The sequence below is a fragment of the Krasilnikovia sp. MM14-A1259 genome (assembly GCF_047159535.1).
Taxonomy (GTDB): domain Bacteria; phylum Actinomycetota; class Actinomycetes; order Mycobacteriales; family Micromonosporaceae; genus Actinoplanes.
In genome coordinates this window covers 1,089,775-1,205,117 of the sequence record NZ_BAAGAJ010000002.1, presented here as the reverse complement: position 1 = coordinate 1,205,117, position 115,343 = coordinate 1,089,775, and the positions used below count along the sequence as shown (strand labels likewise).

At 73.2% G+C, this 115,343-nt stretch carries 92 protein-coding genes and 1 tRNA gene (2 of these 93 only partly in view); 41 read left to right on the top strand and 52 right to left on the bottom strand.

The features are described from left to right. Positions 1–232, top strand: the end of a protein-coding gene (locus ACMCNK_RS05105) for a cache domain-containing protein (protein ID WP_412735233.1). It extends 1,376 nt beyond the left edge of the window; 232 of the gene's 1,608 nt are visible here — the last part of the coding sequence; the start codon falls outside the window, past its left edge; its stop codon occupies positions 230–232. Between the two features lie 9 nt (positions 233–241). Here ACMCNK_RS05105 and ACMCNK_RS05100 read toward each other — a convergent pair whose 3' ends face one another. Continuing rightward, the gene (locus ACMCNK_RS05100) at positions 242–2,422 is read right to left on the bottom strand and encodes an acyltransferase family protein (RefSeq protein ID WP_412735232.1); all 2,181 of its coding nucleotides are present in this window, start codon (positions 2,420–2,422) and stop codon (positions 242–244) included. A 152-nt stretch (positions 2,423–2,574) separates the two neighbouring features. Next, entirely contained in the window at positions 2,575–4,653 is a 2,079-nt protein-coding gene (locus tag ACMCNK_RS05095) for a phosphocholine-specific phospholipase C (protein WP_412735231.1), read from the bottom strand. Positions 4,654–4,844: 191 nt separating this feature from the next. On the opposite strand from ACMCNK_RS05095, the gene ACMCNK_RS05090 reads away from it, so the two are divergent. From ACMCNK_RS05090 to ACMCNK_RS05080, 3 genes are all read left to right on the top strand, one after another. Beyond that, entirely contained in the window at positions 4,845–6,863 is a 2,019-nt protein-coding gene (locus ACMCNK_RS05090; protein WP_412735230.1) for a SpoIIE family protein phosphatase, read from the top strand. Between the two features lie 729 nt (positions 6,864–7,592). Further along, positions 7,593–8,960 carry a helix-turn-helix domain-containing protein gene (locus ACMCNK_RS05085; RefSeq protein ID WP_412735229.1) on the top strand — a complete coding sequence of 456 codons (1,368 nt, stop codon included), beginning with the start codon at positions 7,593–7,595 and terminating at the stop codon, positions 8,958–8,960. Further along, a complete protein-coding gene (locus ACMCNK_RS05080) occupies positions 8,957–9,883 on the top strand; it encodes a phosphotransferase enzyme family protein (protein ID WP_412735228.1) in 927 nt (308 codons plus the stop codon). The genes ACMCNK_RS05085 and ACMCNK_RS05080 overlap by 4 nt, the downstream gene beginning before the upstream one ends. Positions 9,884–9,962: 79 nt before the next feature. On the opposite strand, the gene ACMCNK_RS05075 is transcribed toward ACMCNK_RS05080, so the two are convergent. Then, complete coding sequence (locus ACMCNK_RS05075) at positions 9,963–11,234, bottom strand: alkaline phosphatase (RefSeq protein ID WP_412735227.1); 1,272 nt, start codon at positions 11,232–11,234, stop codon at positions 9,963–9,965. 162 nt (positions 11,235–11,396) lie between these two features. Between ACMCNK_RS05075 and ACMCNK_RS05070 the strand changes: the two genes are divergently transcribed. Beyond that, on the top strand, positions 11,397–11,876 hold the full coding sequence (locus ACMCNK_RS05070; RefSeq protein ID WP_412735226.1) for a hypothetical protein: 480 nt from the start codon (positions 11,397–11,399) through the stop codon (positions 11,874–11,876). Between the two features lie 83 nt (positions 11,877–11,959). After that, positions 11,960–13,537, top strand: a complete 1,578-nt coding sequence (locus ACMCNK_RS05065) for a methyl-accepting chemotaxis protein (protein ID WP_412735225.1) — start codon at positions 11,960–11,962, stop codon at positions 13,535–13,537. A gap of 63 nt (positions 13,538–13,600) precedes the next feature. Here ACMCNK_RS05065 and ACMCNK_RS05060 read toward each other — a convergent pair whose 3' ends face one another. Beyond that, positions 13,601–15,835, bottom strand: a complete 2,235-nt coding sequence (locus ACMCNK_RS05060) for a molybdopterin oxidoreductase family protein (protein ID WP_412735224.1) — start codon at positions 15,833–15,835, stop codon at positions 13,601–13,603. Between the two features lie 111 nt (positions 15,836–15,946). Continuing rightward, positions 15,947–16,741, bottom strand: a complete 795-nt coding sequence (locus ACMCNK_RS05055) for a helix-turn-helix domain-containing protein (RefSeq protein WP_412735223.1) — start codon at positions 16,739–16,741, stop codon at positions 15,947–15,949. Positions 16,742–16,919: 178 nt separating this feature from the next. Between ACMCNK_RS05055 and ACMCNK_RS05050 the strand changes: the two genes are divergently transcribed. Next, positions 16,920–17,528 (top strand): SAM-dependent methyltransferase, encoded by a 609-nt coding sequence (locus ACMCNK_RS05050; RefSeq protein ID WP_412735222.1) that lies wholly within the window; start codon positions 16,920–16,922, stop codon positions 17,526–17,528. A gap of 16 nt (positions 17,529–17,544) precedes the next feature. Here ACMCNK_RS05050 and thpR read toward each other — a convergent pair whose 3' ends face one another. After that, positions 17,545–18,126, bottom strand: coding sequence for an RNA 2',3'-cyclic phosphodiesterase (gene thpR / locus ACMCNK_RS05045; protein WP_412735221.1), 582 nt, complete (start codon positions 18,124–18,126; stop codon positions 17,545–17,547). Positions 18,127–18,142: 16 nt separating this feature from the next. Further along, positions 18,143–18,709 (bottom strand): AAA family ATPase, encoded by a 567-nt coding sequence (locus tag ACMCNK_RS05040; RefSeq protein ID WP_412735220.1) that lies wholly within the window; start codon positions 18,707–18,709, stop codon positions 18,143–18,145. Positions 18,710–18,811: 102 nt separating this feature from the next. Here ACMCNK_RS05040 and ACMCNK_RS05035 point away from each other — a divergent pair, with 102 nt between their 5' ends. Further along, positions 18,812–19,636, top strand: a complete 825-nt coding sequence (locus ACMCNK_RS05035; RefSeq protein ID WP_412735219.1) for a M15 family metallopeptidase — start codon at positions 18,812–18,814, stop codon at positions 19,634–19,636. Between the two features lie 3 nt (positions 19,637–19,639). On the opposite strand, the gene ACMCNK_RS05030 is transcribed toward ACMCNK_RS05035, so the two are convergent. After that, positions 19,640–20,305, bottom strand: a complete 666-nt coding sequence (locus ACMCNK_RS05030; protein WP_412735218.1) for a YbhB/YbcL family Raf kinase inhibitor-like protein — start codon at positions 20,303–20,305, stop codon at positions 19,640–19,642. A 52-nt stretch (positions 20,306–20,357) separates the two neighbouring features. Here ACMCNK_RS05030 and ACMCNK_RS05025 point away from each other — a divergent pair, with 52 nt between their 5' ends. Together ACMCNK_RS05025 and ACMCNK_RS05020 are read left to right on the top strand one after the other, a co-directional pair. Beyond that, complete coding sequence (locus ACMCNK_RS05025; protein ID WP_412735217.1) at positions 20,358–21,062, top strand: maleylpyruvate isomerase N-terminal domain-containing protein; 705 nt, start codon at positions 20,358–20,360, stop codon at positions 21,060–21,062. Further along, positions 21,059–21,196, top strand: coding sequence for a hypothetical protein (locus tag ACMCNK_RS05020; protein ID WP_412735216.1), 138 nt, complete (start codon positions 21,059–21,061; stop codon positions 21,194–21,196). The genes ACMCNK_RS05025 and ACMCNK_RS05020 overlap by 4 nt, the downstream gene beginning before the upstream one ends. Before the next feature lie 10 nt (positions 21,197–21,206). On the opposite strand, the gene ACMCNK_RS05015 is transcribed toward ACMCNK_RS05020, so the two are convergent. From ACMCNK_RS05015 to ACMCNK_RS05005, 3 genes are all read right to left on the bottom strand, one after another. Beyond that, positions 21,207–22,589, bottom strand: coding sequence for an NADP-dependent succinic semialdehyde dehydrogenase (locus ACMCNK_RS05015; protein ID WP_412735215.1), 1,383 nt, complete (start codon positions 22,587–22,589; stop codon positions 21,207–21,209). 96 nt (positions 22,590–22,685) lie between these two features. Continuing rightward, entirely contained in the window at positions 22,686–24,041 is a 1,356-nt protein-coding gene (locus tag ACMCNK_RS05010; RefSeq protein ID WP_412735214.1) for a serine/threonine-protein kinase, read from the bottom strand. Beyond that, positions 24,038–24,775, bottom strand: a complete 738-nt coding sequence (locus ACMCNK_RS05005; protein WP_412735213.1) for a hypothetical protein — start codon at positions 24,773–24,775, stop codon at positions 24,038–24,040. Before ACMCNK_RS05005 ends, ACMCNK_RS05010 begins: the two co-directional genes overlap by 4 nt. Positions 24,776–24,960: 185 nt before the next feature. On the opposite strand from ACMCNK_RS05005, the gene ACMCNK_RS05000 reads away from it, so the two are divergent. From ACMCNK_RS05000 to ACMCNK_RS04965, 8 genes are all read left to right on the top strand, one after another. Next, positions 24,961–26,169 (top strand): C40 family peptidase, encoded by a 1,209-nt coding sequence (locus ACMCNK_RS05000; protein ID WP_412735212.1) that lies wholly within the window; start codon positions 24,961–24,963, stop codon positions 26,167–26,169. A gap of 30 nt (positions 26,170–26,199) precedes the next feature. After that, a complete protein-coding gene (locus ACMCNK_RS04995; RefSeq protein ID WP_412735211.1) occupies positions 26,200–26,655 on the top strand; it encodes a hypothetical protein in 456 nt (151 codons plus the stop codon). Positions 26,656–26,681: 26 nt separating this feature from the next. Then, a complete protein-coding gene (locus ACMCNK_RS04990) occupies positions 26,682–27,095 on the top strand; it encodes a hypothetical protein (protein WP_412735210.1) in 414 nt (137 codons plus the stop codon). Positions 27,096–27,279: 184 nt separating this feature from the next. Next, positions 27,280–28,410, top strand: a complete 1,131-nt coding sequence (locus tag ACMCNK_RS04985) for an amidohydrolase family protein (protein WP_412735209.1) — start codon at positions 27,280–27,282, stop codon at positions 28,408–28,410. A 2-nt stretch (positions 28,411–28,412) separates the two neighbouring features. Continuing rightward, the gene (locus ACMCNK_RS04980; RefSeq protein WP_412735208.1) at positions 28,413–29,777 is read left to right on the top strand and encodes a glutamine synthetase; all 1,365 of its coding nucleotides are present in this window, start codon (positions 28,413–28,415) and stop codon (positions 29,775–29,777) included. A 59-nt stretch (positions 29,778–29,836) separates the two neighbouring features. After that, the gene (locus ACMCNK_RS04975) at positions 29,837–30,169 is read left to right on the top strand and encodes a PadR family transcriptional regulator (protein WP_412740752.1); all 333 of its coding nucleotides are present in this window, start codon (positions 29,837–29,839) and stop codon (positions 30,167–30,169) included. Continuing rightward, on the top strand, positions 30,166–31,209 hold the full coding sequence (locus ACMCNK_RS04970) for a hypothetical protein (protein ID WP_412735207.1): 1,044 nt from the start codon (positions 30,166–30,168) through the stop codon (positions 31,207–31,209). The genes ACMCNK_RS04975 and ACMCNK_RS04970 overlap by 4 nt, the downstream gene beginning before the upstream one ends. A 99-nt stretch (positions 31,210–31,308) precedes the next feature. Then, positions 31,309–32,064, top strand: a complete 756-nt coding sequence (locus ACMCNK_RS04965) for a hypothetical protein (RefSeq protein WP_412735206.1) — start codon at positions 31,309–31,311, stop codon at positions 32,062–32,064. On the opposite strand, the gene selB is transcribed toward ACMCNK_RS04965, so the two are convergent. The 10 genes from selB to ACMCNK_RS04915 form a co-directional block, all read right to left on the bottom strand. Next, positions 32,048–34,000: a selenocysteine-specific translation elongation factor gene (gene selB / locus ACMCNK_RS04960; RefSeq protein WP_412735205.1), complete on the bottom strand. Its 1,953-nt coding sequence runs from the start codon at positions 33,998–34,000 to the stop codon at positions 32,048–32,050. The two genes, ACMCNK_RS04965 and selB, sit on opposite strands and share 17 nt — an antisense overlap. Before the next feature lies 1 nt (position 34,001). Beyond that, entirely contained in the window at positions 34,002–35,303 is a 1,302-nt protein-coding gene (gene selA, locus ACMCNK_RS04955; protein ID WP_412735204.1) for an L-seryl-tRNA(Sec) selenium transferase, read from the bottom strand. 30 nt (positions 35,304–35,333) lie between these two features. Further along, positions 35,334–37,142: an alpha/beta hydrolase gene (locus ACMCNK_RS04950; RefSeq protein WP_412735203.1), complete on the bottom strand. Its 1,809-nt coding sequence runs from the start codon at positions 37,140–37,142 to the stop codon at positions 35,334–35,336. Beyond that, positions 37,139–37,855, bottom strand: a complete 717-nt coding sequence (locus ACMCNK_RS04945; RefSeq protein ID WP_412735202.1) for a CPBP family intramembrane glutamic endopeptidase — start codon at positions 37,853–37,855, stop codon at positions 37,139–37,141. The genes ACMCNK_RS04950 and ACMCNK_RS04945 overlap by 4 nt, the downstream gene beginning before the upstream one ends. Positions 37,856–37,923: 68 nt before the next feature. After that, positions 37,924–38,388 carry a hypothetical protein gene (locus ACMCNK_RS04940; RefSeq protein ID WP_412735201.1) on the bottom strand — a complete coding sequence of 155 codons (465 nt, stop codon included), beginning with the start codon at positions 38,386–38,388 and terminating at the stop codon, positions 37,924–37,926. 154 nt (positions 38,389–38,542) lie between these two features. Beyond that, positions 38,543–39,334, bottom strand: a complete 792-nt coding sequence (gene bglS, locus ACMCNK_RS04935) for a beta-glucanase (RefSeq protein WP_412735200.1) — start codon at positions 39,332–39,334, stop codon at positions 38,543–38,545. Positions 39,335–39,679: 345 nt separating this feature from the next. After that, entirely contained in the window at positions 39,680–40,099 is a 420-nt protein-coding gene (locus ACMCNK_RS04930; protein ID WP_412735199.1) for a hypothetical protein, read from the bottom strand. A 565-nt stretch (positions 40,100–40,664) separates the two neighbouring features. Continuing rightward, positions 40,665–41,084: an arsenate reductase ArsC gene (locus ACMCNK_RS04925; protein WP_412735198.1), complete on the bottom strand. Its 420-nt coding sequence runs from the start codon at positions 41,082–41,084 to the stop codon at positions 40,665–40,667. Positions 41,085–41,183: 99 nt separating this feature from the next. After that, positions 41,184–41,912: an aquaporin gene (locus ACMCNK_RS04920; RefSeq protein ID WP_412735197.1), complete on the bottom strand. Its 729-nt coding sequence runs from the start codon at positions 41,910–41,912 to the stop codon at positions 41,184–41,186. Continuing rightward, a complete protein-coding gene (locus ACMCNK_RS04915) occupies positions 41,909–42,286 on the bottom strand; it encodes an ArsR/SmtB family transcription factor (RefSeq protein ID WP_412735196.1) in 378 nt (125 codons plus the stop codon). Before ACMCNK_RS04915 ends, ACMCNK_RS04920 begins: the two co-directional genes overlap by 4 nt. 82 nt (positions 42,287–42,368) lie before the next feature. Between ACMCNK_RS04915 and ACMCNK_RS04910 the strand changes: the two genes are divergently transcribed. Continuing rightward, entirely contained in the window at positions 42,369–42,827 is a 459-nt protein-coding gene (locus tag ACMCNK_RS04910) for an ArsI/CadI family heavy metal resistance metalloenzyme (RefSeq protein WP_412735195.1), read from the top strand. A 103-nt stretch (positions 42,828–42,930) separates the two neighbouring features. On the opposite strand, the gene ACMCNK_RS04905 is transcribed toward ACMCNK_RS04910, so the two are convergent. Beyond that, positions 42,931–43,024 (bottom strand) — tRNA-Sec (locus ACMCNK_RS04905). Between the two features lie 54 nt (positions 43,025–43,078). On the opposite strand from ACMCNK_RS04905, the gene selD reads away from it, so the two are divergent. Next, entirely contained in the window at positions 43,079–44,107 is a 1,029-nt protein-coding gene (gene selD / locus ACMCNK_RS04900) for a selenide, water dikinase SelD (RefSeq protein ID WP_412735194.1), read from the top strand. A 78-nt stretch (positions 44,108–44,185) separates the two neighbouring features. On the opposite strand, the gene ACMCNK_RS04895 is transcribed toward selD, so the two are convergent. From ACMCNK_RS04895 to ACMCNK_RS04875, 5 genes are all read right to left on the bottom strand, one after another. Continuing rightward, a complete protein-coding gene (locus tag ACMCNK_RS04895) occupies positions 44,186–45,340 on the bottom strand; it encodes a PQQ-binding-like beta-propeller repeat protein (protein ID WP_412735193.1) in 1,155 nt (384 codons plus the stop codon). A 111-nt stretch (positions 45,341–45,451) separates the two neighbouring features. Beyond that, positions 45,452–46,408: an NrfD/PsrC family molybdoenzyme membrane anchor subunit gene (nrfD, locus tag ACMCNK_RS04890; protein ID WP_412735192.1), complete on the bottom strand. Its 957-nt coding sequence runs from the start codon at positions 46,406–46,408 to the stop codon at positions 45,452–45,454. Positions 46,409–46,560: 152 nt separating this feature from the next. Then, the gene (locus tag ACMCNK_RS04885) at positions 46,561–47,469 is read right to left on the bottom strand and encodes a 4Fe-4S dicluster domain-containing protein (protein WP_412735191.1); all 909 of its coding nucleotides are present in this window, start codon (positions 47,467–47,469) and stop codon (positions 46,561–46,563) included. Continuing rightward, a complete protein-coding gene (fdh, locus tag ACMCNK_RS04880; RefSeq protein ID WP_412735190.1) occupies positions 47,459–50,725 on the bottom strand; it encodes a formate dehydrogenase in 3,267 nt (1,088 codons plus the stop codon). Before fdh ends, ACMCNK_RS04885 begins: the two co-directional genes overlap by 11 nt. Before the next feature lie 44 nt (positions 50,726–50,769). Beyond that, positions 50,770–51,420, bottom strand: coding sequence for an adenylate kinase (locus ACMCNK_RS04875; protein WP_412735189.1), 651 nt, complete (start codon positions 51,418–51,420; stop codon positions 50,770–50,772). A gap of 205 nt (positions 51,421–51,625) precedes the next feature. On the opposite strand from ACMCNK_RS04875, the gene pepN reads away from it, so the two are divergent. From pepN to ACMCNK_RS04860, 3 genes are all read left to right on the top strand, one after another. Then, positions 51,626–54,058, top strand: a complete 2,433-nt coding sequence (pepN, locus tag ACMCNK_RS04870; RefSeq protein ID WP_412735188.1) for an aminopeptidase N — start codon at positions 51,626–51,628, stop codon at positions 54,056–54,058. A 75-nt stretch (positions 54,059–54,133) separates the two neighbouring features. After that, on the top strand, positions 54,134–55,018 hold the full coding sequence (locus tag ACMCNK_RS04865) for an LLM class F420-dependent oxidoreductase (protein ID WP_412735187.1): 885 nt from the start codon (positions 54,134–54,136) through the stop codon (positions 55,016–55,018). A 29-nt stretch (positions 55,019–55,047) separates the two neighbouring features. Continuing rightward, positions 55,048–55,977, top strand: coding sequence for a cation diffusion facilitator family transporter (locus tag ACMCNK_RS04860; protein ID WP_412735186.1), 930 nt, complete (start codon positions 55,048–55,050; stop codon positions 55,975–55,977). Here ACMCNK_RS04860 and ACMCNK_RS04855 read toward each other — a convergent pair. The 6 genes from ACMCNK_RS04855 to ACMCNK_RS04830 all read right to left on the bottom strand — a co-directional run bounded on the left by ACMCNK_RS04855 (position 55,958) and on the right by ACMCNK_RS04830 (position 66,654). Then, the gene (locus ACMCNK_RS04855; protein WP_412735185.1) at positions 55,958–58,015 is read right to left on the bottom strand and encodes a diguanylate cyclase domain-containing protein; all 2,058 of its coding nucleotides are present in this window, start codon (positions 58,013–58,015) and stop codon (positions 55,958–55,960) included. The genes ACMCNK_RS04860 and ACMCNK_RS04855 overlap by 20 nt on opposite strands. A gap of 130 nt (positions 58,016–58,145) precedes the next feature. Beyond that, complete coding sequence (locus ACMCNK_RS04850) at positions 58,146–58,886, bottom strand: EAL domain-containing protein (RefSeq protein WP_412735184.1); 741 nt, start codon at positions 58,884–58,886, stop codon at positions 58,146–58,148. Positions 58,887–59,092: 206 nt separating this feature from the next. After that, positions 59,093–62,632, bottom strand: coding sequence for a Neogenin (locus tag ACMCNK_RS04845; RefSeq protein ID WP_412735183.1), 3,540 nt, complete (start codon positions 62,630–62,632; stop codon positions 59,093–59,095). A gap of 104 nt (positions 62,633–62,736) precedes the next feature. Beyond that, a complete protein-coding gene (locus ACMCNK_RS04840; protein ID WP_412735182.1) occupies positions 62,737–63,663 on the bottom strand; it encodes a sensor histidine kinase in 927 nt (308 codons plus the stop codon). Between the two features lie 59 nt (positions 63,664–63,722). Next, positions 63,723–65,969, bottom strand: coding sequence for an ATP-binding protein (locus tag ACMCNK_RS04835; protein ID WP_412735181.1), 2,247 nt, complete (start codon positions 65,967–65,969; stop codon positions 63,723–63,725). A gap of 172 nt (positions 65,970–66,141) precedes the next feature. Next, positions 66,142–66,654, bottom strand: coding sequence for a hypothetical protein (locus ACMCNK_RS04830; RefSeq protein ID WP_412735180.1), 513 nt, complete (start codon positions 66,652–66,654; stop codon positions 66,142–66,144). Positions 66,655–66,855: 201 nt separating this feature from the next. On the opposite strand from ACMCNK_RS04830, the gene ACMCNK_RS04825 reads away from it, so the two are divergent. The 5 genes from ACMCNK_RS04825 (at position 66,856) to ACMCNK_RS04805 (ending at position 76,208) form a co-directional block, all read left to right on the top strand. After that, the gene (locus ACMCNK_RS04825; protein WP_412735179.1) at positions 66,856–69,255 is read left to right on the top strand and encodes a hypothetical protein; all 2,400 of its coding nucleotides are present in this window, start codon (positions 66,856–66,858) and stop codon (positions 69,253–69,255) included. A gap of 215 nt (positions 69,256–69,470) precedes the next feature. Beyond that, entirely contained in the window at positions 69,471–70,040 is a 570-nt protein-coding gene (locus ACMCNK_RS04820; RefSeq protein WP_412735178.1) for a hypothetical protein, read from the top strand. After that, the gene (locus ACMCNK_RS04815) at positions 70,037–71,239 is read left to right on the top strand and encodes an acyltransferase family protein (protein ID WP_412735177.1); all 1,203 of its coding nucleotides are present in this window, start codon (positions 70,037–70,039) and stop codon (positions 71,237–71,239) included. Before ACMCNK_RS04820 ends, ACMCNK_RS04815 begins: the two co-directional genes overlap by 4 nt. Positions 71,240–71,352: 113 nt before the next feature. Next, complete coding sequence (locus ACMCNK_RS04810) at positions 71,353–75,135, top strand: hypothetical protein (protein WP_412735176.1); 3,783 nt, start codon at positions 71,353–71,355, stop codon at positions 75,133–75,135. After that, positions 75,132–76,208 carry a metallophosphoesterase gene (locus ACMCNK_RS04805; protein ID WP_412735175.1) on the top strand — a complete coding sequence of 359 codons (1,077 nt, stop codon included), beginning with the start codon at positions 75,132–75,134 and terminating at the stop codon, positions 76,206–76,208. The genes ACMCNK_RS04810 and ACMCNK_RS04805 overlap by 4 nt, the downstream gene beginning before the upstream one ends. 28 nt (positions 76,209–76,236) lie before the next feature. On the opposite strand, the gene ACMCNK_RS04800 is transcribed toward ACMCNK_RS04805, so the two are convergent. Continuing rightward, a complete protein-coding gene (locus ACMCNK_RS04800) occupies positions 76,237–76,935 on the bottom strand; it encodes a 2'-5' RNA ligase family protein (protein ID WP_412735174.1) in 699 nt (232 codons plus the stop codon). 222 nt (positions 76,936–77,157) lie between these two features. Between ACMCNK_RS04800 and rph the strand changes: the two genes are divergently transcribed. After that, positions 77,158–79,758, top strand: coding sequence for a rifamycin-inactivating phosphotransferase (gene rph / locus ACMCNK_RS04795; protein ID WP_412735173.1), 2,601 nt, complete (start codon positions 77,158–77,160; stop codon positions 79,756–79,758). On the opposite strand, the gene ACMCNK_RS04790 is transcribed toward rph, so the two are convergent. Then, positions 79,755–80,405, bottom strand: coding sequence for a class I SAM-dependent methyltransferase (locus tag ACMCNK_RS04790; RefSeq protein WP_412735172.1), 651 nt, complete (start codon positions 80,403–80,405; stop codon positions 79,755–79,757). The two genes, rph and ACMCNK_RS04790, sit on opposite strands and share 4 nt — an antisense overlap. A 169-nt stretch (positions 80,406–80,574) precedes the next feature. Here ACMCNK_RS04790 and ACMCNK_RS04785 point away from each other — a divergent pair, with 169 nt between their 5' ends. Then, positions 80,575–81,213, top strand: coding sequence for a DUF2461 domain-containing protein (locus ACMCNK_RS04785; protein WP_412735171.1), 639 nt, complete (start codon positions 80,575–80,577; stop codon positions 81,211–81,213). Between the two features lie 9 nt (positions 81,214–81,222). On the opposite strand, the gene ACMCNK_RS04780 is transcribed toward ACMCNK_RS04785, so the two are convergent. From ACMCNK_RS04780 to ACMCNK_RS04770, 3 genes are read right to left on the bottom strand one after another with little or no spacing between them, the layout of a single operon-like run. Next, a complete protein-coding gene (locus tag ACMCNK_RS04780; RefSeq protein WP_412735170.1) occupies positions 81,223–82,023 on the bottom strand; it encodes a glycosyltransferase family 2 protein in 801 nt (266 codons plus the stop codon). 29 nt (positions 82,024–82,052) lie between these two features. Then, complete coding sequence (locus ACMCNK_RS04775) at positions 82,053–83,198, bottom strand: glycosyltransferase family 4 protein (protein WP_412735169.1); 1,146 nt, start codon at positions 83,196–83,198, stop codon at positions 82,053–82,055. Between the two features lie 27 nt (positions 83,199–83,225). Then, positions 83,226–84,509, bottom strand: a complete 1,284-nt coding sequence (locus ACMCNK_RS04770) for a lipopolysaccharide biosynthesis protein (protein ID WP_412735168.1) — start codon at positions 84,507–84,509, stop codon at positions 83,226–83,228. Between the two features lie 108 nt (positions 84,510–84,617). On the opposite strand from ACMCNK_RS04770, the gene ACMCNK_RS04765 reads away from it, so the two are divergent. The 3 genes from ACMCNK_RS04765 to ACMCNK_RS04755 are packed head-to-tail and all read left to right on the top strand — an operon-like array spanning position 84,618 to position 88,760. Next, entirely contained in the window at positions 84,618–85,220 is a 603-nt protein-coding gene (locus ACMCNK_RS04765) for a hypothetical protein (protein ID WP_412735167.1), read from the top strand. A 10-nt stretch (positions 85,221–85,230) separates the two neighbouring features. Then, positions 85,231–86,652: a thymidylate kinase gene (locus ACMCNK_RS04760; RefSeq protein ID WP_412735166.1), complete on the top strand. Its 1,422-nt coding sequence runs from the start codon at positions 85,231–85,233 to the stop codon at positions 86,650–86,652. Further along, positions 86,649–88,760: a hypothetical protein gene (locus ACMCNK_RS04755; RefSeq protein WP_412735165.1), complete on the top strand. Its 2,112-nt coding sequence runs from the start codon at positions 86,649–86,651 to the stop codon at positions 88,758–88,760. The genes ACMCNK_RS04760 and ACMCNK_RS04755 overlap by 4 nt, the downstream gene beginning before the upstream one ends. A gap of 115 nt (positions 88,761–88,875) precedes the next feature. Here ACMCNK_RS04755 and ACMCNK_RS04750 read toward each other — a convergent pair whose 3' ends face one another. Next, entirely contained in the window at positions 88,876–89,802 is a 927-nt protein-coding gene (locus tag ACMCNK_RS04750; RefSeq protein WP_412735164.1) for a glycosyltransferase family 2 protein, read from the bottom strand. Between the two features lie 130 nt (positions 89,803–89,932). Between ACMCNK_RS04750 and ACMCNK_RS04745 the strand changes: the two genes are divergently transcribed. Continuing rightward, complete coding sequence (locus tag ACMCNK_RS04745; RefSeq protein WP_412735163.1) at positions 89,933–90,532, top strand: hypothetical protein; 600 nt, start codon at positions 89,933–89,935, stop codon at positions 90,530–90,532. Positions 90,533–90,644: 112 nt separating this feature from the next. Here the strand turns inward: ACMCNK_RS04745 and ACMCNK_RS04740 are convergent, their stop codons facing one another. The 3 genes from ACMCNK_RS04740 to ACMCNK_RS04730 form a co-directional block, all read right to left on the bottom strand. Next, positions 90,645–91,337, bottom strand: a complete 693-nt coding sequence (locus tag ACMCNK_RS04740) for a response regulator transcription factor (RefSeq protein ID WP_412735162.1) — start codon at positions 91,335–91,337, stop codon at positions 90,645–90,647. Between the two features lie 121 nt (positions 91,338–91,458). Beyond that, complete coding sequence (locus ACMCNK_RS04735; protein ID WP_412735161.1) at positions 91,459–92,673, bottom strand: NAD(P)/FAD-dependent oxidoreductase; 1,215 nt, start codon at positions 92,671–92,673, stop codon at positions 91,459–91,461. Between the two features lie 135 nt (positions 92,674–92,808). Beyond that, entirely contained in the window at positions 92,809–94,002 is a 1,194-nt protein-coding gene (locus ACMCNK_RS04730; protein WP_412735160.1) for a glycosyltransferase, read from the bottom strand. A 171-nt stretch (positions 94,003–94,173) separates the two neighbouring features. Between ACMCNK_RS04730 and ACMCNK_RS04725 the strand changes: the two genes are divergently transcribed. Further along, a complete protein-coding gene (locus ACMCNK_RS04725) occupies positions 94,174–95,871 on the top strand; it encodes a VWA domain-containing protein (RefSeq protein WP_412735159.1) in 1,698 nt (565 codons plus the stop codon). A 63-nt stretch (positions 95,872–95,934) separates the two neighbouring features. Here the strand turns inward: ACMCNK_RS04725 and ACMCNK_RS04720 are convergent, their stop codons facing one another. Beyond that, positions 95,935–97,185, bottom strand: coding sequence for an aminotransferase class V-fold PLP-dependent enzyme (locus ACMCNK_RS04720; protein WP_412735158.1), 1,251 nt, complete (start codon positions 97,183–97,185; stop codon positions 95,935–95,937). Positions 97,186–97,229: 44 nt separating this feature from the next. Continuing rightward, positions 97,230–98,480, bottom strand: a complete 1,251-nt coding sequence (locus ACMCNK_RS04715) for a glutamate-cysteine ligase family protein (RefSeq protein WP_412735157.1) — start codon at positions 98,478–98,480, stop codon at positions 97,230–97,232. A gap of 137 nt (positions 98,481–98,617) precedes the next feature. On the opposite strand from ACMCNK_RS04715, the gene ACMCNK_RS04710 reads away from it, so the two are divergent. Then, positions 98,618–99,997, top strand: a complete 1,380-nt coding sequence (locus ACMCNK_RS04710; protein WP_412735156.1) for an MBL fold metallo-hydrolase — start codon at positions 98,618–98,620, stop codon at positions 99,995–99,997. Positions 99,998–99,999: 2 nt separating this feature from the next. Here the strand turns inward: ACMCNK_RS04710 and ACMCNK_RS04705 are convergent, their stop codons facing one another. The 5 genes from ACMCNK_RS04705 to ACMCNK_RS04685 form a co-directional block, all read right to left on the bottom strand. Beyond that, on the bottom strand, positions 100,000–100,746 hold the full coding sequence (locus tag ACMCNK_RS04705; RefSeq protein WP_412735155.1) for an alpha/beta fold hydrolase: 747 nt from the start codon (positions 100,744–100,746) through the stop codon (positions 100,000–100,002). Positions 100,747–100,809: 63 nt separating this feature from the next. After that, entirely contained in the window at positions 100,810–101,259 is a 450-nt protein-coding gene (locus ACMCNK_RS04700) for an SRPBCC family protein (RefSeq protein ID WP_412735154.1), read from the bottom strand. Between the two features lie 33 nt (positions 101,260–101,292). Beyond that, entirely contained in the window at positions 101,293–102,231 is a 939-nt protein-coding gene (locus tag ACMCNK_RS04695; protein ID WP_412735153.1) for a neprosin family prolyl endopeptidase, read from the bottom strand. Positions 102,232–102,356: 125 nt separating this feature from the next. After that, the gene (locus tag ACMCNK_RS04690; RefSeq protein WP_412735152.1) at positions 102,357–103,265 is read right to left on the bottom strand and encodes an ABC transporter substrate-binding protein; all 909 of its coding nucleotides are present in this window, start codon (positions 103,263–103,265) and stop codon (positions 102,357–102,359) included. After that, positions 103,262–105,265: a putative bifunctional diguanylate cyclase/phosphodiesterase gene (locus ACMCNK_RS04685; RefSeq protein WP_412735151.1), complete on the bottom strand. Its 2,004-nt coding sequence runs from the start codon at positions 105,263–105,265 to the stop codon at positions 103,262–103,264. The genes ACMCNK_RS04690 and ACMCNK_RS04685 overlap by 4 nt, the downstream gene beginning before the upstream one ends. An 89-nt stretch (positions 105,266–105,354) precedes the next feature. Between ACMCNK_RS04685 and ACMCNK_RS04680 the strand changes: the two genes are divergently transcribed. Then, complete coding sequence (locus ACMCNK_RS04680) at positions 105,355–108,762, top strand: AfsR/SARP family transcriptional regulator (protein WP_412735150.1); 3,408 nt, start codon at positions 105,355–105,357, stop codon at positions 108,760–108,762. Here the strand turns inward: ACMCNK_RS04680 and ACMCNK_RS04675 are convergent. Together ACMCNK_RS04675 and ACMCNK_RS04670 are read right to left on the bottom strand one after the other, a co-directional pair. Continuing rightward, on the bottom strand, positions 108,744–109,613 hold the full coding sequence (locus ACMCNK_RS04675) for an ABC transporter permease (protein WP_412735149.1): 870 nt from the start codon (positions 109,611–109,613) through the stop codon (positions 108,744–108,746). The two genes, ACMCNK_RS04680 and ACMCNK_RS04675, sit on opposite strands and share 19 nt — an antisense overlap. After that, positions 109,610–110,590 (bottom strand): ATP-binding cassette domain-containing protein, encoded by a 981-nt coding sequence (locus ACMCNK_RS04670; RefSeq protein ID WP_412735148.1) that lies wholly within the window; start codon positions 110,588–110,590, stop codon positions 109,610–109,612. The genes ACMCNK_RS04675 and ACMCNK_RS04670 overlap by 4 nt, the downstream gene beginning before the upstream one ends. A 237-nt stretch (positions 110,591–110,827) precedes the next feature. Between ACMCNK_RS04670 and ACMCNK_RS04665 the strand changes: the two genes are divergently transcribed. Then, positions 110,828–111,649 carry a MerR family transcriptional regulator gene (locus ACMCNK_RS04665; protein ID WP_412735147.1) on the top strand — a complete coding sequence of 274 codons (822 nt, stop codon included), beginning with the start codon at positions 110,828–110,830 and terminating at the stop codon, positions 111,647–111,649. A 211-nt stretch (positions 111,650–111,860) separates the two neighbouring features. Further along, a complete protein-coding gene (locus ACMCNK_RS04660) occupies positions 111,861–112,685 on the top strand; it encodes a polysaccharide deacetylase family protein (RefSeq protein WP_412735146.1) in 825 nt (274 codons plus the stop codon). Between the two features lie 41 nt (positions 112,686–112,726). On the opposite strand, the gene ACMCNK_RS04655 is transcribed toward ACMCNK_RS04660, so the two are convergent. Beyond that, positions 112,727–113,842 (bottom strand): CaiB/BaiF CoA transferase family protein, encoded by a 1,116-nt coding sequence (locus tag ACMCNK_RS04655; RefSeq protein ID WP_412740751.1) that lies wholly within the window; start codon positions 113,840–113,842, stop codon positions 112,727–112,729. 198 nt (positions 113,843–114,040) lie between these two features. Here ACMCNK_RS04655 and egtA point away from each other — a divergent pair, with 198 nt between their 5' ends. After that, positions 114,041–115,201, top strand: coding sequence for an ergothioneine biosynthesis glutamate--cysteine ligase EgtA (gene egtA / locus ACMCNK_RS04650; protein WP_412740750.1), 1,161 nt, complete (start codon positions 114,041–114,043; stop codon positions 115,199–115,201). Between the two features lie 53 nt (positions 115,202–115,254). Beyond that, positions 115,255–115,343 carry the beginning of an ergothioneine biosynthesis protein EgtB gene (egtB, locus tag ACMCNK_RS04645; RefSeq protein ID WP_412735145.1) on the top strand. 1,228 nt of this gene lie beyond the right edge of the window, so the window shows 89 of its 1,317 coding nt (coding positions 1–89); its start codon is at positions 115,255–115,257; its stop codon lies off the right edge, out of view.

Below are 115,343 nucleotides of genomic sequence, written 5' to 3'. Positions count from 1 at the left end.
CCAGATCACCATCGCTGCCGCGGTCGAGCAGCAGGAGACCACCACGAACCTGCTGTCCAGCGGCACCGCCACCACCAGCACCCAGGTCCTGGACATGAATGCGGTGATCGGCGGCGTGGCCGGGGCCGCGGGCACCGCGGCCGCGCACGCCCAGCAGGTCAGCGTCGCGGCGGCGGAACTCGCCGACCTCGCCGGTTCGATCCGTACGCTGACCACCCGGTTCACGGTCTGACGGCGGGCATCATCCGGCGCGGTAGGTGCCCGCGGCGATGGCGGCCAGCCTCGGCAGCAGCCACGGCGCGATGATGTTCTGCACCGCGTACGGCGTGTAGTGCAGGCCGTCGCTGCGCACTCGGGCTCCGTCGATGTCCCAGGCGAACCTGCCGCCCGGGCAGACCAGTGGCCTGACGTCCAGCACGGTCACCGTGCCGGGACGCCGGGCCGCCTCCGCATGGACCAGCCGGTTCCACGCATCGACGCGGTCCGGCTGGTCCTCCGGGTACAGGCCGCCGTCCGGACGCTCGGCGCGGTGGGTGTACGCGGCGGTGAGCAGCACGACGGCCGCGCCGCGCGAGGCCGCGATGTGGACGGCGGCGTCGAGTTGCGCGGTGAGGTACGCGTCGTACGCGGGTTCGCCGACGTGCTGGTAGCTGCCCTGGTAGCGACGGTCCATGAGTTCCCAGCGATTGAGCTCGACGACCGCCACGTCGGGGTTGTCGCGGTCCACTCCCCGCTGCCAGCGCTGCTGCCAGGACGTGCAGCCGGGGTAGTTGGTGTGCGGTGTGCCGAGCATGAGGATGTCGGGCAGCGTCGCGATACCGCAGCCCTGGATCGCCCGAACGCTGGTCCACATGCCAGGGTGACGCGGCAGGTAGGTGCCGATCACCCAGGACACCGAGTCGCCGAAGAACGTGACCCGCGGCTCGCGGCCCGCCCGCCTGGGCCGCCCCGGCCGGTTGATCGGCGCCCGCGGCCGGGCTTTGCCGGTGGTGACGGCGACCACCGGTGCGGCGGCCACCGCGCGGTGCGCCGGCGGTGCGGTGGCGAAGCCGATCGCGAGGATCACCACGCCGAGGGTGGCGGTCGCCGTGGCGGCAGGGATGCCGCGCGGCAGCAGGCGGGCCAGCGCCCCGTGCCGGATCGGCTGTTCGATGAGGTGGTAGCTGAGGACGGCGACGGCGAGGGTGCCTCCGAGCCGGACGACCAGCAGCGGCCAGCGCGACAGCCCCGTGGCGTCCGCGGTGACATAGGTGAACAGCGGCCAGTGCCAGAGGTAGACGCCGTACGAGATCCGGCCGAGCCAGACCAGCGGCGCCAGGCTGAGGAAGCGGGCCAGGACCGAGCGCGGGCTGGTCACGGCGTGGGCGATGATGATCGCCGTGGCCAGCGCGGCGGCGCTCAGGCCGCCCCGGTACATCCAGCCCGCCTGGTCGTCGGCGCCGTGCCAGAGCCAGAGCGTCGCCGCGGCGGCGACCGCGGCCGACCCGCCCAGCACCGCACGGCGGCCCCGTGCCGTGTGCCAGCGCCATGCGGTGTGCCAGGCCAGCGCCGCGCGCCGGCCCTGTGCCGCCCGCCAGCCCGGGAGCTCGTGCGCACCCGGACGCCTTTGCACGCCCGCGGGCCCGCGGGCGTCCGTGCGCCCGGGTGCACTCGCTGGCCCGGGCCAGCCCCGGAACCGGTGCCAGCCTTGTGCCGCGCGCCGGGCCGGCGCGAGCAGGGTGGCCAGCGCGGCGCCGATGAGCAGGGCCTGGGCGCGGGTGTCGGTGCCGTAGTACGCCCGGCTCATGGCGTCGGGCTGGAACAGGGCGCGGCATGCGAGCTCGGAGGCGACCGCGCCCAGCAGGCAGCAGGCGAGCAGCACCGCGCGGGCGCGGCGGGCCGGCAGCCAGGTGAGGAGCCCGGCGACAAGTAGCGGCCACAGCAGGTAGAACTGCTCCTCGATGCCGAGCGACCACGTGTGCTGCAGCGGCGACGGGGCGGCGGTCACGGCGGCGTACCCGGTGCCCCGGAAGATCATCCGCCAGTTCGCCACGTACCCGAGGGCGGCGTACGAATCGCCGCGCAGCAGGTGCAGCGCGTCGTCGTCGAGCCGGAGGTGCCCGACGGCGACCGTGGCGACCAGCATGGTGAGCAGGGCGGGCAGCAGCCGCCGGGCCCGGTGCACCCAGAACCGGCCGAGCGCGATGCGCCCGGTACGCGCCCGCTCGGCCAGCAGCAGCGAGGTGATGAGGAATCCGGAGAGGACGAAGAACGTGTCCACCCCGAGGAATCCGCCGCCGAGCCCGGTGACCCCGGCGTGGAACAGTACGACCGCGGCCACTGCGCACGCGCGGATCCCATCGAGTGCGCGGCTGTAGCCGAACGACGGTGCGCCGGCCGGCAACTCTGCGGTCTGATCGGGATCGGTGTCCCTGATGGCCATCCGGGACTCCTGATTGGTGACTGGACGTCCGCTTCCGGCAACCGACGGTAACCGATCGGCGGGCATGAGCGGACACCGGCCCGGCGCACCCGTACGCCGGCCGCTCGGTTCGCGGCCTGACGCAGGGATCACCCGGCGGCGGCAGCCAGCCTCTACAGCAGACCGCCCATCGCCGGGTCGGTGATGCTGTCCCGGCCGTTCTCCAGGTGACCGGCGTAGCGCTGGGCGAGCGCGGCATCGCCCGGGGCGCAGACCTCCAGGTCGTACCAGCCGCGGGTACGGGAGACCGTCCACTGCCGGGTCGTCGACTCGCCGCCGCCCACGGTGACCGTGGTGCGGCGTGCCCGGTACGCGTCGCGCACGCTGAGCCGGACCGGGCCGGGCCCGGGGTTGTGGAACTGCAGCGCCACCCGGTCGGCCTGCGCGTCGTACGCCGTGGTGATCGCCACCGGGGCGCCGTGCGGTCCGCCGCGGAACTCGCGGAAGAAGCCGTTCGGCCCGTGCACGGACATGTCGTACCCGGAACCCGCCGCCCAGGTGTCGTCCACCTGCATGCCGGGCCCGACCGTGTACGTGCGCGGCGCCTCGCCCCGGTCGGCGCAGCGGACGTGGAACACCGCGGCCGCGGCACCGGCGTTGCGCAGCGTCAGGGTCAGCGTGTGGCCGTCGGCCTCGGCGTCGGCGTGCAGCGCGTACGGCAGGGCCCGCGCCGGGCGCACCCCGTGCTCCTGGCCGGGGACCTGCTGGGTGTCCGGGGGCACCGGCACCTGGTCGGGGTGGCGCACCAGGTCGCTCGGCTTGAAGTCGTCGGTGTCCGGCAGCCGGTACGGGCGGGCCCGGTTCGGCGTACGGAAGTCGAAAGCGCTCGTGAGGTTGCCGGTCACGGCCCGGCGCCACGCGGTGATGTTCGATTCGATCAGGTCGGGGCGGCCGCCCGCGAACCGTGCCTCCAGGAACCGGATCAGCGAGGTGTGGTCGAACAGCTGGGAGTTGACCCAGCCGCCGCGGGTCCACGGCGACACCACGATCATCGGCACCCGCATCCCCAATCCGTACGGCCCGGCCGGGAGGCCGACGCTGCCGGGGTAGATCTCGTTCGTGACGTCGACCGTCGAGCGGCCTTCGGCGGCCGAGCGCGGCGGCGTCGGCGGCACCAGATGGTCGAAGAACCCGCCCTCCTCGTCGTACGTGATGAACAGCGCCATCCGGCTCCACACCTCGGGCTGCCCGGCGAGGATGTCGACGACCTGGGAGACGTACCAGGATCCGAAGTCGGGTTCCCAGTTCGGGTGCTCCGAGTACGCCTCCGGCGCGACGATCCACGACACTGCGGGCAGCCTGCCCTGCTGCACGTCGTCGCGGAAGTCGCGGAGCAGCGCGAGCGGGTCCCGCCCAGCCGCCTTGATGTTCGTGCCCGTCCGGGCGCGCTGCGCCAGCGGGCTGTCCGCCGCGGCGCGCTGGTACTGGTGGAAGTAGAGCAGCGAGTTGTCGCCGTAGTTGCCGATGTACGGGTCCTGCGTCCAGCCCCACGAGCCGTCGGCGGTCAGACCGTCCCCGACGTCCTGGTACACCTTCCACGAGATGCCGGCCCGCTCCAGCCGCTCCGGGTAGGTCGACCAGTCGTAGCCGGCCTCCGCATTGGTGATGACCGGGCCGCCGCCGGTGCCGTCGTTGCCCACCCAGCCGGTCCACATGTGATAGCGGTTCGGGTCGGTCGGGCCCAGCAGCGAGCAGTGATAGTTGTCGCAGACCGTGAACGCGTCCGCCAGGGCGTACTGGTAGGGCAGGTCCGCGCGGGTGTGGTAGGTCATCGTGGTGACGCCCTTGCTGGGCACCCACCGGTCGTGGCGCCCGTCGTTCCACGCAGCGTGCCCGTCGATCCAGCCGTGCGGCGGGTCGGGCAGGAAGGTCTGCCCCAGGTCGGGCACGTCCGGCCGGAACGGCAGCAGCTCCCCGCCGTCGAGGGTCGGCTGATGCCAGACGCTCTTGCCGGACGGCAACCGCACCGGGTGCGGGTCCGCGAACCCGCGGACCCCCCGCAGCGTGCCGAAGTAGTGGTCGAACGACCGGTTCTCCTGCATCAGGATGATCACGTGCTCGACGTCGGCGATCGATCCGGTGCGCTGGTGCGCCGGGATGGCCAGGGCTTTGCCGAGATCCACCGGCAGCGCGGCGGCCAGCGCCGGGGCGCCGGCCAGCTTGAGGAACGTACGGCGGTCGACGGCGCCCATCGGTGATCCTCCTGTTTCGCGTCGGAGCAGCGAGCGATCGAAAGTTATCGACGCCATCTGTCCGGGAGGTGGCCGGACGGCGATGCGCATGCGACGGCCGGGCGACCACGGCCGCCCATGCCCCGACCGGGGTGCGGCCCGGCGGCAGCAGGGGCGTCTACCCTGAGGGCCATGGGCCACAGGGATCGCTGGTGAACACCGCCCGCCCGCGGGCGGACGTGCTCGCCCTGCTGGAGGCCGACCCGCACGGCTGCGCCCTGGCGACCGCGGTGCGCGCCGCCGACGGCAGCATCGTGGACTTCACCCTCACGTACCTCAACGAGGCCGGTCGCCGGTTCCTGGACCGGCCGCGCGACGAGCTCGTCGGCCACCGGTACCGGGAGTTGTGGCCGGAGACGGTCACCGACGGCACGCTGCCGCTGTATCGGCGCGTGGTGGAGCAGCGGGAGCAGGTCGTCCGCACGGTGTATTACGACCGGACGAACGTGACGGGCCACTTCGAGGTCCGCATCGTGCCGTTCGGGGACGGGTTCGTGGCCCGGTTCGTCGACCTGAGCAAGCTGACCATGGGGTCGCAGACCGAGGGCGGCGCCCGGCTCTACGACGCGCTCGACGCGGCGTTCGACGGGTTCACGTTGCTGTGCGCGGTCCGCGACCAGGCCGGAACGATCATCGACTTCACCCGCGACTACACCAACCAGGTCGGGGCCAAGCTCGCCGGGCACACCGTCGAGGAGCTCATCGGGCGCCGCATCGTCGAGCAGCCGTCGGGCGCGCGGGACGTGCACCTGTTTCCGCACCTGCGCGCGGTCGCCGAGACCGGCGACACGTGGCACGAGCAGGTGACCTCGCCGAGCACGGCACAGGTGTGGGAGCTCAAGGCCGTCCGGGTCGGCCACGGGACCGTCGCCGTCTCGTACCGTGAGGTCACCGAGCAGGTCGATCAGCAACGGCAGCTTGAACTCACCGTGGCCCAGGCCCGCACGGCCGCCGACCGGATCAGCGCGCTGCAGGCCGTGACCGCCGCGCTGGTCTCCGCGAGCACCGCGGAGGAGGTGTACCTCGCGATGGGGACCGTGGTCCGCCCGTCCGCGGGGGGCCACGGGCTGGCGGTCCTGCTGATCGAGCACGGCCGGCTGGTGCTGGGCTACCACGCCGGATACGAGGACCACGTGGTGGAACAGCTCCGCGAGCTGCCCATGACGCACCCGTACCCGGCAGCCGGGGTCGCCGCCACCGGTCAGCCGCGCTATCTGAGCAGCCCGGAGGAGTTCGCGGCGGCCCAGCCCGACCCGGAGCGCGCCGTCTCCGGAGGCGGCCGGGCGGCGTGGGCGTTCCTGCCGCTGACCAGCGCCGGGCTGGTGCTCGGCACGCTGGTGATCGGGTACCGGCAGCCCCGCCTGTTCGACGACGACGAGCGGGCCAACCTGATGGCGTTCAGCCGTCTGGCCGCCCAGGCACTGCAGCGGGCCCTGCTGTACGAGGCGCAGTTGTCGATCGCGGCGGACCTGCAGCAGGCGTTGCTGCCGAACCGGCTCCCGACGCTTTCGGGTGCGCGGTGCGCGGTGCGTTACCTGCCGTGGACGCGCGGCGCCGACGTCGGCGGCGACTGGTACGACGTCATCCACATCGACACCGACCGGGCCGCGGTCGTCATCGGCGACGTCGCCGGGCACAGCTCCCAGGCGGCGGCGACGATGGGGCAGCTGCGCAGCGCGCTGCGGGCGTACGCCGCCGACGGCTACGAGCCGGCCGACGTGATGCGGCGGGCGAACCGCCTCCTGCTGCGTTACGAGCCGCACGCCATGGCGTCGTGCTGCTACCTGGAGGTGCACCTGCGGGACCGCACCGCCACCGTGGTCCTGGCCGGTCACCCGCCGCCCATCTTCTGGGCCGACGGGGATGCCGTCCCGCTGCGGCTGGCACCGAGCCCGCCGCTGGGGATCCGCAACGCCGACTACGCCGAGGTGACCCTGCCGCTGCCGGCCGGGAGCAGCCTGGTGCTCTACACCGACGGGCTGATCGAGGACCGCCGCTACACCGTCGACCGTGGACTGGCAGAGCTGAGCGCGGCGGTCGGATCCGCGCCCACGCACGAGCCGGACGGCCTGCTCGACCACATCGTTCGCGCGAACGTCGGCCCGCACCCCCGCACCGACGACGTCGCCATCCTCGTCCTCACCGTCGACCCGGTGCCGGACAACGACTGATCACGCGGTATCAGCCCTGAGGTGTCAGGCTTTCGTGCTCGGAAGCCACCCAAGAAACTGTTCGTAGAGCACGGCCCAGCCGTGACGGTCCGCGTGGAGCGTCCCGGCAGCCTCGCAGAGGCAGCTCGCAAGGTAAAGGCAGAGGCTGGTCGGATGGTTCGAGAATTCTGAAGTCAGGTGGGCTCTCGCCGCCAGACACGGCCAGGGGCTTCGGCAGGCACGGCAATCCCATGAAGGACGATCGGGTAGATGCACCGCCATTATCGCGGGTCATTCCAGGTTCGGTGCATGCGTGCCAGCGAGAGTATCCCGAGGCGGCGACCGCCACGCGGGAGTGGTGGACGCGTGCTGTCCTGACGGGAGCATCCCAGGCCAGATGCGTCCGGAGACGTCGGTGATGGGACTGAACCGTCAGGAACGGTTACGCCGGGCGGCCAGCCGTATGCGTCGGGACATGGCCACCGAAATCCACAGCAGCACCGCCTTCCCACAAGGGGAAGGAATCGACGCCTACGTTCGTGCTTCACGTGTTGCTCCACGGTCTGGTGGCAAATTCGGACACTGACAAGAATGGCGTTGTGCCCGTCCGGCAGGTAACTGGCCGGCCCGGGCACCAACGCTAGGTGGCGCGCTGCCTAGTCGGGCTGGTTGGGAACGCTGGGCAGCCGTTCCGTCGATCCGGCCCCGGCGATACCGTTACCTGCTACAACCCTGACTTCTGGAGTCCACGTGAATCTGGAGCGTTCAGACGGGTCGCGGCCGACGCCTGCTACGTGGGAACACCCCACCATGCGCAGCGCGCTCAGCATTCGTGATCTTGCAGCGGTCTACCGGCGGCTCGGACAGCAAGGGTTCTCGCAGCGGCGGATCGCGCACCTGACGGGTCAGTCTCCATCGGAGGTTTACGAAATCATCAAAGGCCGCCGGGTCATGGCCTATGACTTGCTGATCCGAATCGCCGATGGGTTGGGTGTGCCACGCGGATACATGGGATTGGCCCACGCAGAGCTGGATTCGGCTTGGGAAGGCGCCCTCGACGGCGCGTCACCGACGAGCGGTGAGGCGGACGAGATACGCCGACTGCTGTCCGAGGCCGCCACCATCACGATGGGTGTGTCGGTCGACGATACGTCACGCTGGCGGCAGCCGTGCGGGCGAGCCATCACCCCGGTACCAGACCGGATCGGTGCGGTGGACGTGACGCAGATGGAGCACATCACCGGCGTCTTGCGCGCACTCGATTATCGGCATGGTGGCGGGGCGTGCCGCGATGCCGTGGTTGCTCAGGCCGAATACGCGCGGTCGCTGCTTACCGCAGATAGCGCGAGCGCAGTGCGGCAACGACTACGCGGCACGCTGGCTGATCTGCATAACCTTGCCGGATGGACATCCTTTGACGTTGGGCTGTTCTCCGCAGCACGACGGCATTTCGCGACGGCGTTAGAACTAGCCAGAGAGTGCGACAACCACTCGCTTGTGGCGAACGTCCTCTATCGGCTCGGGCGCTTGCATCTGCATCAGGAATACACATCGCAGGCACTCAAGTTCTTTCAACTCGGTCAACTCGCCGCTCAGGACGCCGAGGACCCGCTCACCGTTGCCATGCTTCACGCGAACGAGGCGTGGGCATACGCGATCATGGGTGACAGGGGCAAAGCGTTGAATTCCCTTGGGCGCGCTCAGGACGAGTTCACCAGGCCCCAGCCGGATCGCCCACGCGGGTGGGTCGGATTCTTCGGTGAGGCCGACCTTCATGCTCTCATGGGGATCGTTCACGGCCTGCTTCCGGATTCGAGGGGTGACCGCTACGCGGACGAAGCGGTGGCGAATCTGCAGCACAGCATCGGCCTCCGCGCAGACAAGATGGCGCGAAGCCTGACGTTCGAACTCACCGCAGTGGCTACGGTTCACTTCCGTCTCGGTGATGTCGGGCAAGGTCTGCGCTTCGGCAACCGGGCCGTCGATCTGGCCGAGCAGGTCCGCTCCACCCGTACGATCGACCGGCTTGCGCCCCTGCGTGCGGCTGCGCAGCGCCATGGGGGCGACGATGAGGTCGTGGCCTTGTCCCACAGGATTGGTACGCTCCGTGCGGGATGACCACGCACCACGCGACGGGACACGCGGCCGGCCGAATGGCGCCGGGTCGGCTGCATGCCGTTCTTCGCACGCTGCAGTCGGTTGTCGGCGTGGACGCTGCCGGCGCCGAGATGATCAAGTTCACCAACAACGCCGTCTTCCGGCTCCCGGCATGTGGGGTCGTTGCCCGCATCGCCGGCTCGCGCACCATGGCACAACGTGCGGGCAAGGTCGTTCGCGTGGCGCGCTGGCTGGAAAACAATGATGTAGCAGCCGTTCGTCTGCTCCAAGGGGTCAGGCAACCGGTCATCGCTGACGGCCTGACCGTGACGCTATGGCAGGAGGTGATCGCGGACGGACCGGCGCCGACGGGTGCTGACCTGGCGAGAATCCTCTCAAGGATGCATGCGCTCTCGCCGCCAGACGGGAGTCTTCCCGATTGGGATCCGATTACGGAGATCCGGCAGCGCCTCGAAGAACCAGAAGGTGTGCCGCAGACCGACATCACCTTTCTGCGTGACCAATGCGACCGGATCGAGGTCGAACTCGCCAACCTATCGTTTGATCTGCCGCGCGGGCCGATACACGGCGATGCCTTCATGGGCAACCTGATCGCCGGCCGCGCCGGGCCGGTCATCTGTGACTTCGACTCGACATGCATCGGGCCGCGCGAATGGGATCTGGCACCCCTGGCCGTCGGAAAACTTCGCTTCGACTACCCCGACGACGCCTACGGAGAACTGGCCCACCATTACGGCTTCGATGTCCTCGGCTGTCGTGGGTTCCCCACCCTTCGTCGAATCCGCGAGCTCAAGCTGGTAACCAGTGTCATCCCGGTTCTGGGCAGTAGTCCGGCGATTCGGCCGCAGTGGGAGTACCGGCTCAGGACCTATCGGGCCGGGGACCAGGGCGCACGCTGGAGTACGTATCGTGCGGCCATGTAGCGGCGAACTCGCCCGGCGGACGTGAAACGGTCGACGGGGCCGTCCGGGCGGTGCCGGCCCGGACGGCCCCGGACCCGCCTCAGCGGGTCAGAATGGTGCTCAGGACGTCGTGCACGTACGTGTTCGGGTGCTTGCCGGAGAACCGGTCGGCCAGCGGCCCGTACGCGGTGACCGGCACGTCCACACCGGTGTGGCCGCTGGTCGTCCAGTCCATGGTGAAGCTCAACGGGCTGCCCTTGATCGGGAACGGCCCGTCCTCGCGGGAGATGCCGTCGCCCGACTCGTCGCTGGTGCCGTTGTCCTCGACGGTCAGGCCGCCGCAGTCGTGGTCGCCGGTCACCACGACCAGGGTGTCCGGGTGGGTGGCGGCGTAGTTGCGGGCGACCGCGACCGCCTTCTCCAGCTCGCCCATGGCCTGCAGCACGCGGGTGCCGTTGTTCTCGTGGGCGAACTCGTCGATGCCCTCTTCCTCGACGAACAGGAAGAAGCCCTGGCGGTGGCCGGCGAGCGTGCCCAGTGCCTTGCTGGTCATCGTGGCGAGGCTGACGGGCGGGCTGTAGACGTCGCCCTTGCCCTCTTCGCGCTGCTGGAACAGCTCCTCGTTGGCGAACAGCCCGAGCAGCTTGCCCTTCTTGGCGGCGGCGAGCTGCCCGGCCGTGGAGACGTACTGGTATCCGGCGTGCTGGGCCTTGGCGATGAGGTCGCCCTTGGTGCCCTTGCTGGCCTCGGTCGGGTCCTCGGCCGGGTGGTCCGCGTACGCGCCCGGCTTGTCCGCCGGAAGCCACCAGTCCTCGCCGCCGCCGAGGATGACGTCGGGCTTGCTGACCTCGATGTACTGCCGGGCGATCTCGTCCTGCGCGGAGCGGTTGGCGGTGTTGGAGAAGAACGCGGCCGGGCTGGCGTCGGTCACCTGGGCGGTGGTGACCAGGCCGGTGGCCTTGCCGTGGGCCTTGGCCTGCGCCCCGAGCGTCGGCAGCGGGTTGCCGTCCACGTCGACGCTGATCGCGCCGTTGTAGGTCTTCTCGCCGGTGGCCCACGCGGTGGCCGCGGCGGCGGAGTCGGTGATCGGCGTCTTCGGGTCGTGCGGGCTCGTGCTGAGCTGCCCGGAGAACGGCAGTTTGTCCATGGTGAGCTGGCCGTCGAGGCCGGCGTAGTACAGGCGGGCGGCTTCGCGGTGCGCCGCGGACATGCCGTCGCCGTTGATGAAGATGACGTTGCGGGCCTTGACCGGCCGCTTCGCGGCGGGGCCGGCGTCGGCGGCGGTCAGCGGGTTGACGAGCGTCATGCCGGCAGCGGCGACGGCTCCGGCGAGTACGGGGCCGGCGAGCCACCGGGCGGGGCGGGCAAACACGTACGTTCCTCCAGGTTGGTGGGTGTCTCGCGGCACACCCAACAGCAGGTCGGCGCCCGGCAGGTTGATCTTTGATGAACACCGTCCGACGGCAGCAAGATCTTCGGCCGCACCCGCCTGCCATCCATCGACGGTTGTCGGTACGATGACTCGTCCGCGTTCATGATCGCCGGCGTAACCAGATGGTTGCACAACGGTTGCGCGCGGCTGTCGACCCGGGATTGCCGGCGCCGTATCGTGAATTCCAGTGCTGACTGCGCGGTGACGAAGGGCGATCCGATGCATGTCCCCGAGCTCGACGTCGAGACGGGTCCCGACGGCAGCCTGATCGTCCGGCCCCACGGCCTGCTGGGACCGGACCGTGCCGTCGAGCTGCGTCAGCTCCTGGTCCACTCCGTCCGCAAGGTCCGCCCGCTGCGTCTGGTGCTCGACCTTGCCGACGTGTCCGGCCTCGACCCGATCAACGTGGGCACCCTGTCCGCGGTCTGCGGCCTCGGCGACGACCATCAGGTGATCGTCTTCCTTGATCGCGCCTCACCCGGCATGGCCGACGCGCTCACCGCCGCCGGAGTTCCCCGGCAGCGGCTGCGTGCGGTGCGCTCAAACCCCTTGATCACCGGAGAAAACTTCCCCGAATTGTGAATAGTCAGTCAGGCGCCCCGCCCCGCTGCCGATCGCTGAGTTATGGCCGGGCTGTCCGGTCGACGGTCACGGGGGAGCACGGCATGGCAGGTCTGACTGGGTGGATCGGCAACCGCAGGGTGTCGACGAAGATTCTCACGGTCACCGCGGTCGCGGTCGCGGGCACGGTGATCACCGGGGCGGTCAGCCTCGTCGGGATCAGCGGCCTGCAGAGCACGCGGTCGGAGGAGCTCAGCCGTGCCGTGCCGTACATCAACGACCTGAACAGCGCCGCACTGGCCGCCAAGGCTGCCGCCAACGACGAGCGCGGTTACCTGATCAACGGCGACACGAAGTTCCGCGACGAGTCGCTCGGCCGGCAGAAGACCGTGCAGGCGAGCCTCGCCGCGGCACGCGGCCGCGGCAGTGCGAAGGAAAAGGCCACGATCGACGCGCTCCTGAAGTCGACCAACACGTGGTTCACCGCACTGCAGGGCGAGTTCGCCACGTACGAGAACGATCACGCAGCGGCGCAGACCGCGGCGTTCGGCCCGAACCGCGACCTGCGCAAGGCGTACGAGACGCAGTTCGCGGCCGAGATCAGCCGGGCCAACGACGCGCTGGTCGCGGGCAAGGACTTCGACGCCACCGTACGGGCGACCCGCTGGTCGATCGCGGCCGTGTTCGCGATCGCCGCGGCCCTGGCGGTGTTGCTCGCCCTCTACATCGCCCGGCAGATCGTCGCCCCGCTGGGCCGCGTCTCCCGGGTGCTGGCGGCGGTCGCCGACGGTGACCTGTCCCAGGACCCGGCGGTCGAGCAGAAGGACGAGCTGGGCAAGATGGCGGGGATGCTGCGCCGGGCGATCGGCACCCTGCGCGAGACCGTCACCGAGCTGTCCGAACACTCCACCACGCTCGGCGGGGCCGCCCGGGACCTGTCGGACACCAGCGGGCAGTCCGTCGCGGATGCGCAGGAGGGTGCCCGGCAGTCCGCCGCGGTCGCCGACTCGGCCGCCACCATGTCGACCAACATCCACACCGTCGCGGCGGGCGCCGAGGAGATGGGCGCCTCGATCCGGGAGATCGGTGAGAGCGCCACCCACGCGGCCGGCGTGGCGATGCGGGCGGTCGACGTCACCGCGGACACCTCCACGGTCATGGCCCGGCTGGGGGAGTCCTCCATCGAGATCGGCAACGTGGTCAAGGTGATCACCTCGATCGCGGAGCAGACCAACCTGCTCGCCCTCAACGCCACCATCGAGGCCGCCCGTGCCGGTGACGCGGGCAAGGGCTTCGCGGTGGTGGCCGGGGAGGTCAAGGACCTCGCCCAGGAAACCGCCCGGGCGACCGAGGACATCGGCCGCCGGGTCGCCGCGATCCAGGAGGACACCACCGGCGCGGTGGCCGCGATCTCCGAGATCAGCGAGATCATCGGGCGGATCAGCGAGTTCCAGACGACGATCGCCTCGGCTGTCGAGGAGCAGACCGTCACGACCAGCGAGATGACCCGCAACGTCACCGAGGCCGCGACCGCGGGCGGCGCGGTCGCGCAGACGATCGACGACGTCGCCGGTGCGGTGCAGCGGATCAACGCGCGGGTCGACGGCACCAACCGGGCGGCCGGACAGCTCGCCACCATGTCCGAGGACCTGCGCCGCCTCGTGGACCGCTTCCAGCTCTGAGCGGCAGTACCGGCCCGGAACCACGGTCCCCGACGGGGACCGGAGTTCCGGGCCGTCGCCTGTTCAGGACCGTGCCGCGGGCTTGACCTCCACCGGGATGCCGTTGAGCACGCTGTTGCCGGACAGCGGGTCGATCGCGAACTCGTCGGTCAGCACGTTGCTGTTCACCCCCGGGTGGGCGGCGGCGACCGCCATCCGGGTGCCCGGCAGGTCGTGGCCCCACCCGTGCGGCAGGCTCACCACCCCGGGCATCACCCGGTCGGTGACCTCCACCGGCGCGGACACCACCCCGGCCCGCGACGCGATCCGGGCGTCCTCGCCGTCCGCGAGCGCCAGCCGGGCGGCGTCGACCGGATGCATCTGCAGCGTGCACCGGTCCCGGCCCTTCACCAGGGCGGGCACGTTGTGCATCCAGCTGTTGTTGGAGCGCAGGTGCCGGCGGCCGATGAGGACCAGATCCTCGTGCGGACGGTCGAGGGCGCCGCGCAGCCGCTCGACGTCGGCCGCGAGCGGGGCCGGGCACAGCTCGACCGTGCCGCTCGGGGTCTGCAACACCTCCGGGATGCGCGGGCGCAGCGGGCCCAGGTCGACGCCGTGCGGGTGGGCCAGCAGCCGGGTCAGGGACAGGCCGTCGGGCCGGGCGCCGAACCCGTCACCGTACGCGCCGGTGCGCAGCGCCACGTCGAGCAGGCGCTCCGCGGGATGCTCGCCGTCCACCATGGCCCGCAGCTCCTCCGCCGTACGCCCGGAGTTCGGCGCGGCCGCGGCGACCCGCTGTAGCGTCTGCTGCAGCATCTGCTCGTGCAGCGCCGCCGGGTCCGCGTCCGCGCCGTGGCCGGTGACCAGCAGCGTGAGCCGTGCGAGGATGTCGCACTCGTCCATGCCACCGGCGTCGGCGGGCAGCACCGGCGGGGAGTACGCCGCGAAGTTGCGCACCGCCAGCGCCAGGAACGAGAAGTCGTAGTGGCCCTTGCGGGCGGCGTCGGTCGGCGGCAGCACCACGTCGGCGTGCCGGGTGGTCTCGTTCAGGTACGGGTCGACGCTGACCATGAAGTCCAGCCCGCCCAGTGCCCGGTCCAGCCGCCCGCTGTTCGGCGTGGACAGCACAGGGTTGCCCGCCACGGTGACGAACGCCCGGACCTGCCCGTCGCCCGGCGTCTCGATCTCGTCCGCGAGCGTGGCGACCGGGAACTCGCCCTTGACCTCCGGCAGCCCCCGGACCCGGCTGTGCCAGCGGCCGACCGTGAAGCCCTTGCCGCCGGAACGCGCGTGCGGGCGCAGGTGCGCGGCCAGCGGGAACATCACCCCGCCGGGGGAGTCGAGATTGCCCGTGAGCACGTTCACGACGTCGACGAGCCAGCTGGTCAGCGTGCCGAACTCCACCGTGCACGTGCCGATGCGGCCGTACACCGCGGCGGTGGTTGCGGCGGCCAGATCCCGGGCCAGGCCGCGGATCCGTTCCGCGGGCACCCCGCACGCGGCGGCGGCCCGCTCCGGGGTGAACGCCTGGGCCAGCTCGCCCACCTGGCCGAGGCCGGTCACGTGGCCCGCGAGCGCCCCCAGGTCCACCAGGTGCTCGGCGAACAGCGTGTGCACGATGCCGAACAGCAGGAACGCGTCCGTCCCGGGCCGGATCGCCACGTGGTCGTCGGCGTGCTCGGCGGTCCGGGTGCGGCGCGGGTCGACCACGACGAACCGGCCGCCGCGGGCCTGCAGCGCCTTGAGCCGGCCGGGGAAATCTGCTGCGGTGGCCAGGCTGCCGTTGGATTCCCACGGGTTCGCACCCAGCACGAGCAGCAGATCCGTACGGTCCACGTCGGGCACCGGGATGGCCAGCGGGCTGCCGTACAGGTAGCCGCTCGACACGTGCTTGGGCATCTGGTCGACCGTGCTGGCAGAGAAGATGTTGCGGCTGCCGAGCGCCCGCAGCAGCGGGGAGAGGTAGAGCCCGCCCGCCATCGTGTGCACGTTCGGATTGCCCAGGTACACCGCGACCGACTGCGGACCGTGTTGCCGAAGGATCGGGCCCAGCCCGGCCTCGATCGCCCGGTACGCCTCGTCCCAGGACACCTCCACATGCCGGTCACCGCGGCGCACCAGGGGCCGGCGCAACCGGTCCGGGTCCTGCGACAGCTGCCCGAACGTCGCACCCTTGGGGCAGACGAAACCGCGGCTGAACACGTGGTCGGCGTCGCCCCGGGCCGCGACGATCCGCTCGTCGGCGATCGTGAGCTCCAGGCCGCAGGCCGCCTCGCACAACGGGCAGGTCCGGTACGCCGTACGGGTCTCGCCGGGCATGCTGTCACCAGCCTTCCGGGCCGCCGCGCCGCGGCCCACGCTTTGTTACCCGCGGGTATCGTGCCACGTCGAGCCGGGGGTGTCACCAGGCGGCGGGATTCCTGGCGCCGCTCATACCGTACGGGGATGCCGCAGCGCGCGCCGGCCCCACCGGTCCGCGCAGTAGCCGAGCGCCTCGTCGAGCCCGAGTTCGCGGGTCGAGTTGCCGACCCGCACGTACAAGATGACCGGCTGGCCCTTGCCGGGCCGCAGGAACGTCGGATGGGTCGCGGGCGGGGCGCTGACCAGGCACACGTCGTGCTCGTCGACGACGGTGAACTCCACCTCGATCGCCGCGCACGCGGCGGCACCGATGCAGGCGACGAGCATGTCGCGCAGCCACAGTTCGAAGTAGTCGCGGTTCGGGGCCTTGATCAGGGGATAGTCGTCCTCGATGCCGGTGATCGTGCCGTCGTCGGCGACACCGATCAGCAGGACGCCGCCCTGGGCGTTGAGGAACCCGGCCAGTGATTTGGCGATGACCCGCTCGACGCGTTCGTCGCGCTGCCGGGTGTGCCGGTTGTACCGGGCCGACGACTTGAACTCGACATGGTGTGTCTCGCCGCCGGCGATGAGCTCGGGCACGGAACCGCGGGGCATCCGCCGCCGGGCCTGCCAGCGTTCCATCCCGAGCAGCACGGCCATGGTGGCGGCGAGCGCCACCGCTCCGGCGACCAGCGGCAACTGGGTTCCCGCGCCGCGTCCGGCCCCGGCGACGAGGCTGCCGCAGGCCGTGCCGATGAGCCCGGCGACCACGGCATCGGACCACGACAGGCGGACCCGGTTGCGGAGCACGGCCCGGCCCAGGGCGCCGAGCCCGAGCCCCAGGCCGATCGACACGAGAACCGCCCACGTCCGGTCAACCATGATCACCCAACATCGCGCGAGATCCGGTACGCCGCGGTCGCAGCCGCGGCGGTGATCATCCTGTCACGCAGGGCAGTGCCGGGGCGGCGCATCGCCGGACCGCGTACACCGGCCCGGGCTGGGCAAACGCCGTGACCGCCCGGACGTCGCCGGCGGGCCGTCGGGCACAATCGCGGGCGTGACACGAACGCACGGCGACGCCGAGGCACCGCAGCAGACCGCGTCCATGGACCACTTCACCAACCTGTACCTGGCCAAGGACGACCCGTGGGATGTCGCCATCAAGTGGCACAACCAGCGCAAATACGCGGTCACCATGGCCAGCCTGCCGCGCGAGCGGTACGCCAGCTGCTACGAGCCGGGCTGCTCGATCGGCCTGCTGACCCGGCTGCTCGCGCCGCGCTGCGACGAGATCCTGGCGGTCGACTGCGTCACCGCCGCCGTGACCCAGGCGGCCGCCGCCGTGCAGGAGTTCCCCCACGTACGGGTGGACGAGGCGATGCTGCCCGCCGACCTGCCGGACGGCACGTTCGACCTGATCGTGATCGGCGACCTGCTGTACTACCTGTCCGCCGACGACCTGAGCGCCCTGCTCGACGGCCTGATCGACCGGCTGGAGCCCGGCGGTGACCTGGTCGCGGTGCACTTCCGCGACGATCAGCACGGCGGCAACTATGACGGGTTCAACGTGCACGAGGCGCTGCGCCAACGCCCCGGGCTGCAGCGGCTGGTCCACCACGAGGACGAGTGGTTCCTGCTGGACGTGCTGCGCCGTACCGCCCCCTGACACCGGCGCCGGTCGCTCAGGCGAGCGGCCACGCGGTCAGGTGCTCGTACTCCGGTTGCGGGCCGAGATGGCTGCGGACCAGCACCATCGTCTCGGCCGGCCACAGCGGGCCGCGGTAGCCGGCCAGTGCCTCCCGATCCGCGGCGACGGCCGCGGCGTCCACCCGGTCGCCCGGCCGGGCCACGGTCAGGTGCGGCTTGAGCGGCCGGTCGTCGTACGGCAGCCGGTCCCGCTTGAGTTCCTTGCGCACCTGCCGGGACAGCCCCTGAAGCGCCTCGACGTCGCCGTCCACGCCCACCCACAGCACGGTGAACCGGCCCCGCCCGAACTTTCCGCCACCGGCCAGGCGCAGCCGCGGCGCGCCGGATCCGGTGGCACGCCAGCCGTCCGCCGCGCGCTGCAACGCCTCGGACACCTGCGGCGCGCGCTCGTCGGCCACCTCCCCGAGGAACGCCAGCGTGACGTGCCACGTCTCGCGACGAGCCAGCCGCGTGTTGACCCCCCGCTGCGCCGCCGCCGTGACCTGCAGGCCCTGCAGCCGCTGCGCCAGATCGTCGCAGACGTCCTCCGGCGGGTACGCGGCCAGAAACAATCTCATGACCGCACAGTACGGCTCAGCCGGCGTGCCGCAGCGGCCCGTGCAGCCAGCGCGCCGCCGCCGCCCGGCTGTGCAACCGCACGATGGGCAGGTCCGGCCGCTCCCGGCGCAGCGCGACCACCTTGGCGGCGGACTGGTGATGGGTGCTCCACGCCCACCGGACGATGTGCTCCGGGTTGGTGAAGAACGTCCACAGCGGCGGCTCGATGTTGCCCTGCCACAGTTCCTGGCGCCGCAGCCGCCGTACCAGGGTGCGCCGGACCACCTGACGCATCACCCGCGCCCGCGGAAGGTCGAGCCAGACCAGCAGGTCCGCACGCTCGGCCAGGTGCGCGCGGACGGGGCCGTACTGCCATTCGGTCGCCCAGCGGGGCTGCGCGCTGAACCGGTGCACGTCGGCCTCGAACGTGGGCAGCTCGGTCCAGCCGGGGCCGTGGAACAGCGCGTCGAGCTCGACGTACGGCACCGAAAGCTCCGCGGCGATCCGCCGGGCCAGAGTGCTCTTGCCGGCGCCGGAGGTCCCGGCGACCAGGACCCGCTCGGGGCGGTGGGGCAACGGGTCGGCGGGTCCCAGCAGCGGCACCTGCCTGACGCTACCAACGCCCATCCGGGCAGGTCGCACCATGGGGTGAGTTCGGCCGTTCGGCCACCCGGGGAGCACGGGACGTTCGTAGCGTCGGTAGCCGTGCCGAACCCCCTGCTGACCCTGGCCGTCGTGCTGCTGAGCACGGCCTTTCCCGCAGCCGTCGCCGTACCGCCCGCCGCAGCCGCCCCGGCGGCCGCCGACACGCGCCGGTCGGTGTGGCACGTCGTCGCTCCGGGCGAGACGATGGCCGGTATCGCCGCCGCCAACGGGCTGCGGATCGCCGACGTCGGCCGGTGGAACCAGATCGTCGCGCCGTACCCGGTGCACGTGGACGAGACGCTGCGGCTGACGCCGCCGACCTCGCGCATGCCGAGCTGGCGTACCCGGGTGGAGCCGGTCTCCCCCGAGTCCATCGGCTGGAACCCGCTCGCCGGCTGCCCGGTGGCGCCCGCGGACCTGCGCCGGGTGTGGGTGTCCTACATCGACTTCCGCGGGGAGTACCACGACGGCAGCATCGTCGTGCACTCCAGCGTGGTGGCCCGGACGCAGCAGGCGTTCGCCACGCTGTTCCGGTGGCGCTTCCGGATCATGGTGATGGACCCGCAGTGGCTGAACCTGCCGGGTCTCATCGGCACCGGCACCGCCACCTCCGGGTACGCCTGCCGCCGGGTGGCCGGCAGCCGGACGTGGTCGCAGCACGCGTACGGCCTGGCGATCGACCTGAACCCGCTGCAGAACCCGGAGGTGCGCGGCACCACGATCGACCCGCCCGCCGCCGCGCGGTGGGTGCGGCGCAACCAGTACCTGATCGGCATGGTGCACGCCAAGGGCGCGGTGCGGGCCCTGACCACCAACGGGTTCGCGTGGGGCGGACGGTGGCAGAACCTGAAGGACTACCAGCATTTCAGTACGACCGACCGGTAGGCGTCAGGCGCGGGCGTACCGGCCCGTGAGGGTCCCCTGGGCGAGCACCGCGCCGTCCATGGCCGCGCGCAGATCCGCGGCGGTCGCGCCGGCACGTGCACCGGCGGGGCGGGACAGGGCGTACACCGTGAACACGTACCGGTGGGCGGGGCCATGGGGCGGGCAGGGGCCGCCGTACCCGGTGCGGCCGAAGCCGTTGGTCCCGGAACCGGCCGGGGCCTCGCCCTCAGCGAGCCCGGCCCGGGCCGGGGCGATGCCCCACGCCACCCAGTGCACGAACGTGCCGTGCGGGGCGTCCGGATCCTCCACCAGCAGCGCCAGCTCACGCACCCCGGAGGGCAGGCCTGCGAAGGCCAGCGGAGGTGACACGTCCTGGCCGTCGCAGGTGTGCCGGCGACCGATGTCGCCGCCGTCGGCGAAGGCGCTACTGGTGACGGTGATACTCATCGGGGCTCCCGGTTCGGCCGGCTCGCGGCCCGGCCCCGCGCACCCGGCAAGCATCCCGGCCAGCGCGCATCCGGCGACCATGCGCCCGGCGCGCGTGCCGGCCAGCCTGCGCCCGGCGCTCGTGCCGGCCAGCCTGCGCCCGGCGAGCAAGCCGCCCGGCCGGCGCCCGGCGAGCATGCCGGCCAGCCGGCCCAGGGTGATCGGCCGAGCCCACACCCGCATCCTCGCACCCTACCCGGATGCGCGCGCCGGATCTGTCGTGCACACTCCCAGGGTGATCGTCGAGCCCGACCGGGACGCCGTGCGCGCCGCCCTGGACCGCGAGAGCCGCCGCCTGATCGACCATGTCCGGTCCAGCGCGCACCTCGACACCCCCGCACCGGGGCTGGACTGGACCGCCGGCCAGCTGGTCGCCCACCTGTGTGTGGTCTACCGCGCCTTCGCGCTGGCCGTGCGCGGCGACGACTACGGCGAGGACATCACGGCCCACCTGGGCACCGGGCACACACTGCCCGAGGTGGTGGCGTCGACGAACGCGCGGGCGCTGTCGGTGGTGTCGTTCCCGGGGCCTCGCGAGGCCGCCGACGGGCTGCGCGAGTGCGCCGACGAACTGCTCGCCGCGCTGGACACCGGCCCCGATCTGCGCGCCGCCCGGCCCACGCCGTGGTACGGGACCGGAGTCACCCGTACCGTCGGCACCCTGGCCGCGCTCAGCGTCAGCGAGAGCGTGGTGCACGGCTATGACCTGGCGGGCGCGTTGCGGGCGCGGCCGTGGCTGGACGAGCGGTCCGCCGCCTCGGCCGCCCCGACCGTGATGAGCGAGATGCTGCCGCTGCTCGTGGACCCGGCCAGGGCCCGCGGGTTCACCGGCAGCTTCGAGGTGCGCATCCGGCGGGCACCCCGATTCGTGCTCCAGCTGGACGCCGGGCAGGCCCGGACGGTCCCGGCGGGCGGGCGGCCGACTGCGTCGTGTCCATGACCGGATGTGACGCCCTGCTGGTCGGATTCCGCCGGCGCCCGCTGTGGCGGGCGATCGCCTCCGGTGGCGTGTTCGCCCACGGGCGCCGGCCGTGGCTCAGCATGCGGTTTCCCACGCTGTTCCGGCTTCCGTGAGCTGAGGGACTCAGCCGGGCCGGGCGACCCACACGGTCTTGAGGTTGCAGAACTCCCGGATGCCCGCGGCGGACAGCTCCCGGCCGAACCCGGAGTCCTTGACCCCGCCGAACGGCAGCTCCGGGTACGAGGTGACCATGCCGTTGACGAACACCGCCCCCGCGTCCAGGTCGGTGATCAGCCGCTGCTGCTCGTGCTCGTCGGCGGTCCAGGCGTTGGCGCCCAGCCCGAACGAGGTGGCGTTGGCCAGCGCCACCGCCTCGTCGTACGAGCCCACCCGGTACACCGCCGCGACCGGGCCGAACACCTCCTCGCCGAACATCCGCATCTCCGCGGTCACCCCGGTCAGCACCGTGGGCGGGTAGAACCAGCCCGGCCCGGCCGGGGGCGTGCCGCCGCAACGCAGCGTGGCACCGCGGCCGACCGCGTCGCGGACCAGCGCGTCGACGTCGCGGCGGCCCTGGCTGGTGGCCAGCGGCCCCACGTCCGTGCCCTCGCCCGCCGGGTCACCCACCCTCAGCGCCGACATGGCGGCCACGAACCGGTCCACGAACTCGTCGTACACCTCGGTGTGGACGATGAAGCGTTTGGCCGCGATGCACGACTGGCCGTTGTTCTGGCAGCGGGCGGTCGTGGCGACCCGGGCGGCCCGGTCCACGTCCGCCGACGGCAGTACCACGAACGGGTCGCTGCCACCCAGCTCCAGCACGGACTTCTTCAGCGACCGCCCGGCCGCCGCGGCGACCGCCCGCCCGGCGGCTTCGCTGCCGGTCAGCGTGACCGCACGGACCCGCGGATCGGTGACCACGGCCTCGACCGCCGACGCGCCGATCAGCAGGGTCTGGAACGCGCCCGCCGGGAACCCCGCCCGGGTGAACAGTTCCCCCAGGTACAGCGCGGTCTGCGGGACGTTTGACGCGTGCTTGAGCAGGCCGGTGTTGCCGGCCATCAGGGCCGGCGCGGCGAACCGCATCGCCTGCCACAGCGGGAAGTTCCACGGCATCACGGCCAGCACCGGGCCCAGCGGCTGATACCGGGCGTACGCGCGGGCCGCCCCGACCGCGGCGGCATCGGCCGGCTCGTCGGCGAGGAACCCCTCGGCGTGCTCGGCGAAGAACCGGCACGCCGTGGCGCACTTGAGGATCTCCGCCCGGGCAGCCGGCAGGACCTTGCCCATCTCCAGGGTCACCAGTGCGGCCAGGCCGTCCTGCTCGGCCTCCAGCAGCTCCGCGGCCCGGCGCAGCCACTGCGCCCGCTGCGTGAACGTGGTGTCGCGCAACGCGCGGAACCCGGTCACCGACCGGGCCAGCGCCGCGTCGATCTGCTCCGGCGGCAGCGGGTCGAACGCCTTGACCACCTCGCCCGTCGCCGGGTCCGTCGTCGCGATCGCCATCCGGTGCACCTCCCGATCCGCCCGGAGCACTCCGCCCCGGCGGGCCCTCGTGCTCGTCCGTCGTGTTGCCTACCCCGTCCGGGCGCCGCCAATCCCTCACGCCGGGCAGGACGGCAGGGCCCGCACGTCGTCGCGGGTACGCACGGCCGGCAGCCAGGCATGCCCGGACGCGTCGACGTCGGTGGCCACCCGATACCACGTCGTGGAGCCGACGCCGTACTCGTCGGAGACGCGCTGGCCGTCGTGCAGCACACAGTCGGCGGTCAGCTGGTCACCGTGCCACACCCGCCGCGGGGAGACGTTACCCGCGGCGTACGGCCGGCGCGGGTCCACCGCCAACCCCATGCTGCAGCCGTACGGCCGGTCGGGGCTCTCCCGGCACGACGTCTCCGCGTTGTACACCGTCAGGGTGACTCCCGTGGCGGACCGGGCAGGGGCCGCCGGGGCACCCCGGCCCGACATCGCCCACACCGCGCCCGCGGCGCCGAGCACGGCGAGCGGCACCAACGTGAACGTGAGCAGGCGGGCCCGCCACCCGCCGCGCCGCGTGCCCGCAGCGGTCAGCGCCCGGGCCTCGGCCAGCAGATCCGCGGCGGACGGGCGGCGGGTGTGATCCGGATCCAGGCAGCCGGTGAGGAACCGCCGCCAGCCCTCGTCGAGCTCGCCCGGCAGGCGCAGCGGGGCGCGCCGGGCCGCGTACTCCTGAACGGCGGCGGCCCGCACACCGGGAGTGGCGCCGGGCACCGGGAACGCCCCGCCGGTGAGCAACTGGTGCGCGGTCACCCCCAGGGCCCACACGTCCGCGCTGGGGCGGACCTGCACGCCCCGCTCGCCGAGTCGCTCGTCGGCGCGTTCCGGCGGGGTGTAGTCGGTCGAGCCCAGCGGCAGGCCGTAGCCGTGGGTGCCCTCGACGCGGGTGACCAGGCCGAAGTCGGCCAAGCAGGCCGAGCCGTCCGGGCGCAGCAGGATGTTCGACGGCTTGAGGTCGCCGTGCACCCACCCCGCCTGATGCAGGTACGCCAGCCCGGTGCACACCTCGACGATCAGCCGGTCCGCCTCCGGCACCGGGCCGTCACCGGCGGCCGCGTCGATGCGGTCCTGAAGGCTGCCCGCAGCCCGCTCCATCACCAGCACGATCGCGCCGTCGAACGCCGCGCCCGGGTCGGCGACCACCAGCGAGTCGAGGACGGTGACCACGTGCGCGTGCGCGGCGTGCCGGCTGAACTCCACCTCCCGCTGCGCCAGCTCGTGGAGGTCGCGGAACTGGCGCCGGCCGACCGGCCCGGTGGCCACGAACTTCAGCGCGGACTCGTCGCCGGTCGTTGCGTGGCGGGCCGCGTACACGCTGCCGAAGTTGCCGGCCGCGATCGGTGCGGTGACCTCCCAGTCGCCGAGCCGGTAGCCGGCCGGGACGCGCACCGCCCAGTCGCGGTCGGTCGCCGGATTGCTCACCGCGACCGACCCGGGCCGGCACCGTCGGTGGACGGCGGCAGCAGCGCAAGATGACTCTCCCGGACCAGGCCGAAGCGCAGCGCAACCGACACCAGGGTCTCCCGTTTCCAATCCAGCCGCTGGTGGTGCGGCGGCTTCACCCGCAGTTTGCTGCCGGCGAGGTAGTCGATGTGGAACCCGACCGCGGACGCGGTGATCCCGGCGTGATCGGGGTGGCGGCGCAGCCGCTCGACCACCTGCGGGGTGGTGGGCACGGCCACGGTGGACAGGTCGCGCAGCCGCGGCTCGCACAGCGCCACGAGCACCAGGAAATACAGGGCATCCTCGTTGAGGGAGAACGGGCTGACCGTCGCCGCGCCGGGACGGCCCGCCACGGTCCGCGGGTCCAGATAGGTGTGGTCCGGCGCGTACACCTGAAACGCCAGCGTGTCGGAACGGGTGGCCAGCACCACCCGGCTGAACTCGAACGGCACCGGCGCGGCCAGCCGGCCCGGCGGCACCCGGAAGTACTCACCCGCGCCTTCCGGGTTCTCCACCACCAGGCTCTGCTCACGGCTCAGGTTGCTGAGCTGCCAGTACGCTCCCGTGCTGAGAATCTCCCCCGCGACGCGGGGGACCGCCGGGTCGGCCAGCTCGATGCCCACCGGGCACTGTGGCTCCCCGCGCCCGAACCGCGCGACCTCACCGGCCTGAAGCTCCAGCGAGCACGCGGGACGCCCGCGCAGTGCCGGCACGTGAACGAGGACGCTGCCCAACCTGACTTCGCCTCCCGCCGAGCGACCGGCACCAACATATCGGGCACCGGCAAGCACGAATACCCGGGATGCACATCCTGGAGACTCACAGGTACCGCTGCCACCGAACCCCTTCCGATACTCGGGCGTCCCGCATTCGAAGATCGAGAAGGAGATGAACGGCGATGGGCTGCACGACACGGCGGCGATCCGCCGTCGCCCTGGCACTGCTGGCCCTGCTGGCCACCACGGGGGTGGCCGTCGGTGGCGGCGCCGCGCCGGCCCTGGCCGCCCCGGCGTGCGGCGTCAAGCAGTCCGGCGCGGCCGCCCAGGCCGACACCGCGGTGGCCAAGGCGTGTGGGCTGATAGGTACGCCGTACTCGTGGGCGGGCGGGCACGGCTCGGCCCCCGGCATCACGTACGGGGTGTGTGACCCCTCGAACGGCGCCCCCGACGACTGCCACGTCCGCGGGCTCGACTGTTCCGGCATGGTGCGGTATGCGTACTATCTGGCGGTCGGCGCCGACATCATCAACGGCACCGCCGCCTCGCAGTTCGCGTCGCGCCGCGCGGTCGCCCGGTTCTACCGCTCGTCCGGGCTGGCCCCTCTGCTCCCCGGCGACCTGGTGTTCTACGGCGGGTCGGCGTCCGAGATCCACCACGTGGCCATGTACATCGGCCAGGGCTACATGGTGGAGGCTCCGAACTCGGGTGACGTCGTGAAGGTCAGCGCCGTGATGAGCCACGGCGACTACTACGGTGCGATCCGCCTGTACAACCCGGACGGAAGCACCCCGACGCTGCCGCCGCCCAGCGACCCGGACAAGGCATGGGTGGACACGTCCGCCGATGCGCCGGTGTTCGCGTCGCCGACCAGCACGAGCCGGACCGGCACGCTGAACAAGGGCACCAACTACGTGTACTGCAAGGTGTGGGGCCGCGAGATCCGCGAGGGCAGTGACGTCAACCACTGGTGGCTCAAGACCGACCCGGACACCGGACCGGCCGACCAGTACGTGTCCGCCTACTACCTGAGCCGGTGGGGCAACGACGAGGCCAAGGACAACAACGGCACCGTCATCCGTGACTGCACCTCGAATCCGCCGTCCACGCCCGGAGTGTCGAAGTTCTGGGTCGACACGTTCGCCGACGCCGCGGGCTACGCGTCGGCCACCAGCACCAGCCGGACCGGCACGCTGAACAAGGGCACCAACTACGTGTACTGCAAGGTGCTGGGCCGGGAGATCCGCGACGGCAACCAGTACAACCACTACTGGCTCAAGACCGACCTGGATGTGGGCCCGGCCGACCAGTACGTGTCCGCGTTCTACCTGAGCCGGTGGGGCAACGACGAGGCCAAGGACAACAACGGCACCGTCATCCCGAACTGCTGACCCGTCCCTCCCGAAAGGAAACACGACACCATGCACCGCCTCACCCGTCTCATGCTGAGCGTGCTCGCCACCGCCGCGGTGACCACCGCCGGGGCGCTCGGACCCACCGGCCCGGCCGCCGCGGCCCCGAACGGCTGCTCCGGCTCCGGCGGCTCGCACACCGACTACCTGGGCAACACGTACGGCACCGCGAACTGCCACGTCTATTCCGCCGGTTACGTACGTAACAGCGGGGCCAACTCGGGCTACCTGAACACCGGCACGAGCTGGTTCGTCTGCCAGGAGCAGTGGTCCGGGTACGAGAACCCGCACGTGGGCAGTGCCCGCAACAACTACTGGCTCTACACCCAGGGCGACGTCGGGTACGCGCACAGCGGCTGGGGCTGGTTCCCGGCGACGAAGGTCTCCGGCGGCGGCAACTATGCTCCGGTGCCCGGGCTGCGGTCCTGCGACAGCATCCCGTTCTTCCCGTTCGCCACCCCGTGAACGGTCCGAGAGGAGACAAGCGACTGATGACCACCCCACGGATCGGCCGCCTGCTGGCGGCGGTAGCCCTGGCCGGCGGCGCGGCGGTGGCCGGCACCGCGGCGCCCGCGCAGGCCGCCACGCTCAACTGCGTGGCAGCGGGCGAATGGGGCCCCGGCTGCTGGAGCACCGTCACCGCGATCGACGCGGGTTCGTATCTGGCGGTGCACAACCAGCCCGACTACACCCACGGCGAGCGCAGCGGATCGCGATTCCGCCACCACAACGGGGACTCGCTGTTCCTGCAGTGCTGGACGACCGGCGCCCCGGACGGGGACGGCCACGGCGACCGGTACTGGTTCCTCATCACCCAGGGATCGGTCGGCGGCGGCTACGTCAACGACTGGTACGTCAATACCGGCTCGTACAGCGACTGGTCGCGGCGCCTGCGGCACTGCTGAACCCGACCGGCGCGGCCCCGCGGCATCCGTCGCGGGGCCGCTGGTCGCCACGCGGCCTCGGCGCACGGCCCGGGTCCACACCGTTTTCGGGCGGCGCGTCCGCGCCGCGATCGAGGGCGCGGCGCGCGACAATCGGCCCGCATACGCGGTGAAGCGGCGACCGGGGACGGCGATGCTCGAAGGCGTGCGGCTGGTGGATCACCACTGCCACGGTGTGGTGCGCGGGCCGCTGGACCGCGCGGGTTTCGAGCTTCTGACCACCGAGTCCGACCGGCCCGCCCCACCCGGGTGCACCGCACTCGACTCCCAGCTCGGCTTCGCCATCCGCCGCTGGTGCGCCCCGCTGCTGGGCTTGGCGCCGCACGTCCCCGCGGACGACTACCTGGCACAACGCGCCGGTCTCGGTGCGGACGAGGTCAACCGGCGGCTGCTCGCCGCCGCCGGGGTCGGCACCTTTCTCGTGGACACCGGGTTCCGGGCCGGCGACCTGCTCACGCCGGCCGAGCTGGGCGCGGCCGCCGGGGCGCAGGCGTCCGAGGTGGTCCGGCTGGAATCCGTGGCCGAACGCGTCGCCGCGACCGGGGTCAGCGGCGGGGGCTTCGCCGCGGCGTACGCGGATGCCCTGGCCGCCGCCACGGCGGACGCCGCGGCGGTCAAGTCGGTGCTGGCCTACCGCCACGGCCTGGACATCACCCCCGGCCCGCCGAGCGCGGGGCAGGTGCGGGCGGCCGCCGGGCGCTGGCTGCGCCGATCCGAGGGCGCCGGGGGAGCGGACCGGGCCGGGGCGCGGCTGGACGATCCGGTGCTGCTGCGGCACGTGCTGTGGGCCGGGGTCGAGCGCGGCCTGCCCATGCAGATCCACACCGGATTCGGCGACCCCGATCTCGACCTGGCGCGCGCCGATCCGGTGCTGCTGACCGGATTTCTGCGTGCGGTGCAGGGCACCGGCGTCGCGATCATGCTGTTGCACTGCTATCCGTTCCACCGGCAGGCCGGGTACCTGGCGCAGATCTTCCCGCACGTCCATCTCGACGTGGGGCTCGCGCTCAACCATGTCGGCGCGCGGGCCGCCGCGGTGCTCGCGGAGTCGCTGGAACTGGCCCCGTTCCACAAGGTGCTGTATTCGTCGGACGCGTTTGGCCTGCCGGAGCTGCATCTGCTGGGGGCGGAACTGTTCCGGGAGGCGCTCGGCGAGGTGCTGGGCTCCTGGGTGGCCGCGGGCCGCTGGTCGGCCGCCGATGCGCGCCGGGTGGCGGGAATGGTCGGCGCGGGCAATGCCGCCCGGGTGTACGGGACGGCGCACGGAGAGGAGTGATCATGTTCGGTGACGGTCCGGAGCGTGCGGAGGAACTGGCCGCGCGGCTGCGCCGCGACGGTGTCCACGGGGTCGTGCTGTCGTACGTCGACACCGCCGGTGTGACCCGGATCAAGACGGTGCCGGTCGCCCGTCTGCCCCGGGCCGCGCGGTGGGGCGTCGGGATGTCGCCGGTCTTCGACCTGTTCGGCACGGACGACTCGATCACCGCCACGCAACTGCAGGGCGGCCCCGACGGCGACCTGCGCCTGGTGCCCGATCTGGACCGGCTGACCACGCTGGCCGCCCAGCCCGGCTGGGCGTGGGCGCCGGTGGACCGGTACACCCAGGCCGGCGAGGTGTGGCCCGGCTGCCAGCGCAGCTTCACCCGGGCCATGGCCGGGCGCGCCGCCGCCGCCGGGCTGAGCTTCACCATGGCGATCGAGGTGGAGTGGGCGCTCGGCCGGGCCGGCACGGACGCGTTCGTCCCGGCCTGCACCGGGCCCGCGTACGGTGCGATCCGGCTCGTCGAGCTCAGCGACTACGCCCGCGACCTGCTGGCCGCGCTCGACGCCCAGGGTGTCGAGGTGGACCAACTGCACCCGGAGTACGCCGACGCCCAGTTCGAACTGTCCGTGGCCGCCCGCGATCCGGTGGGTGCGGCCGACGACAGTGCGCTGGTACGCCAGACGATCCGCGCGGTGGCGCACCGGCACGGGCTGCGCCCGTCGTTCGCCCCGGCCGTGCTGGCCGGACGGGTCGGCAACGGCGGCCATGTGCACCTGTCGGCTACGCGCGAGGGCCGCAACGTGTTCACCGGCGGGCCGGGCCCGTTCGGGCTGACCGCGGAGGCGGAGGCGTTGGCGGCGGGAATCCTGGACCTGTTGCCGGCGGTGCTGGCGGTCGGTGCGCCGTCGGTGGCGAGCTATCTGCGGCTGGTGCCGTCGCACTGGGCCGGGGTGTTCGCGTGCTGGGGCCACGAGACCCGCGAGGCCGCGCTGCGGCTGATCACCGGGAACGCGGGCGCCGAGGATGCGGCGGCCAATCTCGAGGTGAAGTGCGTGGATCTGGCGGCCAGCCCGTACCTGTTGCTGGGGGTGCTGATCGCGGCCGCGCTCGACGGGCGGCGGCGGGAGCTGCGGCTGCCGGCGCCGGTGACCGGTGATCCGGTCCGGTTCACCGAACAGGAGCTGGCCGCCGGCGGGATCCGTCGGCTGCCGACGAGCCTGGACGAGGCGACGGATGCCCTGGCGGCTGCGGCGCCGCTGCGGGAGGCGCTGGGTGAGCTGACGACCGATGCGGTGCTGGCGGTGCGCCGCGCCGAGGCGCTACGGCTGCGGGGCGCGTCCGACGAGGAGGTGGCGGCCGCGCTGCGCTGGGTCTATTGAGACCCGGTGATGCACGATATCCTGCGAGGCATTATATTGTGGCCATGGCCGCCAAAGCGATGACCGAACCCGCGTTCTTCATCCTTGCCGCGCTGATCGACGCCCCCCGCCACGGCTACGGCATCGTCGGCGAGGTCACCGACCTGTCCGCCGGCCGGGTCCAGCTCAAGATCGGCACCCTGTACGGGGTGCTCGACCGGCTGGTCGGCGACGGCCTGGTCGAGCTCGACCGGGAGGAGTCGTTCCAGGGCCGGCTGCGCCGCTACTACCGGCTCACCGACCGGGGACTCGACGCGCTCACCGCCGAAACGACCCGGCAGGCCGCCAACGCCGAGGCCGCCACCAGGCGGCTCACGGCCCACCGCCCCGCCACTGCTGGAGGTCTGGGATGAGCAGTCTGCTGGAGGATCGGTACCGCCAGGTGCTGCGGTTGCTGCCCGCGGACTACCGGCAGGCGTGGGAGGAGGACATGGTCGCCTCCTTCCTGGAGGCCGCGCATACCGCCGCCCCCGACGACCCCGAAGGCGTGGAGATCAGCCGGCCCACGCTCGCCGAGACCGCCAGCATCGCGGCCCTGGCGGTGCGGCTGCGCCTGGGCGGCGCCGGCGCAGCCCCACGGCCGTTCGCGTGGGGTGAGGCGGTGCGCCGCTTCGCCCTGGTCGGCCTGCTCGCCCACGCGATCGGCGGCCTGTTCGGCATCGTCCTCGCGTTCTGGACCGTCGAGCAACTGCCGGGCGCGATGCCGCTGACCGACACACAGCCCCTGTTCCCCAGCCGCTGGGTGGCCCTGTGGAGCCTGTCCGGGCTGCTGTGGCTCCCGGCGTACCTGGCGGCGGTGCACGGCCGGCACCGCGCGGCCCGCGTCATCGCGGCGGTCGCGTTCCTGCCCGGCCTGGTCGGCGCGATCGGCCGGATGACCGGCGACACCAGCGGCGTGGACATCCCGCAGCGGGTGTCCTGGCTGGTCTTCGACCTCCTGCCGGTGCTGGCACTGGTCGCGTTCGGCCCCGACTCGCCGCCGATGCGGGCCCGGCCCTGGCACCTCGCGCTGCCGGCCGGCGTCGCGCTGACCGTCGCGGTCCTGCTGGCCGCCGATCCCCGGCTCGGCCAGGACGTGCACCTGCTGCCGCTCGTCGACTGGCCGGGCCTGTGGTGCGCCGGCCTGCTCGGCCTGGCCGTGGCGCACTGGAGCATCGAGCGCACGCGCCGGTCGCCGGTGTGGCCACTGACGCTGGTTCTGCTGGTCGCGCCGGTGCTGGTCCTGCGCCTGGTCACCCTGATCGATTACGTACGTTTCGCCGCGTCCACCGACGACGCCACCGTCCCGGCGAGCATCGGCACGATTCAATGCGTGGTGCTCCTGGCCATCGGCGCGGCAATGGCCGGTGTCGCGGCCCGGCGGCTGCGCGCCGAAACCCTGACCGCGGGCTGACCGCAGTTTGGACATGGCGACGCCCTTCGGCGCGTCGCCCCTGAACCATGGCCGCGAACCCCCTCACGGCCAGCCATTTCAGTGAAGAGGAACCCCCACGTGACACCATCTCGCCGCATCGTGACAGCGCTGCTGGGCACCGTGCTGTCCACCGGCACCCTGCTGGCGCCCACCGCCGCCCCCGCGTACGCCGTCCCGGCGCCCTGCCAGGCCGACTACAACACCTTGCAGGGCCTCAACTCCGACCTGGACAGTCTGCAGGAGGAGCTCAAGACCGCGGCGCCGCCGGCCAAGCCGCACATCGCCGCGCAGATCAAGGCCGTCAAGGCGCAGATCGCCAAGGTGCAGCCCCGCTACGAGCAGTGCATGCGCGACAACGACGCCGCCGCGCCGCCCATCCAGGCCACCTTCACCGGGCGCGTGACCCTGACCACGAACGACAGCCGCATGCCGAAGCCGATCACCCGGGACGTGTCCATCGGCCTGTCCTACTTCGGCCAGAACCGCGAGCTCGTCAACATCCGCGAGTGGCCGACCATCACCAGCGACCCCATCCAGGCCGGGCCGTTCAACCTCCACGTGACCGTGCGCCTGGACCAGAGCTCCGGATCGTTCAACCGGTCCACCGGCCGGATGAGCCTCAACCTGGTGCTGACGTTCGACGAGGACCTCGCCGCCCCCGCCGACTCGGACTCGAACCTGGCGATCACGGTGGGCACCGACCAGCCGGGCGGCGTACCGATGGACGCGGCCGGCAACGTCACGCTCGCCGGCGCCGACAAGTTCTATCACGGACACCTGAACGACAAGCAGGCCACGATCACCGTGACCGGCGCGGTCAGCCCCCGGCCCTGACAGCGGCCGAACCCCGTGGCGGGCCGTCCACCGGCGGCCCGCCCGGGTGCCCGGTGAGGACCCGGCGGTCGTCGGGCAGGCGCCGGGTGACCCCCCGCGCGTCGAGCAGTTGCAGCAGCGGCACCGCCACCCGCCGGGAGGTGTCCCACGCCTGCCGCGCCGCGCTGAGCGTGAACGGCTGGGGAAGCTCCGCCAGCACCCTGCCCGCCCGCTCGGGCGCCCCGGCCCGCAACACCACCTGACCCGCGAGCTGCACCACCAGCCCGGCCCGGACCGCGGCGGCGAGCTGCCGCGCCCCCAGGCCCAGCTCGGTCAGCTTGTGCGCCTCGGGCGCCGCGTACGGCCGCCCGCCGAGATCCGCGAACGCCGACTCGACCAGCGCGACCAGCTCCTGCGGAACCCCGTCCGCGGCGCCGCGGACCCGCCCGCCGCGGATCGTCAGCGGCGGTTGCACGAGGGCGTCCACGAGCGCCCGGTCGGGCAGTCCGAGCCGGTGCCGCAGCGCCTCCGCCGGGACACCCGGCTCCAGCGGGTGCTCGCGGGCGTACCCGTCGACCTCGTCGGCGAGTTGCTGCCGCAGCCGCGCCCAGTGTTCCGGGTCGGCCAGCCACTCACCCGCCGTCACCGGCGTCGCTGCGCCGGCCCGGTCCTCGCCCGACCCTCCGGACTGTCCCGCGTCCGGCCCCCCGGCCTGGCTCGTGTCCGGCCCGGCAGGGGCCCGGCTCGTGTCCAGCCCGGCAGGGGCCTGGCTCGTGTCCGGCCCGGCAGGGGAGAGGGGCACACCCATCGCGGCCAGGTCGGCGCGACGGGCCAGCCGGCGGCGGCGCAGCTCGGCGGCGAGGTCGGGTGCACCGTCCATGCGGGACAGTTGCGTCGCCCGGGCCGCCGCCGCGCCGCGCCGCGACAGCCCCGGCGGCACCACGTCCAGCACGGTGACGCCGCCCGCCACGTACCGGCGGCCGGGGTCGCGCAGCAGCGCCCGGTCACCGATGCGCAGCGGCAGCGCGCTGCCGAGCCGCAGCCGGGCGGTGTCGGCACCGAGGGGGCGGACCCGGACCGGCACGGCAGCCGCCCCGGCGTGCAGCATCAGCGTGGCGGGCAGCCCGGCGACCGGTTCGCCGTGCACCCGTACGTCGATCACGTCCGTACGGTGGAACCGCCCCGGCGTCAGCAGCGCACTGCCCCGCGCGACCGCGGCCCGCTCGACGCCGCGCAGGTTGATCGCGACGCGGGCGACCGCGGCCACCTCGTCCGCGGGTGCGCCGAGCGTGTGCAGCCCGCGCACCCGGACCGGCCGGTGCACCCCGGTGAGCTCCAGCTCGTCGCCCGTACGCAGCCGCCCCGCGCCGAGGGTGCCGGTGACCACGGTCCCGGCGCCCTTGATCGTGAAGGACCGGTCGATCCACAGCCGCACCGCCGCGTCCCGGTCCGGCTCCGGCAGCCGTGCCACCAGCCGGTCCAGCGCGGCCCGCAGATCGTCCAGGCCGGCGCCGGTGACCGCGCTGACCGCCACGGCCTCCACCGCGCCCAGCGACGAGCGGGCGAGCTCGTCGCGTGCCCGGGCGGTCGCCGCGGCCGGGTCGGCGAGGTCGGCGCGGGTCACCACCAGCAGCCCGTGCCGCACACCGAGCGCGTCCAGGGCGGCCAGATGCTCCGCGGACTGCGGCTTCCAGCCCTCGTCCGCCGCGACCACCATCAGCGCGGCGGGCACCGGACCCACCCCGGCCAGCATGTTCGGCACGAACCGCTCGTGGCCCGGCACGTCCACGAACGCGGCCGTGGCCCCCGACGGCAGCGCGGTCCACGCGAAACCCAGGTCGATGGTCATGCCGCGGCGGCGTTCCTCGGCCCACCGGTCCGGTTCCATCCCGGTCAGCGCCCGCACCAGCGTCGACTTCCCGTGGTCGACGTGCCCGGCGGTCGCGAGGACGTGCACGTCAGCGCCCCGCCACCGCGCACACGGCGGCCACCACGGCAGGGTCGGCGCCGTCGGGGACGCAGCGCAGGTCGAGCAGCAGCCGGCCCCGCTCGACACGCCCCATCACGGCTTCCTGGCGCAACGGTGCCGCGTACTCCGACGGCAGCGACAGTGCCCACGACGGCAGCTCCGCCTCCGGCGCACCGCCCCCGCCGACCACGGCGACGGACGCGACCACCGCGACGTCGACGCCCGCCGCGGCCACCGCGGCACGGGCGCGCTCGGTGCGCGTACGCAACGCGTCCGGGTCCGCGCGCAGTGCCCGCCAGGTCGGGGTCTCCGGGCCCGCCACGGTGGCCTGCAGCGCGGCCAGGGTGAGCTTGTCCACCCGCAGGGCCCGCGCCAGCGGGTGCCGGCGCAGCCGTTCGATGAGCGTCCGCTCGCCCAGCAGCAGGCCGGCCTGCGGGCCGCCGAGCAGTTTGTCGCCGCTCGCGATGACCAGGTCGGCGCCCGCGCGCAGGGTGCTCGCGGCGTCTGGTTCCCCGGGCAGCAACGGGTCCGGGGCGAGCAGGCCGGACCCGATGTCGGCGACCACGGGCACACCGAGGCCGCCCAGCTCGGACACCGGCACCGCACCGGTGAAGCCACGCATCACGAAGTTGGCCGGATGCACCTTGAGGACGAAACCGGTGTCCGCGCCGACCGCACGGGCGTAGTCCGCGCGGGTGGTGCGGTTCGTGGTGCCCACCTCCCGCAGCCGCGCGCCGGTGGACACGAGCAGGTCGGGCAGCCGGAACCCGTCGCCGATCTCGACCAGCTCACCGCGGCTGAGCACGATCTCGCGACCCGCGGCCAGCGCGGTCGCGGCGAGCACCAGCGCCGCGGCGCCGTTGTTGACCACGTGCACGTCACCCGCGTCGGGCACCGCCGCGGCGAGCGCGGCCAGCGCGGTGCGACCGCGGCGGGCTCGCCGCCCGGTCCCGAGGTCAAGCTCCACGTCCGTGTGCCCGGCGGCGGCTGCCACGGCCGCACGGGCCGCATCGGACAGTGCCGCCCGGCCGAGATTGGTGTGCAGCACGACTCCGGTCGCGTTGAGCACCGGTCGCAGCCCGCCCGGGGTCGGCGGCAACGACGCCACCGCGGCGTCCGGAACCTGCTCGGGCGCCAGCTCACCCGCGCGGGCCCGCTGCTGGGCGGCGAGCACCGCGGCTTTGACCGGCACCCGGCCGAGCCGTTGCGCCGCAGCGGCCAGGCGCGGGTCCGCCAGCACCACATCCGTACGCGGAACCCGCCGCCGCGGATCCTGCGTGGCCTCGGTCACCGGCACACCGTACCCGGGGTTGCGTGGCTGTCAGTCCTTGACACCGGCCATGATCGTGCTCAGGTCCGCGGTGCGCTGCGCGGTCCACCCCGGCGGCGCGACGATGTCGGCCCAAGCGGTCACCGGCGCGTTGCCGTAGCTGTGCCCGTGCCCGGCCGGAACCCCGGTGGAGAACGCCATGTCCGCGGTGACCTGCCAGAACGTCACGAACGGATACCAGTGCATGCTGGGCGAGACGTCGGCGCCGCGCGGCTCCTCCAGCCAGTCGGGCCGGGTGACCATCAGCTTCGGTGACCACCACACGATCGGGTCCGACGGGTGCTGCAGGTACACCACCCGCGGGTGCTCCCAGGTGGTGGGCGGGCGATCCAGGTCGGCGGCCGGGTCCGCGGCGAACCGGACCTCGGTGCCCTGCTCGTAGACCGGCAGGATCTCGGTGCTGCCGGGGTCGCGGTCGGCGACGTACTCGCGCCACAGCTCGTTGCGGTTGGGCGGGCCGGTCAGCAGCATCCCGTCGACCCGGTTGTGGATGTCGGCGGCCCCGCCGAACGCCGACTCGGCGCCGAACGAGCCCAGGCTCTCACCGAACACCAGCAACTTCGGCCGCCGGTTCGGCGGCAGTTTCGACCACACCCCGTACACCGCGTTGAACAGGTCCTGGCCGGCCTGCCGGGCGCGTTCCTTGTCGACCAGGAACGAGATCCAGCTCGGCAGGTACGAGTACTGCATGCCGACCATCGCGGTGTCCCCGGCGTACATGTACTCCAGCGGGTCGACGCCCTGCGCGTTCACCCAACCCGTCCCGGTCGTGGTGATCACCAGCAGGACCTTGCGGTCGAACCCGCCGGTGCGCTGGAGTTCCTGGACGGCCAGGGTGGCGCGGTCCCGGGACGTGGGTGCCGAGTCCAGTCCGGCGTACACCCGGATCGGCTGGTGCACCCCCACACCGTCGAACGCGCGCAGCTGGTCCTGAGTCGGCCCGCCGGCGACGAAGTTGCGGCCCTGCTTGCCCAGCGACGCCCAGGACACCAGCGAGCCGGGCCCGCCGGAACGCAGCGGGTCGTCCGGGGGCGCCACACCGGGCTCGGTCTCCCCGTTCACGGTCTTGAAGCTGTTGTCCGTGACGGTGAACAGCCCCTGCAGCACCACCCCGTTGAACACCCCGAGCGCCAGCGCGATCACCACCAGGCCCGCGATCACCGCGGCCGTGGACGCCGGGATCCAACGCCCGAACAGCCGCCCGGTGGCCCGCGCCGCATGGCGCAGCATCCGCATCAGCCCGACCAGCCCGGCGCCGGTCAGCGCCGCGATCGGCAGCACCACGAGGAAGCCGGGCCGCGGCGGCGGATCCATGCCCATCAGCTCGTACACGTCGTGCTGCCACCCCGAGCCCAGGAACATCATGACCACCACGGCGAGCGCGGCCACGCCGCCCAGGACCTGCCACGCGAACGGCTCGGCGCGCGGCAGCGGCCGGTTCACCAGCTTGCTCGCCAGCCACACCGCGAGCACGCCCAGCCCGTAGCCGATGGCCGCGGAGATCCCGCTGATGAGGCCCTGCAGCACGAACCCGCGGGGGAGCAGCGACGGCGTCAGCGACAGGCAGAACAGCGTCACCGCCCCGACGACGCCGACGAACCCGTAGTGCCAGCGGTGCAACAGCCGCCACCACCAGCCGTGGCGCGGTGCCGGGGCCTGCTCGTTCGCGGCATCCGTACGGGTTGCCGGGGCCGTCTTCTCGCCCGCCGTCTGCGCCTCGGGCGTTCCGGTGTCCGTCATCGCCACCCCTGCCTTCCCGGCTGCGGCTGCGCCGCCGTCGTCGCCCATACCGGCGCTCATCGCGACACCACGGCCGTGACGAGTACGCCCAGCCCGTTGATCGCCCAGTGCAGCCCGGCCGGGGCCAGCAGGCTGCCGCTTCGCCGCCGCAGCTCACACAGCACCGCACCGGCCGCCGCGGTGAACAGCACCGCCCCGAGGACGGCCAGCACCTGGCCGGTCCGCCCGTCGCCGACCAGGTCGGTGACCGCCGGGTTGACCTTGTTCAGGCGTAGCGAGGGCATCACGTGCCACAGGCCGAACAGCCCGGACGACACCAGCGTCGCCCGGGCGGGCCCGGACTGCACGTTCACCAGCCCCCACAGCACGCCCCGGAACGCGACCTCCTCGAACAGCACCGTGCCGAGCGGGATCACCACGAACGCGGTGACCAGCGCCTGCGCCGGGCCGTTGTCGTACCGCTCGTCGCGGAACGCGTCGCGCGTGGCGGGCAGCAGGGCGGCCACCGCGTACACCGCGGCGACCGCGGCCACACACACCCCCGCGTACGCCGCGCCCCGCCGCCAGGAGCTGCGGCCCAGGCCCACGTCGTCGGCGCTGAGACCGGCCGTACGGGCCAGCAGGAGCAGCAGGACGGCGCCGACCGGCCCCGCGATCAGCATCGAATGTTCCGGCCCGTACCGCCCGACCACTGCGACCGCCACCATCAGCGTGATCGCCAGCGCCACCGCAGGCGCTGTCGCCACCCGGCGGGTCCACGGCTGGGCTGTCATGCACCCAGACTCACCGGGGGCTCCCGCGGCGGGATCACCCCGACAGGATGATTACCCCGCGGCCGACCTCAGCGCGCCGTCGCGCGCCCGGCCCGCCGGGCAAGCTGCCGGATGCGCTGCTCCACGACCTGGTCGACATGCAGGGCGATCCAGGTGCAGACCGCGGCGAGCGGCAGCTCGATCAGCACGGCCGACAGGACCGCCGCCGGGACGTCGACGCGACGCGACGTGGTCATGTCGAACCAGGCGTCCACGACCAGCATGGTCGCGGTCGAGGCGGCGAGCGGCCCGATGATCTGCCGTCCCCGCCACGCCGCGAACGCCGTGCCGAGCAGGACCACGATGAGCATCACATCGAAGCCCACCCACGCGACCCGGTAGTTCTGCGTACGCGCATGGTCCGGCAGCGTGGCAGCCAGATACGCCGTCCACGGGATGGTCGCGGCCCCGAGTACGGCGAAGACGGGCGCCACCCAGCGGGGCGCCGGATGGAGCTGGACGGCCTCGCGTACGGGTTTGTCCGGACCGATCATGCGTCCCAGCATGCCACCCGCCCGGCCGCCCCGGCCCGCGGGCAGTGAAGTGCCGATCCTGTCGAAACCTGTGTCCTGCCATGGATCACCTGCCTGAAACGCATTCCATGGTGGTGCCCGGCAGCGCTCGCTGCCGGGCACCACTGCGCCGCTGTCAGTACTTCGTGTACTTGGCCCAGTCGTATCGGGCGGTCAACGGTGTTCCGGGGTAGGAGAAAGCGCCGAGCCAGCTGTCGACCCCGATGCCGGGCCACATGTTGGCCATGATGCGTTGCGGGTGTGTGGGCAATGGCCCACGCGATCCCGTTTCCTGGTGGACGAGCTTGCCGTCCACGAACCAGTTGATGGTGCCCTGATTCCACCACTCAAATGCGTAGTCGTGGTAGCCGGTCGAGGCGTCGAATCCGAGGTTGATGATCGTTTCGTGTCCGCCGACGCCGTTGGTGAAGTAGTTGGTCTGCATCTGGGTGGTGTTCTTGCCGAGAATCTCGACGTCGATTTCGTCCCAGGGCTGGCCGTCGCTCGGTCCGGTGTAGGTGAAGAATGACGACACGGTGCCGGTGCGTTTGACCGCCATCATCCGCGTCTCGAAGCGGCCGTAGGAGAACAGGTCGTTGGAGCGGTATTCGCCGGAGGCGTACGGCATGCCCGAGCAGCCGCTCGGACAGGTGGCGGTGTCGAGGTTGATGCCCATGACACCGCCGTTGAACCAGACGTGGTCGGCGCGCCAGCCGACGTTGAAGACGCCGCCGTTGGTCCAGCCGTCGGACTTGTACCAGCGGCCCGTGTCGAACGAGTTGAAGTTGTCGACAAAGCTGCCGCCGATGGCGGCGTGAGCGGCCGAGGTCATCGTCATCGTCATCGCGGACACCAATGCGAGAACGAGGAACGGGGACAGGATCCAGCGGCGGAGATTGGCGCGATGACGTGTTTTTGGCGATCGCATGACGGCCTCCTTATGGCGCGATCGCGGCGTGCGAGCACACGGGCCGACAGCTCACCCGCGCACGGAATCGGGTGATGTCCGTGGTCCGAAGCCGTCGCCTTGGGGATGTGACCACTGTGGAGCGATGGGGGATGCAGTGGTGGACTGATGCGCCCGAACGACATTGGCAGGTGGCGCAATCTTTGGGAGCGCTCCCTTGCGAAAAGTTAACATCGCATCAACACCGGCACAAGCGTCTGAGGTTCCGTAACGTAATCGCACCGAAATCTGGGATTCACGCCGGCGGATCACCTGGACTGGCCGGGGCTCGCGCCGACGAGACGGCGTCGGTCGCCCAGCGGCTGACTAGTGGCAGAGCGTGAGCAGCGTGAAAACCGCGCCGCAGGAGGCGGTCAGGGCCACCAAGACGGCGAGGAGCGCCCGGGCGATGATCAAGCCCGCCTTGCGGCCGTTCCAGGTGACCGGGAGCAACTGCTCCATGACGACCGCCAGCAGCCAGACGAGCAGCAGCAGCGGGTAGTACAGATCCCAGATTCCGTCGGGGAAGGCGCTGGCGTTGCCGCTGCCGCCGTAGTTCGGGCAGTCGCGGACGTCGGTGGCCGGATGGAGCGCCACCGTCAGCATCGTGAGCAGGGCGCCGCCCACCAGCAGCGCCCAGAACCCTGCGAGCGGGGATCGGGGCTTCGCGAGCCCGGCACGTTCGCCTGCGAAGAAGAAGATCGTCGTCCCCCTGGGTGCGGTGTCGGGCCGCCGATGAGAGCACACCCGTCCGCATTGATCAAACCAGCGGCGGTCAACACTGCCGCAGGGACATGGTCGCCGATACCGCGTATCAGCTGAGCCCCGGTGCCGCAAGCTCGGTCGATCTTGGTGCGAAGAGAGCCCCCGCCATGCCCGTTGTTGAGCACTGCCGGGCCTGCGCTCACCATCTTGATCAGTACCTAAACCGGAGTTCGGCTTGAGGTCGGGTTGAGTTCCACCGACGATCGTCATTGGTGTCAGCCGCTGCTGATCGCCGCATGATGGATCGTCACGAGCCGCCCCTCTCAACTGCCTCCGGGGTAGCGCCGCTCATTACGGCCATCAATTGGCGCACGAGGGTGGCGGACTGCGCGCCGAACGGGAGCCCGATCGCGGCGCGAAGAAGGCCCCGCCTGTTCGTGGCGGGGCCCTGTTCATACCGGTGGCGCTGCTACCCGCCCGCGGCGGGCCGCCGGGGGCGGCCTCACCGACACGAGCATGACCCTTCAGCCGGGCCCGGACTGGCGCCGCTGAAACTCCTGTGAGTCATCCCTGTGGACGACGGGATCGTGCCGGGGGGAGCTTGGCGTCAGGAGGATGCGGAGGGGCGGGGCGCCAGTTCGGTGATGAGCTTCTCGATCCGGGTGCGGATGTCGTCGCGGACGGCGCGGACGACCTCGATGGGTTGTCCGGCGGGGTCGGTGAGCTGCCAGTCTTCGTAGCGGGTGCCGGGGAAGTAAGGGCAGGCGTCGCCGCACCCCATGGTGACGACCACGTCCGACGCCTCGACCGAGTCGGAATCCAGGAGTTTGGGCTGCTGGTTGGTGATGTCGATGCCGACTTCCCGCATGGCCTGCACAGCGACGGGGTTGATCGTCTCGGCGGGGGCGGAGCCGGCGGAGCGGACCTCGACGGTGTCTCCGGCGAGGTGGCGTAGCCATCCAGCGGCCATCTGGGAGCGGCCGGCGTTGTGGACGCAGACGAACAGCACCCTGGGTTTGTCGGACACGGTCAGGCTCCTGGTTCAGGTGATGGTGGGGGTTGCGGCGTTTGGTTCAGGTGATGGTGGCGTTGCGGCGTTCGAGAGGCCCTGCGGTCGGGTCGGTGCTCATGACAGCTCCTCAGCGGGAAGCCGGGGCACGGTGACCGCGTCGGCGGCGGGTGCGATGTTCGGGTACCACCAGCGGATTCCGGCCACAGCGACCACGGCGCCGACGAGCTGGGCGACGACGAAGCCCGGGACGGATGCGGGGGCGATTCCGGCGAAGGTGTGGGTGAATGCCCGCCCGATCGTGACGGCCGGGTTCGCGAACGAGGTGGAGGCAGTGAACCAGTACGCGGCACCGATGTAGGCGCCGACCGCGGCTGGGGCCGCGCTGGTGCGCCCGGAGCGGGCGAGCGCGAACACGAGCAGGACCAGGCCGCTGGTGGCGACGATCTCGGCCAGCCACAGGTTCCCGCCGGTGCGCGGCGTCTGGGACCAGGCGACTGCCGGTCGGTCGAACATGACGTCCGCGAGGATCGCGCCCGTGATGGCGCCGCTGATCTGGGCGGCGACGTAGGCGGCCAGCTCGCGGAGGGTCAGGCCGGTACGGGTGGGCCGGGCGCACCACCAGTCGACGGCGGAGACGACCGGGTTGAAGTGCGCCCCGGAGACCGGGCCGAAGGTCAGGATCAGCGCGCCCAGCGCGAGGGCGGTCGCGACCGCGTTCTCCAGCAGTTGCAGGCCGACATCGTGGGGGGAGAGCTGGGTGGCGGCGATACCGGAGCCGACCACGGCAGCGGTGAGCAGGGCGGTTCCGGTGAACTCGGCCGATGCGCGGCGGGCCGGGCTCATGCGGACGCCCCGGCAGTGGTGTCGGAGGGGTCGAGGAACTGCGACAGCCCAGCAAGCTTGTCCGGAACGATCCAGTAGTAGACCCAGGTGCCCCGGCGTTCGCAGTCGACCAGTCCGGACTCGCGGAGCTGCCGCAGGTGGTACGAGATCGTGGGGCCGGTGAGGTCGAACGCGTCGGTGATCTCGCACACGCACACGTCGCCGCCCTTGCGCGCGGCGATCAGGGACAGTACGCGGAGCCGGACCGGGTCGCCGAGCACCTTGAACGCCCTGGCCAGCTCGGCGGCCCCGTCGGGGGTGAGGGCTTCAGCGACCATCGGCGTGCAGCAGGCGGCGGTGTCGGTGTCGATGACCGGCAGGTTCTTCCTAGACACCTCTCTAGCTTGACAGTTCTCTAGGCACGATGCAAGCTACCTAGAGAACCATCTAGATAGCCGATCCTTGGGAGGTACGACGATGTCTCGTGTGCAGCTCGCCCTGCGGGTATCCGATCTGGAAGCGTCCGTGGCGTTCTACGAGAAGTTGTTCGGGGTCGGGGCTGCCAAGCGCCGCCCCGGATACGCCAACTTCGCCATCACCGAGCCGCCGCTGAAGCTCGTGCTCATCGAGGGCGAGACGGACCAGCCCACTGTCATGGACCACCTGGGCGTGGAGGTGTTCAGCACCGACGAGGTCACCGCCGCCACCCAGCGGCTCACCGAGTCCGGGCTGGTCACCCTCACCGAGGACAACACCGAGTGCTGCTACGCCCTGCAGGACAAGGTGTGGGTCCGCGGCCCGGGCGACGAGCCGTGGGAGGTGTACGTCGTGAAGGGCGACGCGGGCAAGCTCGACAAGGACGCGGCGAGCGTCTGCTGCAGCGGCACGACCGCCCAGGACGACGAGCAGCAGCCCGCCACGGCCGGCTGCTGCTGAGCGCCGACTCGGGCGCCGACCACGCAGTGGGACCGGGACGCCTCCGCGCGGCCCGCCCCGACCGGCTGCATCTGTGCAGCTCAGCCGAGGCTTGGGTGGGTCAGCGGAGGCGGACGGGAATCGAACCCGCCCGGCCCGGATACCGGGCCGCACCGGTGTTGAAGACCGGGAGGGGCACCAGCCGCCTGAACGCCTCCGGGCACGACCCTACCGCCCCCGCCTACGGCGGTGCGCGCGCGTCCGGCCGCACCATGTGCGACAGTGCGACGGTGACGACGACACCGACGACGCGGCTGACCCAGTACGCGCACGGCGGCGGCTGTGCCTGCAAGATCCCGCCCGGTGAGCTGGAGGCGGTGGTCGCCGGCCTGATCGGCGGGTCCGCCCCGGACGGGCCGGGGGAGTTGCTGGTCGGCCTGGGCGGCGGCGACGACGCCGCGGTCGTGCGCATCGCGGCCGGCGCCGCGGTGGTGGCCACGGCCGACTTCTTCACCCCGGTCGTCGACGACCCGTACGACTGGGGGCGGATCGCGGCTGCCAACGCACTGTCCGATGTGTACGCGATGGGCGGCACTCCGGTCGTGGCGTTGAATCTGCTGGCCTGGCCCCGCGAGGTGCTCCCGATGGAGCTCGCTGCCCAGGTGCTGTCCGGTGGGCTGGCGGTGGCCCGTGAGGCCGGCTGTCACCTGGCGGGCGGGCACAGCGTGGACGACGTCGAGCCGAAGTACGGCATGGCGGTCACCGGCGTGGCCGACCCGCAGCGGTTGCTGCGCAACGACGCCGGTACGGCCGGCACCCCGCTGACCCTGACGAAACCGCTGGGCCTCGGGGTGCTCAACAGCCGGCACAAGGCCACCGGCGAAGTGTTCGAGCACGCGGTCGCCGCGATGACCGAGCTGAACCGGGCGGCGTCGGAGGCCGCCCTCGCCGCCGGGGCGGTGTGCGCCACGGATGTGACCGGGTTCGGTCTGCTCGGCCACCTGCACAAGCTGGCCCGGGCCAGCGGGGTCACCGCCCGACTCGACGCGGCCGCGGTGCCGTACCTGGACGGGGCGCGGGAAGCGCTCGCCGCGGGGTACGTCAGCGGCGGCACCCGGCGCAACCTGGACTGGGTGCGCCCGTTCGCGGACACGGCCGGCGTCGCGGTGGACGAGCTGCTGCTGCTGGCCGACGCGCAGACCTCGGGTGGCCTGCTGGTGGCGGGGGAGTTGCCCGGCCACCCGGTGATCGGCGAGCTCGTCGATGCCCGCGACGACGCCGTCACGCTGATCGTCCGCTGAGGCGGCCCGGGTTGACCCGGCACGCCGGCGGAACCATCCGGCCCGGGCGGCAGGCGACACCGCTGCCGGGCGACACGGTCAGGGTGCGTACGCCGAGAACCGGTGACCGTCGATGAGGTAGAGCTGCCCGCCGGACAGCACCACATGCCCGGAGTCCAGGCTGGGGAACTGCGTGGCCGGCGAGGCCACCGCGCCGGTCGCGGCGTCGAGGATGCCCAGTGGTTCACCGGCGTCCACGGTGGTGTACACCAGACCCCCGGCCACCACCGGCTGGCCGGCGTCGCCTTCGAAGCCGGCCTGCCAGAGCCGGAGGCCGGTACGGACGTCCCACGCGTCGACGCCGTTGCTCAGCGCGTGATAGACGCGTCGACCGTCCACGGCGATGGTGCCTTCGACGCCGGGGGCGCGCCACACCACGGACCCGTTGGCGGCCCGGAGGCTGACCAGATCCGCGCCGTCGGTCACGTAGAAGCGGCCGTTTGCGCCGGCTTTGACCCGCGTACCGATCGGCGCGCTCCACAGCCGCCGGCCGGTGGTGACGGCCACCGCCGTGACGCCGCTGCGGTAGGCGCGGTGCACCAGCAGCCGGCCGTCGGCGGTGGCGCCCAGGGCGTAGCCGTCCAGCGCCCAGCGCCGCTTGCCGTCGCGCACGCGGAACGCCCGGACCTGCGCGGAGAAGTTGTCGGAGCCCCCGTCGGCCACCACGACGCCCCGGTCGACGAGCAGCGACGCGACCGGGCGGCCGTCGTCGAAGCGCCACTTCTCCCGCCCGGTGGCGACGTTGAGCGCGAGGATCCGGCCGCCGGGGTCGGTGACCGAGGCGCAGCCGGTGATGCCGACCAGCAGCAGGTTGCCGGAGACCGCCAGGGCCGGCGTCCGTGCCTCCTGGGGGCTGCTCCACGGGCGATGCCAGATCTGCCGTCCGGTCGTGATCCGGTAGGCGCCGATGCCGGCCTCGTCGGCGACGAAGGCCCGGCCCCCGGACACCAGCGGCGGGGTGGCCTCCGAGCACGAGCCGCCCTGCACCTCGGGCAGCCCCGCCGACCACCTGAGTGCGACGTCCGCGATGGTGCGCGCAGTGATGGCCGACTCGGCGGGGTTGACGAACGTGTTCCCCGGGCCGTAGCCGGGATGCGTCCAGTCGGCGGTGGCGGCCAAGGCGGGCACGGACGTGCCGACCACGAGCAGGGCCAGCGTCAGGGCATGCGTGAGCAGGGCTCGATAGGCGCGCAAAAGGCCCTCCCAGGGCAATACCGGACTTTGCGCCCGTAACCTACTCCGCGGGAGATCCCGGGCAGGCGGATATCACGGAAAGCAGGCCCGTCCGGTGGACCGGGCACGCACTCACGACCCTGCGGCGGGACCGTCCTCGACGGCGCGCCGCGCCAGGCGTTCGCGCTGGGGCACGACGGTGTACTTCGGATCCCGGGCCGACGCGACCCCGCCCTCGAAGATGCCGAACCGGGTCAGCACGGATGCGCCCAGCAGCGACACGCCAGACAGCGCGGACACCACCCGGCTGCGGCGGCCGAGCAGCCCGCCCGCGATCCCCAGCGCGGTCAGCGCGCGGCCCGCACGCAGCAGCCGGCCGGGCCGCCCTTGCACGTACGGTTCGCTGAGGACGCCCTTGGTCGTCTCCACCCGGTGGGCGCCGTACAGTTCCAGCGCCGCGCCGAGCACCGCCAGGCGCCGGGCCGGTCCGGCCTGCGCGCACGGGGCAGCGATGAGGCCCACCGCGGCGCCGCTGGCCAGCGCGCTGCCCGCGAACACGTACGGCAGTTCCGGGTACGCGGCGTGCCAGCTCGGCGTCGCGGTGTCCGCCAACAGCACGGCGGTGTACGTGGCGAGCGCCGGCGCGACCGCGGCGGCGGCGTACCCGCCCGCCGCACCCACCGGCGGCAGCGCCCGGCGGACCAGTCCGAGCATCCCCCGCGCGGGCAGCAGCGGTGCCGCCTCGGCCGCGGCGGCGGCACCCGCGGCCGCCCCGAACGCGGTGAGGATCCACGTGCCCATCGACATCGGCGAGGTGGGCTTCGCGACCCGCAGCATGTGGTGGAACCGCTCCGGGCGGCCCAGGTCGTTGATGAGGAAGTACGTGCTGGCCCCCAGCGCCCCCAGCGCGCTCAGCCGCCCGGCGCGGCGCAGCGCGGGGCGGCCGGTGGCGTGCCCGCCCGCGGCCAGCAGCGCGGACCCTGCGGCGAGCCCGCCGGTGAACAGGTACGCGGCGATGTCGTGCCGCCACACCGGCGGCCGGACGATCGGGCGGCCGTAGTACGACCGGAACTGCGCGGGCGGCACCATCGAACGGTCGCCGCGTCCGCCACCGCCCCGCCCGCCACCGCCGCGCCCGCCATCACCGCGCCCGCCATCACCGCGCCCGCCACCATCGCGCCGCTCGCCGCCGGCACCGCCGGTGCGTCCGTGACCGGGAACCTCGTCGTTTCCGCGCGGATTCACGGGCGCCGCCGGGTGGCGAACGCGACGAGCACGGAAGCGACCATGGCGGCCGCGGCCACACCCGCACGCTTCCACATGGCGGGCAGGTCGCGGGTCGCGACCACCGGGTCCGGCGGCAGGCCGTACACCTCGGGCTCGTCGAGCAGCAGGAAGAACGCGCCGTCGCCGCCGACCCCGTCACCCGGGTCGTGGCCGTACAGGCGGGCCTCGGGGACGCCCCGCTCGTGCAAGGTCGCCACCCGCCGGGCGGCGCGCTCGCGCAAGTCGTCGAGTTCGCCGTACTGAATGGACTCGGTCGGGCAGGCCTTGGCGCACGCCGGGGTGAGCCCGTCGCCGATCCGGTCGTAGCACATCGTGCACTTCCAGGCACGGCCGTCGTCGGCCCGCTGGTCGATGACGCCGTACGGGCAGGCCGGGATGCAGTAGCCGCAGCCGTTGCAGATGTCCTCCTGCACGACCACGGTGCCGAACTCGGTGCGGAACAGCGAACCGGTCGGGCACACGTCCAGGCAGCCCGCGTGGGTGCAGTGCTTGCACACGTTGGACATCATCAGCCAGCGGAAGTCGGTGCGCGGCGTCTCGGCGGTGCGCCCGGGCAGGTCCGTCAGCGGCATGCCGAGGAACTGCGGCCCGGGCGCGGCCTCCTCCGGGCCGTGGCCGGGCTGCTCGACGAAGGCCACGTGCCGCCACGAGTTGGCGCTGAGCCCGCCGGTGTTGTCGTACGACTGGCCGAGCAGGTCGAAACCGTCGTCGGGGACGAGGTTCCACTCCTTGCAGGCCACCTCGCACGCCTTGCAGCCGATGCACACGCTGGTGTCGGTGAAGAACCCCATCCGCGGCCCGGCGTCGACGAACCCGGCGTCGGGGGCCGGGTCCAGCGGCCCGAACAGGCTGTTACTTCCCATCGTCAGCGTCCTTGGTCAGCATCGGGGTGTGGTGGTCCGGCACGAGCCCGGCCCTGCTCCGGTAGTCGCGGACCAGGTCGAGCAGCGCCGGGCCGACCGGGCGGCGGCCGGGCCGGATGTCGCAGGTGCCGACCTTGCTCTCCTGGATCAGCACGTTCGGGTCCAGGGTGATCCCGAACAGATCGTTCGCCGAGTCGCCGGTGACCAGGCCCTCGCCGCCCCAGTGGTACGGCATCCAGATCTGGTGCACGATGCGGCCCTCGATGCGCAGCGGCCGCAGCCGGTCGGTCACCATCACCCGCGCCTCGATCGCGGCCCGCGCGGTCACCACGTGCGCCCAGCCCAGGTGCGCCAGGCCGCGTTCCGCGGCGAGCTGCGGGGACACCTCGACGAACATCTCCGGTTGCAGCTCCGACAGGTACGCCAGCTGCCGGCTCATGCCCCCGGCGGTGTGGTGCTCGGTGAGCCGGCTGGTGCTGAACACGAACGGGTACACATCGGTGTGCTGTTCCGGCGGGCTCGGGTTGAGCGGGTTGTCCGGCCGGTCGTACGTCTTGCGGGTGGGGTTGGCCTGCTGGGTGTAGAGCGGGTTGCGCACCATTGACTCGACCGGCTCGTAATGGGTGGGCAGCGGCCCGTCGATGAGCCCGCTGGGCGCGTACAGCCAGCCTTTGCCGTCGCCCTGCATGATGAACGGGTCGTCGCCCGCGATGGCCTCGACCCCCGACGCGCCGTCCGGCGGCCGGTACGACGGCGGTTTGGTCTTCTCGAAGTCCGGTGTGTCGAACCCGGTCCACGCGGCGGCCTGCGGGTCCCACCACACGTACTTCTTGCGCTCGGACCACGGGTTGCCGTCCGGGTCGGCGGAGGCGCGGTTGTACAGCAGGCGCCGGTCGGCGGGCCACGCCCAGCCCCACTCGCGGGCCACGTAGTCCTGTTCGGTACGGGGCTTGCGGCGGGCCGCCTGGTTGACGCCGTCGGCGTAGACGCCGGAGTAGATCCAGCAGCCGCACGCGGTGGACCCGTCCGCCTTGAGCGCGGTGAAGCCGGGCAGCAGGTCACCGGTCGCCGTCTGGCGGCCGTTGATCTCCTGGAGTACGGCCTCGCCGCTGGGCTCGTCGCCGCGCGCCCCGTGCAGCGGGTAGTCCCAGGTGAGGTTGAGGACGCCCTGGTCGCGAGGGGCGGCCGAGCCGGCCAGCCGCTCCCGGATGATCCGGCCCAGGTGGTAGAAGAACCACAACTCGCTGCGGCAGTCGCCCGGCGGTTCCACGGCCTGCTCGCGCCACTGCAGCATCCGCTGGGTCTGGGTGAACGTGCCGGCCTTCTCCGCGTGCGAGGCGGCGGGCAGGAAGAACACCTCGGTGCGGCACTGCTCCGGGACGATCTCGCCGGTGGCCACCTCGGGCCCGTCCTTCCAGAACGTGGCGCTCTCGATGAGGAACAGGTCGCGCACCACCAGCCAGTCCAGGTTGGCCATGCCGAGGCGCTGGGCCCGGCCGTGCGCCGAGCCGACCGCCGGGTTCTGGCCCAGCAGGAAGTACCCCTGGATCTTCCCGTCGATCATGTCCAGGACCTGCCGGTACGTGCCGTGGTCGCCGGTCAGCTTGGGCAGCCAGCCGAAACCCCAGTCGTTGTCCACGGTGGCCGCGTCGCCGAAGTACGCCTTGAGCAGGCTCACCGCGTACGCGTCGGCACCGGCCCAGAAGCCCTTCTGGCCGGGGTGACGCATCGCATCGACCCACTGCGTGAACGTCTCGTGCCGCTCGTGATGCGGCATCGGCAGATAGCCGGGCAGCAGGTTGAACAGCGTCGGGATGTCCGTGGACCCCTGGATGCTGGCGTGCCCGCGCAGCGCCATCACACCGCCGCCGGGGCGCCCCATGTTGCCCAGCAGCAGCTGGATGATCGCGCCGGTGCGGATGTACTGCACGCCGACCGAATGCTGGGTCCAGCCCACGGAGTAGACCAGCGCGGTGGTGCGGTCGCGGCCCGAGTTGGCCGTCCACGCCTCGCACACCGCGCGGAACTGCTCCTGCGGCACCCCGCAGAGCTGCTCCACCACCTCGGGCGTGTAGCGGGCGTAGTGCCGCTTGAGGATCTGGTACACGCAGCGCGGGTGCTGCAGGCTCGGGTCGCGGGGCGCGTCGGCGGGCACCGGCGGGCCGTGCGACTCGTGGCCCAGCCCGGCCGCGGTCTCCCGGTCCTGCTGCGCCTCCGCCGACGCCTGGCCGTGCTGCTCGTGCCCGGCGTAGTGCCAGCTGCTCTGGTCGTACGTGCCGGTTTCCGGGTCGTATCCGGAGAACAGGCCGTCCAGGTCCTCGGTGTCGCGGAAGTCTTCACTGACGATGGTGGAGGCGTTCGTGTACGCCAGCACGTACTCGCGGAAGTCCTTCTCGTTGCTCAGGATGTAGTTGATCACCCCGCCGAGGAACGCGATGTCCGCGCCCGCGCGTACCGGCACGTACCGGTCCGCGAGCGCGCTGGTCCGGGTGAACCGCGGGTCGATGTGGATCACCGTGGCGCCGCGGTCACGCGCCTCCACCACGTACTGGAAGCCCACCGGGTGGGCCTCCGCCATGTTGGAACCCTGAATGATGATGCAGTCCGCGTTTGCCAGGTCCTGCAAGAACCCGGTGGCCCCGCCACGGCCGAAGCTGGTCCCCAGACCGGGAACGGTGGCGGAGTGTCAAATACGGGCCTGGTTCTCGATCTGGATCGCCCCGAGCGCGGTGAACAACTTCTTGATCAGGTAGTTCTCTTCGTTGTCCAGGGTCGCCCCGCCGAGACTGGAGAAGCCCAGCGTCCGGTGCAGCGCGCGGCCCTGCGCGTCGGTGTCCTCCCAGGTCGCCTCGCGGGTGGCCAGCACCCGGTCGGCGATCATCTGCATCGCGGTGTCGAGCTCCAGCTCCTCCCACTGCGTGCCGTACGGCCGCCGGTACAGCACGGTCTGCCGGCGCCGGGGGCTGGTGACCAGGCTCAGGCTCGCCGAGCCCTTGGGGCACAGCCGGCCGCGGGAGATCGGGCTGTCCGGGTCGCCCTCGATCTGGGTGACCCGGCCGTCCTGGACGAAGATCCGCTGCCCGCAGCCCACCGCGCAGTACGGGCACACCGAGCGGGCCACCGAGTCCGCGGACCCGGTACGCGCGCTCAGCTCACGCGACCGCGGCGACTGCACCGCCGCACCCCGGCCCAGCGGGTCGGGGCCGGTCAGCTGCCGGTACACCGGCCAGTCGCGAATCCACGTACGCAGACCCATGCAGTGACCCTAGATCAGAAGCCGGCGGCCCGCACAGCGGGGCGTCACCGCTCCCCGAACGCCTCGCCCAGCCCGGTCAGGTCGATGGACGTGCGGGCCGACTCCGGCACGAGGCTGATGAGGGGGCGCATCGCCTCCAGCGCGGTGAGGATCTGCCGGGACACGTGGTCCACCGGCTGCATCGCATCCACGGCCACCAGGATGCCGCGCTGGTCGTACCAGGCGACGATCGGATGGGTCACGTCGTGGTAGATCGCCAGCCGGCGGCGCACGACCTCCTCGGTGTCGTCCGAGCGGTGCTCCAGCGCGGCGCGCGCGAGCAGGCGGCGCACCAGCTCGTCGTCGTCGGCCACCAGGTGCAGCACCACGTCCGCGGTCATGTCGAGCGTACGGGCGACCTGGTAGATCGACCGCGCCTGCGGCATGTTGCGCGGCATCCCGTCGAGCACGTACCCGCGGCCCTGGTTCTTGGCCTTCTCCAGTTCGACCCGCACCATGTCCAGGACGATCTCGTCGTGCACCAGCTCGCCCCGGTCGAGGCATTCCTGCACCGCCAGGCCCAGCTCGGTGCGCCGGGCCACGTGGTCGCGCAGCAGGTCCCCGGTCGCGATGTGCGGCACGTGGAAGTGGTTGGCGATCAACGCCCCCTGGGTGCCCTTGCCCGCTCCGGGGGGCGCGACCAGCAAGATCCGCATGATGTCGTCCTTCCCCGGTTCACCCGCCCGGATCATAGCGGTCGCGCGGACCGGTGCCGCGCATTCGCCGCCGTGCCGTCAATTGTCAGACGTGTGGGGCGGTGCGCGGCGCCCCGCGGTGGCACGATCGGCGCAGCAGCGTCCCGCGGATCGACGGGACGGTGCAGCGTCCCGCGGATCGACGGGACCGATCCGAGGAGGACCGATGACCACCCCCAGTCTCACCCAGGCGGAGGCGCAGCGGCGCGCCGAACTGCTGCAGGTGCAGCGCTACGACATCCTGGTCGATCTCACGGACCTGCCCACCGGGACCGAGGTGCGGTGCACGTCGGTCGTGACGTTCGCCTGCGCCGAGCCCGGCGCGCAGACGTTCGTCGACTGCACGGCCGACGTCCTCGAGGCCACTCTCAACGGCGTCGCCCTGCCGCCCGCCGCCGACGGGCGGATCGCGCTGCCCGCGCTGGCCGCGCAGAACACGCTGCGGGTGCGCACCGTGCAGCCCAACACGACCGCCGGGCCGGGGGTGCACAAGGCCGTCGACCCCGCCGACGGGGAGGTGTACGTGTGGACGACGTTCGAGCCCGACGAGGCCCGGCACGTGTGGGCGTGTTTCGACCAGCCCGACCTGAAGGCGCCGCACGCGTTCACCGTGACCGCCCCGGCCGCGTGGACCGTGGTCAGCAACACCGGCGGCCCGCGCGTCGAGGAGCTCGGCGGCTCCCGCCGCTGGACGTTCCCGGCGACCCCGGCGCTGTCGACGTACAACGTGGTCGTCAACGCGGGCCCGCTGCACGAGATCCGCCGCCCGACCGGCGACCACGACCTCGGCGTGTACGCCCGCCGCTCGCTCGCCGCGGTGCTGGAACGCGACGCCGACGAGATCTTCACCGTCACCGCGCAGGGGCTCGCGTTCTTCGCCGACGCGTTCGGCATGGCTTTCCCGCAGCACAAGTACGACCAGGTGTTCATGCCGGACTTCGGCGGAGCCATGGAGAACTACGGCTGCGTCACCTGGTCCGACGCCTGGCTGCGCCGGGTGCCCCCGACCCCGGCCGAGCGGGAGAGCTTGGCGCTGGTGCTGCTGCACGAGATGGCGCACATGTGGTTCGGCAACCTGGTCACGATGCGCTGGTGGGACGACCTGTGGCTGAACGAGGCGTTCGCCGAGTTCGCCTGCTACTGGGCCGCCGCCCGGGCCACCCGGTACACCGACGCGTGGGCGGGGCTGCTGGCGGGGGAGAAGCTGGCGGCGTACCTGGCGGACCAGGGGCCGGTCACCCACCCGATCCGACAGCCGGTGCGGGACGTGGCGGAGGCCGCGTCCATCTTCGACGACATCACCTACCCCAAGGGCGCCGCGGTGCTGCGCCAGCTCATGACGTACGTGGGGGAGAAGCCGTTCACCGCGGGGATGAAGGCGTACTTCGCCCGCCACGCGTGGGGCAACACCACGTTGCAGGACCTGATCGACGCGCTGGCCGAGGCGTCCGGCCGCGACCTGCAGGCGTGGCGGGCCGGATGGCTGGAGACCGCGGGCACCGACCGGCTCACCCTGGAGTCCGGCGGGGACGCCCCGGTGCTCGCGGCGCGGGGGCCGGACGGGCCGCCCCGCCCGCAGGTGCTCGCGGTGGGCGCGTACCGGCGCGACGGCGCAGGCCTGGTGCGTACCGCACTGGCCGAGGTGGAGGTCCGCGGCCCGCGTACTTCGGTGGAGCTGGCGCCGGGCGCGGACCTGTATCTGGTCAACGACGAGGATCTGACGTTCGCCACCACCCGGCCGGACGCCGCGGCCCGCGACGCCTTGCTGCGCGACGCCGCGCACCTGCCCACCCCGGTGTCGCGGGGCATCGCCGTCGCCTCGGTGTGGGACATGCTCACCACGGGCGAGGCGGACGCCGCCGAGGTGGTGCACTGCCTGACCGCGGTGCTGGCCGTGGAGACCTCCGACGCGGTGGTCGAACCGTACCTGCGCCTGGCCGGGGACGCCGCGACGCGGTGGGCGCCGGAGGCCCGGCGGGCCGCCCTGACCGCGGAGGTGGCGGCGCTGTGCACCCGGCTGGCGACCCAGCCGGGCCGGCGTACGGTGGCGTTGCGCGGGCTGGCCCGCACCGCCGCGGACCTGGACGCGGTCGCCGCGCTGCGCGACGAGGCCGGTGACGACGTGGACCTGCAGTGGCGGGCGCTGGTCCGCAAGGCGGAGCTGGGCGGCGACACCGGGCGCGACGTCGAGTTGCTGCTGGCCCGCGACCCCGACCCGGACGCACGGTTCCGGGCGCTGGCGGTGCGCGCCGCGACCCCGGACGCCGCGGAGAAGGCCGCGATGTGGCAGACCGTGGCCGTGGACCGGGCGGTGCCGATCGGCTCGGTCGGCCCGGTCGGGACCGCGTTCTGGCAGCCGGGCCAGGACGACCTGCTGGCACCGTACGGGCGGCGGTACCTCGACCTGCTGCCCGCGCTGGGCCGGGGCGGGATGGTACCGGCGATGGTCTACACCCGGCTGCTGTTCCCGGTGTTCGGCGTCGACGCCGGGTTCCTGCCGGTGGCGCAGGCCGCCGCGGCGGACGCCGTGCCGGTGGTGCGCAAGACGCTGCTGCAGCGCGCCGACGAGGTGCGCCGCATGCTGCGTACGCGCGGCTGAGCCCGGCCCGCACGCGGGGACGCCGTACCCGGCGGCGTCCCCGCGGCGGCGACGATCTCCGGGTAGGTTGCTGGCATGAGTGTGCGCTTCGGGGTCTTCGTGCCGCAGGGATGGAAGATGGACCTGGTCGAGATCGCCGACCCGGTCGAGCAGTACGAGGCGATGACCGCCGTCGCGCGGGCCGCGGACGCCGGGCCGTGGGACTCGGTGTGGGTGTACGACCACTTCCACACGATCCCCACCCCCACGATCACCTCGACGTTCGAGTGCTGGACGGTGACCTCCACGCTCGCCCGCGACACCAGCCGGGTCCACATCGGGCAGATGGTCGGCTGCAACGGGTACCGGCAGCCCTCGCTGTACGCCAAGATCGCTTCCACGGTGGACGTCGCCAGCAGGGGCCGCCTGTACGCCGGGCTGGGCGCCGGATGGTACGAGCACGAGTGGAAGGCGTACGGCTATGAGTGGGTGGACACCCCGCAGCGCATGGGCGCGTTCCGCGAGGCGGTGGAGATCGTGCACCGGATGTGGACCGAGCCGCGGCCCACGTTCTCCGGGAAGTACTACTCGATCGACGCGCCGATCAACGAGCCGAAGGGGGTGCGCAAGCCGCACCCGTCGTTCTGGATCGGCGGTGGCGGTGAGCAGGTCACGCTCAAGCTCGTGGCGCGTTACGCCGACGCCTGCAACGTGGGCGGCGGCGATCCGGAGCTGATCCGGCGCAAGCTCGGTGTGCTGCGCCGGCACTGCGACGACCTGGGCCGCGACTACGACCAGATCATCAAGTCCACCAACCTGGAGCTCGACCTGACCGAGCCGCCGCAGGACACGATCGACCGGATCGAGCGGATGGTGCAGGCGGGCATCGACTACGTCATCGTGTACGTGCCCCGGGTGGCGTACGACCACGAGCCCATGCTGCGCTTCGCGCGCGAGGTCATCCCGCAGTTCGCCGATTAGCGCCGGGCGGGCGGGGTAGAGAAGGCGCGATGGACGAGCACGCCGACGCGAATCCGGACGAAGAGAGCACCCGTACCGTGGTGGTGGCGGTCTTGGTGAACGTCGCCATCGCGGCCGCCAAGTCGATCGCCGCGCTGCTCACCGGCTCGGCCTCGATGGCGGCCGAGGCCGCGCACTCGTTCGCGGACACCGGCAACGAGGTGCTGCTGTTCATCGGGCTGCGCAAGTCCAGGAAGGAACCCGACGCCCGGCACCCTTTCGGGTACGGCCAGGAACGCTACTTCTGGGCGTTCCTCGCCGCGCTGGGCATCTTCCTGATCGGCGGTGCCCTGTCGATCGCCGAGGGGGTGCGCAGCCTGCTCGCCCCCGAGCCGCTGGAGTCGCTGTGGGTCGGCATCGGGGTGCTCGTGGTCGCCGCCTGCCTGGAGGCGTACTCGTGGCGGACGGCCCGCCGCCAGTTGCACGCCGACGCCGCCAAGCGCCAGCGCTCGATCGTCGAGCACCTGCGCCGGGCTTCCGACCCGAGCGCGCCCACGGTGTACCTGGAGGACACCGCCGCACTGATCGGGCTCGCGCTGGCGATGGTGGCGCTGATCCTGCACGCGTGGACCGGGTGGGCGGCCTGGGATGCGGCCGGCAGCATCTGCATCGGGGTGCTGCTGCTGGTGGTGGCGGTGCTGCTGGCCCGCCGCTCCAAGGCACTGCTGCTGGAGGAGTCTGCGCCGCCGGACGTGCTGGACCCGATCCGGGAACTGGTCGGCCGGAGCTGGCCCGGTGACGTGCGCGACCTGCAGGCGGTCTATGTCGGCCCGGCGCAGCTGCTGGTCAACGTGTGGATCGCCCCCGTCTCGGCGGACGGCCCCGCGGACGAGCTGATCCGGGAGGTGGACGCGCTGCGCGCCGCGCTGCTGGCGGTGCCCGCGATCACTCAGGCCACGGTCACGCTGACTGCGCGCTGAGCCGCGGCGCGGCCACCCGGCGGGGCGGGGCGCTGCGGCGGTGGGCCGCCTTCTCCGCGTACATCTCGGCGTCGGCGTGCGCGTACAGCGAGGCGAAGTCCGCGCCGTCGTCGTCGAAGACGGCCGTGCCGATGCTGGCCGCGGTGCGCTGCGCCAGCGCGGTCCGTAGCCGTTCGGCGTGCGCCCGCACGTCCGCGCCGGGGAACAGCACCACGAACTCGTCGCCGCCGAGGCGCCCGGCGACCGCACCGGACGGCGCCTGTTCCCGCAGCGTGGCCGCGACCCAGCGCAGCAGGTCGTCGCCGGCGGAATGCCCGGCGGTGTCGTTGAGCGCCTTGAAGCCGTCCAGGTCGAACAGGACCAGGCCGCTCGCCTGGCCGGGGCGCAGCAGCCGGCTGACGTGGGCCTCGAACCCGCGGCGGTTGAGTACGCCGGTCAGCGCGTCGGTCTGCGACAGGTCGGTGAGCCGGCGCCGCCGGCGTGCGCTGTCGCGGCCCTGGGCGGCGCAGGCGGCCGCGACCGCGATGAAGCCGATCGCGTGCATGACCGGGTACCACACCCCGGTGGAGCCGAGCGCGGCCGCCAGCACGAAGTACCCGGCGGTGTTGAGTGCTATCAGCGGCAGGGCCAGACGCACGTGGGTGCCGAGCGCGATCAACGGCATCGGCGCCAGCATTCCCAGACCGGTCGCGGAGGCGATCCCGCCGGTCGACAGCGGCACGACGAACGTCAGGGCCAGCATGAACACGCCGTTCAGGGTCATCAGCAGCCGGGCCCGCCGGGCACGGCTCAACCGGCCGGCCGCCCGGACGAACCAGACGCCGTACACCATGCCGAGCGTGCACCACACGGCCACGAGCAGCCGGTGTGGCTGATGCTGACCGAACGCGGCCGCGTACACGACGCCGACGGCGCAGTCGCTGACGCACAGCCAGCCCATGTCGGCGATCGAGCGGCGGCGCCGTTCCATGCTGGAGACCCGGGTGAGGCCCGGGGCTGCGCCCTTTTCACCGGCCTGCCGCACGTGGTGTTCGGCGGGAGCGCGGCCGGTGCGGGCGGTCTTGTCCGCGTACGCGCGGGCGTCGGCGAGCCGGCGCAGTTCCTCGACCGTTCCGGCCTCGGCCGGGCAGCTGGCGTAGCCCAGGCTGGCCGGAACGCCGGATTCCAGGGCGCCGCGCATCCGCGCCACGATCGCGGGGGCGTCCTCCGGGCCGGTGCCGGTGAGCAACGCCCCGAACTCGTCGCCGCCCAGCCGGCCCACCTGGTCGGTGTCGCGCAGGGCGCCCTTCATGGTGTGGGCGGTGGCGGCGAGGACGGCGTCGCCGGCCTGATGGCCCCAGGTGTCGTTGATGTGTTTGAAGCGGTCCAGGTCGGTGAGGATCAGCGTGACCGGCTGCCCGGTGCGCCGCGCCTCGGCGACCGCGTGTTCGAGCTCCTGGTCGAAGCCGCGGCGGTTCAGGCTGCCGGTGAGCGGGTCGACCCGGGACACCTCGGACAGGCGGCGGCGCAGCGCGGCGAGGGCGGCGGCGTGCCGCAGGCACAGCGTCGACACCCCGCCCAGGCCCAGCGTGTAGACCGCGGCGTAGCCGGCGGGGGCGGGACCGCCGAGCAGGGCGACTGCCCAGTACTCCAGGGCGGCGGCCGACGCGACGATCACGAACGCCCGCGGCGGCATCATGATCGCGTAGAACATGACGGAGATCGGTACCAGCGCCCCGAGCGGGCTGGCGATGCCGCCGTCCAGCAGGCTCAACGTGGCCGAGCCGGTGAGGCTGACGAGCAGGCCCGCGGCCTGAATCGCGACGCGGGCCGGGGAGCGGGCGATACGCGCTGCCGTGCGCCAGGTGGTGGCCGCCACCGAGATCATCACGGCGACGACGGCGATCATGAGAGGCCGCTGCTGCCCGTACGGCGTGGCCGCCAGGTACACCGTGACGACGGCCGGGCCGAGTATGGCGCGGATGCTGCTGGTGCGCACGATGGCTGCACGCGTCTCCTCGCGGGAGCGCGGCGCCGCGGCGTTTGCGTCAGCGTGCATCCTCGACCATCCAGTCAGCGGGCCGGCGGCACGAAGCGCCGCCATGCTCATCTATCGCCAGCACCTGGTGGTTGTTGAGCGGATCACTATTGAATTGTCAGATTGTTTGGGCGGCCGTGACGGGGAGCCGTCAGGCCGAGGCGGCGAGCTGCGCCAGCGGCAGCGGGCCCGGTGCCGCCATGAAGTAGCCCTGCCCCAGCCGCACGCCCAGCGACCGCAGCTTCTCGTGCTCGGTGATCGTCTCGATCCCCTCGGCGATGAGCATCGCGCCGATGTCGTCGGCGAAGCTGACCAGCGAGCGGGCCAGCGCCGCCCGCACCGGGTCGGTGTCGATGCAGCGGGTCAGCGTGATGTCCAGCTTGATGATGTCCGGGCGCAGCTGCAGGATGTGGCTCAGGCTGGCGAACCCGGCGCCCGCGTCGTCGACCGCGATGAGTACGCCGGCCGCGCGCAGCTCGTTGGTGACCTGCACCAGCGCCTCGTAGTCGTGCACCTGGGTGTGCTCGGTCAGCTCGACCGCGATGCCCCGGTCGGCGTGCGCCAGCAGGGTGTTGATCACCGTCGGGTTCATCAGCGCCTCGACGGACAGGTTGGTGCTCAGCCACGCCCCGGCCGGGATGTGGTCGAGGCTCAGCAGCGCCTGCTCGACCGCGAGCAACTCCAGCTCCACGCCGATGCCCGCCTCGTTGGCGGCCGCGAACGCGTGAGCAGGGTTCGCGAAGTGAGGGTCGAAGCGCGCCAGCGCCTCGTACGCCTTCACCGAGCCGTCGTACAGTTCGACGACGGGCTGGAATGCCATCTCGACAGCCTGGGCGCTGAGCACGTGGCGCGCCGTGCGGTCGGCGGGGAGCGAGGCAAGCGTTACGGTCATGCCGTAACGATCGACCCCACAACTCAACGCAGGCTCTATCGGCTTTCAAGACGCCAACAAGCTTGCGGGAGGTTCCCAATACCGCGGCTGACCAGGGCTTTCGTGGGCTTCCCGGTGGCGCCCGGTGCGCGGGATACGGCCGCACACGACGGAGCCGGGGCCCGTTGCGGGGCCCCGGCTCCGTCGGCCGGACTACGGTCGGCTGATCAGTTCAGCCGGTCCAGGACAGCCGCCCAGTACATCAGCGCGGCCGCGTTGGCCGGCGTGACCGTGGGCTTCTTGCTCAGGGCCTCACCCAGGATCTTCAGCGAGTACAGGGCGAACTGGCCGTGGTCGAGCTTGTTGTCCAGGTCCGTGAGGGTGCCGTGGTTGGCGGTGGCCAGGTACTGGTGGGTCAGCGCCTTGAGCCACTCGACGGACGGCTTGACGGTGTAGCCGACCTTCACCGGGGCCGCGCTGTTACCGGCCTTGTCCGTGGCCCCGGCGCAGGTGACCGTGTAGCCGCCGCGGTCGTCCATGTCGATCGTGGCCGTGGCCTTCGCGTTGACCCCGGAACCGGTGTCCGCCGTGGCGCAGCCGACGGTCGGCATGGCGTCCGGCGCGTACCGGGTGCCGTCGGTGGCGCCGGTGACGCTGACCGTCGGCGCGGTCCGGTCCACGTTGATCTTCGTCTTGGCCGTGGCCACGTTGCGGGCCTTGTCGGTGGCGGTGCCGGTGACGTTCTGGCCCGCGCCCTCCGCGGTGACCTTCTGATCCGTGGGGCACGCGGCCACCCCGGACAGGTTGTCGGTGCAGGAGTAGCGCACGGTCGGGGCGGTGCGGTACCAGCCGTCGGGGCCGGCGTCGCCGACCACGCTGGCGGTGATCGCCGGGGCGGTCAGGTCGACGTTCACCTTCACCGTGGCGGTGGCGGTGTTTCCGGCCTTGTCCGTACCGGTGCCGCTGATCTGCTGGCCCGAACCGTCGGTCGTGACCGTACGGTCGGCCGGGCAGCTCGCCACCCCGGAACCGGCGTCCGCGCAGGTGAAGTGCACGGTCGGGGCGGTGCGGTACCAGCCGTCCGAGTTCAGGTCGCCGACCACCGTGGCGGTGACCGTCGGGGCGGCCTGGTCCACGTTGACCTTCGTGGCCGCGCCGGCCGGGTTACCGGCCTTGTCCGTGCCGGTGCCGGTCACGTTCTGCCCGGCGCCGTCGGAGGTGATCTGCTGGTCCGTGGGGCAGGCCGCCACTCCGGACAGCGCGTCGGTGCAGGTGAAGTGCACGGTCGGGGCGGTGCGGTACCAGCCGTCCGGGCTGGCGTCGCCCACCACACCCGCGGTCACCGCCGGGTTGGTGAGGTCCACGTTGACCAGCACCGCGGCGGTGGCCGGGTTACCGGCCTTGTCCGAGCCGGTGCCGCTGATCCGCTGCGCGGCGCCCTCGGCCGTGACCGGGATGTCCGCGGGGCACGTGGCCACGCCGGAGGTGGCGTCGGTGCAGGTGAAGTGCACGGTCGGGGCGGTGCGGTACCAGCCGTCCCGGCTGGCGTCGCCCACGATCGTGGCGGCGATGCCCGGGGCGGTCCGGTCCACGTTCACCTCGACGGTGGCCGCGGCGGTGTTGCCCGCCTTGTCGTACGCGATACCCAGCACCTGCTGGCTCGCGCCGTCCGTGCCGACCACCTTGTCGTCGGGGCAGCTGGCGATGCCGGAGCCCAGGTCGGTGCAGGTGAAGTGGATCGTGGGGGGCGTGGCGTACCAGCCGGCCGCGTTGGCCTCGCCGACGATGTTCGCCTTGATCTGGGGAACGGCCTGGTCGACGTCGACCGACACCGACGCGGTGGCGGTGTTGCCGGCCTTGTCGGTGGCCGTGCCGGTGATCTGCTGCTTGCCACCGTCGGTGTACACCTGCTGGTCCTCAGGGCAGTTGGCTACGCCGGCACCCGTGTCGGAGCAGGTGAAGTGCACGACCGGGGCGCTGTGGTGCCAGCCGTCGGCGTTGGGCACGCCGAGCACGGTCGCGGCGATCTGCGGGGCGGTCTGGTCGAGGCTGACCATGACCGACGCGGTGCTGGTGTTGCCGGCCTTGTCGGTGGCGGTGCCGCTGACCGTACGGTCGGCGCCGTCTGTGTCGACCTTCTGGTCGGCCGGGCAGTCGGCGATCCCGGAGCTGACGTCCTTGCAGGTGAAGTGGACCGTGGGCGGGGTGTGGTACCAGCCGTCGGCGCTGATGTCGCCGATCACCTTCGCGGTGACCTCCGGCGCCTCCAGGTCGACGTTGAGGGTGATGGCGGCGGTGGCGGTGTTGCCGGCCTTGTCCGTCGCCGTGCCGGTGACCGTACGGCCGATGCCGTCCGTGCTGACCTTCTCGTCGGGCGGGCAGGCCAGCAGCGTGGAGGAGCCCTCGTCGGAGCAGGTGAAGTGGACGGTCACCGGGCGGGTGTACCAGCCGTCGCCGTTGACGTCACCGGACACGCTCGCGGTGATCCGCGGCGCGACCTGGTCGATGTTGACGGTCACCGGGACGGAGGTGCTGTTGCCCGCCTTGTCGATCGCGGTACCGATGATCTTCTGTCCCTCGCCGTTGGTGCGCACCGTGACGTCGTCCGGGCAGGTGGCGATGCCGGACTGCGCGTCCGAACAGGTGTAGTGGATGGTGACCGGGTTGCGGTACCAGAAGTTCACCGGCTGCGACGACACGGTCGCGGTGATGGTCGGCGGCGTCTTGTCGCTGCTCGACGGCGGCGCGGAGGAGGTGGGCTCGCTCGGCGACGGCGCGGGGGCCGCGGAGGTCGGCGCGGTCGTCGGCACCGGGGACGGGCTGGTGCTGGGCACCGCGGCGGCCGTCGTGCCGTCCCAGACCGGGATGGTGCCGAGGAGCTGGTTGCTGCCGCCGTTCTCGTTGTACGAGCGGATCTGCAGGTTCCAGGCCTTGGTGGGGTCGAGCTTCAGCACGGTCGAGGTGGCGGGGGCGTCCACCTTGACGGGCGCCTGCATGTACGTCTGGCCGTACTGGATCGTGTAGTACGTGGGGACGGGCTGGCCGGCGGGCGCCTGCCAGGTGACGGTGGCGTTCTCCGGCGCGTCGGCCTTGCGGGTGACCACCAGGTTCGTCGGGTCGCCGGGACGGTACTTGTCCATCAGCGACTTCGCGGTCAGGCAGCCGCCGAACTCGTTCTCCGCGGTCGTCTCGACGTTGTAGATGCCCGCCGGATCGACCGGCAGGCGGAACGCCGTGTCGGTGATGCGCTTGTCCGCCATCACCTTGTTGTCCGACTGGCGGGTGATGACCACGTGGTAGCCGGTCAGGTCCGTGTAGCCGGCCCACGCCGGGGCACGGAAGGTGACCAGCCCGGTGGAACCGTTGGACTCGTGGTCGGCGACCTGGCCCTGGACGTAGCCGGGAGTCAGCGACTTCAGCGTCCAGTACCCGGTGTACCCGGCGGCACCGCTCGCGTCGGCCGCACCCACCCGGATCTTGTACGACGAGCAGGGGTCCGGGTTGTCCAGCGTGTAGGTGGTCGCCGTCGACGGCATCGTCACCACCGACTGGACGTCCCGGTCGACGATCTCCAGCGTGTAGTGGTCGACGCCGGTGACCGCCTTCCAGGAGATCTGGACCTTGTGCGGGTCGCCGGTCGCGCGGGCCACGGTGAGGGTGCCGGGCGCGGCGGGTGCAGCGTACGCCACCCCGGGCAGCCCCGCGGCAGCCACGGCCGCGCCGAGCAGCGCGGTTCCCATCGTGGCGGTCAGTCGCCTGACGTCCATCTGTGGCCTCGTCTCCATGTGGATCTGGTCGTCACTCAGCTCGATCGGCGCCCGAGCTCAAGGCCGCCTCAAGGGCGGGTCAGCGCCGGCGCAAGAAAGGTCGGTCAGGACACGGCGAGGTGCTCGGTGCCCGGGTCGTACGCCTCCAGGCCGGCGGCCGTGGGCAGGGTGAGCCAGATGCGGGTGCCCTCGCGGAAGCTCGGGTCGGCGCCGATCGCGCCGCCGTGGCGTTCCACGATCCGGCGGCAGATGGTCAGGCCGAGCCCGGTGCCCGGGTAGCCCGCCTGCGCGTGCGCCCGGTTCAGCTCGCCGAAGATCGTCTCGTGCTGGCCGTCCGGGATGCCGATGCCGGAGTCGGTGACCTCGATACGCAGCCAGCCCGCGGCGCCCGGCCGGGCGGAGATGTGCACCCGCGCCGCCTCACCGGGGCGCACGTACTTGACCGCGTTGGACACCAGGTTGTCGAAGACGCGGCGCAGCATGATCTCGTCGCCGTGCACCGAGGGCAGCGGGTCGACCGTGATCCGGGGAACCACCCCGGAGCGGTGCCGCACCTCGCTGGTCTGTGCTGCGGCGACCTCGGCGACCACGGCGGTCAGGTCGACCGGGGTCGCCTGGAGCTGGCCGCCGCGCGCCGTCGCGTACGCGAGCATGTCGTCGATCAGCGAGCGCATCCGTTCCGTGCCGTTGCTGATCTGCGACACGAACTCGTCGAACTCGTCCGGGTGCGGCACACCGAAGTCGACGTGCGCGAGCAGCTGCGCGTACCCGCAGATCCCGGCGAGCGGGCTCTTGAGGTCGTGGCTGATCTCCCGGGAGAACGCCTCCAGCTCCGCGACGGAACGGGTCAGCTCCCGTACGGTCCGTTCGAGGTCGGCGTTGCGCTGCCGGGCGAGTTCCAGTTCAGCCTGCACGGCGTCGTCGGTGGGGGAACCGGGCTGGGCGGCGGGCACCGTGGGTTCACGGTCGGGGTGGACCGTCTGCCGTCCCCGCCGCGCCCACTGCCGCCAGCTACCGAACACAGATCCCATATCGCTACCGTTCCTGCTGATGTGATCCGAAGTGACGTAGATCCTTTGCCGCCCCACGGTCAGCCCGCGCGGCCGGCGTCGGCGAGGTAGCTGTTCATGGCCTGCACCGCGCCGGCGACGGCGCGTTCGACCTCGGCGACCTCGGTGGCCAGCTCCTGCTCACCGGCCTCGGCGATGGCGAGCTGTTCGACCCGGGCGCAGGCCGAGGCCAGCGGATCCGCGCCGAGCAGGGCGCTGGACGACTTGAGGGTGTGCGCGGTGGCCCGCAGCGCGTTGCGGTCCCGGCGGCGCAGTGCCTCGCTGAGCGCTGAGCGCCGTTCGTCGAGCTGGGACAGGAACGTGTTGACCGTGGTCACCACCAGGGACCGGTCGTCGAGTTGCTCCTCCAGGTCGCGCAGCTTGCCCAGGTCGACGCACGGCGCCGGCCCCTCGGCCGCCTCCGGCTCGGCCTCGGCGTCGGCCTCCTCGACGACCGGGGCCTCCCCGGACAGGTACGGCTGCAGCGCCGCCCGCAGTTCCGGCAGGGTGATCGGCTTGCTGAGGTGCCCGGTCATCCCGGCCGCCAGGCAGCGCTCCTTGTCGCCGTGCAGTGCGGTCGCGGTCAGGGCCAGGATCGGGGTGGCGTTGCCCGCCGCCCGGATGATCCGGGTCGCCTCCAGCCCGTCGGTGCCCGGCATCTGCAGATCCATGAGCACCACGTCGTACGGCCGGTCGCCGAGCACGGCCTCGGCGGCGGCGGCGCCGTCGCCGACCGCGTCGCACTCGCCGCCGAGCAGCTCGATCATCCGGCGGAACACGTTGCGGTTGATGTCGTTGTCCTCGGCCAGCAGCACCCGCCCGCCGGCCAGCTTCGGCACGGTGATCGGCGCGCCGCGGACCCCGGTGCGCTCCAGGTTCAGCGCGGCCACGAGACGCCTGAGCACCAGCGGTGCGGTGAGCACGCCGGGCTTGCGCACGATCCCGGTACGCGGGTCCGTCGTGCTGATCATCAGCGCCCGGCCGGTGGGCCCGACCGCTTCGATGATGGTGTCGACGCGCCGGTTCGCCTCGGGGTCGTGGGAGTCGTCGACCCACAGGACGGTGTCCACGTCGTGGCGGCGTACCACCACGTCGGCCAGCACGGTCGGCTTCGCCTCCGCCCCGGCGGTCTCCAGCAGCCAGCACAGCGCCTGCACCGAACGCGGCGACGGGGCGATCACACCGATCCGGCGGCCCGCCAGCGGCCGTTCCCCGTCCGCCTTGCGGACCTTGGCGCCCTCCAGCGGCAGCCGGATCCGGAACTCCGATCCCTTGCCGAGCTCGGAGGTGACGTCGATGTCGCCGTCCATGCGGTGCACCAGGCGGGCGGCCAGGGCCAGACCCAGCCCGGCACCCTCGTGGCGGCGCGCAGCCGACGAGTCGGCCTGCACGAACGGGGCGAACACGCGGGCCCGGTCCTGGTCGTCCATGCCCGGGCCGGTGTCGGAGACCGACAGCACGTACGTGCCGTCGCCCTCGCGGGCCGCGGTGATGACGACCTCGCCGTGCTCGGTGAACTTGACCGCGTTGCCGACGACGCTGGTGAGCACCTGGCGCAGCCGGCCCTCGTCGCCGAGCACGGTGGCCGGCATGTCCGGGGACAGCGCGGCCAGCAGCAGGATCCCCTTGCTGCGGGCCTGCTGCTGCAGCGGCTCAAGGATGCCTTCCAGCAGCGGGCGCAGTGCGACCGGCCGCCGTTCCAGGTTGAGCCGGCCGGTCTCCAGGCGGGCGAGATCGAGCAGGTCGTCGGTCAGGTGCTTGAGCGCGTGGGTCGAGCGGTGCACCCCGTCGACGACCTCGCGGACGTCCTGCTGCAATGGCAGGGCGCGCAGCAGGTCCACCATGCCGACGACCGCGGTCACGGGGGTGCGGATCTCGTGGCCGAGCAGCGCCAGGAACTGGGACTTGGCGCGGGCCGCGGCGTCGTCGGCGTTCGTGTCGACCGGGCCGACGACGCGCTGTTCGGTGGTCACGAGCCGGCGGTGGTCGCCGCAGTCGGTCTCCAGGTGGGAGATCCGTACGGTGTGCTGGCCGGACGCGGCGCAGCGGCAGCGCAGCACCACGGGCGGGGTGCCGGGGGTCAGCGTCCGGACCGCGTTGATCATGCCGGCGTGTGCGGCGCAGCCGGGCACGGAGGCGGTCAGGCCGGAGCCCTCGGGCGCGTGCAGCGGGCCGTCCTGCTCGGACTCCCGCCACCGGTTGTTGGCGACCAGGACCCGCCCGTCCGGATCAACGATTGCCGCGGGACCGAGGACAGCCTCGACCAGCGTGCGCGCCGCAAATCCCATGCGTTGACCTTTCCGGGGAGCGGGACCCAGACGGGTCCGCGCACCATGGTGGGTAAGGCCGGGCGCGACGCGGGGAGCGTTCGGTAGCGAGTCGGGTGCGGCGCGTCGGAGGTTGCGGCGAATCGGGTGGCGCTCGGATCCGGGGCGGCCGGTCATGGCAGGCGGCGCGCGGTCAGGCGAACCGGGCGGCGCGGTGGGCGCCCGCGGTCACCCGGCCGCGGCGGCGCAGCGCGGCGAACCCGACACCGGCCACCGCCAGCGCGGCCAGCGACCACGGGAGCAGGTCGACCGGGCCGCGGACCGCGGCGCGCGGCGGCACGGCGGAGATGAGTACGCGGGAGGCGCCGGAGACGGAGCGGCCGATCACGATGATGCTGGCGCCGGACTGCCCGGCGGCGATCAGGGACTGCGGAACGCTCACCTCGACACGGCCGGTCTCGTCCGCACGGGCCTGCTGGATCGGCTGGTCGCCCAGGCGGATGTCCACCACCGACTTGGCCCGGTACGCGTATCCCTCGACGTGCAGCTCGTCACCGTCGTTGACCCAGCTCAGCACGAGCGAGTTGGGGCCGCTCGGGCTCGCCGCGGCGGCCGGCGCGGTGTGCGCCAGCAGGGCGGCGACCACGCCGAAGGCCACGAGGACGAGGCTGAGGGCGGTGCGGGCGGAGACGGTGACGATTCGCATGCCCCGAGGTTCGGCACGAACCCGGCCGGCGGGACCGTACCGAGCCAAGCTTGCCTGACGGTTGAGCGGACCTTGAGGCGGCGTACCGGGCCTTGAGGAAGCCCGTGCTTGAGGCGTTCCAGAGCCGTGCCTGAGCTCAGCTTGAGGTTCGCGGCCGACGTCACCGGTCGGCATTCCCTTACCGCTTGGAGACCTATCTCTATGGCTTCGCTCCCCGCATCCTCGCCGTCGCGCCGTCCCGGGCGCCGTACGGCCACCCGGATGTTGTTCGCCGCCCTGCTCCCCGTGCTGGCGACGCCCGCCCTGCCCGGCGCGATCGCCGCCGCCGCGGCCGACCCCGGTGACCCCGGCTACTCGCTGACGTCGACGCTGAGCCCGGCCGCCCTGACCGCGGCCGACTGCGCCGCGGACGCGCGCTGTGTCGCCGCGCCCGCCCCGGTCGCCGGCGACAACTACGACGCGCTGAAGACCGCGGTCGCCTCCGCCGCCGCGCTCGCGGTGCCCGCGGTCGTGGACGGCGCGGGCGCCGTGGTCACCCCGGCCCGGCCGGGCACGGTGTTCCTGGCCCCCGGCACGTACGCGATGGGCAGCAGCCTGCGGGTGCCGCCGAACGTCAACCTGCGCGGCAGCGGCATCACCGCCACCACCCTGGCGATGATCACCTCCAAGTGGGCGAACTTCAGCTACGGCTTCCTCGTGCGCTGGGACGACAAGGCCACGGCGTCGCCTGGCAGCACGAACCTGGTCTCCGACCTGACCGTGAACGGCAACTGCCGCGAGGGCGCCGGCGCCCCCGAGCCGGCCGACATGCCGGCCCGCCCGGGCGAGCTGTGCGACTTCCGCGTCGGCACCGCCGCCAGCACGAACGTGGGCGGCGGCGTCAACGCGGGCGACCGCTGGACGGTGCGCCAGATCCGCTTCACCAACCTGGAGTACTTCAAGCTCTGGGTGAACGGCGTCAACGACGTGCACGTCGTCGACAACCGCTTCGACAACTGGGGCGGCGCCGAGTCCGGCGACGAGGACAACATCGGCGGCGGTGGCCGCAACGAGCGCGCGGTCATCGAGTACAACCAGTTCGACAAGACCATCCGCGGCAACAGCATGGACTTCACCAACGCGATCCAGACCACGATCCGCGCCAACACGGTGTACACCGACCCGGCGGTCGCGGCGGCCCGGAACATGAACTACGGCAACCTGTACATGGAGGGCGTGCCGGAGGCGACGATCGTCGACAACGTCATGTACGGCGGCCACATCACGCTGCAGTCGAACAGCAAGTACCTGCACAGCGGCCAGAACAAGGACGTCACCGACCCGCGCGACTCCGTCGTCCGGGGCAACCGTCTGATCAACTCCACCGACGCGGCCGTCATCATCGCCTACGACGACTACGCCGACGCCGACGCCTCGTACGGCACGCTGGGCACGTGGAACACCAGCAGCACGGACCCCAACGACCACATCGTGCGGGCCGGCGGCAACAACGTTGTCGCGGACAACATCATCGTCAACCCGCGTAACACCGGCGTGGTCATCGCCGGTCTGATGGACCGGGTCAAGAACGCCGCCGACACGATCACCGGCAACGAGATCGTCGACGCCGGCTTCGGCAACGCCAACACCGAGATGAACACCGGCGCCGGGACGTTCGAGACCAGCGGCGTCGGCATCTCCATCGGCAACGGCGACAAGATCTACGGCAACAAGATCACCGACGACCAGTCCATCCCGACCACCTGGTTCGGTGTGCACGTGGGCGCCCGCAACGCGGTCAGCACGATCAAGAACACCGTCCTGACCGGCCCGGCCGGCGAGACCAACACGCTCACCGGGGTCATCGGGGCACCTGTGCGCTACGCGGCCTCCGCCGCCATCGCGCCGACCGCCCTGGCCGCCCCCGGCAACGGGGTGGCCTGGACCGACTCGAACCCGACCACCACCGCGCCGGTCGCCGGCTACCGGGTGTACCGCAACAACGCCCTCGTCGCCGACGTGCCCGCGGGCACGGGCGTGGTCCCGGGCAACATGGTCGCCGACGCGGACTCGACCGTGGACGCGGACGCTTCCGGCTGGACCCAGGTCGCCAACACGAGGATCGGCTACTACAACGGTGCCGGTGCGCCCGGCGGCGGCTCCCTCTCGCTGACCGCTCTGGCGGCGGGCCAGGTCAACGCGTCCGGCCGGTTCCTGTCGATCGTGCCCGGCCAGACCTACACCACGACGGCCGCCTACCGGGCGCTGACCGGCACCGGTCAGCGGGGCCGGACCGGCATCGAGTACTACGACGCCAACAAGGTCCGGATCTCCCGGCTCGCCACCTCCAACAACAACTCGGTCGACAACGCGACCGGGTGGATCACGAGCTGGTACACCAGCACCGCCCCGGCCAACGCCGTCTACGCCAAGGCGTTCGTCCTGGTGGACAACACCCAGGCGGGCGACGTGCACCTGATCGACCGGATCGGCCTGGTCTCCGGTACCGCGATCCAGCAGTGGATCGACCCGGCGCCCGCGTCGGGCACCACCTACCGCGTGGCCGCCTACCGGCAGGGCGACGCCCAGCCGGGCTGGCTGGCCGGGGTGACCGCACCCTGACGGCCGTACCGCCCCTTCGTGCCGCGCTGACCTCCTGACGCGTGCACACCCTGCCGCCCCGCCGGGCCCGGAAGACCGGCGGGGCGGCGCCACATCCACCGGCCGATCTTGAGGCCGTGCGCGGGGAAGATCTCATGCCGGCGTCACGGGGACCGATGGAAAGGGGTCGGAGCACGCTCCGGCCCCGTTCCACGCGCCCACCGGGAGGGATCGTCATGTCGCTCGACATCGCCGACGCTCCCGCGCACCTCGATCCGCCGCCCGCGGCTGCCCCCTCCGTGGCTGCCCCGCCCGCGACCACCGACCCGGTCGGTGCGCTGGCCGAGCTGCGCGCGGGCCTCGATCTCGCCGAGTCCGTGGCGGCCCGCGTCGCGGCACGACCGGCGTACGTCGCGGACGACGACCCGCCGTCGCGGCCCCCGGCCCGGCACCGCCGCCGCTGGAGCCTGCGGGACCTGCCCGCGCTCGCGGACCGGCTGTGGCGCCCCCCGCTGGGCCTCGCCGTCGCCCTGTTCGCGTCGTGCGGCCCGGCGCACGCGCTCGGGAACCCCGAATACGTGTACTACGCGGTGCTGGTCGGGCTCGCGTTGAGCGGGCTCGCCGTCCCCCTCGGGCTCGTCGGCCTGCGGCACCGCGCCCTGGGCGAGCAGAGCTACGCCGACCAGGTGGCCGCTCATCCGGTCACGGCCGGACCGGAACCGGGTGATCCGGCGGCCGCCGGCCCGGACGAGGCCACCCCGGACATGACCGGGACCGCACACGTGACGGCAGGAAGCCCCGCATGACAGCCACCCTCCCCGCCCGGGCCGAGGCGCCGACGAGGCCCGGCACCCACCGCGCGCTCAACGCACTGCGCGCCGCCGCGGCCATGCTCGTGGTCGTCTACCACCTGCGTACGCTGCTGTTCGTCGACCCGGCCGAGGCGGGCGACGGCGCCCTCACCACGGTCCTGTACGCGGTGACCGGCCTGGGCCCGGCAGCCGTGCTCGTGTTCTTCGTGCTCAGCGGCTACTGGGTGGGCGGCAGTGTGATCGCCGCGTTCCGGCGGGGCCGGTTCCGGTGGGCGAGCTACGCCACCGCGCGCCTGAGCCGGCTGTGGATCGTGCTCGGCCCTGCCCTGGTGCTCACCGGCATCCTGGACCACCTCGGTCTCGCGCTGCTCGGGAACACCTCGATCTACCTGGGCGACCCGGCCTACCACCACACCGTTCCGGTGGCGGACCTGGCGGGGCGGCTGGACCCGCTGACCGCACTGGGCAACCTCGGTTTCCTGCAGACGATCGTGGTGCCCACGTACGGCACCAACGCCTCACTGTGGTCGCTGGCGTACGAGGCCGCGTTCTACGCGATCTTCCCGCTGGCCCTGTACGCGTGGAAGAGCCGCGGCCCGGTCGGCGTGCGGATCCTCAACGCGGTCCTGCTGATCGCCGTGTGCGCGCTGGTGGGCCCGAAGGTCCTCATGTACCTGCCGGTGTGGCTGATGGGTGCCGGCGTGGCCCTGTACCGGGACCGGATCGCGGCCGTGCTGGCGCGGCTGCGCCCGCGCACCCTGACGCTGGCCCGTGCCGGCGCCGCACTGGTCGTGGCCGCCGCCCTGTGGGCCACCCAGGCCAGCTACTCCAGCCGCAACGTGCTGCTGCTGGCGGCCGCCACGACGGTCCTGCTCGCCCTGCTGGTCCAGGACCTGCGCTGGGGCGGGCTGCCCGGTCGCGTCCTCGACGCCCTGTCGGCGTACGCGGAGTCGTCCTACTCGCTGTACGCGGTCCACCTGCCGATCGCCGCGCTGATCGCGGCGCTGCTGGCGCCGCATGCCGCGCAGCGGTGGGTGCCCTCGCCCGCACACTGGCTGGCACTGCTGGCGCTCAGCGCGGTGCTGGTCGGGGCCGGCTGGCTGTTCGCCTGGTGCACCGAGCGGCACACCGGGCACCTGCGGGCCATGTTCGACAGCGCGTTCCGTGCGGTCGGCCGGTCCGCCCGCGACTGAGCTCTCAGCGTACGCACGGCTGCCGATTCTCAGGGCGGCCCCGCCACGGCCGATCAGCCTGGGGAAGCCCGCGACCGTCCGGTCGGGGCGGCCGGGATCGGAAGGGGTCGGGGGTGGTGCGACGCGTCTTCAGCCGTGCCGGCTGGCTCGCCGCCCGGCCGTACCTGATCGTTTTCGCGATCTCCTCGCTGATCGTCAGCCGGTGGTTCCGCACCGGCACGTTCATCGCCACCGGAGACATGGGTGCGTTCATCCGGCAGGGCTGGGCACCCGAGGCGTTGTGGTCGTGGAACCACCAGACCACCGGCGCCGGCTCCGCCGGGTACACCATGGCGCGGGCGTTCGAGTTCATCCTCATCTGGTGCTGCAAGCAGGTCGGGCTCACCGAGTACTCCGCGCAGTGGCTGTTCTACACGTGCATCTACGGCCTGGTCGGGTTCGGCATCGCGTACCTGGCCGGGGCGTTCGTGCGCAGTCACGTCGGCATCGTGGCGGCCGGGTCGTTCGGGGTGCTCAACGGCTTCTTCCTGACCCGGCTGCCGAATCCGCTCAACATCATCTCGGTGGGGTCGGTCGCGCTGATCACCGGCATCGCGATGCGGGTGGCGCTGGGCCGGCGGGTGCCGACGCCGATCGCCGGGTTCGCGCTGATGCCCACGTCGTTCCTGGCGTTCAACCCGCCCATGCTGCTGGTCGCGTACGCGTGGGCGGTCGGCGGCACCCCGCTGCTGGCGGCGCTGGTCGTCGGCCGTGCCGGCGCCAAACGCCTGCTCTGGTGGTTCATCAAGGCCGCGCCGTGGGCGATCGTGCTCAACGGGTGGTGGCTGTTCCCGCTCGCCCAGTCGTACATCGGCGGCGGCGGCGCCACCGCGAACGCCGCGTTCACGGACCCCACCAACTGGTCGTGGTCGCAGGTCAACAACAGCCCGCCGAACATCCTCACGATGGTGGCCAACTGGGCGTGGTTCCGGCCGCAGTACCTGCCGTTCGCGTCGGATCTGGACCGGCCCGCGTGGATCTGGATCCGCTATCTGCTGCCCGTGCTGGTGTTCCTGGCGCCGCTGCTCGCCCCGCGGCGGCTGCGCCGGCTGGCGTTCGGGCTGCTCGCGCTGATCCTGCTGTTCGTCTTCCTGGCCAAGGGCCTGAAGCCGCCGTTCACCCAGGCCAACATGTTCCTCTACCTGCATGCGCCCGGCTTCTGGCTGTTCCGCGAGCCGATGAGCAAGCTGGGACAGCTGCTGGTCTCATTCTTCGGGGTCATGCTGGCCATCGGCGTCGAGGGCATGCTGACGAGGCTGCGCGCCTCGGCGCGTTTCCGGCTCGCCCTGCCCCGGCGGCTGGCCGCCACCGCCTCGGTGACCCCGCTGCTGCTGGTGCTCGCGTACCCGTACCCGCTCTACACCGGCGCGGTGATGCCCGACGAGCGGCCCACCCAGCCGTCCGCCCACGTGCGGGTGCCGCAGGACTGGTGGGACATGGCCGCGCGGATCGACGCCGACCCGCGCCCCGGGAAGGTCCTCGTCCTGCCGCTGGACGACTACTACCAGATGCCCACGACGTGGGGGTTCTTCGGCGCGGACAGCATCGCGAACCTGCTCGTCCAGCATCCGGTGATCCAGCCCAAGCCGGGCGGCTACTTCGGTGAGGTACCCGGCTTCGGCGCCGAGGTGCACGGCATCGAGGACGCGCTGCTGGCCGGCGACCTCACGCCCGTACCGAAACTGATGGACGCCATCGGGGCCAGCAGCCTGGTCATCCGGCACGACCTGGTCCGCGGCCTGCCCAACCGGTACTTCGCCGACGACCGGGTGCTGTCCGCGGCCATGACCAAGGTGCCGGGCGCCCAGCTCGTCTCCGACGGCACGCTGCAGCTGTGGCGGTTCAACGGCGGCACCAGCCCGACCGTGCGGACCTACGACCGGGTGCTCGACGCGCCCGCCCGCGCGGATGCGGCCGCCGCGGTGGTGGGCACGGTGGATTCACGTACGGCCATCCTCGCGCGCACGGACACCACGCCCGCCGCGCTGAGCCCGCGGGTCGACGACCAGGTGACGGTCACCCCGGACGTGGTGCAGTGGCCCGTGCCCGCGGTCGACTCCGGCTCACCCACCACGACCGTCGATGTGGCGGCCGGGTCGTACACCCTCGCCCAGCGGGCCCGGGCCGCGGCGGTGCTGACGCCGCGGCTGGACACCGCGCACCGCCGCCTGCTGCTGGAGGACCCCACCGTGGTGAAGGTGGACGGCAAACCGGTGTCGAGCCGCCCCGCGCTGTCCGTGCCGGTGTCCACCGCGCGCCCGGTCCTCGCGGTGCAGGCCGGCACCCGTACGGTGTCGCTGGACGGCTGGGGCCGCGACACCGCGGCACCGGCGACCGTGCCGGTGGGCTCGGCCACGAAACTGACGCTGCTCGCCCAGTCCAAGACCACGGTCGACGCCACCGACTACGTGCCGGTGTTCGACTGCAACAACTACGAGCCGCGGCCGTGGCGGGAGCTGCAACTCCAGCAGACCATCACGAACACCCCGCAGGGCCGTACCGTGCGGCTCAGCGCGGCCGACCACGCCGCCTGCACCCGGGTGACGGTCCGCAACGCCAAGGCCGGGCAGATCTACCGGATCCGGCTGCAGTACCGGCACGTCGCCGGTGCGCGCCCGCAGATCTGCCTGTTCCAGGCCGGGGCGTCCGGCTGCGAGCTGAGCGCCCGCCCGGTGCTCGACGACCAGTGGACCTCCTACGAGCAGGTCGTCACGATGGACAGCATCTCCAACGAGCTGCAGGTCATCCTGCACGCCGACGTCGGCGAGCGGCTCAAGCCGAAGACCGTCACGGAGTACCGCGGGCTGCAGATCGACGCGCTGGAGCCGGTCGCCGAGCAGACTGTGTTCCCGCCGGCCGTCCCCGAGGTGACCGTGCAGCTCACCGCCGGCAAGCATCAGCTGCGGGTCGACGGCGGCCTGTCCGGTTCGGTGCTCGCGCCGTTCGAGCCGCTGGACGACTGCTTCCGCTACGACGACCAGACCATCGACCAGGCCGGGCTGGACGCCGAGTCGGAGACCGGGTCGGACGGCGAGACGACGTACACCCTCAAGGCGGTGCGGCACCTGGCCTGCATCGGCTCGCTGGCCTCCGACATGGGCGCGTCGTCGCTGTACGAGCTGTCCATGCAGGCGCGCAGCGTAGCCCTGCGCAATCCCAAGTTCTGCCTGTACCTGCGCGGCCCCGACCTGTGCCGGTCGCTGCCCGCGGTGGCGCTGTACCAGGGGTGGACGCCGTACGAGGCGCTGATCCCGCCGGACCCGAACGCGGTGGAGACCCGGCTCTACCTGTACGGCTTGCGTGACCCGAAGGAGCAGAAGCAGTCCCAGGTCGAGTACCGCGGGGTGCGGCTGCGCCCGGTGGCCAGCCCCTCCTCGATCGTGCTGATCCGCCACGAGGCGCCCGGTGCCGCCTCCACGGTGGACTACACCAAACGCAACCCGGCCCAGTTCACCAGCACGGTCACCACCTCGGGCAAGACCGCGATCGCGCTCGCCGAGAACGCCGCCCCGGGCTGGGTGCTCACCGGCGTACCGGGGGCCCGCAAGGTCACCCTGCAGGGCTGGATGAACGGCTGGCTGCTGCCCGAGGGCGGCACCGTGACCATGCGCTACACCCCGGCCAAGATCGGCCGGTACGCGCTCTACCTGCTGCCGGTCGGCGTCGTCGCGTCCCTGGTGTTCATGTACGTGTTCCGCCTGCCCGCCGGTCGCCCCCAGCTGTGGACGATGGGGCACCGCCGGCGCGGGCGGATCGAACTGCTGTGGGCGCGCCGGCCGCGGCTGCTCCCGACGCTGCGGATGCTGTGGGCGCGCCGGCTGCGGCTGCTCCCGATGGTGCGGAGGCGATCCGGATGATCGGAACCCTGGTCCGGCGCGCCGCGGCGGCGGTGGTAACCCGCCGGGGCACCGGCGGCGAGGTCGGCGAGCTGCCGGCCCCGGTCGCCGGCGGCCGCCTCGGCGCCCTGGTCCGCGGTGCGCGCGGCCGCCGCGGGCGGGCGGTGCTCGCGCTGGCCGTCGTGTTGCTGCTGGCCCTGGTGGCGTTGCTGAGCCGCTGCTCCACCACGCCGGACACCATCCGGGTGGTCGCGGTGGGCGACATGGCCTGCGATCCGGACGACCCCGACTTCGCCACCGGCGCGCACGACCACTGCCGCCAGAAGCAGGTCTCCGACCTGGCGGTCGCGCTGCACCCGGACGTGCTGCTGGGCCTCGGCGACTTCCAGTACGAACTGCCCACCTCGCAGGCGTACCGCACCGTGTACGGGCCCAGCTTCGGGCGGCTGATGAGCCGTACGGTGCCGGTGTTCGGCAACCAGGAGTACAAGGTGCAGGACGCCAACTCGTTCACCGCGTACTTCGGCAAGCAGGTCAAGGACCCCAACGGGTACTGGTCGCAGGACATCGGCCGGTGGCACCTGGTGGTGCTGAACTCCAACTGCTCCGCCGTGGCCGGTGGCTGCGGCAAGGGATCGCCCCAGCAGAGCTGGCTCGACAACGACCTGAAGAGCACCGACCGCGAGTGCGTGATCGCCGCGTGGCACCACCCGCGCTGGTCGTCCGGCATCGGCGGGCCCGATCCGCGCACCGCGGACCTGTTCCGCACGCTGTACGAGCACCGGGTCGAGCTGGTGCTGTCCGGCCACGACGCCGACTACGAGCGGTTCGCCCCGCTCGACCCGGACGGCAAGAAGGACCCGCTCGGGGTGCGCCAGTACGTGGTGGGCACGGGCGGCCAGGCGCACTACCGGCCGGACCCGGTGCAGGACACCACGCCCGGGGCCAAGGCGGCGCGCCCGATCGGTGAGTTCGCGGACTTCGACCACCACGGTGTGCTGGACCTGCAGCTCAAGCCGGACTCGTGGAGCTGGAGCTTCCGCGCGGTCGGCGTCGGCAACCCTCTCGACAAGGGTGAGCAGCGCTGCCAGTGACGTCGGTGCGGTGCGGAAACCCGGCCGGTCACAGCGGCACGCGGGCGAGCTCCTGCATCGACACGGCGGTCGGCGTCGGCGTGTACCGCACCAGCGACAGGCTGGTCGCCTGGACCGTCCCGAACCGCTGATCGGCGCGGGCGCCGACGTGTTCGGCGAGTTTCGTCTCGTCCCGCACCGGCGGCCGGAACACCACGAGCGAGACGTGGGCGGTGCTGCGGATCCGGTGGGTGTCCACACTCGGCACGCCCAGCGGGCCGTGCGGCAACCGGTCCGCGTGCAACCGTTCGCGCAGCGTCCACAGGGCCGCGCCCGGGAATCCGCGGACGAAGATCCCGCCGGGCGCGCCGCCCAGCCCGCGGAACGTGACCTCGATCGGGCCCAGGCCCGCCGTGACCCGCCGTAGCTGCTCGGCGTACCGGTCGACCTGGGCCGGCGGCACCTCGTCCTGGTAGCCCTCCAGGCTGCGGATCGTGCAGTGCAGGTCGGCGGCCGCGTACACCAGGTGCGGCGCAGCCCCGGCCGCGGCGAGGCCGGGCAGCTCGTCGACGACCCGGCCGGCGACCGGGCCGTCGAGGCGCAGCACCACGCTCAGGCCCCAGCGGGGGTCGCCGTGCACCGGTATCGCGTCGGGCACATGAGTCCCGGCGCGCAGCGCGGCGTCGCCCTGAGCCCACAGGCGGTCGTACGTGGCCGCCAACTGGTGTGAGCTCGAGTCCGATGCCACGTTTCCCCCGATGACGCCGTGCCTGGCCGGTGCGGCCGGCGGCGAGTCGTCCGCGGGCCGGCCGCGGACATCATACGGTCGAGAGATCCCGGGCCCACCTGCGTGCCACCTTCACCGTATCGGGCCCCCGGGGGCTTGCGGCAAGGCCCGGGTCCTGCCGCAGAATCGGCGGCCGGAACACGACACCGACGACGACATGCGGGCGTTCTACGCGGAGGCGCAATGGCCGGGCAGTACGTACGGGATCTCCACGAGGTCGACGAGGCGCAGGTCGCGGTCGTCGGCGGCAAGGCCGCGCATCTGGGCGGGCTGTCGCGCATCGACGGCGTCCGGGTGCCGGCCGGGTTCTGCGTGACGACGGCCGCGTTCCGGCGGATCATGGCGGATGCCCGGTCGATCGGCGACCGGCTCGCCGAACTGTCGCGACTGGACCCGGACGACCGGGCAGCGATCCGCACGCTCAGCGCGGAGATCCGCCGGACGATCGAGGGGACCCCCGTCCCGGGCGATCTTGCGGCGGCGATCACCGGTGTGCTCGCCCGGCTCGGCGAGCACACCGCCTGCGCCGTGCGGTCCAGCGCCACCGCCGAGGACATGCCGGCGGCGTCGTTCGCGGGCCAGCAGGACACGTACCTGAACGTCGTGGGCCCGGCGGCGATCCTGGAGCATGTCAGCCGGTGCTGGGCGTCGCTGTTCACCGAGCGGGCCGTGACTTACCGGCTGCGCAACGGCTTCGATCACCGCGACGTCCACATGGCCGTCGTGGTGCAGCAGATGGTGTTCCCGGAGGCGGCCGGCGTCCTGTTCACGGCGGACCCGGTCACGGGCAACCGCAGGCTCGCCACGGTGGAGGCGAGTTTCGGCCTCGGCGAGGCACTGGTGTCCGGCCTGGTGAACCCGGACGTCTTCACGGTGCGCGACGGGGCGGTCGTCGCCCGGACGCTCGCCGCCAAACAGCGTGCCGTGCAGGCCGTGCCGGGCGGCGGCATCCGGGAGGTGACGATCGACCCGCAGCGCCAGGAGCGGCCGGCGTTGACGGATGAGCAGGTCGTGCGGCTCGTGGGCCTCGGCCGGCGGATCGAGGCACGGTACGGCGGCCCGCAGGACATCGAATGGTGCCTGGCCGGCGGTGACTTCCACATCGTGCAGAGCCGGCCGATCACCACGCTGTTCCCCGTCCCGGAGGCCGCCGACGACGGGAACCACGTGTACCTGTCGGTCGGCCACCAGCAGATGATGACCGACCCGATGAAGCCGCTGGGCGCCTCCATGTGGCGGCTGACGGCCATGGCGCCGATGCACGAGGCGGGCGGGCGGTTGTTCGTCGACGCCACCGCGCGCCTGGCCGCGCCGGGGAGCCGCGCCGCCTTCCTGGAGATGATCGGCAGGGGTGACCCGCTGACCAGGGACGCACTGGAGACGCTTCTCGACCGCGGTGACTTCGTTCCGCAGCTGCCGGATCCGGGTCCGGGCGGGCCTGCGGTCGGCGGCCCGCCCGCGCCGATCGAGACCGATCCCGCCATCGTCACGGAGCTGATCGCCCGCACCCAGGAGTCACTGGCCGCCCTGCGGCGCGACATCGCTGCGCTGACCGGACCGGCGCTGTTCGACTTCCTGCAGGAGGCCTTCCAGGAGCACAAACGGGTCCTCGCGGACCCGTTGAGCATGCAGGCGATCATGGCGGGGATGGAGGCCACCTGGTGGCTCAACGACCGCTTGCGGGAATGGCTGGGCGAGAAGAACGCCGCCGACACCCTCACGCTGTCCGCACCGGGCAACATCACGTCGGAGATGGGCCTGGCGCTGCTCGACGTCGCGGACGCCATCCGCCCGCATCCGGAGGTGGTGGCGTTCCTGCAGGGCGTCGAGGACGACGGGTTCCTGGACGAGCTGCCCGCATATGCGGGCGGGGCCGAGGCGCGCAGTGCCATCGAGTCCTACCTCGACCGGTACGGCATGCGCTGCGTGGGCGAGATCGACATCACGAGGCCGCGGTGGCGGGAACGCCCCACCACGCTGGTGCCGGTGATTCTCGACAACGTCCGGACGTTCGAGGCGGGCGCCGCCGGGCAGCGCTTCGCGCACGGGCGCCGGCAGGCGCAGGAGAAGGCCCAGGAGGTGCTGGAACGCCTGCGGGCGCTGCCGGACGGTGAGCGCAAGGCCGACGAGACACGGCGGATGATCGACCGGGTCCGGACGTTCATCGGTTATCGGGAGTACCCGAAGTACGGCATCATCAGCCGCTACTACGTCTACAAGCAGGCCCTGCTCGGCGAGGCCCGGCGCCTCGTGCAGGCCGGCGTGCTCCACGAGGAACAGGACGCCTTCTACCTCACGTTCGCCGAGCTCCACGACGTCGTGCGCGGGAACCGGGTGGATGCCGGGCTGATCCGGCGGCGCAAGGACGCGTTCCGGTCGTACCAGGCGCTGACACCGCCGCGCGTGCTCACCTCGGACGGTGAGGTCCTGTCGGGTGCGTACCGGCGCGACGACGTGCCGGCCGGCGCCCTGGTCGGGCTGCCGGTCTCCGCCGGGACGGTCGAAGGTCGCGCCCGCGTCATCCTGGACATGGCCCAGGCCGATCTGGAACCGGGTGACATCCTCGTCACGGCCCACACGGACCCGAGCTGGACGCCGCTGTTCGTCGCGGTCGCCGGTCTGGTGACGGAGGTCGGCGGGCTGATGACCCACGGGGCGGTGATCGCCCGGGAGTACGGCCTGCCGGCCGTGGTCAGCGTCGCGCACGCCACCCGGCTGATCCCGGACGGGCAGCGGATCCGCGTGCACGGAAGCGACGGGTACGTGGAGATCCTGCCCCGTTAGGCCCGGCGGCGCGCGAGCAGCGTGGAGTCCTCGACGTCGACCGTCTCACCGTCGCGGGTCATCGTCCGCGGCCGCTGCTCGACCACCAGGGCCTCGAAGTCGTCCGGCAGGCCGGGCCGCAGCTGTTCGGCGACGAACATCGCCCGGCGGTGGCTCTCGGTCAGCCGGGTGAACACCTCCGACGGTGCATGGCCGACGACGAGCAGGTGCCCGCCCGGGGCGACCGCACCGGCGAGCCGGCGGGTCACCTGCGCCATCGCGCCGTCCGGCGGGTGCAGGAAATGGCAGGTGACCAGGTCGTACGACCGGCCGCCCGCGGCGAAGGTCCGCGCGTCGACCTGCCACCAGTCGACGCGGTCGGCGACCCCGGCCTGCTCGGCGTGCCGGGCGGCGCGCGCCAGGCCGATGGCGGAGAAGTCGGCGCCGGTGACCGTCCACCCGTGGCGGGCCAGCCAGATCACGTCGCCGCCCTCGCCGCAGCCCACGTCGAGCGCGGTGCCCGGGGCGAGCCGGGTCACCTCGGCGACGAGTTGTGCGTTGGCGTTGCCGCTCCAGATCTTCTCCGGGCCGGCGTACCGCTCGTCCCAGCCGCCGGGTTCGAACATGGCGGCTGCCTCGTCCTCGGTGAGCTGGTGCCCGTGTCTCATCCGACCGAATCCTTCCGGTGCCCCGCGGCGGCGGGCTCGCTGATGTCCGTGCCCACTCAGCCTCGCGGACGGGTTCCGATCGTGGCAAAGATTCTTGCTGTTTCGGCAAACCCGGGGACGGCGGCGCGGGTGGTTGCCGCCGGGTCGGTGATGGCCGAGACTTCACTGCGTGACGTTCCGTGGCTGGCCGAGCGAGGCCCTGGAGTTCTACGAGGGGCTGAGCGCCGACAACTCCAAGACGTACTGGACGGCCCACCTGACGGTCTACGAGACCCAGGTGCGCGCGCCGATGGAGGAGTTGCTCGCCGCGCTGGAGCCGGAGTTCGGGCCGGGCAAGATCTTCCGGCCATACCGGGACGTGCGGTTCAGCAAGGACAAGTCGCCGTACAAGACCCACCTGGGGGCGTGGCTGGAGGCCGGGGGATACTTCCAGTTGTCCGCCGACGGGTTCGCGGCCGGCAGCGGGATGTACCAGATGGCCCCGGACCAGCTCGACCGGTACCGGCGCGCGGTCGTCGACGAGCGGACCGGGCGGGAGCTGACCGGCGTGATCGAGGCGATCGAGAAAGCCCGGGTCGGGGTGCACGGGCACGGCAGCCTGAAGACCGTGCCGCGGGGCTACCCGAAGGACCATCCGCGGGTGGATCTGCTGCGCCACAAGGGGCTCACGACGTGGAAGGAGTGGCCGCCCGCGGCCTGGCTGGGCACGGCGGCCGCGAAGACCCGGGTCGTCGAGTTCCTGCGGACCAGCCTCCCGCTGCGGCAGTGGCTGGACGCGAACGTGGGGCCGTCCTCGTCCCCCCGCTGACGCGGCTCGTCACCGCGCGCCGTGTGCCGTCCGGCTGTCGCGTACGCCGAGCATCAGGCCACCCGCCTCGGTCAGCTTCAGGGCGGCCAGCCCGACCGTGAGCACGGGATGGCGCAGCAGCCGGGCCGGCTGCTTGAGCAGCGAGGTCCGGACGAGTTTGCGCCGGCCGTGGGTCCGGACGTACTGGTCGATCCAGCGGCCGTAGTACCGCTTCTTGGCGAACGTGGCCCGCAGCCGGATGCGGCCCTGGTCGTGCCAGACCCACGCGTCGATGCGGCCGACGGCAACCCCGGCGGCACGGGTACGGTCGACCAGGTCCCAGTCCTCGGCCGCGGTCAGCGCCTCGTCCCAGCCACCGAGCTGCTCGATGACGGGGCGGCGGAACGCGCGGGCCGCCTCGACGTGGCTGCTGCCGATGTACAGGTCCTTCTCCAGCTCGCGGCAGCGGGCCAGGAAACCCTCGCCGAACGAGCGTTCCGGGATCACCAGCGCGCCCAGCTTGTCGTCGGCGCCGAATACGGCGGCGATCTCGGTGGCCACGTGCGGTTCGAGCACCATGTCGGAGTCGATGAACACCACCACGTCGCCGGTGCTGCGCGCGGTACCGCGGTTGCGCTGGGCGCTGCGTTCGGGGCCCCACTGCTCGAACGTGTGCGCGAGGCGGCGGCCGATCTCGGCCGTACCGTCCGTGGAGCCGTTGTCGATCACGACGACCTCGACCTCGGGGTGGGTCTGGCCGCGCAGCGAGCCGAGGCACGTCTCCAGGGTGCGCGCGGAGTTGCGGGTCGGCACGACAAAGCTGATCTTCATGCGGGGGGCTCCGTACGATTTCGCGGGGGTCAGGCGGCGCGCCGCAGGCCGGGCTCGGTGGCGGCGGGCAGGGGCAGCGGCGTGGCGGCCGGTGCCGCGCCGGGCACGCGGGCGTGCGTGCACACCGCGTCGAGCAGCGTGTCGGCGACGTGGTCCCAGGAGTGCGCGCCGCCGTACGGCAGTGGTGCGGTGCGGGTGGTGGTGAGCTGCGGCAGCATCTCGACGAGCCAGCGGGCCAGCGCCTCGGGCTGCGGCGGCACCACGACCCCGCCCGCGGCGCGGGTGGAGTCGCGCAGGCCGGGCACGTCGTACGCGATCGTGGGCGTGCCCAGCGCGGCGGCCTCGCTGACGACCAGGCCCCAGCCCTCGCGGACGCTGGTCGCCAGGTGCACGTGGGCGCGGGCCATCCGCTCGTGCTTGGTCTGCTCGTCGACCCGGCCGAGGTACTCGACCCCGGCGGGGGCGGCGGCGCGCAGCTTGTCCAGCTCGGGGCCGCCGCCGATCATCCACATGCGCAGGTCCGGCACCTCGCGGCGGGCGATCTCCACCGCGCGCACGACCTCCCACGGCCGCTTGTAGCTGACCATGCGGCCGCAGAACACCGCGGTGGGGGTGGTCTCCTTCGCGACCTGCGGGGTCTGCGCGGGCGGTTCGAATCCTTCCGGCACCACGGTCACGTCGCGGGCACCGAAGCCGGCCAGCGCGTCGCGGGTGGACCCGGACACCGCCAGGATGGGGGAGTGGGCCAGCCGGCGCAGCCAGTTCGGCTCCAGCCGCAGCCGGCCCAGGTACGACAGCGGGAACGGCGCGTTGTGGTGCCAGATCTCCTCGCAGGTCTGGTGCACCAGGGCGATCGTGCGGGCGCCGTCGTCGACCCATTCGTGGGCCATGAACGGGACGGTGTTCGTCTCGTCGATGACCACGTCGAAGCGGCCGCGGCCGTGCCGCTGCCACCAGCGTTTCGCCTCGCGGTAGACCGTGAACCGGCTGCCCGCGCGGATCACCCGGTAGCCGTCGACGACCTCGTCGGCGGGCCGGCCCGCCACCGCGGCGGCGAACAGCGTCACGTCATGACCGGCGGCGACCCAGCGGCGCAGCACCTGTTCGGTGTAGACCTCGGCACCACCGGATGCGGGGTGTGCCAGATCGCGCCAGTTCAGGATCAGGATGCGCATGCCAACCTTCTCGGCCCCTCAACCGCTTCAGCGGGCGGCTGCCACGGCGGTCGCCGGGGTACCGGAACGATCGGCGTGCGGCGCTGCCAGTTGAGCAGTTCGCCGGGTCCACGCCCGGCCCTCCAGCAGCGCGATGACCAGCAGCGTCGGTGCCAGCGCGGCGGCCGAGCACACCGCGATCTGGGTCGGTGAGCCGTGCCACATCTCGATGAATGCGACCTCGATCACCGCGCCGATCCACGGCACGGCGATGGTGCGCCCGCCGCGGGCCAGCGCGGCGTGGGTCGCCAGCGTGACCACGCTGGTCAGCGCGGCGACCAGGGACAGCGTGCGGACCAGGCCGGCGGCGTCGGCGTAGCCGTCGCCGTAGAGCACCTGCAGCACCAGCCACGGCACCGCGGCGATCACGGTGGCGCCCAGCAGCGCCGGGACCACCACCGCGGCACCGCCGGTGAGCAGCGCGCGCAGGCGGTGCGGCAGCGGCCACGCGGCGGCCAGCCGCGGGAACACCGCGGACATGATGCCGGCCGGCAGCGCGAGCACGGTCTTGGCCACGGTGGCGGCGGCGACGTAGTCCCCGGAGGCGTCGCCGCCCAGATGGTGCCGGGCCAGCAGCAGGTCGACCGTGGAGAACAGGAACAGGCCGGTCACGGCCACCCCGGCGCGGGCCACCGCGCGCACCTGCAGCGCGGCGGCCTCGGCGGTGTCGGCGGTGCGGCGCAGCAGCGGCACGAGCGCCAGGGCGAGCGCGGCGACCTCGCCGATCAGCGTGCCGGCGAGGGCGCCGGTCACCCCGTACGGGATCACCAGGCCGAGCCCCAGCGCGAGCCGGGCCGCGGTGCTGACCAGGTAGGTGGTGGCCACGGTGCCGACCTTGCGGTCACCGAGCAGCAGGCCGCGGGCGGTGGCCAGGACCGCCGACACGACGAGGTACGGGGCCAGCAGCGCGGCCTGCGCCAGCGAGCCGAGGTGGAAGTAGCCCTGCAGGCCCGGCGCGCACGCGAGCACGAGGATCCCGGGCGGTAGCGACCACAGCGTGACCGCGCGCAGCGCGCGTACGCCGGTCGCGCGGCCGGCGCCGTGCCGTGCGACGAGGGCGGACGCGGCGGCCTGCAGCGCGCCCAGCGGGACGCCGAGCATCACCATGGCGGACAGGACCGCGCCCAGCGCGCCGTACGCGTCGGCGTCCAGTTCGCGGCCGACCACGGCGTGGAAGCCGAGGTTTCCGGCACTCTGGACGAGGACGGCGATGGCGATGGGGCCGATCCCGCCCAGAAGGGTACGGGCCAGGCGGCCGAGGCTGGCGGTCACGTTGCTTCCTATCGGCCGAAAAAGCCCGACCTCAAGACCTGTTCAGAGCGTACGCAAGCTTGCATCACACAGCGTGACTATCGGCGGTTACCGGCGCATGCTGGTGACATGGCAGTCATCAGCGTCCGTCGTCACCCGGCCCGCATGGTCTTCGTGCTCGTTCTGCTGGCCCTCGCGGGCGGTGTCCTGCTCACGGCCCAGCGCGCGCCGCAGCAGCCGCCGGTGGCGGCCGTTACCGGCCTGAGCATGCGCTGGACCGGCGAACAGAACCTGCAGGTCGTCGCGGTCGGTTACCGCAGGCGCGAGATCGCAGAGGTACGGGTCGGTAGCTCTCCGTGGCGGCAGGTGCGCGCGGACGACAACGGCGCGGTGACGCTGACCGTACCGGTGGACCGGGCCGCGGCCGGGACCACGGTCGTGGTGTCCGGGCGGGCCGCCGCCGGGGGGTCCCGGTCGCTGGCCGGCGGGGTGCCGCCGGCCGTGGCCGCGCGCGGGCCGGTCGACCTGGTGCCCTGGGTCGTGTCCGGGGTGCTGGTGCTGATCGCGCTGGGTGCGGCGTTCGCGCACCGCCCCGGTGCACGGCGTCGGGACCCGGTCGCGGCGGTGACCGTTGTCGATCTGCCGCGTGGCGCGCACCCCGGCGCGCACCGCCGGCCGGTGGTCGGCGGCCGTGCGGATACCCGCCCGTCGGAGACGATGATGACCTTATGATCAGGAGGAAATGACCGATTCACGGCTTTCCGGCCCGCCGCTGCCCGCGGCTCCCGACCGGTCCGAGATCCTCGCCGCGGTGACCGCGGCCGTGGACCGCTGCGCGCGCCGCTGGGCCTGGCAGGGCCGGCCCGGGGCGGCCGAGCAGTGGCTCGGCGAGGACGGCCCCAAGGACCTCGACCTCTGGTACGAGCCCGCCAGCCCCGGCACCGAAACCCCCGCCCAGGCCATCGCCGCCGCCCTGCCGTGCGCCGTGGTGGCCGAGGCGCACGACCCGCGCCGCCTGCGCCACATCAGCCTGGCCGTGGAGACCGCGGCCGGCCCCGCGGTCGTCGACCTCACCTACGGCGACCTGCGCGTCGGGCCGGTGGTGCTGGCCACCGCGGACGAGATCGGCGTCGACCCGGCCACCCACCGCCTCACCGGCGCCGCCGCGGTCGCCGACCTGCTGATCCGTCCGGTGCTGCGCGGGCGGCTGCCCGATCAGGCCCGCCTCGCCGAGGCGCGGGCCGCGTGGGCGGACGCCGCCGCGCCCACCCGGGCCGTACTGCGCGACCGCCTCACCGTCCAGCTCGGTGCCCGGGTGGCCGCCGAACTGGTCGCGGCCGCGGGCGGCGCGGCCCCCGACCCGGGACTGCCGGGCCGGGCCCGGGTACGTCTGGCCGCGCTGAGCCTCGCCCCCGGCAATGCGCCCGCGACCTGGCGGCAACGCCGTACCGTGCTGCCGGCCGGACGATCCGCCGGCCCGATCGGGTTGCGCACCCGCGGCGTCGTGGTGGCGCTGGTCGGCACGGACGGCTCCGGCAAGTCGACCGTCGCCGACGGCCTGCGCGAGCGCCTGCACCGGTACGGCTTCGCCACCGCCTCGGCATACTTCGGGATGGCCCGCGGCAACCTGCCCGGCGTCGGGCTCGCGCGGCGGCTGCTCGGCGTACCCACCGTCGCGGCCGGTCCGGCGCCCTCCCCGCCCGTACGGGGATCGCCCGCCGCGGACTCCCCGCCCGGCAATCCCCGCCTGCGCCAGGCCGCAGCCTGGTTCTACGCGGCCGAGTACGTCTGGCGTTACCTCAGCACGGTCGCCGTGCCCAAGGCCCGCCACCGCGTGGTGATCGTCGACCGCTGGGTGTACGACCTGCGCGAATCGCCCTGGCCCGGCTCACCCGCAGCCCGCGTCGCCGAACTGCTCGTGCCGTCCCCGGACGTCCTGGTGCTGCCCGACGCCCCGGACGAGCTGATCCACCGGCGCAAACCCGAGCGGGCCGCGGCCGAGCAGGCCGCCCAACAGGAACGCTTCCGGCGGCTGCTGGCCGAGCGCCCGGCCCGCCACGCCGAGGTGGTGGTGGACACGTCCGGCGCCACGGCGGACAACCTCGCCCCGCTCGTCGCGGCGGTCGTGACCGCAGCCCACCGCCCGCGCCGCGTCCCGCGGTGACCACCGCGGTACTGACCTGGGTCTCCCGCCACCGGCCGCACTTCGACACCCGCTCGGCGCGGCTGACGGCGGAATCCGGGCTGATCGGGCTCGCGGTCGGCATCTCCGTGGTGGCGCCGTGGACCCGCGACGGCTACCTGATGTTGCTCGACTGGGTGGGCGGCCCGCACCAGGCCGTGGCGCAGGGCCTGTACGGTCTCGACCCGACCGCGCTGGACGCCCTGCCGGTCCGGCTCGCCACGCATGGCCTGCGGGTGGTGGTGGGCGCCGGGGCCACCGGCTGGCTGATGGTGCTGCTGTTCTTCCCGATCGCCGCGAGCGGCGTGTCCGCACTGGCCGGCGGCGGCCGCTGGCGGCGGCACCCGGCCGCGCTGTTCGCCGTCTGCAACCCGTTCGTGGCCGACCGGATCTCGGTCGGCCACGTGCCGTTCCTGCTGTCGGTGAGCATGGTGGCTTGGGTGCTCGCCTCCGCGGTGCGGGCCCGGCGCCGCGGCAGCTGGTTCGCCGCCCGCCCCGCGGGCTGGTACGGCCTGGCGATGGCGACCGGCCCGCACGCGGCGTGGCTCGGCGGGGCCGGACTGCTCGCGGTCTGCCTGCTGCCGCGGCCGCGCCGCAACGACCTGATCCGCACCGCCCTGATCATCGTGGCGGCCGGCTGCATCTACGCGTACGCGCTGACGGTCATCCTCAACGCGATCCTCACCGTCCGGGTGGGCGACGCCGACCTCGACGTGTACGCCACCCGCGCCGGCCCGGGCGGGCTGTTCCTCACGCTCGCCTCGCTGCAGGGTTTCTGGCGCGAGGACGACACGTCGGGCCCGGCCGGTGCCGTCGGTCCCGTACCGGCGGCGGTCGGGCTCGCCGTGTTGCTGGCCGCGGTGGTGGCCGGGCTGATCCGGCTGTGCCGCCGCGACCCCGACCTCGGTGCCCCGGTCACCGCGCTGGCTGTCTGCGGGATCGTGCTGGGCGCCGGCACCCAGGGCCCGTTCGGGCCGGTGTACCGGTGGGCGTTCGACGCCGTCCCGCTGTTCGAAGCCATGCGTGAGCAGCAGAAATGGGTGGCGCTGGCGATGCTGGCGTACGCGGTCGGGGCCGGTGCGGCCGCGGAGGCGCTGGCCGAGGCGGTGCCCCGGCGCTATTTCGGCAAACGGGCCCACCGGCTGCGCCGCCTCGGCGCCGCCTGCGCGCTGGTCGCGATGGGCGGCGTGCTCGCCATGGTGGCTCCCACCCTGGTCTGGGGGCTGGGCGGCGCGGTCCGGGTCACCGACTACCCGGAGCCCTGGTACGCCGCCGACCGGATCATGGGCGACGGGTCAGGCGCGGTGCTGTTCCTGCCGTGGCACGAGTACCAGCCGTTCGGGTTCACCGGCGGGCGGACCGTGGGCACCCCGGCCGCCGCGTTCTTCCGGCGCTCCGTACTCAGCAGCGACGCGGTGGAACTAGGGGAGGTGCGCACCAACTCGGTGTCGCGGCGTACCGCGTACGTGTCGCGGCTGATCGCCGCCGGCGGCACCGGCCACTTCGGCCGCATGATCGCCCCGCTGGGCGTCGAGTGGGTGGTGCTGGCCCGCGACCGGGAGGCGGCCACGTACGACTGGCTGGCCGAGCAGCCCGACCTGCGGCCGGTGCTGCGGACCCGCCAGCTCGACCTGTACCGGGTGGAGGCGCACGGCACCGGCCGGGTGGTGGCCTCGCGGCAGGGCGGGTACGACGAGGCCGTGCGCCTGGCCGACCGCGGGGTGCTGGGCACCGAGGCGATGCTGGCCGAGGGCCCGGCGGACGGCCGGGTGCCCTCGGCGAACTACGGGCAGATCACCCGCGCCGGCCCGACCCGGTGGATTGTGGCGCCCGGGCCGCCCGGGTGGGTGGTGATCCCGGAGGAATGGTCCGCGGGCTGGTCCGACGGGGGCGGCCCCACCCGGCAGACGGTTGCCGGCACGGTGGCGGTCCGCGCCGGGCCCGGCGCGGTGACCGTCGAGTACGCGCCGTGGCGCTGGTTGCGGGTCGGTCTGGCGGTGTCGCTGGCCTCGCTGGGCCTGCTGATCGCCGCGGGGTTCGCGGAGCACCGCCGCGACCTGACCGACTGGTGGGTCGGCACACCGTCCTGAGGCCGGTTCCCGGGCCTGACGTGGGATCGGTGCCTCGGGCGGGCCGGACGCGTATCCGGGCTGACATGCGCGTCGGGCCCGGACGGCGGTCCGGGCCCGATGCGGCAGACGTGGTTCAGGCGGCCTCGGCCAGGTGCGTCGGGGTGGTGACGATCGGCGAGGGGGAGGCGACCGCCGGGACCGCCGTGGTGGGCACGGTCAGGCCGCGGAACTCGCGGCGCAGGTACAGGCGGGTGAAGATGGTGAAGGTGTCGCGGATGGTGCGGACGATGGCGCTGCGGCCGACGGTGGAGCCCGCGGTGCGCTCCTCGAGGCGGACCGGCGCGCCGATGAAGTTGCGGATGCCGGCGGCCTTGGCGGCGACGAAGAACTCCAGGTCGAAGGCGAAGCGGCGCTCGCGCAGGCTGGGGAGCAGGCCGGCGAGGACGTCACGGCGGAAGATCTTGCAGCCGGTCTGGCTGTCCCGGATGCCGAGCAGGAACAGCAGCGTGACCAGGGTCGAGTAGACGATCGAGACGATCTTGCGGAAGCCGGTCGCGCCGCTGGTCGACAGGTGGTGGCGCTTGTCGGCGTACACACCGGCCGGGTTGCTGGTGCGGGCCACCTGCAGGTACTGCAGCAGGTGGGCGGGGTCGATGTCGCCGTCGGCGTCGATGAAGCCGACCCAGGTGCCCCGGGCGGCGGCGAAGCCGGTGTGCAGCGCGGCGCCCTTGCCCTGGTTGACCGGGTTCACGAGGACCCGCACGCCCGGGATCCCGGCGAGGGTGTGCTCGGAGCCGTCGGTGCTGCCGTCGGAGACCGCGACGACCTCGTAGCCGACGCCGGCGTCCTGCAGGCAGGTCGCGATGCGCTTGACGGTCGGGCGCAGCGCCATGCCGGGGTTGTAGAAGGGGACCACGACGGTGAGCTCGACGCCCGCGTCGGCGGGGCTCCACAGGCGGACCGCGTCGAACACCCGGCCGTTGGCGGCGGTGGCGGTCGTGGTGGCGGCCGGGGCGGTCGCGACCGGGGCGGTGGCGGCGGTGAAGAGCGTCGTCGTCATGCCCTCGTAGTTCGGCGCGCCACCTCAACGCCACCTCTAGCCGATTTCAAGCGAGATGCAAGCTTGGCCCGAGCTGTGAGGAGTGATCCACTTCTGTCGCCTTAGCCCCGATACGTGGCATCATGGCGAGGTGATCGTGACCCGTCTTCGCAGGTCGGCCCCGCTGCTGCTGGCAGCCGGGACGCTGGCCGCCGTCCTGTCTCCGGGCGTCGCGCTCGCCGACGGCCCCGGCTATGGCGGCACCGCCGACGCGCTGACCGTGCAGTGGCACGGCAAGCGCAGCGCCGACGGGGTGGCCGTGTACGCGGTCGGGTTCCGCGCCGGTTCCACGGTCGATCTGCGCGTCGGATCCGCACCGAACCGCAAGGTGGCCGCGGACGCGTTCGGTGGGCTGCGGGTGCTCATGGTCGCGGCGGGCGCCGTCACCTCGGAGAAGCCGCCGACCGGCACCGCCGTGGTGCCCGTGGAAGCCGCCGCCACGGGCGGCCGGCTGTCGTCCGGCACCGTGGTCCAGGCGATCGGCCAGAGCCCGGCGGGCAGCGTACGTACGCTGGTCGGCGCCGTGCCCCCGCCGGACGCCGGCGGTGGCGTCTCCGCGGTCATGCCGTGGACCGGCGCCGCCGCGGTCCTGGTGGGCATCGGTGTGCTGATGCGCCGCTTGCGCCCGTCGCGCCCGGTGGAAGCGGCCGGGGTGCAGCGTCACCGGTACGCCCCGCGGCACCGGAGCTGACCACGCCCCGCGGCTGTCTACGCCCCGCGGCGCCGCAGCTGACATGCAACAGCGCCAGTGCTGAGATGTTTCCAGCACTGGCGCTGAGGTGGGACTGCTGACGCGGCGTCGGTCAGGGGGCGGGCTCGAAGCGGTAGCCGACCCCGCGCAGGGTCCGGATGTAGCGCGGGGCGGACGCGGACTCGCCCAGCTTCTTGCGCAGGTTGCCGACGTGCACGTCGATGATGTGGTCGTCGCCGTACCAGTTGTCGCCCCACACGTCCTCCAGCAGCTGGTTGCGCGTGAACGTCCGGCGCGGGCTGGAGGAGAGCAGATCGAGAATGCCGAACTCGATCTTCGTCAGGTCGAGGATCTTGCCGTCCAGGGTCACCTCGCGCACCACGGGGTCGATGCGCAGCGGGCCGTACTCGCGGCCCGCGGCGGTCTCCGCGGCGGCACCGCGCGGCCGGCGACGCATCGCCTGGATCCGGGCGGCCAGCTCGCGCGGCGAGAACGGCTTGGTGACGTAGTCGTCCGCGCCGACCGAGAGCCCGACGACCTTGTCCACCTCGTCGGCCCGGCCGGTGACCATGACGATGTACGCGTCGGTGAACTGGCGGATCCGCCGGCACACCTCGATCCCGTCGACGTCGGGCAGCCCGAGGTCGAGGATGGCGAGGTCGGGCTTCTCCCGCTGGGCCAGTTCGACGGCGCGCTCGCCGTCGGAGGCGACCGTGACGTCGAAGCCCTCCTTTTCCAGGAGGTGCTGGCAGAGCAGCACGAACTCCGGCGAGTCCTCGATGACGAGAGCGCGGGGCCTGGGCACGGGACCTCCAGTTTCCTCGGGCAGGGGGCAGACGCTTCCCATCACTCTTCGACCGCCCGGCGGCAAATCGAAGAGATCGGGGGAGACGGATCACGGCGCCCCGGCCCGCGTACCCCGGGGGTCAGCCCCCGGCGGCGGCGAAGATCCGGGCGACGTTGTCCTCCGCGAAGAACTCCGGTGCCGGTGTCACCCCGGCGTTGAGGCGCGCGAACGCGTCCATCGCCGCCTGGTTGCCCTGCATCGCGGCGAGCAGTTGCGCCAGCGGGGGCGGTGGCGGCTCGAGCGCGGCCAGTTGCGCGGTGAGCTCGTACATCGGCAGGACCGCCCGGTCGCGGTCGGCGTGGTAGCCGGCCAGCGCCGCCTCGGTGTCCCGCTCGCCGGTGAGCGCGGCGTGCAGCGCGTCCGCGCACAGCTGCGCGTCCCGGAACGCGTCACTGATGCCCTGGGCGGTGATGAAGTCCCGGGTGTAACCCGCGTCACCGACCAGCGCCCAGCCGGGCCCGTACGGCTTGCGGAGGTAGCCCGGGACCCCGGCGCCCACGATGCGTTCCTCGCGGGTGGCCGCGCGGATGCGCTCCGCGAACTCGGGCGCCATGTCGAACGCCTTGCTCAGATGACCCTCGACGTCCCCGCGGTTCGCGGCGAACTCCGCGTGCGGCCAGCCGCCGATCACCAGGGTGAGGCCGTCGTTGGTGGGGGCCGCCGCGAAACCGCGGCCGGGCCGGGCGTACGCCTCGAACCGGCCGTGCATCTCCAGCCCGCTCCAGTACGAGTAATAGCCGACCGTCATCGGCGCCCGCTCGTGGGTGGCGGGGGCGGCCACCCGTTGGGCGACCAGCGAGTGCACGCCGTCCGCCCCGACGACCACCCGGGCGTGCTCGTCAACCGGCGCGCCCCCGCGGTCGTGCCCGCGGACCCCGACGACCCGCCCGTCGTCGGCGAACAGCAGCTCGTCGACCGTGAACGCGGTACGCACCTGCGCTCCCGCGGCGGCCGCTGCCTCGATGAGCAGCTCGTCGAGGATCCGGCGGCGCGGCGCGTACGCGACCGGAGAATCGGCCGTGCCGGGCGCCCCGGCGAGCCGGACCTCGCCGAAGTCGAACGCGTACGTGCCGATGGGCGGGCACCCGGAGGCGGCGACCCGGTCCAGCAGACCCCAGTCCCGCAGCGCCGCCACGCCCGGCGGATGAATGACGTGGGTCGAGACGGTGTCGCTGGGAAACGTCGACCGGTCGACCAGCAGGACGCGGTGGCCCCGCGCGGCCAGCACCATCGCCAGCGGAGCACCGGCGCACCGTGCCCCGACCACGATCACATCCCAGGCGTTGCCCGCCACGTCGCCTCCTCAGCGTGAGAACGTCAGCGCGAACAGTAGGCCCTCGCCGGTCCGGGAGGAAAGGCGGATCAGCCCATCGGTTTGCCCCGGTGACCCGTGTGGACGATCCGGCGTCCTCATCGGACCGGCCGTTGCTCAGCGCCAGGGGCCCCGTTCGGGCGGGGCGGGCGTTCGGGGGCGCGGTACGAGCGGCCCTGCGCGGTGGCTGCGCCTGGTCGCCCTGGCGGTGCTGACCTCGTCGTACATCTCCTCCAGCAGCCGGGTCTGCCGGTCCAGGTCGAAATGCCGCCGGACGTGTTCGCGCGCCTGCCGTCCCAGCCGCTGCCGCAGGTCCTCATTCGTGAGCAGGCGGCGCAGGTGGGCGGCGAGCGCCACCGGGTCCCGTTCGGGGCCCAGCAGCCCGGTCGTCTCGTGCATCACGGCTTCCGGGATGCCGCTGTGGCGGGTGGACACCACCGGCACCCCGCGGGCGGAGGCTTCGAGGATCGTGGTGGGCAACCCTTCGGTGTCGCCGTCGGCGGCGGTCCGCGACGGCGCGGCAAGGATCCGGGTCGCCGCCAAGGCCTGCCCGACCGCGGCATGCTCCTGAGTGCCGAGGAACGTGGCGTCCAGGCGGAGCCGCCTGGCGTGACGACGGGTCGTCTCCGCGAGCGGCCCGTCGCCGACGAACAACACCCGAGGCCGCAGGTCGGCGAGCGCGGCGAGCGCTTCGACGAGGTCGTCGGCGCCCTTCTTGTCCACGAAGCGGCCCACGAACGTGACGTCCCACCGCCTCGGGGCGTCCTGCAGCGCCGGGATGGCGACACCGGTGTGGTGCACCCGTACCTTCTCCGGGTCGACGCCGCACCACCCCAGTGCCCGGCTGCGGATGGGACCGGAGACCGCAAGGATCAGCGCGGCCCGGCGGAACACTGTGGACAGCTTGCGGCGGTACCGTACGCCCCGCAGCCCGGCGGCCAGCGGCTGGCGGGTCACGTCGTGCCCGTGCACCGTGACGATCAGCGGTGCGCCGGCCGCCGCGGCGGCGCGGCTGACCAGCCAGGCGTCCCCGGCGAAGTGGGCGTGCACCAGGTCGGGCGCCAGGTTGCCCATCAGCTGGTGCAACCGCGCGGACCGGCCGGTCAGGCGCAGGCGCAGGAATTCACCGGGGTCGTCGGCGAACGCGATGACGTCGTCGTCGCGGGCGAGCGGGGACTCGACCCGGGTGGCCCCCGCGAACACCGGCTGCCACCGGCGCAACGCCAGGCCCTGGTCGCGGATGAACGTCTCCGCGCCGGCGAGCATGCCGCTGCGCCAGACGACGACCCGGTTTATCTCGGAGGTGTCCATGCTGCCGGAAGGCTAGGGATCCCGCGCGTCGAGCCGTTGAATGCGGCATGGACGCCGGTCGACCGATGGTGGGCGGACAGCACGCGCCGATCGCGGCGCGCCGGCCACAAGATTCAGATCGGTGGTCGATCAAGGTGGCGGCTGGGCCGCCGACGACAGATGATGGGTGGCGTGCCCGGACGGCATCGACACTCCTCGCACCGCCGCACCCCCTCGGCGGCGGTGGCCGCTGCCGTCGCGGTGCTCGTGGTGGCGGCCGGGCTGAAGTTCGGGATGCCGCTGCTCACCGGCGGTTCTTGCGCAGCCCCGGTCCGGCTGGACGTGGCGGCCGCCCCGGACATCGCCCCCGCGGTCCAGGCCGTCGCGCAGGACTGGACGCGGGCCAAGACGGACGGTGCCGGGTGCGTGACGGTGAGCGTGCGCGCGGTCGAGCCGGTCGACGTGGCGGGCGCGGTGGGCCGCGAGCAGCGGGCCACGCTCGGCGGGTGGGGTGCCGGCGGCGCCGGGATCGCGGTGCCGCAGGTCTGGATCGCGGACTCGTCGACCTGGCCCGCGCGGGTGCGCGCCGCGGTGCCCGGCTTCACGGCGACCGACGAGGGCGGTGTCGCCGCGAGTCCCGTGGTGTTCGCCGTGCCCGAGCCGGTCGCGCGGCAGCTGGACTGGCAAGGTCAGAACGCCAGGTATCAGGACATGTTCGCGCAACTGACGTCCAGCACGACCCTGCGGGCCGGCACGGTCGAGCCGTCGCGTGACGCCGTGGGCCTGTCCGGCCTGCTCGCGTTCGGGGCCGCGGCCGGTGCCGCCGGGCCGCGGGTGCTCGACGGGGTGCTGCACGCGCTGGCCACCGGCCGGTCGGCGCTGCGCGCCAACCTGATCCAGCAGTTCCCGGTGGCGGACGACGCCGCGACGCTGGCCGGCGGGCTCGGGCTGGCCGCATTGTCCGAACACGACGTGGTCACGTACAACGCGGGCAGTCCCGCGGTACCCCTGACCGCGCTGTATCCGCAGCCCGCACCGGCGATGCTGGACTACCCGTACCTGACCATGCCGGGCGCCACGGCCGCGCAGGCGGCGGCGGCCCGGGCGTTCTTCCGGGCGCTGGGCGGTTCGGGGTTCCGCGATCAGTTGGGCCGGCTCGGGCTGCGCGGCCCCGACGGCACCGCACGCGGCTTCACCCGGCCCGACGGCGCGCCCAACGTAGCCGCCCCCACCGGCCCCGCGCCCGAGGCGGCCGCGATCGTCCGCGCTCTGGCCGGCTGGTCCGGTGTGGTGGCACCGGCGCGGATGCTGGCGGTCGTGGACGCGTCCGGCAGCATGGGCGACCCGGCCGGCGCGGGCCGTGGCACCCGGATGCAGGTGGTGCTGCAGGCCGCCCGGGACGGGCTCGCCCTGTTCAGCGACGACTGGCAGGTCGGCCTGTGGCAGTTCGCCGGTTCCTCGCCCGGCCACCGGGAACTGGTGCCGATCGGGCCGTTGTCGCGCAACCGCGGCGAGGTCGGGACCGCGCTGACGAGCGTCACCGCGCAGGGCGGGGACGCGGGCCTGAATCGTACGATCCTCGACGCGTACCGCGAGGTGCAGGACGGCTGGCAGGCGGGCCGGGTCAACACCGTCCTCGTGCTCACCGACGGGGTGTCGGCCCCGGGTGACCTCGCGTTGCCCGACCTGCTGACGAAGCTCTCGGCGGCCAAGGACGACGCCCGCCCGGTGCAGGTGGTCGTGGTGGGTGTCGGCGACCGGGTGGACCGGGCCGCATTGGAGCAGATCACCCGTACGGTCGGTGGCGGGGTCTTCGTGGCCACGGACCCGGCTCAGGTCGGTGACGTGTTCCTGCAGGCGATCTCGCTGCGGGTGGCGTCCGCCCGCTGAGGACTGTCCCGCGTCCGCCCCGCTGCCGGCTGCTCGCAGCGGCGCGGGCCGGTGAGCGGCCGGTCAGGCGAGCCCGGCGAGTGCGGCGACGAGACGGTCGACGTGCTCGGCCCGGGTGCCCAGGCCGAAGCTGGCACGCATCGCGGCCGGTGCCGGGGCCGCCGCCGGGTCGATCCGGGCGGTGGCATCGGCGAGCAGCCGGCGGGTCAGCGGGTGCGCGCAGAACAATCCGGTCCGTACGCCGATGCCGTGCCGGCGGCCGAGCTGGGCGCCCAGGTCGTCGGGGTCCGCGCCGGGCACCGTGAACGAGACGATCCCGACGCGCGGTGCGGCCGCGTCGAACAGCCGTAACTCCTCGACGTGCGGCAGCGCGGCCAGCGCGACGCGGAACCGGGCGACCAGGGCCTGCTCGGCCGCGTGGTCCTCGCCGGCCAGCACGCGGCAAGCGGTGGCCAGTGCGACCGCCCCGAGCAGGTTCGGGGTGCCCGCTTCGTGGCGGGCGGGCCCGGTGTGCCAGCGCACCGCGAAGTCCGCCCGTACCTCGGCGCTGGCGCCGCCGCCGGCGAGGTACGGTGCCGCGGCGTCGAGCCAGTCGGCGCGCCCGGCCAGCACCCCGGCGCCGAACGGGGCATACATCTTGTGGCCGGAGAGGGCGAGGTAGTCGGCGCCGAGGTCGGGCAGGCGGGCCGGCGCGTGCGGGGCGAGTTGCGCCGCGTCCACCACGATCCGGGCGCCGTGGCGGTGGGCGACCTCGGCGAGCCGGGCCACCGGCCACAGCTCGCCGGTGACGTTGCCGGCCGCGGTGACGGCGACCAGCAGCGGGCCGCGCGACGCCGCGCCCGCGCCGGCCCGCCGCGCGGTGGTCCCGGCACCGGTGAGGCGGGTCAGCGCCGCGTCGAGTGCGGCGACCGCCGCGTCCGGCGAGCTCGGGGCGGGCAGGCGGACGGGCCGGCGCCACGGCAGCAGGTTGGCGTGGTGCTCGGCGTCGAACGTGACCACTGTGGTGCCCAGCGGCAGGGCATGCGCGAGCAGGTTGAGCGCGTCCGTGGTGTTACGGGTGAACACGACGTGGTCGCCGGGGCCGCAGCCGACGACCTCGGCGACCGTCTCGCGGGCCTGGTCGTACTCGCGGGTGCACCGCTGGGCGAGAGCGCCGGCGCCGCGGTGCACGCTGCCGTAGAACGGCAGCAGGTCGGCGACGGTTTCGGCGACCGTGGTGAGGCAGGGGGCGGTGGCGGCGATGTCGAGGTTCGCGAACTCGACACTGCGGCCGTCGGGGAGTTTGACCTCGCCCGGGCTGAGGACACTGAGCACGGGGTGACCTTCCGCTTGCCGTGGGTAGGGCTGTGCCACTGTGCCTATGGCTGCACTGTGTAATGTCCGTCCCGGTCCAGGACGTCGTCGGCGGGGCAGCGCCCGTGCAGCACGTACCGTTCGAGGTGCTCCGCGACCGCGTCGCGCAACGGGCGGCCCACGCCGTGCCGGGCCAGTGCCGCGTACGCCGCGAGGAAGCACTGGCGAGCGGCGTCCGCCAGGGCCGGATCGGTCAGTCCCGACCGGGCGGCCCGCGTCCACAACCCCGGCATGCCGTCCAGTGGTGCGGTGGCGGCCAGCGCCACCTCCCCGGCGCCCGGATCGTCGAGCAGCGCGGCCACCACGGCCAGGGGGACGCGCCAGCCGTCGCCGGGCTGCGCGTCGGCCACGTCGATCTCCAGGTGCCCGCGGGCGGACACCGGTGGCCGTACCGTGCGCAGGTGGTGCTCCAGGTCCGCGAGGGTGGGGGCGGGCGCGATGCCCGAGCGCAGCCAGTCGCGGAAGCTCGGCCCGGGGCCGGACTCGGCGCCGCCTGTGGAGCCGACCGCGGGATCTTCCGGACCCGGCGATGCGAACCTGCCGGTCAGTGGCGCATCGAGCACCAGCGATGCCCAGGCGGCGCGCGGGTCGGCCACGGTGGTGTGTCCCGGCCGCGCGGTCGTCACCGGCCGTCGCGTCGTGGGAATCGCGGGCCGGTTGGCGATGTCCCGGATGACGGTCTCCGAGCCCTCGATCCCGGCTGCGCCGGGCGCCGTGAGCGCCATGTGGCGCAATGCGAGCCGGGTGCTACGCCACCCCGTGGGGCGGCCGCGGCACAGCGGGGAATTGGCGAACGCCGCCGCCAGCACCGGGCCGATCGCCTGCGCCACCTGCCAGCGGCGGGCGATGCTGCGCGGCCCGGGCTCCGCGGTGCCCGCCTCCACGACCACCCGCACCCCGGCGGTCGCGTAACGCTCCGGTGCGCCCGGTGTCGGGTCGGCCGCGCCGTCCAGGACGGTGAGTCCGTGCCCGGCGACCAGGGCGCGGGCGTTGCTCAGGTCCTGCGCCATGCGTTCGGCGCAGCTGTCGATGCCGGGTGACGGCGGGCCGCTGGCCACCAGGACGCGGGCCGAGCGGGCGGTGAGGAACCCGTGCCGCATCCGGGGCCGGGCGCGCAGGGAGTCCACCAGTGGATGCGGCACTCCGGGGTGGCTCAGCAGCAGCTCGACCGTGAGCCCGAGCAGTCCCGGGGCGGCCGGGGCGAACGCGGTCGCGGCGAGATGTTCCTCGGCGGCGGTCTCCGTCAGCGTGATCACGGGGTCTCCTGCTCGACGTGGGGAACCGCATCCTATCGCTCCGATGGGATTTGTGGGTAGAGGTTCGTGGCGGCTTGACGCGCCGTCCACATGCCGGGACGCTGCCTAGACAGCCTATAGGAATAGGGGTGATGGCCGTGGCGATCGGGATCGCGGTGGTGGAGACCTCCTCGTTGGGGGACCGGACGTACCTGGTGCACGACGGGGACGTCGCGGCCGTGGTCGACCCGCAACGCGACATCGACCGCGTGCTCCTGCTGGCCGGCCGCCTCGGCGTCACGATCACCCACGTCGCCGAGACCCACCTGCACAACGACTACGTCTCCGGCGGGCTCGCACTGGCCCGGCTCACCGGCGCCGCTTACCTCGTGGCCGGGCCCGAGCACGTGGCGTTCGACCGGGTCGCGGTGGCCGACGGCGACGAGATCGCGATCTCGGACGCGCTGCGGCTGCGCGTGCTGGCCACCCCGGGTCACACGTTCCACCACGTGTCCTACGTGGTGCTGGCGGACGGCGCCCCGGTCGCGGTGTGCACCGGCGGCTCCCTGCTGTACGGCACCACCGGCCGCACCGACCTGCTCGGCGCCCGGCACACCCGTACGCTGGCCGCGCACCAGCACGCCTCGGCTCGCAAGTTGGCCGCCCAGCTCCCGGCGCATGCCGCGGTCTGGCCCACGCACGGATTCGGCAGCTTCTGCTCGGCCGCGGCACCCGACGCGGACTCGTCCACGATCGGCCGGGAACGCGAGGTCAACCCGGCACTGCGGCTCGGCGTCGCGCAGTTCGTCACCCGGCTGCTCGCCGGGCTGGGCGATTACCCCGCCTACTACGCACACATGGGGGTGCGCAACGCGTCCGGCGCCGCCCCGATCGACCTGAGCCATCCCCCCGTCGCCGGCCCGGACGAACTGCACGAACGGATCACCGCCGGGCAGTGGGTGGTGGACCTGCGGCCCCGCAAGGCGTTCGCCTACCGGCATCTGGCCGGGACCCTCAGCTTCGGGCTGGACGGGTCGCTGGCCACGTGGCTCGGCTGGCTGCTGCCGCCGGGCGCGTCGCCGACCCTGCTCGGCGAGTCCGGGGCGCAGATCGCCGCCGCCCAGCGCGAGCTCGCGCGCATCGGCGTCGACCGGCCCGCCGCGGCGGCCACCGGTGCGCCGGAGGACTGGGCCGGGGGCCACGACCTGCGCCTCTCGGCACTGGCCGCGGCCACATTCGCGGACCTGGCCGCCGCGTACGCCGGGCTCGACGGCCGGGTGATCGACGTCCGCGGACGCCACGAGTGGGCCGCCGGGCACCTCGAGGGCGCGGTACACGTACCGTTGCCCGGCCTCGCCGACCGGCTGGCCGGACTGCCCGACGGGACGCTGTGGGTGCACTGCGCGGCCGGCTACCGGGCGGCGGCCGCGGCGAGCCTGCTGGCCCGCGCCGGCCGCAGCGTGGTGCACGTGGACGACGGCTGGGCCAGCGCCGCCGCCGCCGGCCTGCCCGTCACCCGGCCGGCGGCAGCAGGGTAGGTTCAGCCGCCCAGGAACTCCTCCAGCACGGTGGCCAGCCGTACCGGCGTCTCGTACATGGCGTAGTGGCCGGCGTCGGGCAGCACCTCCAGACGGCCGTTCGGGTAGTGCGCCATCCAGGTCTGCTTCATCGCGGCCTCACCCAGCGCCGGGTCGTGCGCGCCCACCACCGCCAGCGCGGGCACCGGGCTGCCCTGGATCTGGGCGGTGACGTCCGTGCGCGCCCACGCCGGCAGGTACGCCCCGAACGCCTCCACCGTGGACTCCTGCTGCGAGCCGCGGACCATCGCGTCGAGCCAGTGCCCGGACAGCCGGTTGCCCGTGGTCAGATCGATGATGGCACGCCGGTTGCCGGGATCGGCGGCCGCACCGCTGAACAGCGCCCATCCCTGCTCGTCGAACGGCACCCCGCCGGCCGGCACCGGGCTGATCCCGGCCAGCCGGTGCACCCGGCCCGGCGCGTCGGCCAGCACCCGCTGCGCAGCGATGCCGCCCATCGAATGCCCGACCACCGAGAACCGGTCCCAGCCCAGTTCGTCGGCCAGCGCCAGGGCGTCGAGGCTGATCTCCGCGATGCTGTACTCGCCGGCCACGTCGCGGCGTTCGCCGTACCCGCGGTAGTCGAGGAACGCGTACGTGAAACGCCCGGGGTCGACCAGGTCCGGCAGCGCGCCCCAGCCGCGCGCCGAGCCGAACCATCCGTGCAGGGCCAGCACCCGGTGCGGCCCGTCACCCACAATCGTCGTCATGCCGGGCATTGTGCGGCATCCGCCGGCCCTCCGGGCCCGGCGCCACGGTCGGAAATCGGCGCGTCAGGACATGCGGCGGGCCAGCTCGGCGGCCCGGCGCAGCTGCACGGCACGGGCCTGGCGCAGGACGAACGCGCGCAGCACCGCGGGACAGCGCACCTCGACGGTCTCGGTGACCTGCGTCCCGGGCCCGTGGGGGGCCAGCTCCGTGGTGGCCACCAGCCGCACGCCGCCCGGGCTGACCACGCTGCTGGCCAGCGCCCGCCCCGCGTGCACCGTACTGAGGGTCACCGCGATCGGGTTGTCCCAGCGCAGCGGGCCCAGCCGGAACCGCTCCACGGCCACGTACCCGAGCGCGGCGCGGCCCTGCGCGTCGCGGACCGGCCGCACGTCACGCACCGCGACCACCAGCGGGGACAGCCCGACGTAACTGTGCGGGTCGGCGAGGTGCGCGTGGACCGTCTCCGGTGGCGCGGCCACGGCGAACATGTGCTGCCACGTCTCGATCGGCATGGCCCATGCTGACACGGACCGGCGTCGCCGGGCTCAGCAGGCGCCCGGGCCGCCGTACCGGAATGTGCGGTCACTGAGCGCGACCGCGCTGTAGACCCCGCCGGACTCCTCGACGACAAGCTTGACCGGCTCGGTGGAATCCGGGTACGCGGCGCTGCCGATCCGCGCCGCGTTGGCGTCGTCGGCGGCCAGCCCGTTGCCCATCTGGGTGCACGGCCGCTGCGTGGCGGCGGCCACCTCCCCGAAGAACTTGACCTTCCCGGTGACCGTGAACCGCCCCTCCCACAGGCTGTCCGGGAAGGAGCCGACCCAGTTCGCGTCGTACGCGATCCACCACGCGCCGGCGTTGTGCACGATGCCGAACTGCTTCGACACGCCCACCGGCAGGGTCATCCCGGCCGTGGCCCCCGTGCCGTACGGCACGAAGCCGCAGCCGTTGTAGCAACCCGGCTGGCCGTCCTTCCACTGGTAGACGAACAGATGCGGGTTGAGGTCGCCATGGTTGACGTCCCGGTCGACGGTCCACCCGACCTCCACGATCTGCCGCCCGTCCGCGGACAGCATCGCCAGCTCGGCCAGCGAGTGGAAGTCCGCCGCCGCCACGGTCGGCTTGGCGATGGTGTAGTTCGCGTACGCCTGCTGCACCGCCACGGTCTGCGAGCCCGTGCCGTACAGGTAGATCGGGTCGGTGGCCGCGGACTGCGCCCGCAGGCCGGCGCCCGCCGCGGCGGGCGGCCGGCCCTTCGGCGCGTACACGGGACGGGTGGTGGCAATGCCGCGCCGGGCCTGGGGCACGGCACCCCAGGGCAGCCGGGCAGGCGGCGTGAGCGCCGGGCCTGACGCGGGCGGCGACGGCGGCTTCGCGGCGGGCGGCTCGGCTGCCCCGGCGTCCATGGTGGAGGCGACGCCGATGGCGGCGGTGGTGGCTATCGCGAGACCGGCGGCCAGCAGGCCGCTGCGCAGGGTCGACATGTCCGTCCTCGATCGAAGGTCGCGGGTGACGCGCCGCCGACCATACAACGACGTGGATCACAGTGACCCCGGCCGATCGGGTCCTTACCGGACGCGGACGGACGGTTCCGTTGTGGCGCGCGGCGTCAGCCGGCGGCGGAACCGCCCGCGTTGATCGACGACGACTGCAGGGCGCCGGTCGACAGCCCCCAGCGCAGCAACAGGTCGTTGTACGCCCCGGAACGCATCAGCCGGTCCAGCGCCTCGCGCAGCGCGTCGCGCAGCCCGGTGTTCTTCTTGGGGATGGCGATGCCGTACAGGCCCGGCTCGTACTGCACCGTCGAGGCGAGCTGATAGTGCGCCCGGGTCCGCTCGTCGTTGGCGAGCTGCGTCGCGGGCGGGAAGTCGTTGAGCGTCGCGACCGCCCGCCCGGTCCGCAGCTCCAGCAGCGCGTCGGCGTTGGTCTTGAACGTCTTGATGTCGATGGGGTTCGTGCCGCACCCGCCCTGCGAGCGGTGCAGCAGATCCTCCTGGACCGTGGTGTGCTCCACCGCAACCACCTGGCCGCACAGGTCCTTGAGGTCGGTGATGCCCTTCGGGTTGCCGCGCTGCACCACGATCGACGTGCCGGCCGAGAAGTAGTTGATGAAGTCGGCCTTCTTCTCCCGCTCGGCGGTGTCCGTCATCGACGACAGCACCCCGTCGAACTTGCCCGCGGCCGTACTGTCCAGGGCGGTGCTGAAGTCCGACTGGACCATGGTGACCGACACCCCCAGCACGGCACCCAGCGCGGCGGCCAGGTCGGCGTCGAAGCCGATGATCGTACGGCCGTCCGGCGCGTACGCCTCCATCGGCGCGTAGCTGGGGTCGGTCGCGAACCGCAGCGTGTTGCGGGCCTTGACCTCGGTCGGCAGCCGGTCGTGGATCGCCTTGTCGAACTGGACCCCCGTCGGGTCCGCGCTGGGCGCGGCGGCGCCGGAGTGGGCGCAGCCGGCCGCGGTGACGGCCAGCGTGACACCGAGCGCGGCCAGGCCGCGGCGGGCGGAGATTCTCATCGGACGAGCCCCTCTTCGTGCTGTGGTGCGGGAACGATGGGTGCCGTGGTCTCCGGCGCGTCGAAGCGATCCACCAGCTCGGCCCACGGGGCCGGGCGGGAGAACAGGAAGCCCTGGGCGTCGTCGCAGCCGGCGTCGGCGAGCCAGCGCTGCGCCTGCGGGGTCTCCACACCCTCCGCCGTGACCCGGCAGCCCAGGCCGTGCGCCAGCTCGATCACCGACCGTACGATCGCCCGGTCCCCGGCGTCGTCCTCGATCCCGTTCACGAACGCGCGGTCGATCTTGATCTCGCGGACCGCGAGCGTCCGCAGCTGCGACAGGCAGGTGTAGCCGATGCCGAAGTCGTCGACCGCCACGTCCACGCCCAGCGCGGCCAGCTCGCCCAGCACCCGGACCGCGGTGTGCGCATCGTTGGCCATGGCGGTCTCGGTGACCTCCAGGGTCAGCCGCTGCGGCGGGGTGCCGAACTCCGCGAGCACCTGCGCGACCGAGCGCGCGAAGCCGGGGGCCTCCAGGTTGCGGGCCGACACGTTCACCGACACCGACCACGTACGCCCGGCCGAGGTCCACAGCGCCTGGTCGGCGAGCGCGCGCCGCAGCACCCACGCGGTGAGCGGCTCGATCAGCCCGGACTGCTCGGCGGCGGGCAGGAACTCCGGCGGCGGCAACAGGCCACGCTGCGGGTGCTGCCAGCGCACCAGCGCCTCCACGCCGTACGCCTCGCCGTCGGCCAGGCGGATCTTCGGCTGGTAGAGCAGCACCAGCTCGTCGCGCTCGATGGCGTGCCGCAGCTCCGTCTGCACCCTCAGCCACTGGGTCGGCGGGGCCACGGTCTCGCCGGAGTACAGCACGATGCTCGACGCGCCGCGCTTGCCCTGGTACATGGCCGCGTCCGCGCGCCGCAGCAGCTCCTCGACGGAACCGCCGTGCTCCGGGTACAGGGCGATCCCGAAGCTCGCCTCGATGGTCAGCGGCACGCCTTCGAGGCTCATCTCCTGGCTGACCGCGTCGCGTACCCGGGCCAGCAGGGAGTGCGCCTGCTCGGCGCCCAGGCCCGGCAGGACCAGCCCGAACTCGTCTCCGCCCAGCCGGGCGACGACGTCGTCGCTGCGTACGGAATTCACCAGCCGGCCCGCGACGACCCTCAGCAGCTCGTCGCCGGCGTGGTGGCCCAGGGTGTCGTTGACCTCTTTGAACCGGTCCAGGTCGAGCAGGACGATCGCGCCGGTGCCGCCGCCGCGCAGGACCGTGTCGACGGCGCTCTCCGCCCGCTGCCGGAACGCGTCGCGGTTCGGCAGGCCGGTGAGCCCGTCGTGCAGCGCCTCGTGTTCCCGGCGCGCGGCGTGGCGCCGCAGCGACCGGGTGGTGGACCAGGAGATGAGCGCGAGCACGACGTACAGGCCGAGCAGGCCCGCGCCCAGCCGCAGGTACGCGCTGCGCATCTGACCCTGCAGGTGCGCGGCGATCGACTCGTACGGCAGGTACAGCTCCAGGACGCCGATCGCCTGCCCGTCGGCGCCCGCGATGATCGGCTGCAGCACGCGGATGACCTGCCCGATGCTGCGCTCGGAGTTCGGGACGACCTTGACGACGGCGTGCCCGATCGCGGCGGAGCGGAACGCCGGGTCGGTGGCGGCGACCCCGCCGACCGTGGAGCCGTCGTCGGAGAACGCGACCTTGCCGCTGAAGCTGCGGACCCGCAGCCGGATCACCGACCCGTGGAAGATCGCCAGGTCGGTGGCGGCCTGCAGCCGGTCACGCTGGGTGGCACTGAGGCCGAGGTTCAGGTCCGCGCCGTCCAGGGCGGGTCCGATGGCCATCTCCTCGATGACCGCCGCCTGCGCCAGGCCCTGGTCGCGTCCGCGGCTGGCCGCGTCGTCGCGGGCGCCCTGCAGCAGCACCGCGCCGAGCGCGATCACGGACACGAGGCTCGCAGCGGCGTACGCCACGAACAGGCGGGAGCCTGTCCGGGTGCCGTGGGTGCCGGAGTTCCGTGACATGCGCCTCCTATCGGCGTGTAACCGGCGCAGTGAAAACTTTCCTGGCCGGTGTCCCTACCCTTGGGCGCAGACAGCGGGGGAGGGACGTCGTGGACCGGATCGAGGTCGCGCTGCTCGGGGAGATGCGGGTGACCCGCGACGGGGCGCCCGTGGAGGTGCCCGGGGCCCGGCTGCGCGGCCTACTCACGAGGCTCGCCCTGGCCGGCGGCGCGGCGGTCGACGCGGCCGTGCTCACCGACGCGCTGTGGCCGCAGGAGCGTCCGGCGGACCCGGGCAACGCCCTGCAGTCACTGGTCTCGCGGCTGCGCCGGGTCCTGGGCGCGGCCGGCAGCGTCGCGCAGGCGGCCGGCGGATACCGCCTGGTGGTCACGGCCGACGACGTCGACGCGGTCCGCTTCGAGCGGCTCGCCCAGGCCGGCCGGACCCGGCTGCGCGCCGGTGAGCCGGACCCGGCGGCGACCCTGCTGGTGCAGGCTGTGGCGCTGTGGCGCGGCCCGGTCGCCGCGGAGGCCGCCGCGGTGGCACCCGGTGTCGCGGTCCGGCTCGGCCAGGCCGCGGTGGAGACGGCCGCCGACCTGGCCGAGGCCGACCTGGCCCTCGGGCGGCACGCCGAGGCGGCCGCCCGGCTGGCCGCCGTGCTGGCCGAGGAGCCCCTGCACGAGCGGGTCGCGGGGCTGCTCATGGACGCCCTGGCGGGGCTGGGCCGGCAGGCCGAGGCGCTGGCCGTGTACGACCGGATCCGGCGTGACCTGGCAGATCGGTTGGGCGCCGACCCGGGAGCGGCGCTGCGCGAGCGTCACCTGCAGATCCTGCGCGGCGCCGGTGCGGGTTCCGCCGGCCCGGACCGGCCGCCGGTTCCCGCCGCGCCGTCCCCGGGCCCGCCGGCGGCCGTCGGCGCAGGCCCGCCCGCCGTGGCGTCCCCGGCGCTGAGCCCGGGTGTGGCCGCCGCCGTCGCGGCCGGCGCGCCGCCCGTGGGGAATCTGCCGGAGCCGCTGACCAGCTTCGTCGGCCGTGATGAAGACCTGGCCCGGATCGACGCGCTGCTGCGGGCCGGGCGGCTGGTCACGGTGCTGGGCCCGGGCGGGGCCGGCAAGACCCGGCTCGCGCTGGAAGCGGCCCGGCGCAACCGCGGCACGTGGGCCGACGGCACCTGGCTGGTCGATCTCGCGGCGGTCACCGAGCCCGGCAAGGTGGCCGCGGCGGTCGTGTCGGCGCTGGGCCTGCGCGGCGGCGCCCTGTTCGAGCAGGGGCCGGCCCGGCCGGCCGCGGAGGGCCGCGACGACCTGGGCCTGCTGGCGGAGCGGCTGGCCGGCCGGGAATGCCTGCTGGTCGTGGACAACTGCGAACACCTGATCGAGCCGGCCGCCCAGGTCACGACCGCGCTGCTGGTGCGCTGCCCGCACCTTCGGGTGCTGGCCACCAGCCGGGAGCCGCTGGCCGTCGACGGCGAGGCCCTGGTGCCCCTCGCGCCGCTGGAGCTGCCCCCGCCGGGCGCGGACGTGGACGCGGCGAGCACCGCCCCCGCCGTACGCCTGTTCGCCGAACGGGCCGCCGCGGTTCGGCCGGGTTTCGTGGTCGACGAGGCGACCGTCGCCGACGTCGTGCAGATCGTGCGCCGCCTCGACGGCCTGCCCCTGGCGCTGGAGCTGGCGGCGGCGCGGCTGCGTACCCTGCCGCTCGCCGAACTGGCGGCCGGGCTGTCCGACCGTTTCCGGCTGCTCACCAGCGGCAGCCGTACGGCCCTGCCGCGGCACCGCACCCTGCACGCCGTGATCGCGTGGAGCTGGGATCTGCTCGGCGAGCCGGAACGGACCCTGGCCGAGCGGGTCGCCGTTCTGCCCGCCGGGGTCACCCCCGCCTCGGCCGCGGCGTTGTGCGCGGACACCGGCATCGCCGCCGCGCAGGTGCCCGAGCTGCTCGGCGCGCTCGTGGAGCGTTCCCTGTTGCAGGTGGCCGGCGAGGGCCCGCGTTACCGGATGCTGGAGTCGTTGCGCGAGTTCGGTACGGACCGGCTGGCCGAACAGGGCGTCGCCGGCCGGGTCCGTGACCTCGCCGCGGGGCACCTGTCCGCGCTGGTGGCCGCGCAGGACGAGCGGCTGCGCACCGCCGGGCAGCTCGGCGCGCTGCAGGTGCTGCGGGAGGAGTACGACAACGCGCTGGCCGCGCTGCGCCACCGGTGCGACTCGGGGGACGGTGCGGCGGCGCTGCACCTCGCCCTGAACCTGTGCTGGTACTGGCACATGCTGGGCCGGCGCGCCGAGGCGGTGTTCTGGCTCGGGGAGGCGCTGGCCGTGCCGGGGGCGCCCGACCCGCTGGCCCGCGACTGCGCCGAGGCCGTACGGACGCTGCATGCCATGGGCACCGACCCGGCGTTGGTGACCGAGCGGGCCGACGCCCGCGAGGCCCGCCTGCACGAGCTCGCCGGCCGGCTCGCGACCCACCCCGAGCTGCCCGGCCTGGTTGGCGCGCTGGCCGCGGTCGTGCTGTATCTGGCCGACCAGCCGGACGACGCCCGGGCCCGCATCGAGCGGCAGATCAACGGCCCGGACCGATGGCTGTCGGCGTTCGCCCGCCTGTTCCGGGCGCAGCTCGCGGAGAACGAAGGCGACGTGACCCAGGTGCGCCGCGACATCGCCGACGCGCTGGACATCTTCCGCGCCGTAGGGGACCGGTGGGGTCAGGCGACCGCGTTGCCGCTGCTGGCGCTCACCCGTGCGTACGACGGCGACCTCGACGGGGCGGTCGCGGACCTGGACGCCGCGCGGGCCCTGTCGCGGGAGTTCGGTTCGCTGGACGTCCACGACGAGATCTTCCTGGAGTTCCGCTGGGCGGACGTGCACCTGCGCCGCGGCGAAACGGACCGGGCCACGGCCGCCATCGCCGCCGCCCGGGCCCGCGCCGAGAGCGCCGGATCCGCCGAGCTGACCGTCCTGATCGACGCGCTGGACGCCGGGATGTGCACGCTCATCGGGGAACTCGACCGCGCCGAACAGCTGCTCGACCGTGCCGAGCAGCGCCTGGGCGAGAGCGGCAGCATGTTGGCCCGTGGCGACCACGGCACGGCCATCCTCGGTGCGGTGCGGGCCTCGCTGGCCATCGCCCGCGCCGATCCGGCGGGGGCGGAGCGGGCGCTGGCCACCGCGTACGCGGCGGCGGTGGCGAGCCGGGACATGCCGATCGTGGCGATGGTCGCGGTGGTCGCCGCCGAACTGGCCGACGCGCTGGGCCGGCACCGGGACGCGGCGGCCCTGCTGGGTGCCGCGGCCCGGTTGCGCGGCGCGCACGACCACACCGACGTACGGGTCGCCGGGCTGACCGGGCGGGGCCGGGCCGTGCTCGGGGAGCAGGCGTTCACCGCCGCGTACGCGGGCGGGTGGTCGCTGGAGCCGGCCGAGGCCCGCGCCCTGGCGGACCCGGCGCGGCTGGTGCGCGGGGCGCTGCCCGGCCCGGACAGCGCCCCGTCGATCGCACCGGCTGCTCAGGCGCGCCGGGCGTAGGCGCGCAGCGCCAGCGGCACGAACACCACCAGCAGCCCGGCCATCCACGCCAGCGTGACCACCAGGTGGCCGGCCACCGGGCCGCCCACGAGCAGCCCCCGCATCGTGGCCACCAGCGGGGTGATCGGGTTGACGTGCACGAACGCCTGCAGCCACCCGGGCAGCGTGGAGGTCTGCACGAACACGTTGCTGCCGAACGACAGCGGGAACACCAGCAGGAACATGACGCCCTGGACCGCGCCCGGGGTGCGCACCAGCATGCCCACGAACACCGAGATCCAGCAGAAGCAGAGGCCGAAGCCGATGGCCAGGGCCACCGCGCCGACCGCCGCCGTGGGGCCGGTCTCGACCCGGAATCCCATCAGCGTGCCGAAGCCGAGCATCACCACGCACACGGTCAGGTAGCGGACGATGTCCGCGCTGACCGCGCCGACCAGGGGCGCCGACCGGGAGACCGGCAGTGACCGGAAGCGGTCGAAGACGCCCTTCTGGATGTCGGCGTTGAGGTTCTGGCCCAGCGCGATACCGCCCATGGCCAGCGACTGCGCCAGCATGCCCGGCAGCAGGAACTGCAGGTAGGCGTGCCGGTCGCCGGCCGCGATGGCGCCGCCGAACAGGTACGTGAACATCAGCAGGAAGATCACCGGCTGCAGCGTCACGTCGATCAGCGCTTCCGGGGTGCGGATCGTCTTGATGAGGCTGCGGCGGGCCAGCGCGATGCTGTGCCGCGCCAGCCCCGCGGCGGAACCGCCCCGGCGCCGCTGCGGTGCCGCCCCGCCGGTGGGAACCACGGTCCTGCCGGGCTGGCTGGGGATGCCCACGCCGTCGCGGACCAGAGTGCGGTCGCTCATACCAGTTCCTCCGTACGGGCGGGCGGGTTGTTGCTGGTCAGGGCGTGGAAGACCTCGTCGAGGCTGGGCAGGTGCAGTGCCAGCTCGGTCACCTCGATGCCGGCCCGCCGCAGCGGGGGCAGCAACTCGTCGAGTGCCAGGTCCGCGGTCACCGGCACGGACGCGGCGCCCGGGCGCGACGCCGCAGCGGTGTCCGCGGACGCGGTGGTGCCCGGCGCGGCGACCGCGTCGAGGAGCGCCATGACCTCGGGCAGCCGGGACGGGTCGGCGGGGCGTACCCGCAGGGTCTGGCCGCCCACCCGGCGCTTGAGCCCGTCCGGGGTGTCGTGGGCGATGACGCGGCCGGAGTTGATCACCACGATCTCGTCGGCCAGCGCGTCCGCCTCCTCCAGGTACTGCGTGGTCAGCAGCACGCTGGCGCCCTGGGTGACCTGGGTGCGGACCACGTTCCACATGTCCTCGCGCTTGGCCGGGTCCAGCCCGGTGGTCGGCTCGTCCAGGAAGATCACCTCGGGGTGACCCACCAGGCTGGCCGCCAGGTCCAGGCGGCGGCGCATCCCGCCGGAGTACGTCTTGGCCGGGCGTCCCGCCGCGTCGGTCAGGTCGAACCAGGCCAGCAGCTCGTCGGCCCGCTTGCGGGCGGCCTTGCGCGTCAGGTCGAGCAGCTCGCCGATGAGCACCAGGTTCTGCACGCCGGTCAGGTCCTCGTCGACGGAGGCGTACTGGCCGGTCAGGCCGATGACGCGGCGTACCCGCTGCGGCTCGCGCAGCACGTCGATCCCGGCGACCTGCGCGGTGCCGGCGTCCGGGCGCAGCAGTGTGGCCAGCACCCGTACGGCGGTGGTCTTGCCGGCGCCGTTGGGACCGAGCACCCCCAGGACGGTGCCGCGGCGCATCGCCAGGTCCACCCCGTCGAGCGCCTGCGTGTCCCCGAACCGTTTGCGCAGCCCCTCGGCGCGTACGGCCAGATCGGTCACGATCGTCGTCCTTCCTCAGCGGCCCGGCCGGTGTGCCGGGCCTTCGCAAGAGCAGCGTGCCGTGTCCCCCTGACAGAAGCCGCACCGCGCGCTGGCATGTCCCGGCCGGTCGCTGACATCTGCGGCTCCGCGCTGGCACGGCCCGCACACCGCGCTGGCACGGCCCGCCACGACGGGGTGGGCGCCGGGGCCCGAGATGTTGACCTTGACCCGCGGCAATGTTCTACCTTCGGGGCCGTGGACGACGCCGAGCTGCTGACCGTCGGTCAGGTGGCGCGCCGGGCCGGGCTGACCACCCGTGCGCTGCGCCACTACGACCGCGTCGGTCTGCTGCGCCCGCGGGTCGACCCGGACAACGGCTACCGGCGCTACGCCCCCGAGCAGGTCGCGCTCGCCCGCCTGATCGGTGCGCTGCGGGCCGCCGACGTCCCGTTGGAGCAGGTCCGGGCGTGCCTGGCCGCGCCGGACGACGCGCGGTTGCGGCGGCAGGTCCTGCTGGCGCACCGCACCCGGTTGCGGGCCCGGCTCGACCGGCTCCGCGGCGAACTGCACCGCACCGAGCACCTGCTGGAGGAAGGGATCACCGACATGCCCGAGAACACGACGATCTCCGACGAACGGCAACTCGCCGTGGACCTGTTCAACGGCGTCTGGCGCCTGTTGGAGCGCGAGGACCGTACGGTCGAGGACGACGACCGGATGCTGCACATGGCGCACGCCTCCCGCTACCACTGGGGCGAGATCGGCGCGCCGGTGAACCGCAGCCGGGGCGAGTGGCAGTGCTCCCGCGTCTACGCGGTGCTCGAACGCGGTGAGCCGGCATTGCACCACGCCCGGCGCGGCCTCGACATCTGCACCGCCCACGACATCAAGGACTGGGACCTCGCGTACGCGTACGAGGCGCTGGCCCGGGCCGCCGCGGTGGCCGGTGACCGGAGCGCCGCGCGGGAGTGGACCGAGCAGGCCCTGGCCGCCGCCGAGGAGATCGCCGACCCGGAGGACCGGCGGCTGGTCCTCGCCGACCTGGAGACGATCCCGGGCCAGACCCGGTTCTGGTAGATCCGGCCCGGCGCCGTGCCCGGCCACTTCAGGGCTTGCGGGAGTGACATGTTGCATGACGCCGCTCACTTGCCGCGGGGCCGCCGTCGGCCGATCTGCCGACGGGAAGGATGATCCGTTCCCACTCACGTCGGATACCGCGATTTGCGTCGATGAAGCACGCTGTCGCAAGCACCCGTTGATCGCGGGTCCGGGGACACGGGGAGATGGCATGGCGGTGCCGGTGAGCCGGCGGGGGGTACTGCGTGGCGCGCTGCTGGCCGCCGCGGGTGCCGGCGCGGGTGCCTTCTCCACCACCGTGCTGCCGCACTGGTGCGGCTGGGACCGGCCCCCGGTGACCGGCGGTTACGCCGCCGCGGCGGACGACCTGACCGCGGTGGCGCACCCGGGCGTGACGGTCCGGTACTTCGTGCAGACCACCGAGCCGGTCGTCGCGTTCACGTTCGACGACGGTCCCGGCCCGCACTGGACGCCCATGGTCCTGGACATCCTGGAGCGCGCCGGGGTGCCGGCGACGTTCTTCATGGTGGGCCGGAACGTCGCGGAGCACGCCGACCTGGTCCGGGGCCGGCTCGGCGGGCACGAGGTCGGCAACCACTCGTGGGCGCACGACGACCTGGCCACGTTCGACCTGGCCCGGATCCGGGCCGATCTCACCCGTACCCACGAGGTGATCGGCGACCTCACCGGTCGTCCGCCGACGCTGCTGCGCCCGCCGTTCGGTCACCTGGGCGGTTCGACGCTGCTGGCCGCCGACGCGATGGGCTACGACGTGGTGCTGTGGTCGTACGAGATGCACGAGACCCGGTACCGCAACGACCCGGGCGCCCAGGTCCGCGACATCGTCGACAACGTACGCCCGGGCGCGATCGTCCTCGCCCACGACTTCGGTGACGAGCGGCGGCTCGTGACCATCCGCGGCCTGGAAGCGATGATCGCCGGGCTGCGCGCGCGGGGTTTCCGCTTCGTCACGGTGTCGCAGCTCGTGGCCGGTGCTGCGCCCCACCCGGCGACACCCGCGCCCGGCAAGGCGTAGCCCGCCCTACCCCGGCGAAACCGCCCGGCCACCGAAACCGCTCAGGACCAGCCGGTGAGGATGTCGGACACCGACACCGCGTCGCGGGCGGGTTCCGGCGCCGGACGCGGGGGCCCCGCAGATGTCCGGTCGAAACGCGGCGCCGGTGCTGGCTGCACTTCGCCGCCGACCTGCACGAACGTGCCCCTGGCGAGATTGTGCGGGTGTTGCGCCGCCTGACCGGGCGCGAGCACCGGGGCAACGCACGCATCGCGCCCCTCGAACACCGCCGCCCACTCGTCGCGGGTGCGTTGCGCGAACCGCTCGGCGAACCGGCGGCGCAGTTCCGGCCAGCCCGCCGGGTCGTACTGGGCCGGCAGGGTGTCGCCGGCCAGGCCGAGCCCGTCCAGCAGCGCGGCGTAGAACGCGGGCTCCAGCGCGCCCACGGCCATGAAGCCGCCGTCGGCGGTCACGTACGTGTCGTAGAACGGCGCCCCGCCGTCGAGCAGGTTGCCGCCCGGCGGCGCCGGCCAGCGGCCCGCCGCGATCATCCCGTGCAGGAACGTGGTGAGCAGCGCCGAGCCGTCCACCATCGCCGCGTCCACCACCTGCCCTTGCCCGGAGCGTTCCCGTTCCAGCAGCGCGGCGAGCACCCCGACCGCGAGCAGCATGCCGCCGCCCGCGAAATCGGCGAGCATGTTGAGCGGGGCGCGCGGGGCCTCGCCGTCGCGGCGCAGCGGTTCCAGCGCCCCGGCCACCGCGAGATAGTCGATGTCGTGCCCGGCCCGGGCGGCCAGTGGGCCGTCCTGCCCCCAGCCGGTGATGCGCGCGTACACCAGGCGCGGGTTGCGGGCCCGGCAGATGTCGGGCCCCAGCCCGAGCCGCTCGGCGACCCCGGGCCGGTAGCCCTCGACGAGCACGTCGGCGCGGTCCACCAGGCGCAGCACGTCCGCGACGCCGGTGGGCGATTTGAGGTCCACCGCGACGACCCGGCGCCCGCGCTGCAGCGCCGTCGCGGGGGCGGCGAGGCGGCCGCTGCCGGGGCCCCCGGGCCGGTCGACGCGCACCACGTCCGCGCCCAGGTCGGCCAGGATCATGGCACCGAACGGGCCGGGCGCGAGGCTTTCCAATTCGACGACCCGCACTCCGGCCAGCGGCCCGCGGTGTTCCGGCGGCATCACGCGGTCAGGGTAGCGGGCACCGGACCGGTGCGCCGCAATCCCTGTCGATCGGCGCTGTCAGCGGGTAGCGTCCAGGAGAACGTCCGCAACCTTGGGAGAGTCGTGGCGATTGTCCGGCCCGGCACCGCCGAGGACTGCAGCGTGCTGCGCGACGACGACTGCGTGCTGCGCGATGAGGATCAGGCGGCGGAGCACATGTCGGGGATCTGCTTCAAGACCGGTCCACCGAGCCGCATCGGCGTCGAGCTCGAATTCACCACTCATCACGACGACGCGCCCGACCGGCCGCTGACCCTCGAGGCGCTGCGCGAGGCTCTGGGTCCGTACACTCCGGACAGTCTCGCCGCCCGCCCGGCGGGGTCCTGCGCCGATGTGCCGCCCCGCCCGTTGCCCGGCGGTGGCGTGGTCACCGTCGAGCCCGGCGGTCAGCTGGAGATCTCCTCCGCCCCGGCCGCCACTCTGGCCGGCCTGCAGGCCGCGGTCGACGCGGACCTGACCCGGTTGCGTGGCCTGCTCGCCGGGCACGGCCTGCACCTGGGCGCGACCGGCATCGACCCGTACCGGTCGCCGCACCGCCTGCTCGACAGCCCCCGTTACGCCGCCATGGAGCGGGTCTTCGACCGCGCCGGGCGGCACGGGCGCACCATGATGTGCAGCACCGCCGGCCTCCAGGTCTGCCTCGATGCGGGGCTCGCGCCGCGGCTGGCGGACCGGTTCGCGGCCGTCACCGAGCTCGGTCCGGTGCTGGTCGCGGCGTTCGCCAACTCCCGCCGGCACGCCGGCCGCGACACCGGGTGGGCGTCCACCCGGATGCGGGCCTGGCTCGGCATCGACCCCGCCCGCACCCGGCCGGTCGGCACCGGCGCCGACCCGGTGGGCGCCTGGATCGGGTACGCGATGGCCGCCCCGCTGCTGTGCGTGCGCAACGACGACGGGTGCTGGGATCCGCCGCCCGGGGTCACGTTCGCCGACTGGCTCGGCGGGGCGCTGCCCCGCCCGCCCACCGCGGCCGATCTGGAGTACCACCTCAGCACGCTGTTCCCGCCGGTACGCCCCCGCGGCTACCTGGAGGTCCGCTACCTGGACGCGCAGCCGGACGGGGAGTGGCTCGCCCCGGCGGCGGTGCTGGCCGCGCTGCTGGCCGACGACGCCGTCACGGACGCGGCGCGGGCCGCCGCCGCCCCGGCGGCGGACCGCTGGTTGCCCGCCGCCCGCGCGGGACTCGCCGACTCGCGGGTCGGCGCGGCCGCCCGGGCGGTGTTCGACCTGGCGCGCCGGGCGTTGCACCGGGCCGGGCTGCCCGCGCACCTGCAGGACCGGGTGCATGCCGTCCTCGACCGCCGCCTGCCGGCCTGAGGACCCGCTGCCGCCGTCTTGTCCGCCGATCGCCGCCGTGAAAGGACGCCCGCATGACCGCCGAATCCGAACGCCTCCGCAGCGCGCTGGCCGCCGACCTGGACCGGGCGCGTGCGCGTACCGCCACGCTCACCGAGGCGGT

Coding starts and splice junctions, on each gene's coding strand:
- ACMCNK_RS05060 (WP_412735224.1), bottom strand. CDS start 15,835: ATGCCCGGCGAGACCCGTACGGCGTACCGGACCTGCCCGTTGTGCGAG.
- ACMCNK_RS04860 (WP_412735186.1), top strand. CDS start 55,048: ATGGACGAGCACGCCGACGCGAATCCGGACGAAGAGAGCACCCGTACC.
- ACMCNK_RS04830 (WP_412735180.1), bottom strand. CDS start 66,654: ATGCGAATCGTCACCGTCTCCGCCCGCACCGCCCTCAGCCTCGTCCTC.
- ACMCNK_RS04790 (WP_412735172.1), bottom strand. CDS start 80,405: ATGAGACACGGGCACCAGCTCACCGAGGACGAGGCAGCCGCCATGTTC.
- ACMCNK_RS04780 (WP_412735170.1), bottom strand. CDS start 82,023: ATGAAGATCAGCTTTGTCGTGCCGACCCGCAACTCCGCGCGCACCCTG.
- thpR (WP_412735221.1), bottom strand. CDS start 18,126: ATGAGATTGTTTCTGGCCGCGTACCCGCCGGAGGACGTCTGCGACGAT.
- ACMCNK_RS04705 (WP_412735155.1), bottom strand. CDS start 100,746: ATGACGACGATTGTGGGTGACGGGCCGCACCGGGTGCTGGCCCTGCAC.
- ACMCNK_RS04855 (WP_412735185.1), bottom strand. CDS start 58,015: ATGCACGCTGACGCAAACGCCGCGGCGCCGCGCTCCCGCGAGGAGACG.
- ACMCNK_RS04995 (WP_412735211.1), top strand. CDS start 26,200: ATGCACCGCCTCACCCGTCTCATGCTGAGCGTGCTCGCCACCGCCGCG.
- ACMCNK_RS04850 (WP_412735184.1), bottom strand. CDS start 58,886: ATGACCGTAACGCTTGCCTCGCTCCCCGCCGACCGCACGGCGCGCCAC.
- rph (WP_412735173.1), top strand. CDS start 77,158: ATGGCCGGGCAGTACGTACGGGATCTCCACGAGGTCGACGAGGCGCAG.
- ACMCNK_RS04760 (WP_412735166.1), top strand. CDS start 85,231: ATGACCGATTCACGGCTTTCCGGCCCGCCGCTGCCCGCGGCTCCCGAC.
- ACMCNK_RS04835 (WP_412735181.1), bottom strand. CDS start 65,969: ATGGGATTTGCGGCGCGCACGCTGGTCGAGGCTGTCCTCGGTCCCGCG.
- ACMCNK_RS04685 (WP_412735151.1), bottom strand. CDS start 105,265: ATGTCACGGAACTCCGGCACCCACGGCACCCGGACAGGCTCCCGCCTG.
- ACMCNK_RS04865 (WP_412735187.1), top strand. CDS start 54,134: ATGAGTGTGCGCTTCGGGGTCTTCGTGCCGCAGGGATGGAAGATGGAC.
- ACMCNK_RS05100 (WP_412735232.1), bottom strand. CDS start 2,422: ATGGCCATCAGGGACACCGATCCCGATCAGACCGCAGAGTTGCCGGCC.
- egtA (WP_412740750.1), top strand. CDS start 114,041: ATGTCGGGGATCTGCTTCAAGACCGGTCCACCGAGCCGCATCGGCGTC.
- ACMCNK_RS04805 (WP_412735175.1), top strand. CDS start 75,132: ATGATCGGAACCCTGGTCCGGCGCGCCGCGGCGGCGGTGGTAACCCGC.
- ACMCNK_RS04975 (WP_412740752.1), top strand. CDS start 29,837: ATGACCGAACCCGCGTTCTTCATCCTTGCCGCGCTGATCGACGCCCCC.
- ACMCNK_RS04825 (WP_412735179.1), top strand. CDS start 66,856: ATGGCTTCGCTCCCCGCATCCTCGCCGTCGCGCCGTCCCGGGCGCCGT.
- ACMCNK_RS04910 (WP_412735195.1), top strand. CDS start 42,369: ATGTCTCGTGTGCAGCTCGCCCTGCGGGTATCCGATCTGGAAGCGTCC.
- ACMCNK_RS05000 (WP_412735212.1), top strand. CDS start 24,961: ATGGGCTGCACGACACGGCGGCGATCCGCCGTCGCCCTGGCACTGCTG.
- ACMCNK_RS04690 (WP_412735152.1), bottom strand. CDS start 103,265: ATGAGAATCTCCGCCCGCCGCGGCCTGGCCGCGCTCGGTGTCACGCTG.
- ACMCNK_RS04980 (WP_412735208.1), top strand. CDS start 28,413: ATGTTCGGTGACGGTCCGGAGCGTGCGGAGGAACTGGCCGCGCGGCTG.
- bglS (WP_412735200.1), bottom strand. CDS start 39,334: ATGCGATCGCCAAAAACACGTCATCGCGCCAATCTCCGCCGCTGGATC.
- ACMCNK_RS04660 (WP_412735146.1), top strand. CDS start 111,861: ATGGCGGTGCCGGTGAGCCGGCGGGGGGTACTGCGTGGCGCGCTGCTG.
- ACMCNK_RS04695 (WP_412735153.1), bottom strand. CDS start 102,231: ATGTCGACCCTGCGCAGCGGCCTGCTGGCCGCCGGTCTCGCGATAGCC.
- ACMCNK_RS04765 (WP_412735167.1), top strand. CDS start 84,618: ATGGCAGTCATCAGCGTCCGTCGTCACCCGGCCCGCATGGTCTTCGTG.
- ACMCNK_RS04940 (WP_412735201.1), bottom strand. CDS start 38,388: ATGATCGGTCCGGACAAACCCGTACGCGAGGCCGTCCAGCTCCATCCG.
- ACMCNK_RS04700 (WP_412735154.1), bottom strand. CDS start 101,259: ATGCCGATCGAGACGTGGCAGCACATGTTCGCCGTGGCCGCGCCACCG.
- ACMCNK_RS04970 (WP_412735207.1), top strand. CDS start 30,166: ATGAGCAGTCTGCTGGAGGATCGGTACCGCCAGGTGCTGCGGTTGCTG.
- ACMCNK_RS04845 (WP_412735183.1), bottom strand. CDS start 62,632: ATGGACGTCAGGCGACTGACCGCCACGATGGGAACCGCGCTGCTCGGC.
- ACMCNK_RS05095 (WP_412735231.1), bottom strand. CDS start 4,653: ATGGGCGCCGTCGACCGCCGTACGTTCCTCAAGCTGGCCGGCGCCCCG.
- ACMCNK_RS04920 (WP_412735197.1), bottom strand. CDS start 41,912: ATGAGCCCGGCCCGCCGCGCATCGGCCGAGTTCACCGGAACCGCCCTG.
- ACMCNK_RS04750 (WP_412735164.1), bottom strand. CDS start 89,802: ATGACGACGACGCTCTTCACCGCCGCCACCGCCCCGGTCGCGACCGCC.
- ACMCNK_RS05015 (WP_412735215.1), bottom strand. CDS start 22,589: ATGGCGATCGCGACGACGGACCCGGCGACGGGCGAGGTGGTCAAGGCG.
- ACMCNK_RS05055 (WP_412735223.1), bottom strand. CDS start 16,741: ATGGTTGACCGGACGTGGGCGGTTCTCGTGTCGATCGGCCTGGGGCTC.
- ACMCNK_RS04990 (WP_412735210.1), top strand. CDS start 26,682: ATGACCACCCCACGGATCGGCCGCCTGCTGGCGGCGGTAGCCCTGGCC.
- ACMCNK_RS04730 (WP_412735160.1), bottom strand. CDS start 94,002: ATGGACACCTCCGAGATAAACCGGGTCGTCGTCTGGCGCAGCGGCATG.
- ACMCNK_RS04820 (WP_412735178.1), top strand. CDS start 69,471: ATGTCGCTCGACATCGCCGACGCTCCCGCGCACCTCGATCCGCCGCCC.
- ACMCNK_RS04950 (WP_412735203.1), bottom strand. CDS start 37,142: ATGAGCGCCGGTATGGGCGACGACGGCGGCGCAGCCGCAGCCGGGAAG.
- ACMCNK_RS04815 (WP_412735177.1), top strand. CDS start 70,037: ATGACAGCCACCCTCCCCGCCCGGGCCGAGGCGCCGACGAGGCCCGGC.
- ACMCNK_RS05020 (WP_412735216.1), top strand. CDS start 21,059: ATGACCGGATGTGACGCCCTGCTGGTCGGATTCCGCCGGCGCCCGCTG.
- ACMCNK_RS04945 (WP_412735202.1), bottom strand. CDS start 37,855: ATGACAGCCCAGCCGTGGACCCGCCGGGTGGCGACAGCGCCTGCGGTG.
- nrfD (WP_412735192.1), bottom strand. CDS start 46,408: ATGGTGCCGCCCGCGCAGTTCCGGTCGTACTACGGCCGCCCGATCGTC.
- ACMCNK_RS04875 (WP_412735189.1), bottom strand. CDS start 51,420: ATGCGGATCTTGCTGGTCGCGCCCCCCGGAGCGGGCAAGGGCACCCAG.
- ACMCNK_RS05065 (WP_412735225.1), top strand. CDS start 11,960: ATGGCAGGTCTGACTGGGTGGATCGGCAACCGCAGGGTGTCGACGAAG.
- ACMCNK_RS05030 (WP_412735218.1), bottom strand. CDS start 20,305: ATGCGGGTGTGGGCTCGGCCGATCACCCTGGGCCGGCTGGCCGGCATG.
- selD (WP_412735194.1), top strand. CDS start 43,079: ATGTGCGACAGTGCGACGGTGACGACGACACCGACGACGCGGCTGACC.
- ACMCNK_RS04885 (WP_412735191.1), bottom strand. CDS start 47,469: ATGGGAAGTAACAGCCTGTTCGGGCCGCTGGACCCGGCCCCCGACGCC.
- ACMCNK_RS04655 (WP_412740751.1), bottom strand. CDS start 113,842: ATGCCGCCGGAACACCGCGGGCCGCTGGCCGGAGTGCGGGTCGTCGAA.
- ACMCNK_RS05080 (WP_412735228.1), top strand. CDS start 8,957: ATGACCACGCACCACGCGACGGGACACGCGGCCGGCCGAATGGCGCCG.
- ACMCNK_RS05070 (WP_412735226.1), top strand. CDS start 11,397: ATGATCGCCGGCGTAACCAGATGGTTGCACAACGGTTGCGCGCGGCTG.
- ACMCNK_RS04840 (WP_412735182.1), bottom strand. CDS start 63,663: ATGGGATCTGTGTTCGGTAGCTGGCGGCAGTGGGCGCGGCGGGGACGG.
- ACMCNK_RS04775 (WP_412735169.1), bottom strand. CDS start 83,198: ATGCGCATCCTGATCCTGAACTGGCGCGATCTGGCACACCCCGCATCC.
- ACMCNK_RS04675 (WP_412735149.1), bottom strand. CDS start 109,613: ATGAGCGACCGCACTCTGGTCCGCGACGGCGTGGGCATCCCCAGCCAG.
- pepN (WP_412735188.1), top strand. CDS start 51,626: ATGACCACCCCCAGTCTCACCCAGGCGGAGGCGCAGCGGCGCGCCGAA.